General features: G+C 42.6%; 110 protein-coding genes, 2 tRNA genes, 3 rRNA genes and 2 pseudogenes (1 of these 117 only partly in view). 75 read left to right on the plus strand and 42 right to left on the minus strand.

Annotated features, from left to right (window positions below):
* The first annotated feature begins 77 nt into the window (after positions 1-77).
* From CKV74_RS03520 to fdhF, 13 genes are all read left to right on the plus strand, one after another.
* Positions 78-677, plus strand: a complete 600-nt coding sequence (locus CKV74_RS03520; RefSeq protein WP_007242385.1) for a 4Fe-4S dicluster domain-containing protein — start codon at positions 78-80, stop codon at positions 675-677.
* A gap of 26 nt (positions 678-703) precedes the next feature.
* Complete coding sequence (gene hyfB, locus CKV74_RS03525) at positions 704-2,722, plus strand: hydrogenase 4 subunit B (protein WP_408607451.1); 2,019 nt, start codon at positions 704-706, stop codon at positions 2,720-2,722.
* Positions 2,723-2,732: 10 nt separating this feature from the next.
* On the plus strand, positions 2,733-3,695 hold the full coding sequence (locus CKV74_RS03530; RefSeq protein WP_039847812.1) for a respiratory chain complex I subunit 1 family protein: 963 nt from the start codon (positions 2,733-2,735) through the stop codon (positions 3,693-3,695).
* Between the two features lie 12 nt (positions 3,696-3,707).
* Positions 3,708-5,144 carry a hydrogenase 4 subunit D gene (locus CKV74_RS03535; RefSeq protein WP_007242465.1) on the plus strand — a complete coding sequence of 479 codons (1,437 nt, stop codon included), beginning with the start codon at positions 3,708-3,710 and terminating at the stop codon, positions 5,142-5,144.
* Between the two features lie 10 nt (positions 5,145-5,154).
* Positions 5,155-5,793, plus strand: a complete 639-nt coding sequence (gene hyfE / locus CKV74_RS03540) for a hydrogenase 4 membrane subunit (RefSeq protein ID WP_007242369.1) — start codon at positions 5,155-5,157, stop codon at positions 5,791-5,793.
* A gap of 4 nt (positions 5,794-5,797) precedes the next feature.
* A complete protein-coding gene (locus CKV74_RS03545) occupies positions 5,798-7,336 on the plus strand; it encodes a hydrogenase 4 subunit F (protein ID WP_007242488.1) in 1,539 nt (512 codons plus the stop codon).
* Positions 7,337-7,358: 22 nt separating this feature from the next.
* Positions 7,359-9,089, plus strand: a complete 1,731-nt coding sequence (locus CKV74_RS03550) for a hydrogenase large subunit (protein ID WP_007242420.1) — start codon at positions 7,359-7,361, stop codon at positions 9,087-9,089.
* A 10-nt stretch (positions 9,090-9,099) separates the two neighbouring features.
* A complete protein-coding gene (locus CKV74_RS03555; protein WP_007242277.1) occupies positions 9,100-9,756 on the plus strand; it encodes a formate hydrogenlyase complex iron-sulfur subunit in 657 nt (218 codons plus the stop codon).
* Positions 9,756-10,532 carry an NADH-quinone oxidoreductase subunit B family protein gene (locus tag CKV74_RS03560; protein WP_007242434.1) on the plus strand — a complete coding sequence of 259 codons (777 nt, stop codon included), beginning with the start codon at positions 9,756-9,758 and terminating at the stop codon, positions 10,530-10,532. The genes CKV74_RS03555 and CKV74_RS03560 overlap by 1 nt, the downstream gene beginning before the upstream one ends.
* Before the next feature lie 8 nt (positions 10,533-10,540).
* Entirely contained in the window at positions 10,541-10,945 is a 405-nt protein-coding gene (locus tag CKV74_RS03565; protein WP_007242306.1) for a formate hydrogenlyase maturation HycH family protein, read from the plus strand.
* Positions 10,935-11,396, plus strand: a complete 462-nt coding sequence (hycI, locus tag CKV74_RS03570) for a hydrogenase maturation peptidase HycI (RefSeq protein WP_007242484.1) — start codon at positions 10,935-10,937, stop codon at positions 11,394-11,396. Before CKV74_RS03565 ends, hycI begins: the two co-directional genes overlap by 11 nt.
* A 204-nt stretch (positions 11,397-11,600) precedes the next feature.
* Positions 11,601-12,518, plus strand: coding sequence for a mechanosensitive ion channel family protein (locus CKV74_RS03575; protein WP_007242381.1), 918 nt, complete (start codon positions 11,601-11,603; stop codon positions 12,516-12,518).
* Positions 12,519-12,706: 188 nt separating this feature from the next.
* Complete coding sequence (gene fdhF, locus CKV74_RS03580) at positions 12,707-14,860, plus strand: formate dehydrogenase subunit alpha (RefSeq protein WP_094188644.1); 2,154 nt, start codon at positions 12,707-12,709, stop codon at positions 14,858-14,860.
* A 40-nt stretch (positions 14,861-14,900) separates the two neighbouring features.
* On the opposite strand, the gene CKV74_RS03585 is transcribed toward fdhF, so the two are convergent.
* A complete protein-coding gene (locus tag CKV74_RS03585; RefSeq protein ID WP_095176751.1) occupies positions 14,901-15,773 on the minus strand; it encodes a VirK/YbjX family protein in 873 nt (290 codons plus the stop codon).
* 92 nt (positions 15,774-15,865) lie between these two features.
* Between CKV74_RS03585 and yihA the strand changes: the two genes are divergently transcribed.
* Together yihA and CKV74_RS03595 are read left to right on the plus strand one after the other, a co-directional pair.
* The gene (gene yihA, locus CKV74_RS03590) at positions 15,866-16,483 is read left to right on the plus strand and encodes a ribosome biogenesis GTP-binding protein YihA/YsxC (protein ID WP_007242456.1); all 618 of its coding nucleotides are present in this window, start codon (positions 15,866-15,868) and stop codon (positions 16,481-16,483) included.
* A gap of 213 nt (positions 16,484-16,696) precedes the next feature.
* Positions 16,697-18,223: a YifB family Mg chelatase-like AAA ATPase gene (locus CKV74_RS03595; protein ID WP_007242362.1), complete on the plus strand. Its 1,527-nt coding sequence runs from the start codon at positions 16,697-16,699 to the stop codon at positions 18,221-18,223.
* 119 nt (positions 18,224-18,342) lie between these two features.
* Here the strand turns inward: CKV74_RS03595 and carB are convergent, their stop codons facing one another.
* From carB to carA, 3 genes are all read right to left on the minus strand, one after another.
* Positions 18,343-21,546 (minus strand): carbamoyl-phosphate synthase large subunit, encoded by a 3,204-nt coding sequence (gene carB / locus CKV74_RS03600; protein WP_095176752.1) that lies wholly within the window; start codon positions 21,544-21,546, stop codon positions 18,343-18,345.
* A 42-nt stretch (positions 21,547-21,588) separates the two neighbouring features.
* Positions 21,589-22,044 (minus strand): hypothetical protein, encoded by a 456-nt coding sequence (locus tag CKV74_RS03605; protein ID WP_007242476.1) that lies wholly within the window; start codon positions 22,042-22,044, stop codon positions 21,589-21,591.
* 89 nt (positions 22,045-22,133) lie between these two features.
* On the minus strand, positions 22,134-23,261 hold the full coding sequence (gene carA / locus CKV74_RS03610) for a glutamine-hydrolyzing carbamoyl-phosphate synthase small subunit (RefSeq protein WP_095176753.1): 1,128 nt from the start codon (positions 23,259-23,261) through the stop codon (positions 22,134-22,136).
* Between the two features lie 326 nt (positions 23,262-23,587).
* On the opposite strand from carA, the gene CKV74_RS03615 reads away from it, so the two are divergent.
* The 26 genes from CKV74_RS03615 to rplQ all read left to right on the plus strand — a co-directional run bounded on the left by CKV74_RS03615 (position 23,588) and on the right by rplQ (position 46,531).
* On the plus strand, positions 23,588-24,334 hold the full coding sequence (locus CKV74_RS03615; RefSeq protein WP_007242297.1) for an MlaA family lipoprotein: 747 nt from the start codon (positions 23,588-23,590) through the stop codon (positions 24,332-24,334).
* A gap of 55 nt (positions 24,335-24,389) precedes the next feature.
* The gene (locus CKV74_RS03620; protein WP_007242470.1) at positions 24,390-24,779 is read left to right on the plus strand and encodes a RidA family protein; all 390 of its coding nucleotides are present in this window, start codon (positions 24,390-24,392) and stop codon (positions 24,777-24,779) included.
* A 389-nt stretch (positions 24,780-25,168) separates the two neighbouring features.
* Positions 25,169-25,660, plus strand: coding sequence for a 50S ribosomal protein L10 (rplJ, locus tag CKV74_RS03625; RefSeq protein ID WP_007242295.1), 492 nt, complete (start codon positions 25,169-25,171; stop codon positions 25,658-25,660).
* A 54-nt stretch (positions 25,661-25,714) separates the two neighbouring features.
* Positions 25,715-26,086, plus strand: a complete 372-nt coding sequence (gene rplL / locus CKV74_RS03630; protein ID WP_007242467.1) for a 50S ribosomal protein L7/L12 — start codon at positions 25,715-25,717, stop codon at positions 26,084-26,086.
* 282 nt (positions 26,087-26,368) lie between these two features.
* A complete protein-coding gene (rpoB, locus tag CKV74_RS03635; RefSeq protein ID WP_007242344.1) occupies positions 26,369-30,397 on the plus strand; it encodes a DNA-directed RNA polymerase subunit beta in 4,029 nt (1,342 codons plus the stop codon).
* A gap of 123 nt (positions 30,398-30,520) precedes the next feature.
* Positions 30,521-34,771, plus strand: coding sequence for a DNA-directed RNA polymerase subunit beta' (rpoC, locus tag CKV74_RS03640; RefSeq protein WP_095176754.1), 4,251 nt, complete (start codon positions 30,521-30,523; stop codon positions 34,769-34,771).
* A 255-nt stretch (positions 34,772-35,026) separates the two neighbouring features.
* On the plus strand, positions 35,027-35,980 hold the full coding sequence (gene tal / locus CKV74_RS03645) for a transaldolase (RefSeq protein ID WP_007242430.1): 954 nt from the start codon (positions 35,027-35,029) through the stop codon (positions 35,978-35,980).
* Between the two features lie 191 nt (positions 35,981-36,171).
* Complete coding sequence (locus CKV74_RS03650; RefSeq protein ID WP_007242314.1) at positions 36,172-36,795, plus strand: YagU family protein; 624 nt, start codon at positions 36,172-36,174, stop codon at positions 36,793-36,795.
* A 248-nt stretch (positions 36,796-37,043) separates the two neighbouring features.
* Positions 37,044-37,787: a carbonic anhydrase gene (locus tag CKV74_RS03655; protein ID WP_007242320.1), complete on the plus strand. Its 744-nt coding sequence runs from the start codon at positions 37,044-37,046 to the stop codon at positions 37,785-37,787.
* 211 nt (positions 37,788-37,998) lie between these two features.
* Positions 37,999-38,370, plus strand: a complete 372-nt coding sequence (gene rplN, locus CKV74_RS03660) for a 50S ribosomal protein L14 (RefSeq protein ID WP_005619403.1) — start codon at positions 37,999-38,001, stop codon at positions 38,368-38,370.
* A 13-nt stretch (positions 38,371-38,383) separates the two neighbouring features.
* On the plus strand, positions 38,384-38,695 hold the full coding sequence (gene rplX / locus CKV74_RS03665) for a 50S ribosomal protein L24 (RefSeq protein ID WP_095176755.1): 312 nt from the start codon (positions 38,384-38,386) through the stop codon (positions 38,693-38,695).
* A 17-nt stretch (positions 38,696-38,712) separates the two neighbouring features.
* Positions 38,713-39,252, plus strand: coding sequence for a 50S ribosomal protein L5 (rplE, locus tag CKV74_RS03670; RefSeq protein ID WP_005625881.1), 540 nt, complete (start codon positions 38,713-38,715; stop codon positions 39,250-39,252).
* 11 nt (positions 39,253-39,263) lie between these two features.
* Entirely contained in the window at positions 39,264-39,569 is a 306-nt protein-coding gene (gene rpsN, locus CKV74_RS03675; RefSeq protein ID WP_007242504.1) for a 30S ribosomal protein S14, read from the plus strand.
* 36 nt (positions 39,570-39,605) lie between these two features.
* Entirely contained in the window at positions 39,606-39,998 is a 393-nt protein-coding gene (gene rpsH / locus CKV74_RS03680) for a 30S ribosomal protein S8 (protein ID WP_005625877.1), read from the plus strand.
* A gap of 15 nt (positions 39,999-40,013) precedes the next feature.
* The gene (gene rplF / locus CKV74_RS03685) at positions 40,014-40,547 is read left to right on the plus strand and encodes a 50S ribosomal protein L6 (protein ID WP_007242418.1); all 534 of its coding nucleotides are present in this window, start codon (positions 40,014-40,016) and stop codon (positions 40,545-40,547) included.
* A gap of 13 nt (positions 40,548-40,560) precedes the next feature.
* On the plus strand, positions 40,561-40,914 hold the full coding sequence (gene rplR / locus CKV74_RS03690; protein ID WP_007242363.1) for a 50S ribosomal protein L18: 354 nt from the start codon (positions 40,561-40,563) through the stop codon (positions 40,912-40,914).
* 19 nt (positions 40,915-40,933) lie between these two features.
* Positions 40,934-41,434, plus strand: a complete 501-nt coding sequence (gene rpsE / locus CKV74_RS03695; RefSeq protein WP_007242403.1) for a 30S ribosomal protein S5 — start codon at positions 40,934-40,936, stop codon at positions 41,432-41,434.
* A gap of 6 nt (positions 41,435-41,440) precedes the next feature.
* Entirely contained in the window at positions 41,441-41,620 is a 180-nt protein-coding gene (gene rpmD / locus CKV74_RS03700; protein WP_005543631.1) for a 50S ribosomal protein L30, read from the plus strand.
* 4 nt (positions 41,621-41,624) lie between these two features.
* Positions 41,625-42,059, plus strand: a complete 435-nt coding sequence (rplO, locus tag CKV74_RS03705; protein WP_007242399.1) for a 50S ribosomal protein L15 — start codon at positions 41,625-41,627, stop codon at positions 42,057-42,059.
* 7 nt (positions 42,060-42,066) lie between these two features.
* Positions 42,067-43,392 (plus strand): preprotein translocase subunit SecY, encoded by a 1,326-nt coding sequence (gene secY / locus CKV74_RS03710; protein WP_095176756.1) that lies wholly within the window; start codon positions 42,067-42,069, stop codon positions 43,390-43,392.
* A gap of 29 nt (positions 43,393-43,421) precedes the next feature.
* Positions 43,422-43,535, plus strand: coding sequence for a 50S ribosomal protein L36 (gene rpmJ, locus CKV74_RS03715; RefSeq protein ID WP_005625868.1), 114 nt, complete (start codon positions 43,422-43,424; stop codon positions 43,533-43,535).
* A 140-nt stretch (positions 43,536-43,675) separates the two neighbouring features.
* Positions 43,676-44,032, plus strand: coding sequence for a 30S ribosomal protein S13 (rpsM, locus tag CKV74_RS03720; protein ID WP_007242368.1), 357 nt, complete (start codon positions 43,676-43,678; stop codon positions 44,030-44,032).
* A gap of 16 nt (positions 44,033-44,048) precedes the next feature.
* Positions 44,049-44,438 carry a 30S ribosomal protein S11 gene (gene rpsK / locus CKV74_RS03725; protein ID WP_005543603.1) on the plus strand — a complete coding sequence of 130 codons (390 nt, stop codon included), beginning with the start codon at positions 44,049-44,051 and terminating at the stop codon, positions 44,436-44,438.
* 29 nt (positions 44,439-44,467) lie between these two features.
* Positions 44,468-45,088, plus strand: coding sequence for a 30S ribosomal protein S4 (gene rpsD / locus CKV74_RS03730; RefSeq protein ID WP_005625866.1), 621 nt, complete (start codon positions 44,468-44,470; stop codon positions 45,086-45,088).
* Positions 45,089-45,119: 31 nt separating this feature from the next.
* Complete coding sequence (locus tag CKV74_RS03735) at positions 45,120-46,109, plus strand: DNA-directed RNA polymerase subunit alpha (RefSeq protein WP_007242427.1); 990 nt, start codon at positions 45,120-45,122, stop codon at positions 46,107-46,109.
* A gap of 38 nt (positions 46,110-46,147) precedes the next feature.
* On the plus strand, positions 46,148-46,531 hold the full coding sequence (gene rplQ / locus CKV74_RS03740) for a 50S ribosomal protein L17 (RefSeq protein ID WP_005695104.1): 384 nt from the start codon (positions 46,148-46,150) through the stop codon (positions 46,529-46,531).
* Positions 46,532-46,632: 101 nt separating this feature from the next.
* Here the strand turns inward: rplQ and CKV74_RS03745 are convergent, their stop codons facing one another.
* From CKV74_RS03745 to CKV74_RS03755, 3 genes are all read right to left on the minus strand, one after another.
* Positions 46,633-47,307, minus strand: coding sequence for a phosphoglycolate phosphatase (locus CKV74_RS03745; protein WP_095176757.1), 675 nt, complete (start codon positions 47,305-47,307; stop codon positions 46,633-46,635).
* A 9-nt stretch (positions 47,308-47,316) separates the two neighbouring features.
* A complete protein-coding gene (gene rpe / locus CKV74_RS03750) occupies positions 47,317-47,988 on the minus strand; it encodes a ribulose-phosphate 3-epimerase (RefSeq protein WP_007242342.1) in 672 nt (223 codons plus the stop codon).
* A gap of 131 nt (positions 47,989-48,119) precedes the next feature.
* Positions 48,120-48,323: a YMGG-like glycine zipper-containing protein gene (locus CKV74_RS03755; protein ID WP_007242436.1), complete on the minus strand. Its 204-nt coding sequence runs from the start codon at positions 48,321-48,323 to the stop codon at positions 48,120-48,122.
* A gap of 158 nt (positions 48,324-48,481) precedes the next feature.
* Here CKV74_RS03755 and aphA point away from each other — a divergent pair, with 158 nt between their 5' ends.
* Positions 48,482-49,189: an acid phosphatase AphA gene (gene aphA, locus CKV74_RS03760; protein WP_095176758.1), complete on the plus strand. Its 708-nt coding sequence runs from the start codon at positions 48,482-48,484 to the stop codon at positions 49,187-49,189.
* A gap of 62 nt (positions 49,190-49,251) precedes the next feature.
* Here aphA and CKV74_RS03765 read toward each other — a convergent pair whose 3' ends face one another.
* From CKV74_RS03765 to nudE, 16 genes and pseudogenes are all read right to left on the minus strand, one after another.
* Positions 49,252-51,588, minus strand: a complete 2,337-nt coding sequence (locus CKV74_RS03765) for a TonB-dependent hemoglobin/transferrin/lactoferrin family receptor (protein ID WP_095176759.1) — start codon at positions 51,586-51,588, stop codon at positions 49,252-49,254.
* A gap of 338 nt (positions 51,589-51,926) precedes the next feature.
* A complete protein-coding gene (locus CKV74_RS03770; protein WP_007242270.1) occupies positions 51,927-52,241 on the minus strand; it encodes a DUF4298 domain-containing protein in 315 nt (104 codons plus the stop codon).
* Positions 52,242-52,505: 264 nt separating this feature from the next.
* Positions 52,506-53,960: a decarboxylating NADP(+)-dependent phosphogluconate dehydrogenase gene (gene gnd, locus CKV74_RS03775; protein WP_007242419.1), complete on the minus strand. Its 1,455-nt coding sequence runs from the start codon at positions 53,958-53,960 to the stop codon at positions 52,506-52,508.
* 126 nt (positions 53,961-54,086) lie between these two features.
* Complete coding sequence (locus tag CKV74_RS03780; protein ID WP_039847814.1) at positions 54,087-54,620, minus strand: hypothetical protein; 534 nt, start codon at positions 54,618-54,620, stop codon at positions 54,087-54,089.
* A 209-nt stretch (positions 54,621-54,829) separates the two neighbouring features.
* Positions 54,830-54,988, minus strand: a pseudogene (locus CKV74_RS03785) (GNAT family N-acetyltransferase); the annotation flags it as partial.
* A gap of 16 nt (positions 54,989-55,004) precedes the next feature.
* Positions 55,005-55,337 (minus strand): avidin-fold protein, encoded by a 333-nt coding sequence (locus CKV74_RS03790; protein WP_007242312.1) that lies wholly within the window; start codon positions 55,335-55,337, stop codon positions 55,005-55,007.
* A 32-nt stretch (positions 55,338-55,369) separates the two neighbouring features.
* A complete protein-coding gene (locus CKV74_RS03795; protein ID WP_007242395.1) occupies positions 55,370-55,786 on the minus strand; it encodes a hypothetical protein in 417 nt (138 codons plus the stop codon).
* 26 nt (positions 55,787-55,812) lie between these two features.
* The gene (locus CKV74_RS03800; protein ID WP_039847815.1) at positions 55,813-56,205 is read right to left on the minus strand and encodes a GNAT family N-acetyltransferase; all 393 of its coding nucleotides are present in this window, start codon (positions 56,203-56,205) and stop codon (positions 55,813-55,815) included.
* Between the two features lie 39 nt (positions 56,206-56,244).
* Positions 56,245-57,303 (minus strand): DUF1176 domain-containing protein, encoded by a 1,059-nt coding sequence (locus CKV74_RS03805; protein ID WP_095176760.1) that lies wholly within the window; start codon positions 57,301-57,303, stop codon positions 56,245-56,247.
* Positions 57,304-57,396: 93 nt separating this feature from the next.
* Entirely contained in the window at positions 57,397-58,461 is a 1,065-nt protein-coding gene (locus CKV74_RS03810) for a DUF1176 domain-containing protein (RefSeq protein WP_007242276.1), read from the minus strand.
* A gap of 21 nt (positions 58,462-58,482) precedes the next feature.
* Positions 58,483-59,790: an MFS transporter gene (locus CKV74_RS03815; RefSeq protein ID WP_095176761.1), complete on the minus strand. Its 1,308-nt coding sequence runs from the start codon at positions 59,788-59,790 to the stop codon at positions 58,483-58,485.
* Between the two features lie 14 nt (positions 59,791-59,804).
* Positions 59,805-60,503, minus strand: coding sequence for a 6-phosphogluconolactonase (pgl, locus tag CKV74_RS03820; RefSeq protein ID WP_007242330.1), 699 nt, complete (start codon positions 60,501-60,503; stop codon positions 59,805-59,807).
* 93 nt (positions 60,504-60,596) lie between these two features.
* Positions 60,597-62,081 carry a glucose-6-phosphate dehydrogenase gene (gene zwf / locus CKV74_RS03825; protein ID WP_007242410.1) on the minus strand — a complete coding sequence of 495 codons (1,485 nt, stop codon included), beginning with the start codon at positions 62,079-62,081 and terminating at the stop codon, positions 60,597-60,599.
* A 73-nt stretch (positions 62,082-62,154) separates the two neighbouring features.
* Complete coding sequence (cysQ, locus tag CKV74_RS03830; RefSeq protein WP_007242302.1) at positions 62,155-62,964, minus strand: 3'(2'),5'-bisphosphate nucleotidase CysQ; 810 nt, start codon at positions 62,962-62,964, stop codon at positions 62,155-62,157.
* A 50-nt stretch (positions 62,965-63,014) separates the two neighbouring features.
* Positions 63,015-65,015, minus strand: a complete 2,001-nt coding sequence (locus tag CKV74_RS03835) for an OPT family oligopeptide transporter (protein WP_007242353.1) — start codon at positions 65,013-65,015, stop codon at positions 63,015-63,017.
* Between the two features lie 118 nt (positions 65,016-65,133).
* On the minus strand, positions 65,134-65,685 hold the full coding sequence (gene nudE, locus CKV74_RS03840; RefSeq protein WP_007242281.1) for an ADP compounds hydrolase NudE: 552 nt from the start codon (positions 65,683-65,685) through the stop codon (positions 65,134-65,136).
* 68 nt (positions 65,686-65,753) lie between these two features.
* Here nudE and hslR point away from each other — a divergent pair, with 68 nt between their 5' ends.
* Positions 65,754-66,155: a ribosome-associated heat shock protein Hsp15 gene (gene hslR / locus CKV74_RS03845; RefSeq protein ID WP_095176762.1), complete on the plus strand. Its 402-nt coding sequence runs from the start codon at positions 65,754-65,756 to the stop codon at positions 66,153-66,155.
* Between the two features lie 150 nt (positions 66,156-66,305).
* On the opposite strand, the pseudogene CKV74_RS03850 reads toward hslR, so the two are convergent.
* Both CKV74_RS03850 and rmuC read right to left on the minus strand, forming a co-directional pair.
* A pseudogene (locus CKV74_RS03850) lies at positions 66,306-66,860 on the minus strand (TIGR00645 family protein).
* Between the two features lie 68 nt (positions 66,861-66,928).
* Positions 66,929-68,518: a DNA recombination protein RmuC gene (gene rmuC / locus CKV74_RS03855; protein ID WP_095177133.1), complete on the minus strand. Its 1,590-nt coding sequence runs from the start codon at positions 68,516-68,518 to the stop codon at positions 66,929-66,931.
* A 131-nt stretch (positions 68,519-68,649) separates the two neighbouring features.
* Here rmuC and CKV74_RS03860 point away from each other — a divergent pair, with 131 nt between their 5' ends.
* The 4 genes from CKV74_RS03860 (at position 68,650) to hslU (ending at position 71,371) form a co-directional block, all read left to right on the plus strand.
* Complete coding sequence (locus tag CKV74_RS03860) at positions 68,650-69,024, plus strand: hypothetical protein (protein ID WP_007242407.1); 375 nt, start codon at positions 68,650-68,652, stop codon at positions 69,022-69,024.
* 155 nt (positions 69,025-69,179) lie between these two features.
* Positions 69,180-69,704 carry an ATP-dependent protease subunit HslV gene (gene hslV, locus CKV74_RS03865; RefSeq protein ID WP_007242477.1) on the plus strand — a complete coding sequence of 175 codons (525 nt, stop codon included), beginning with the start codon at positions 69,180-69,182 and terminating at the stop codon, positions 69,702-69,704.
* Positions 69,704-70,021 (plus strand): DMT family transporter, encoded by a 318-nt coding sequence (locus CKV74_RS03870; RefSeq protein WP_007242293.1) that lies wholly within the window; start codon positions 69,704-69,706, stop codon positions 70,019-70,021. Before hslV ends, CKV74_RS03870 begins: the two co-directional genes overlap by 1 nt.
* Before the next feature lie 18 nt (positions 70,022-70,039).
* On the plus strand, positions 70,040-71,371 hold the full coding sequence (gene hslU, locus CKV74_RS03875) for an ATP-dependent protease ATPase subunit HslU (RefSeq protein ID WP_095176763.1): 1,332 nt from the start codon (positions 70,040-70,042) through the stop codon (positions 71,369-71,371).
* A 156-nt stretch (positions 71,372-71,527) separates the two neighbouring features.
* Here the strand turns inward: hslU and CKV74_RS03880 are convergent, their stop codons facing one another.
* Positions 71,528-72,148 (minus strand): thiamine diphosphokinase, encoded by a 621-nt coding sequence (locus tag CKV74_RS03880; protein ID WP_039847816.1) that lies wholly within the window; start codon positions 72,146-72,148, stop codon positions 71,528-71,530.
* Between the two features lie 110 nt (positions 72,149-72,258).
* Between CKV74_RS03880 and hemC the strand changes: the two genes are divergently transcribed.
* The 8 genes from hemC to CKV74_RS03920 all read left to right on the plus strand — a co-directional run bounded on the left by hemC (position 72,259) and on the right by CKV74_RS03920 (position 81,270).
* Positions 72,259-73,188 (plus strand): hydroxymethylbilane synthase, encoded by a 930-nt coding sequence (hemC, locus tag CKV74_RS03885; protein WP_007242309.1) that lies wholly within the window; start codon positions 72,259-72,261, stop codon positions 73,186-73,188.
* Between the two features lie 8 nt (positions 73,189-73,196).
* Positions 73,197-73,952 (plus strand): uroporphyrinogen-III synthase, encoded by a 756-nt coding sequence (locus tag CKV74_RS03890; RefSeq protein ID WP_007242386.1) that lies wholly within the window; start codon positions 73,197-73,199, stop codon positions 73,950-73,952.
* A 15-nt stretch (positions 73,953-73,967) separates the two neighbouring features.
* Positions 73,968-75,191 (plus strand): uroporphyrinogen-III C-methyltransferase, encoded by a 1,224-nt coding sequence (locus CKV74_RS03895; protein WP_007242503.1) that lies wholly within the window; start codon positions 73,968-73,970, stop codon positions 75,189-75,191.
* A 3-nt stretch (positions 75,192-75,194) separates the two neighbouring features.
* Positions 75,195-76,439, plus strand: coding sequence for a heme biosynthesis protein HemY (locus CKV74_RS03900; protein ID WP_007242343.1), 1,245 nt, complete (start codon positions 75,195-75,197; stop codon positions 76,437-76,439).
* A 139-nt stretch (positions 76,440-76,578) separates the two neighbouring features.
* The gene (gene hypB, locus CKV74_RS03905) at positions 76,579-77,373 is read left to right on the plus strand and encodes a hydrogenase nickel incorporation protein HypB (protein WP_007242492.1); all 795 of its coding nucleotides are present in this window, start codon (positions 76,579-76,581) and stop codon (positions 77,371-77,373) included.
* A gap of 6 nt (positions 77,374-77,379) precedes the next feature.
* Positions 77,380-78,492 carry a hydrogenase formation protein HypD gene (hypD, locus tag CKV74_RS03910; protein WP_007242394.1) on the plus strand — a complete coding sequence of 371 codons (1,113 nt, stop codon included), beginning with the start codon at positions 77,380-77,382 and terminating at the stop codon, positions 78,490-78,492.
* Positions 78,492-79,505, plus strand: coding sequence for a hydrogenase expression/formation protein HypE (gene hypE, locus CKV74_RS03915; protein ID WP_007242304.1), 1,014 nt, complete (start codon positions 78,492-78,494; stop codon positions 79,503-79,505). Before hypD ends, hypE begins: the two co-directional genes overlap by 1 nt.
* Positions 79,506-79,761: 256 nt before the next feature.
* A complete protein-coding gene (locus CKV74_RS03920; protein WP_007242374.1) occupies positions 79,762-81,270 on the plus strand; it encodes a DKNYY domain-containing protein in 1,509 nt (502 codons plus the stop codon).
* Between the two features lie 173 nt (positions 81,271-81,443).
* On the opposite strand, the gene hcr is transcribed toward CKV74_RS03920, so the two are convergent.
* A complete protein-coding gene (hcr, locus tag CKV74_RS03925) occupies positions 81,444-82,463 on the minus strand; it encodes an NADH oxidoreductase (protein WP_095176764.1) in 1,020 nt (339 codons plus the stop codon).
* A 45-nt stretch (positions 82,464-82,508) separates the two neighbouring features.
* Positions 82,509-84,170 carry a hydroxylamine reductase gene (gene hcp, locus CKV74_RS03930; protein WP_007242496.1) on the minus strand — a complete coding sequence of 554 codons (1,662 nt, stop codon included), beginning with the start codon at positions 84,168-84,170 and terminating at the stop codon, positions 82,509-82,511.
* Positions 84,171-84,623: 453 nt separating this feature from the next.
* On the opposite strand from hcp, the gene CKV74_RS03935 reads away from it, so the two are divergent.
* The 4 genes from CKV74_RS03935 to CKV74_RS03950 all read left to right on the plus strand — a co-directional run bounded on the left by CKV74_RS03935 (position 84,624) and on the right by CKV74_RS03950 (position 88,755).
* A complete protein-coding gene (locus CKV74_RS03935; protein ID WP_007242398.1) occupies positions 84,624-85,628 on the plus strand; it encodes an ornithine carbamoyltransferase in 1,005 nt (334 codons plus the stop codon).
* A 10-nt stretch (positions 85,629-85,638) separates the two neighbouring features.
* Complete coding sequence (arcC, locus tag CKV74_RS03940) at positions 85,639-86,571, plus strand: carbamate kinase (protein WP_095176765.1); 933 nt, start codon at positions 85,639-85,641, stop codon at positions 86,569-86,571.
* A 113-nt stretch (positions 86,572-86,684) separates the two neighbouring features.
* The gene (locus CKV74_RS03945) at positions 86,685-88,211 is read left to right on the plus strand and encodes a YfcC family protein (RefSeq protein WP_095176766.1); all 1,527 of its coding nucleotides are present in this window, start codon (positions 86,685-86,687) and stop codon (positions 88,209-88,211) included.
* Between the two features lie 73 nt (positions 88,212-88,284).
* Positions 88,285-88,755: an Lrp/AsnC family transcriptional regulator gene (locus tag CKV74_RS03950; protein ID WP_007242448.1), complete on the plus strand. Its 471-nt coding sequence runs from the start codon at positions 88,285-88,287 to the stop codon at positions 88,753-88,755.
* Between the two features lie 209 nt (positions 88,756-88,964).
* Here CKV74_RS03950 and dusA read toward each other — a convergent pair whose 3' ends face one another.
* From dusA to CKV74_RS03980, 6 genes are all read right to left on the minus strand, one after another.
* Entirely contained in the window at positions 88,965-89,951 is a 987-nt protein-coding gene (gene dusA, locus CKV74_RS03955) for a tRNA dihydrouridine(20/20a) synthase DusA (RefSeq protein WP_007242296.1), read from the minus strand.
* A 14-nt stretch (positions 89,952-89,965) separates the two neighbouring features.
* The gene (locus tag CKV74_RS03960; protein WP_039847818.1) at positions 89,966-91,306 is read right to left on the minus strand and encodes a chloride channel protein; all 1,341 of its coding nucleotides are present in this window, start codon (positions 91,304-91,306) and stop codon (positions 89,966-89,968) included.
* 133 nt (positions 91,307-91,439) lie between these two features.
* A complete protein-coding gene (locus tag CKV74_RS03965) occupies positions 91,440-92,291 on the minus strand; it encodes a cysteine ABC transporter substrate-binding protein (protein WP_007242292.1) in 852 nt (283 codons plus the stop codon).
* Positions 92,275-93,039, minus strand: a complete 765-nt coding sequence (locus tag CKV74_RS03970) for an amino acid ABC transporter ATP-binding protein (protein WP_007242422.1) — start codon at positions 93,037-93,039, stop codon at positions 92,275-92,277. Before CKV74_RS03970 ends, CKV74_RS03965 begins: the two co-directional genes overlap by 17 nt.
* Before the next feature lies 1 nt (position 93,040).
* Positions 93,041-93,709 carry an amino acid ABC transporter permease gene (locus tag CKV74_RS03975; protein ID WP_007242271.1) on the minus strand — a complete coding sequence of 223 codons (669 nt, stop codon included), beginning with the start codon at positions 93,707-93,709 and terminating at the stop codon, positions 93,041-93,043.
* A complete protein-coding gene (locus CKV74_RS03980; protein ID WP_095176767.1) occupies positions 93,699-94,358 on the minus strand; it encodes an amino acid ABC transporter permease in 660 nt (219 codons plus the stop codon). Before CKV74_RS03980 ends, CKV74_RS03975 begins: the two co-directional genes overlap by 11 nt.
* Positions 94,359-94,509: 151 nt before the next feature.
* On the opposite strand from CKV74_RS03980, the gene CKV74_RS03985 reads away from it, so the two are divergent.
* On the plus strand, positions 94,510-94,920 hold the full coding sequence (locus CKV74_RS03985) for a MerR family transcriptional regulator (protein WP_007242371.1): 411 nt from the start codon (positions 94,510-94,512) through the stop codon (positions 94,918-94,920).
* 106 nt (positions 94,921-95,026) lie between these two features.
* Here the strand turns inward: CKV74_RS03985 and trmL are convergent, their stop codons facing one another.
* Together trmL and rsmD are read right to left on the minus strand one after the other, a co-directional pair.
* A complete protein-coding gene (gene trmL, locus CKV74_RS03990) occupies positions 95,027-95,509 on the minus strand; it encodes a tRNA (uridine(34)/cytosine(34)/5-carboxymethylaminomethyluridine(34)-2'-O)-methyltransferase TrmL (RefSeq protein WP_007242479.1) in 483 nt (160 codons plus the stop codon).
* 9 nt (positions 95,510-95,518) lie between these two features.
* Positions 95,519-96,103: a 16S rRNA (guanine(966)-N(2))-methyltransferase RsmD gene (rsmD, locus tag CKV74_RS03995; protein ID WP_095176768.1), complete on the minus strand. Its 585-nt coding sequence runs from the start codon at positions 96,101-96,103 to the stop codon at positions 95,519-95,521.
* 97 nt (positions 96,104-96,200) lie between these two features.
* On the opposite strand from rsmD, the gene ftsY reads away from it, so the two are divergent.
* Genes ftsY through ftsX form a run of 3 tightly spaced genes read left to right on the plus strand, consistent with a single transcriptional unit; the run spans position 96,201 to position 99,298 of the window.
* The gene (gene ftsY, locus CKV74_RS04000) at positions 96,201-97,688 is read left to right on the plus strand and encodes a signal recognition particle-docking protein FtsY (protein WP_095176769.1); all 1,488 of its coding nucleotides are present in this window, start codon (positions 96,201-96,203) and stop codon (positions 97,686-97,688) included.
* A gap of 11 nt (positions 97,689-97,699) precedes the next feature.
* On the plus strand, positions 97,700-98,356 hold the full coding sequence (ftsE, locus tag CKV74_RS04005; RefSeq protein WP_095176770.1) for a cell division ATP-binding protein FtsE: 657 nt from the start codon (positions 97,700-97,702) through the stop codon (positions 98,354-98,356).
* A gap of 9 nt (positions 98,357-98,365) precedes the next feature.
* Entirely contained in the window at positions 98,366-99,298 is a 933-nt protein-coding gene (gene ftsX, locus CKV74_RS04010; protein ID WP_007242406.1) for a permease-like cell division protein FtsX, read from the plus strand.
* 127 nt (positions 99,299-99,425) lie between these two features.
* On the opposite strand, the gene CKV74_RS04015 is transcribed toward ftsX, so the two are convergent.
* From CKV74_RS04015 to metN, 3 genes are read right to left on the minus strand one after another with little or no spacing between them, the layout of a single operon-like run.
* A complete protein-coding gene (locus tag CKV74_RS04015) occupies positions 99,426-100,250 on the minus strand; it encodes a MetQ/NlpA family lipoprotein (protein WP_007242291.1) in 825 nt (274 codons plus the stop codon).
* A gap of 23 nt (positions 100,251-100,273) precedes the next feature.
* On the minus strand, positions 100,274-100,963 hold the full coding sequence (locus tag CKV74_RS04020; RefSeq protein WP_007242334.1) for a methionine ABC transporter permease: 690 nt from the start codon (positions 100,961-100,963) through the stop codon (positions 100,274-100,276).
* Positions 100,953-101,990, minus strand: coding sequence for a methionine ABC transporter ATP-binding protein MetN (metN, locus tag CKV74_RS04025; RefSeq protein ID WP_007242460.1), 1,038 nt, complete (start codon positions 101,988-101,990; stop codon positions 100,953-100,955). Before metN ends, CKV74_RS04020 begins: the two co-directional genes overlap by 11 nt.
* Positions 101,991-102,161: 171 nt before the next feature.
* Here metN and gmhB point away from each other — a divergent pair, with 171 nt between their 5' ends.
* From gmhB to mscL, 11 genes are all read left to right on the plus strand, one after another.
* Complete coding sequence (gmhB, locus tag CKV74_RS04030) at positions 102,162-102,716, plus strand: D-glycero-beta-D-manno-heptose 1,7-bisphosphate 7-phosphatase (RefSeq protein WP_007242383.1); 555 nt, start codon at positions 102,162-102,164, stop codon at positions 102,714-102,716.
* 321 nt (positions 102,717-103,037) lie between these two features.
* Positions 103,038-104,579 (plus strand): 16S ribosomal RNA (locus CKV74_RS04035).
* 82 nt (positions 104,580-104,661) lie between these two features.
* Positions 104,662-104,738, plus strand: a tRNA-Ile gene (locus CKV74_RS04040).
* A gap of 38 nt (positions 104,739-104,776) precedes the next feature.
* A tRNA-Ala gene (locus CKV74_RS04045) sits at positions 104,777-104,852 on the plus strand.
* 225 nt (positions 104,853-105,077) lie between these two features.
* Positions 105,078-107,975 (plus strand): 23S ribosomal RNA (locus CKV74_RS04050).
* A 118-nt stretch (positions 107,976-108,093) separates the two neighbouring features.
* Positions 108,094-108,209: ribosomal RNA gene (rrf, locus tag CKV74_RS04055) — 5S ribosomal RNA — on the plus strand.
* Together the 16S, 23S and 5S rRNA genes with 2 tRNA genes alongside form the textbook arrangement of a ribosomal RNA operon.
* Positions 108,210-108,504: 295 nt before the next feature.
* A complete protein-coding gene (gene def, locus CKV74_RS04060) occupies positions 108,505-109,014 on the plus strand; it encodes a peptide deformylase (protein ID WP_095176771.1) in 510 nt (169 codons plus the stop codon).
* 64 nt (positions 109,015-109,078) lie between these two features.
* Positions 109,079-110,035 carry a methionyl-tRNA formyltransferase gene (fmt, locus tag CKV74_RS04065; RefSeq protein ID WP_007242215.1) on the plus strand — a complete coding sequence of 319 codons (957 nt, stop codon included), beginning with the start codon at positions 109,079-109,081 and terminating at the stop codon, positions 110,033-110,035.
* The gene (gene rsmB / locus CKV74_RS04070) at positions 110,035-111,372 is read left to right on the plus strand and encodes a 16S rRNA (cytosine(967)-C(5))-methyltransferase RsmB (RefSeq protein WP_007242217.1); all 1,338 of its coding nucleotides are present in this window, start codon (positions 110,035-110,037) and stop codon (positions 111,370-111,372) included. The genes fmt and rsmB overlap by 1 nt, the downstream gene beginning before the upstream one ends.
* A 54-nt stretch (positions 111,373-111,426) precedes the next feature.
* Positions 111,427-112,803, plus strand: a complete 1,377-nt coding sequence (gene trkA, locus CKV74_RS04075) for a Trk system potassium transporter TrkA (protein ID WP_007242200.1) — start codon at positions 111,427-111,429, stop codon at positions 112,801-112,803.
* A 67-nt stretch (positions 112,804-112,870) separates the two neighbouring features.
* On the plus strand, positions 112,871-113,257 hold the full coding sequence (gene mscL / locus CKV74_RS04080; RefSeq protein ID WP_007242209.1) for a large-conductance mechanosensitive channel protein MscL: 387 nt from the start codon (positions 112,871-112,873) through the stop codon (positions 113,255-113,257).
* Positions 113,258-113,315: 58 nt separating this feature from the next.
* Here the strand turns inward: mscL and ispF are convergent, their stop codons facing one another.
* Genes ispF through ftsB form a run of 3 tightly spaced genes read right to left on the minus strand, consistent with a single transcriptional unit; the run spans position 113,316 to position 114,747 of the window.
* The gene (gene ispF / locus CKV74_RS04085; protein WP_007242257.1) at positions 113,316-113,792 is read right to left on the minus strand and encodes a 2-C-methyl-D-erythritol 2,4-cyclodiphosphate synthase; all 477 of its coding nucleotides are present in this window, start codon (positions 113,790-113,792) and stop codon (positions 113,316-113,318) included.
* Positions 113,789-114,469 carry a 2-C-methyl-D-erythritol 4-phosphate cytidylyltransferase gene (ispD, locus tag CKV74_RS04090; protein ID WP_007242242.1) on the minus strand — a complete coding sequence of 227 codons (681 nt, stop codon included), beginning with the start codon at positions 114,467-114,469 and terminating at the stop codon, positions 113,789-113,791. The genes ispF and ispD overlap by 4 nt, the downstream gene beginning before the upstream one ends.
* The gene (gene ftsB, locus CKV74_RS04095; RefSeq protein ID WP_007242214.1) at positions 114,469-114,747 is read right to left on the minus strand and encodes a cell division protein FtsB; all 279 of its coding nucleotides are present in this window, start codon (positions 114,745-114,747) and stop codon (positions 114,469-114,471) included. Before ftsB ends, ispD begins: the two co-directional genes overlap by 1 nt.
* 278 nt (positions 114,748-115,025) lie before the next feature.
* Here ftsB and CKV74_RS04100 point away from each other — a divergent pair, with 278 nt between their 5' ends.
* Positions 115,026-115,343 carry the beginning of a M16 family metallopeptidase gene (locus CKV74_RS04100; RefSeq protein WP_095176772.1) on the plus strand. It continues 2,433 nt past the right edge of the window, so only the first 318 of its 2,751 coding nucleotides appear in the window; the start codon lies at positions 115,026-115,028; its stop codon lies beyond the right edge, outside the window.

The following is a 115,343-nucleotide window of genomic DNA, read 5'->3' on the forward strand; positions in this document are numbered from 1 at the left end:
TGGTTATTTGGGAGCCTGTACTTAGGTGAAGTCGCCCCCAAAACTATATTTAAACGTTTACTATCTAGGGAGAGATTATGAACCGTTTTGTTATTGGCGATCCCAAAGATTGCATCGGTTGCAATACTTGTATGGCAGCTTGCAGTGAAACCCACAAGGCTTTCGGATTGCAGTCATTTCCACGTCTACAAGTGATGCGTAACGATGACATCACTGTACCGATTCTCTGTCGTCATTGTGACGATTCTCCATGCGCCACCGTTTGCCCGGTGCACGCGATCACCCATGAAAATAATACGATTCAGCTCAACGAAGGAACCTGCATTGGCTGTAAATTGTGTGCCATTGCTTGTCCATTCGGTGCGATTACGCCTTATGGCAGTAGCCCGATTGATGCGCCGACGTATTATGAACATTTCACTTTTGCGGATGCCGTTACTCGAGATATTCGTACAGCACCAAACAACACCGATGTATCAAGTATGTTGGCTTGGCAGCCGGGAGTGAAAGCCATCGCCGTCAAATGCGATTTGTGTTACTTCCGCAAGGAGGGGCCGGCTTGTGTGCAAACTTGCCCGACCAAAACATTGTTTTTAATCAGTGATGAAAGCATTGAAAAAGCAAATCGTGAAAAACGTGAACATTCGATGACAAATATTCCACTTATTCCGCATTAAGTGATGTTTAATCAATGGAGTGAATTATGAGTTCGATAACCTTGTTATTCGCTGCTTTGTTGATTTATGTCGTGGCTGCATTTGCTTCATTATGCGTAAGACGCAATGAGCAACTGTCAATTAATTTGGCAGGTGTCGGCGGCATTTTAGGCGGTGTGCTGGGCATTTTAGCCTGTATTCCCGCACTCATTGGCAGTGAACCTATCTTGGCAACCTTTACCACACCTTTTGATTTTGCCCAATTCTCAGTTCGTATGGATGGATTGGCTGCATTTATGGTGTTGGTAATTTCCCTATTGACGATCATTACATCGTTGTATTCCTTTGCTTATGTTGCCGAATATAAAGGCAAAGGAGCGGGAACGATGGGATTTTTCATGAATATTTTTATCGCATCAATGGTCGCTTTAGTGACTTGCGATAATGCTTTTTACTTTTTAGTTTTTTTTGAAATGATGTCGTTGGCATCTTATTTCTTAGTTCTTACGGAACAAGATGATAATGCCGTTAATGCGGGGCTTTTGTATTTCTTTATTGCCCATGCTGGTTCGGTGTTAATTATGATCGCCTTTTTCATTTTCTATTGCTATGCAGGTAGCTTTGAGTTTGCCGCATTCCGTCAGACCACACTTTCCCAACCGTTGGCATTTACAGTATTTATCTTGGCATTCTTAGGATTTGGAGCTAAGGCGGGGATGATACCGCTTCATGGTTGGTTACCAAAAGCTCACCCAGCTGCACCTTCTCATGCATCAGCGATGATGTCGGGGGTCATGGTTAAAATTGGGATCTTTGGGATTATTAAAGTCGGTATTGATCTCTTAAATGCTGAGAACCTCTGGTTTGGTGTAATTGTGCTGGGCTTTGGCGCGGTATCTTCAGTTTTGGGGGTGTTATATGCCCTTGCTGAACACGATATTAAAAAATTATTAGCTTATCACACCGTTGAAAATGTCGGCATTATCATGATGGGGGTTGGCGTTGGAATGATTGGTATTGCAACTAATCATCCAATTTTGGCTACGGTTGGTTTATTGGGGGGACTATATCACCTATTAAACCACGCTATCTTTAAAGGGTTACTTTTCTTAGGTGCCGGTTCTATTATGTACCGTTTACATACCAAAGATATGGATCTAATGGGCGGATTGGGCAAACTAATGCCTTATACAGCGTTAACCTTTTTAATTGGTACGATGGCTATTTCCGCATTACCACCATTTAATGGTTTTGTGAGTGAGTGGTTTACCTATCAATCACTTTTCACTTTAAGCCAAAGTTCTGATCCGATACTTAAATTCGTAGGCCCAATAGCGATAATTATGTTGGCATTAACAGGGGCATTGGCAGCACTTTGTTTTGTCAAAGTGTATGGTATTAGCTTTGGTGGTGCACCACGTAGTGCTAAGGCTGCTGCAGCAAGAGAAGTGCCAAAGGTTATGGTTTGGGCTATGGCTTTGTTAGCTTTAAGCTGTATTGTGCTAGGTGTAGGCGCATCGTGGATTACTCCGGTGATCAGCCAGATTGCTGCAAATCTTTCTCATAGTGAAACATTAGTGTTAGCTGAAAATGGGGTAGTGGTTGCTCAAACTCCGGCTCAAACTATGCTGTCCACCCCTATGGTTACTATTATGCTAGTCGCTTTCTTCTTAGTTCCTTTCGCAATTTATGCTATTACGGGTAAAAATCGTTTGGCCGATCGGAGTAAAGGAAACCCTTGGGCGTGTGGCTATGCGTTTGAGGGAGATATGGCGGCTTCTGCCGGTAGCTTTACTAAACCATTGCGGATTATTTTTAGACCGTTGTATCGTATTCGCCAAGTTCTTGATCCTGCACCTTTGAGTCATAAAGGTATTGAAGGATTAATTAATGGCGCAACAAAAGCCGAGCCATTCTGGGAAGAACGAGTCACGATGCCAATTGCTCGCTTTATCCCTTGGTTGGGTACGAAAATTCAATGGTTGCAACAAGGGGATTTCCGTGTGTATTGCGGATATTTTGTAATCGCTTTGTTTGCTTTATTGCTCGCAATTGCATGGATGTAGGGGGCTTGAAATGATTACATTACCTTCAGAAGTTGCCACCTCCAGTTCAATGTGGCTGCTTGGTTTGCTACAAGCGGTACTCTTGCTGTTGTTGGCTCCATTATTTTCTGGAATATCCCGGATGATTCGAGCTCGAATTCAATCTAGACGGGGCCCAGGGGTGTTACAAGATTATCGTGATATCAGCAAATTGTTGAAACGGCAAAATGTGTTACCGGAGAATGCAAGTTGGGTATCTAGAGTTATGCCTTTTGTGCTAATCAGTAGTGTAATGGTGGTAGCAATGAGTTTGCCACTGTTTACTCGTATAGCACCTTTAGGTGCCGCAAGCGATTTGATTACAGTCGTATATTTATTGGCGCTTTATCGCTTTTTCTTCTCTATTGCTGGTTTGGACTCAAACAGTACATTCTCTGGTTTAGGCGCTAGCCGTGAAGTGACTTTAGGTGTCTTGGTTGAACCTATTTTAATGTTGGCATTTTTGGTTATTGCTTTAATTGCGGGTTCAACAAATTTTGCTGTTATGGGAAGTCGATTGTCTGAAATGTATGAGCTATATCCAATAGCAACAATTGTTGCCGTTGTAGCTGCTGGTTTTGCTGTCTTTATTGAAATGGGGAAAATTCCGTTTGATTTAGCCGAAGCAGAGCAAGAATTACAAGAAGGTCCGTTGACTGAGTATTCTGGACCGGCATTAGCTCTATTAAAAATGGGGCTCAGTTTGAAATCAATAGTAGTGGCTGCAATTTTTGTTAGCGTGTTAATTCCGTTTGGCGCTGCAGACTCATTATCCACAACTACTGTTTTGGCCGGTTTAGCAATCTTCTTTGTTAAGTTAGTAATTGCTTTTGTATTAGCTTGTATATTTGAGAATACTCTCGCAAGAACCCGTTTCATGCTGACTGGTAAATTAACTGTGGTTGGCTTCGGGATTTCTGTACTGGCTTTCGTATTTTATATTGCAGGATTGTAAGGAGTTGAAATTATGGACAATTTAGCACTAATTACAATCATACTCCCTTTTGTTGGGGCTTTTGTTACAGGATTGAGTAAACGCCATTTCGCACCAATTGCAGTCCTCTTTGCTGCTCTTGCTATGCTTGGAACTATTGCAGTTGGTTGGTCTTGGCATGTAAGTGGAAATTCGGTAATCAGTTATGACTTAGTTCAAGTGGGAAATACGGCAATCTTTGGAATTACATTGGATGCAGTGAGTACGTTGATTGCCTTTGCGGTGGTTGCACTTGGTTTTCTCATTTGTCTCTATTCGTGTGGGTATTTAACGGATAAAAACCGTGAGCATCCGCATAATGGTAAGCCTCGTTTTTATGCCTTTTTACTGATTTTTATCGGTGCGATGGCGGGATTAGTCTATTCCTCTACATTGGCTGGACAATTACTTTTCTTCGAAATTACTGGTGCTTGTTCTTGGGCATTGATTAGTTATTACCAAACCCCTAAAGCACAAGCTGCAGCAATGAAGGCCCTGCTTATTACTCATGTTGGTTCTATTGGTTTGTACTTTGCTGCGGCTTATTTATTTAGCCAATCCGGTACTTTCTCTGTGACAGCATTAGAAACATTACCAGCAGATGCTAAAGTATTAGTTCTATTTGGTGTGATGTTTGCTGCATGGGGCAAATCTGCTCAGTTACCGATGCAAATTTGGCTACCAAATGCAATGGAAGCGCCTACACCGGTGAGTGCCTATTTGCATGCGGCTTCAATGGTTAAGGTTGGGGTGTACATCTTTGCCCGTGCAGTTATGTCAGCTGGTGATATTCCGCACATTGTTGGTGAGGTTGGCATTATTATGGCAATGATTACCTTAATTTATGGTTTTTTGATGTACTTGCCACAAACCGATTTAAAACGGTTATTAGCTTATTCGACCATCACCCAGCTTTCCTATATCTTTATTGGTATTTCGTTAGCTGCACTAGGTTCCAAATTAGCATTGATTGCCGCAATTGCGTATATCTTTAACCATGCTTTTGCAAAAAGTCTCTTCTTCTTAATCGCTGGTGCATTAAGTTATGCAACTGGAACCCGTTCTATGCCACGCTTGCAGGGTATTATGAAAACTATGCCGTTAATCGGAACAGGATTTGGTATTGCCGCGCTTGCGATTGCTGGGGTTCCACCATTTAATGGTTTCTTTAGTAAGTTCCCATTGTTTGCCGCGGGATTTGAGTTGGCAAATACCTATCCTTGGATTACTTGGTTGATGATATTGGCATTGGTCGAATCTGTAGCAACTTTTGTGTGGCTTTTATACAAATTTGGCCAATGCGTTATCGGACAACCTTCTGACGATGTGTTAAATGCTCAACCAATCACTTTCTCAATGAAATTAGTGTTGATTATTTTGATGATCATGTCTGTGGTGTCGGCCTTTATTGCCTCATGGTGGTTAGGTTAAGGAGAAAAAAATGTTATTCATAAATGGACTTGCCTGCTTACTCCTAATTACATCCTTGTGCGTGATTATGGTTGGTACGGCGAAAAAAGCAGCATCATTTTATGCGCTGCAATCTCTTGTGCTGGTTGGACTTTTTGTTGCCCTTGCCTATGAGATGGATGCTCATGAGCTTTATATGTGGTCAGTCGGAGCTTTTATTACCAAAGTTATTTTGGTACCGGCAATCTTAATTTATAGCTTGCGTTATATCGATGAATCGAAAGTGGCAAAAGGCATTAATAATGCTTGGTTAATCCCGATTACGGCAATTATTGTTTGTCTCTGCTACTTTGTTGTGCAACCGGTGAATCTACCATTAGTAGAGCATTTGAAACCAGCATTATCAGTTTCTCTTAGCCACTTCTTATTAGGGGTGCTATGCATTGTGAGTCAGCGTAATATCATTAAACAGATTTTTGGTTATTGTCTAATGGAAAATGGTTCGCACTTAACTTTAGCTTTATTGGCTAATAATGCTCCTGAGTTGGTGGAGATCGGTATCGCAACGGATGCGGTGTTTGCTGTTATCATTATGGTTGTGTTGGTGAATAAAATTTACCGGACATTCCAAAGTGTTGATGCTAAAGAATTAATGAGTTTGAAGGGGTAACGCTATGTATGAACAATGGATTATTGCGTTATTAATCGCACCTTTAGCTGTCGCATTAATTAATTTTGCGGTTAGCGGATCAAAAAATCGGAATTTGATTACCGCATTGCATGTGACAGGTCTGGTTTTAATGGTGATTTTTGCTCTACAAGTTATTCGTGGTGTACTGGCTCAGAATACCATAGAGGCTCTAAATCACTGGTTTTATGTGGATAGTTTGTCAGCCATCTTCCTTGGCTTAATTGCTATTGTGGGGACTTTGGCTGGAGTGTATTCAATAGGCTACATGAATACAGAACTAAAAGAAGGACATATTGATTTTAAAACTTTTGGTCGATACCACGGTTTTTTACATTTGTTCTTTTTTACCATGTTGTTATCGGTGATGACCAATAACATTATTTTGATGTGGGCTGCCATTGAAGCAACAACGTTGAGTTCTGCGTTTTTAGTTGGCACTTATAAACAAAAAACTGCTTTGGAGGCTGCCTGGAAGTATATTGTTATTTGTTCGGTCGGTGTTGCTTTTGGTTTGTACGGTACGATATTGACATTTTCTGGTGGCGCAAATTTGTTAGCTGATGCGGGTGATGCCATTTTCTGGTCATTCCTTAATAGTCAGGCAGCGGGTTTGAATCCGATGTTAATGTATATCGCATTTGCTTTTATCTTGGTTGGTTTTGGTACTAAATGTGGTTTGTTCCCAATGCATACTTGGCTACCGGATGCTCATAGTGAGGCTCCAAGTCCAGTGAGTGCAATACTTTCAGCAGTATTGTTAAATTGCGCGATGTTAATTGTACTACGTTATTACATTTTGGTATCAAAAGCCGTTGGTAGTGATTATCCACAAACTTTGTTACTTACCTTTGGTTTACTTTCAACGGGTATTGCTTCCTTCTTTATCATTATGCAGCATGATATTAAACGCAAATTAGCCTATCACAGTATTGAAAATATGGGGTTAATTAGCTTTGCATTCGGTCTCGGCGGTCCAATTGGTGCATTTGCAGGGCTATTGCACACTATTACGCATAGTTTGGCTAAAGCTTTATTATTCTGTGCATCAGGAAATATCTTACTGAAATATCGTAGTCGTGATATCACTCAAGTTAGTGGACTTTGGGTTTCGATGCCGATAACTGCAGTTTTATTTGCTGGAGGTGCTTTAGCTCTTGGTGGGATGCCTCCATTTGGTATGTTTACCAGTGAGTTTGCGATAGCAGTCGCAGGTATTTATGCAGGTAAGACTTGGTTGATTATCCTATGTTTAATTTTCTTAACCATAGCTTTGGCAGGATTAACAACGATGTTGTTGAAAACCGTATTAGGTAAACCTAAAGAAAATATTGAATTAGGCGAAATAAATAAATCATCTGTAACCGTATTGGCTATCTATTTGTTATTACTCTTCATGATGGGTGTTTATATTGCTGATCCGATCTTAGAATTATTGAAAAATGGGGTCGGGATTGTATTGGGCGTGGAACAAGCATCCTTTGGCGATATGCTGGTTTTACCTTGGCAAAGTATAGCGAATTGATCGACTTTTAGGAGAATCAAAAATGGAATTAACAAAAAACACGTCAGTCGATCCTGCCAAAAGGGTAGGTACGAATTATATTGATGCAGTAAATATAAAATTTCCGAACACAATTCTGGATGAAGAATGGTCAACAACTAATCAGGTTACATTGACCATTAAAACTAATATGTTACCGGATGTGGTGTCTTATCTTTATTATGAGCACGAAGGTTGGTTGCCATTAGTATTTGGTAATGATGAGCGCTCTATTAATGGACATTATGCAGTTTATTATGTCCTCTCCATGGAAGGTGAGGTTAAATCCTTTGTGACTATCAAAGCATTAGTGGATCCGGTTAGTCTGGAATTCCCATCGGTAACTCCGAAAGTGAAAGCTGCTGTATGGGGGGAACGTGAGCTCTTTGATATGTATGGATTGAAAGCCGTCGGTTTGCCGGATCAGCGCCGTTTAGTATTACCGGATGACTGGCCTGATGATCTTTATCCATTACGAAAAGATTCAATGGACTACCGACTTCGCCCAGATCCGACAACCGCCACTGAAACCTATCAGTTTGTGAATGATAAAGGTGACGCACGGGTTGTACCAATTGGGCCATTACACATTACTTCAGATGAACCAGGGCATTTCCGTTTATTTGTTGATGGTGAAGATATTATCGATGCGGATTACCGTCTATTTTATGTTCATCGTGGTATGGAAAAATTAGCGGAAGTTCGTATGGACTATGATCAGGTCACTTTCTTAGCTGACCGGGTTTGTGGTATTTGTGGTTTTACGCATAGCGTGGCGTATGCCAATTCGGTAGAGAATGCTTTAGGAATTGAAGTTCCTATCCGAGCACAATGGATTCGAGCAATTTTACTGGAAGTAGAACGCCTACACAGTCATTTGTTAAATCTTGGATTATCTAGTCACTTTACTGGTTTTGATACGGGCTTTATGCAATTTTTCCGTGTGCGGGAAAAATCCATGACTCTTGCCGAAGTACTCACTGGTGCTCGAAAAACCTATGGGATTAATCTGATTGGAGGAGTTCGCCGCGATATGTTGAAATATCAGCGGGAACAATGTCGTAAACTTATCAGTGAAATGCGAACTGAAGTGACCAATTTAGTAGAAATTTTGCTTTCTACACCAAATATGGAGCAGCGGACCGTTGGGGTTGGGATTTTAGACCGCCAGGTCGCTCGTGATTTTAGTCCGGTAGGACCGATGGTTCGTGGTTCTGGTTTTGCCCGGGATGTTCGCAAGGTTCATCCGTTCTCAGGTTATGGTGATGTTCCTTTTAATCTATTTACTGAGCAAGGTTGTGATGTTATTTCACGGGTTAAAGTGCGCATCAATGAAATCTTTGAAGCAATGAATATCATTGACTATATGGTGGATAACTTACCAAGTGGTGAATTGCTTAAAGAAGGTCATCATTTTACACCGGGGCGTTTTGCTTTAGGGATTACCGAAGCTCCACGTGGTGAAGATATTCACTGGTCAATGTTGGGGGATAATCAAAAACTATTCCGCTGGCGTTGTCGTGCGGCAACCTATGCAAATTGGCCGGCTTTACGTTATATGTTACGTGGCAATACAGTATCCGATGCACCGTTGATTATTGGTAGTTTAGACCCATGCTACTCCTGTACCGACCGGGTGACAGTGGTGGATGTGCGTAAACGTAAAGCACAAACCGTAGCTTATAAGGATATTGAACGCTACGGAATTGAACGTAAAAATTCACCACTAAAATAAGGAGGGGGTTATGTTTAAGTTATTGAAAACCGTTTTTAAAGCGGGTGATGTGACCACTAAATATCCTTTTAAACCTTATGAAGTGGAACCGGATTTTCGTGGTAGACCTGAGTTAAATTCTGACCAATGTATTGTTTGTGGCGCTTGTACCATTGCCTGCCCGGCAAATGCATTAACAATGCGCACTAATGTTGAAACAGAGGAGCGGACTTGGTCTTTATTCTTGGGGCGCTGTATTTTTTGCGGTCGCTGCGAAGAGGTTTGTCCGACTAAGGCGATTCGTCTAACCGAAGATTTTGAGTTATCGGTGAAGAATAAAGCGGATCTCTACCAAGAAACAACCTTTGCAACAGTGAGTTGCCAACAATGTGGCAAACCGTTTACTTCTTATAAAGAACTTAATTACGCGATAGAGGTAATTCAGCAGCAAAGTGACAACCCGCAGGCAGTTCAGCAAAAACTTCAGGTATTACATACCTGCCCTGAATGTAAACGACAAAATAGTTTAGATAAAACAGCTGATATGGAAGCCCATATGCGGGTGAAATTATTGGCGTTTAAAGAACCAAAAAACCTGAACTTTGAGCGACTTACCGAACAACGTGAAACGCAATTTATGGAGCAAAATGCGTCGCAAAATTCGCAGTTTTTGGCAGGAGGCAAATAATGAATACGCAAATTCCAATGCCGGTAAATGGCATTTCTACGCCCTTCAGTATTGACGAAAATATCGCCAAAATGAAACAGACCCTGTTGAAGGATATTCAGCGTTCAGCTTATGTTTATCGGGTTGACTGTGGCGGTTGCAACGGCTGTGAAATTGAAATATTTAGTACCATAACGCCAACTTTTGATGCAGAGCGTTTTGGTATCAAAGTAGTGGCCTCTCCCCGTCATGCGGATATATTATTATTCACCGGTGCTGTTACACGGGCGATGCGAACACCGGCAATGCGAGCGTACCAAGCTGCGCCGGATCCTAAAATTTGCATTTCCTATGGTGCTTGTGGTTGTGGTGGAGGTATTTTCCATGACCTTTATTGCGTTTGGGGCGGGAGTGATCAAATCGTACCTATTGATGTTTATATCCCTGGATGCCCGCCAACGCCTGCTGCGACAATTTACGGTTTTGCCATGGCGTTAGGCCTTCTAGATCAAAAACTAAAAGGTAAACAGGAAACTGCAGATCCTGATGCGACAGCGAAAGTCCGTTTTCCAACGATTCCGCATGATTTACGGGTTTGTTTGGAACGAGAAGCTCGTCGCATGGCCGGTTATCGGCAAGGTGGTGATATTGCTAATAAATTTATGAGTATGATGAGTGAAACCGATCGTATTCCTTTTGGTGTACGGTTAGGTGAAATGTTGGAACGTGAGGCAGATCCTCGCTTGGCGGAAATTATGAATCGCCTGCATGCGATTAGCCAACCGTTTTCAGGTTAGGAGAAACCATGGCTAAAGTGTGTTTTTATTTGTTAAATCAACGTTTCGTTGAAAACGATAGCCAGGTTCCCGAAGCGGCCAAGGAAGTGATGTATTATTCCTTGGCCATCGGCCATCATGTGGGGGTGATTGACTGTTTTAAGAAATTGCTGATCTGTGATTATGCCGATTACCAATCTTTTGTGGATGAGTTTCCCGAGGGGGAGGCAAAGCGCAAATTTGCGGGATTAATTAAGTTTGGGGAAATTGTGATTGATTCTAGCCATGTAAACTTATTAGCTCGGGCGTTGGAACAAAATCATGATGCATTTTCCGAAACACATAAAGAATGGGCTGCTATTTTGATGGATACTTTGGCCTCCATTCAACGGGAGCCCGTGATGTATATCATGGTGAAGCGCCGTGACGACTGAGAATTTAATTTTAACCGTAGGCAATTCCATGATGGGAGATGATGGAGCCGGTCCTTATTTGTATCAGTTGCTTACGGAGAACCCATTGTCGGATTGGGAAGTGATTGATGGTGGTTCTGCTCCAGAAAATGTGGCGCATCAAATTCGTCAATTAAGGCCTAAGCGATTATTGATTGTGGATGCAGCGGACATGGAATTGCCTCCAGGAAAAATTCGGATCATTGATAAAGATGCTATTGCCGAGTTATTTTTTGTCAGTACTCACAATATGCCATTAAATTTTTTGATTGAGCAATTAGAAGAAGATATTGCGGAGATTGTGTTTGTTGGTATCCAGCCGGATTTAGTTTCTTTTGGCTTTCCTATGACAGAAACTGTTCGTGACTCGGTGCAGTTTCTGTATGATTTTTTACGTGAAGGTCGAACATTAGATGAAATTCCGCCGCTATAAACGCCCCCTTAGAGAAAAAAGTTTTTGCTAAAACAAGGTGTAAGTCATTGATTTTATTGGTATTGATTTAAAAATCGAAATTCCAAATAGGATTCTGCAACCAATAGCAAATTCATTTGTCAAAAGGCCGCTTACTCGCAAGGTAGGCGGCCTTTTTGATGGCGGTAGCAGACCGCAGGTTTATGATTTTATAGAGGAAAGACAATGTCGGCAGAAAATACCTCAGCTACCGCTGAGCAAATTGATGTGCAAGCCAGTGCGGCAAAAGTAATGGATACCGTGAGCAATATGACCTTTGATTCAATGCTTCACGATTGGTTGATTCCTTATGGTTCCAAAGTGTTATTAGCAATAGTGATTTTTGTGGTCGGTAAAGCTTTAGCACGAGTAATTAGTAAATTATTGGGTAAGGCAGCGTTAGCTTCGACCAAAGACGAAATGTTGCAAAGTTTCGTAAAATCCATCAGCTATTTTTTATTATTATTAATTGTAGTGATTGCGGCATTATCGCAATTAGGCATTAATACGAGCTCTTTGGTGGCATTGATTGGTGCAGCGGGATTGGCTATTGGTTTATCTTTACAAAACTCTTTGCAAAACTTTGCTGCCGGAGTCATGTTGTTGATTTTCAAACCCTTCCGCAAGGGGGACTTAATTGAAACCGGTGGACAAACCGGCACAGTAGAGGAAATGGGACTCTTGGTATTGGAATTACGTACTGGTGATAACAAAACGGTATTAATTCCTAATGGCAAGGTATTCTCTGACAGTATTGTGAATTATTCTGCCAATGAATTACGTCGTATTGATTTCACCTTTGATGTTTCTTATGAATCCAACTTGAAAGAAGCGAAGGACATTATCACGCGTATTTTGGCTGAAAATAGTTTGGTTTTAAAAGAGCCTCAAGCGGTAGTTGCCGTGGGCGCATTGGCGGCCAGTAGCGTGCAATTAATAGTACGCCCTTGGGTGAAAACCGGCGACTACTGGGCCGCTTATTGGGGGATCACCGAAAGTGTGAAAACTGAGTTTGATAAGGCCGGAATCGAGATTCCATATAATCAAATGAGCTTACATATTGCAGAAAATCAGGCAGAAAAATTAACACATAAAGCCTCTTAACCGAGCACTTTATTGATAAGCGGCCACATTTTAGGATGTGGCCGTTTTTTATCTGGTTAAAACCTGTCCTATATCAATAAATCCTTATATTTTGTACGTTCTTCTACCTCAAAGAGAGTATCATTAAACGCGGAATAGATAGGTTATCTTTCTGCTATTTCTAAAAAATAAGGATATTCGTTATGGCAATTAAGAAAGTGATTACTGTATGTCCGTATTGTGCCTCCGGTTGTAAAATCAACCTTTTGGTTGAAAACAACAAGATAGTGGGAGCGGAAGGTGCACACGGCAAAACCAATGAAGGCGAGCTTTGCCTGAAAGGGTACTATGGTTGGGACTTCGTCCACGATACTAAAATTCTAACCCCGCGTTTAACGCAACCGATGATTCGTTATGAACGTGGTGGTCCATTCACTCCGGTAAGTTGGGATGAAGCGATTTCTTACTCAGCTCGCCGTCTCCAAGAAATTCGCGAAAAATACGGCAATGAATCCATTATGGTAACGGGTTCTTCCCGTGGGCCGGGCAATGAAGTGAATTTCGTGATGCAAAAATTTGCCCGTGCGGTGTTAGGTAACAACAATATTGACTGTTGTGCTCGTGTGTGACATGGCCCATCTGTAGCAGGTCTGCTCAAATCAGTGGGTAATGGCGCAATGTCAAACTCCATCGTGGAGATTGAAGATACTAAATGCGTATTTATTTTTGGCTATAACGCATCAACTTCGCACCCAATAGTGGCGCGTCGGATTAACCATGCGAAGGCCAAAGGGGCTAAAATTATTGTTTGTGATCCACGTAAAATCGAAACTGCCCGCATTGCGGACATTTATGCGCCGTTGGCTAACGGCTCTAACGTAGCATTTTTGAATGCTATGATGAATGTGATTTTGGAAGAAGGTTTACAGGATCAAAAATTTATTGATGAACACACCGAAAACTTTGATGCGTTCTATGAAACCGTGAAGGCTTATACTCCGGAATCTACCCAACATATCACCGGTATCGAGCCGGAGATGTTGCGTGAAATTGCCCGGGCATATGCTAAAGCGGAAACAGCAACAATTCTTTGGGGGATGGGCGTATGTCAATTCCGCCAAGGGGTGGAAACCGTTCGTGCATTAGCCAGTTTAGCAATGTTGACAGGCAACTTAGGTAAACCGAATGTTGGTGTAAATCCAGTACGTGGTCAAAACAACGTACAGGGTGCTTGCGATATGGGGGCATTATTTAACACCTTACCGGGCTACCAAAGTTTTGCAGATCCGGAAATTAATGCAAAATTTGCTAAAGCTTGGGGGGTTCCGTCAATCCCAACCAAACCGGGTGTTCCGTTAAGTGAGGTACCGCATGCGGTGGCAGAAGGTAAACTAAAAGCCTTCTACATCATGGGTGAGGATACCTTGCAAACTGAACCGGATTTGAACGCGATGAAACAAACTTTCAAGGATTTGGAATTTATCATTGTTCAAGATATTTTTATGACGCAAACCGCTGCAGAAGCAGATGTGATTTTGCCGGCCACCTCCTGTGCTGAACATGAAGGGGTGTACAGTGCGGCCGACCGTGGTTTCCAACGTTTCTATAAAGCCGTTGAACCTACGGGCGATGTCAAGGATGACTGGGAAATTATTAGCCTGATGGCGCAAGCCTTGGGTTATCCAATGCATTACAACAATACCAAAGAAATTTGGGATGAACTTCGTGAGTTATGTCCGATTTATAAAGGGGCAACTTATGAAAAAATGGAAGGGCTTGGATATATTCAATGGCCTTGTACCGATGAAGGTCCGGAAGATCAAGGCACCCAATATCTTTATAAGGGACAAGTGTTTGACCGACCAAATGGTAAAGCGGAATTTTTCGCTTGCGATTGGGAACCACCGATGGAAGAAGTTTCCGAAGAATTCCCATTGGTTCTTTCTACCGTTCGTGAAGTGGGACATTATTCCTGCCGTTCAATGACTGGTAACTGCCGAGCTCTGGCAGCCCTTGCAGATGAGCCTGGATTCGTCCAAATGAACGATGAAGACGCCAAAGCATTGGGCATTAAAAACAATGAGTTGGTGTGGATTGCGTCCTCACGTGGTAAAGTCATTTCCCGCGCTGATGTAAGTCCGCGCACTAACAAAGGGGCTTGTTATATGACCTACCAATGGTGGATCGGTAAATGTAATGAACTTACCGCTGAGCATTTGAATCCGGGATCGAGAACACCAGAATACAAATATAGTGCGGTTCGCATTGAAAAAATCGACGACCAACGTTGGGCAGAAAATTATGTTGTTACTGAGTATGCTAAACTCAAGTCCCGCCTCAAAAACACGGCTCTTGCCGCGTAATACATCAATAAAAGAAAATGACCGCAGATGCGGTCATTTTTTATGTATCTTGTTGAGCCAGTATTTGTGCCATTCGTTCGGCAAACTCATCTAACATGGCATAACGTTTACGGTACATTGAACGTTTCTTACTTGGAATATCGTCCAAATTGCGTGAGCTTTGTAACGGTAGTTGCCAATAATCGGCAAGTTGGCCACCGGATTCAGCAAAAATAGCATCGTAGTCCACCACATAACGTTTACTTTGTACCAAACGGGATTTATTTTGGTATTTTTGTGGAATACCAAATAACCGTTGATAGCCCAGAATTCCGGTAAGCATTTTCATCACTTCTACCATCAAATATGCCGGGCGTAGCCCATGGCAGGATTTGGTTAGCTGCTTAACTAATTCCTTCGAACCATCAAAATTCGGCCCTTGCACCACGGCAATTAATAAGGCATCTGCTAATTTTCCAAAGGTTAATAAATAGATCAATTGGTTATCGGGTTTATAGCGCAACTCCAATGCCCAATAACCTTCCATAGGTTGATATTCATTAATATTTAGCAAAATCTCAAAATCTTCGATTATTTCACCGAAATTTAATGGCTGTTGCCATAGAGGAGGATTTAAATGCGCTAATTTTTGAGGCAAAAAAAGTAAATTATCACAGATAGCCTCAAAACGTTGGCGGGTATTAAAACGTTTATCTAAGAAACGATGCACCAACGGATAACCGTAATTCACCCGTCGATTTAGCAAGGCGGCAAGAAAGTCATATTGATTGATAAATTGTTCGAATTTTTTAATCGTGCCGAGATGCAAGCATGAGCGTAATTGATAACGCAGACGTTTTAAAGCATAGGATTTTTTCCCTTGGTCGGGATAAATTTGCTGCGCATCAATCCAGTGGTACTGTTGTTTATTCATGGTTATTCCTTCAAAAAGCGCGGCATTTTCGCATAATTTCGGCAAATTTGCTATTTGTGGTATGCTAGTCGCCCACTTGCAAGGAAATTCTTATGTCCGAGAAAAAACTCAATTACCATAAAACCCATTTTTTAACTAGCGCTCCTAATATTCGTGCGATTCCTGCCGATGAAGGTATCGAAATTGCCTTTGCCGGACGTTCTAATGCTGGAAAATCTACCGCATTGAATGCCTTAACTAATCAAAAAAACCTCGCCCGTACATCAAAAACACCGGGACGTACCCAGTTAATTAATTTATTTGAAGTGGAAAACGGCTGCAAATTGGTGGATTTACCGGGGTACGGTTATGCGGCCGTGCCGGAGCAAATGAAAATTCAATGGCAGAAATCCTTGGGTGAATATTTACAACATCGTCAATGTTTGGCCGGATTGGTCGTATTGATGGATATCCGCCACCCATTAAAGGATCTTGATCAACAAATGATTGATTGGGCAGTTTCTGCTGAATTGCCGGTGTTATTGTTGTTGACCAAGGCCGACAAATTGAGCCAAAGCGCACGTTCTAAACAGGTCAAAATGGTACGGGAAGCGATTTTACCGTTTCAAGGTGATATTCAGGTCGAAGCCTTTTCTGCTCAAAGTAAACTAGGCATCGATAAATTGGCCGGCAAATTGGATGGCTGGTTCGCACCACTTATTCCTGATTAATGCCTTCACCACTGACGAAATTTGCGTTAAAGATCGCAAAAATACCGCGTAATCCCAACGGATTGCGCGGTTTTTTTTATATTGCCGTTAATTTATCGATTTTTATACCACCTCTAATAAAATCAATGACTTAGCCTCTATTTTGGAGAAAACGTTGGAAAACGATAGTGCGTTTGGGCGGGTGATTGAATTCACGGAAAATAAGGATGTTTCATGTCATTAGCAATTGTGTATAGTCGCGCGTCGATGGGAGTACAGGCTCCTTTAGTTACTATTGAAGTACATTTAAGTAACGGCAAGCCTTGCTTTACTTTGGTCGGTTTGCCGGAGAAAACCGTGAAAGAGGCGCAGGATCGGGTGCGTAGTGCTTTGTTGAATGCCCAGTTTAAATATCCCGCCAAGCGCATTACGGTGAATCTTGCGCCGGCGGATTTACCAAAGGAAGGCGGGCGTTTTGATTTGCCCTTAGCGATAGGGATGTTGGTGGCAATGGAACATATTCCTGCGCAGCGCCTGCAAGCCTTTGAGTTATTGGGTGAGTTGGCGTTAACCGGTGAATTGCGAGGAGTACATGGGGTGATTCCGGCAATTTTGGCCGCGCAAAAGGCTCGTCGAATTGCCATTGTAGCGGCACAGAATGCTAATGAGGCAGCTTTGGTAGCGAATGCCAATTGTGTGATTGCTCGTAATTTGCTGGAGGTCGTGCAGTTTCTCAATCAGCAAATTGAGTTGCCAAATGCAGCGGATTTTCAACAGCAGAGCACTCAGACATTGCCATCCTATAGTTTGGATTTGACGGATATTATCGGTCAACAACACGCCAAACGAGCACTTACGATTGCCGCTGCAGGGCAACACAATTTGCTCTTTTTAGGACCTCCCGGCACCGGAAAAACCATGTTGGCTAGCCGTCTTACCACAATATTACCGGAAATGAGTGATCAAGAAGCCATTGAAACGGCCTCTGTAACCAGTTTGGTGCAAAACGAACTGAATCTACATAATTGGAAACAACGCCCATTTCGAGCCCCCCATCATAGCGCGTCAATACCGGCCTTAGTGGGAGGAGGCTCTATTCCCAAGCCGGGAGAAATTTCCTTGGCGCATAACGGCGTGTTGTTTTTGGATGAGTTGCCGGAGTTTGAGCGCAAGGTGTTAGACGCGTTACGTCAGCCGTTGGAAAGCGGTGAAATTGTGATTTCCCGTGCCAATGCGAAGATTTGTTTCCCCGCCCGTTTTCAGTTGATTGCAGCGATGAACCCTAGCCCAACCGGTCATTATAGCGGAGTACACAATCGTACTTCACCACAGCAAATGATGCGTTATTTAAATCGTTTATCGGGGCCATTTTTGGATCGCTTTGATTTGTCTATCGAAGTACCTTTGTTACCGCAGGGCAGTTTGCAACAAAATGTCGATCGCGGCGCTGATAGCGCAACGGTACGTCGGCAGATTCTACAGGTACGGGAAATGCAATTGGCTCGGGCCGGAAAAATTAACGCTTACTTGAGCGGTAAGGAAATTGAACGGGACTGCAAGCTCACGCTGGAAGATGCCTTGTTCTTGGAAAAAGCCCTGAATAAATTAGGTTTGTCGGTGCGTGCCTACCATCGTATTCTCAAGGTCGCGCGCACTATTGCCGATTTGCAGCAGGAGGCGCAAATTAATCGCACTCACTTAGCCGAAGCCCTTGGTTATCGCGCAATGGATCGCTTATTGCAAAAATTATCCGCGCTTTAAACGCCCCTTACAAAATCAGAGTTTTGCTATAAATAACGCATAAGTCATTGATTTTATTGATATTGAAATTAAAACGCCGTCAAGGGTTATTGACGGCGTTAATTTTTTAAACGATGGAATTAGTGTTCCTGATGTAATTCCTGTAAGGCATATACATCACAATGGTCTAAGCTTTTCACCCCTTCAACCAAGGCTTCAGCACCGGCTAAGGTTGTTTGGAAAAACACCTTTTGCGCTAAGGCACTCGAGCGGATGGAGTGGCTGTCGGCAACGGTTTCTGGCTGGTTGCCGACGGTGTTAATCACCATGGCGATTTCCCCATTTTTGATGGCATCAACGATATGCGGACGACCCTCCCGCACCTTATTCACAATTTGGGTTGCCACACCGTTTTCCCGTAGGAATTTGGCTGTGCCAATAGTCGCGCATAGGCCATAGCCCTGTTCCTGTAAATGGCGGGCAACCGGTAATAGGCGCGGTTTATCGGCATTATCCACGGATAGGAACACTTTGCCGGTTTTTGGAATGCGTTCGCCGACGCCCTGTTGCGCTTTTAAGAAGGCTTCCGAGAAAGTTTTACCCACTCCCATAACTTCACCGGTAGAACGCATTTCAGGACCTAAAATGACATCCACGCCCGGGAATTTGATGAACGGGAATACCGCTTCTTTTACCGCATAATATGGCGGAATGATTTCACCCTCAATGCCTTGCTCCTGCAGACTGATACCCGCCATTGCGCGAGCGGCAATTTTGGCTAATGGCCGGCCGCTGGCTTTGCTAACGAACGGTACGGTACGGCTAGCGCGCGGGTTGACCTCCAGCACATATACAACGTTGTTTTGTACGGCAAATTGCACATTCATTAAACCAACGACATGGAGCGCTTTCGCCATGGCGATGGTTTGACGGCGGATTTCATCTTGAATTTCCGCGGTGAGGGAATATGGCGGTAATGAACAGGCGGAGTCGCCGGAGTGAATACCGGCCTGTTCGATATGTTGCATAATTCCACCAATAATTACTTGTTTACCGTCTGCGATACAGTCAACATCCACTTCAATGGCGTTATTCAGGAAGTGATCGAGCAGAATCGGGCTATCGTTGGACACGGAAACTGCTTCACGCATATAGCGATTAAGCTCTTCATCGTTATACACGATTTGCATAGCGCGTCCGCCTAACACATAGGATGGGCGAACCACCAATGGATAACCCACTTCATTCGCTAATGCTAGCGCTTCTTGGGCATTGCGTGCGGTACGGTTTTCCGGCTGTTTAAGATTGAGTTCGCGTAGAATTTGTTGGAAACGTTCGCGATCTTCCGCCGCATCAATACTGTCGGCGGAGGTGCCGATAATATTAACACCATTGGCATGTAATGCATTGGCCAGTTTGAGCGGGGTTTGCCCTCCGTAATGTACGATAACGCCCCAAGGCTGTTCCACATGAATAATTTCCAACACATCCTCTAAGGTGAGTGGTTCGAAGTAGAGACGATCGGAGGTATCGAAGTCGGTAGATACGGTTTCCGGGTTACAGTTCACCATAATGGTTTCAAACCCGCTTTCACGTAATGCTAAAGCCGCATGTACGCAACAGTAGTCGAATTCGATACCTTGTCCGATACGGTTCGGGCCGCCACCTAAAATCATGACTTTTTTACGTTTGCTTGGTTTTGCCTCACACTCTTCTTCGTAGCAGGAATAGAGGTAAGCAGTATCGGAATTAAATTCACCGGCACAGGTATCAACCCGTTTATATACCGGATGCAAATCATATTGATGGCGTAATTGACGAATCGCGGTTTCCTCGGCATTGACCAGTTGGGCGATACGTTTATCGGAAAAACCTTTACGTTTTAGGTAGCGTAGGAAAGAGCGATCCAAATCGGCAATAGTTTTTTTCTCCAAGGCCAATTCTTCTTGCACCAAATCTTCAATTTGACGGAGAAACCAAGGATCGATTTTGCTGTAATGATGTACTTCCTCCAAACTAAATCCGGCACCAAAGGCATCGGCAACATACAGAATTCTGTTTGGTCCCGGATTGCCGAGTTCCTGACGAATTTTTTCCGGTTGTTCGGATAGTAAGTTGAATCCACAAATGCCGGTTTCCAAACCGCGTAGCGCTTTTTGCAGACTTTCTTGGAACGTGCGCCCCATAGCCATCACTTCGCCAACGGATTTCATTTGGGTTGTTAAACGGTCATCGGCTTTCGGAAACTTTTCAAAGGCGAAACGTGGTACTTTGGTTACCACATAGTCGATGGATGGTTCAAAGGAGGCCGGAATTAGGCCACCGGTAATATCATTGCGTAATTCGTTTAAGGTATAGCCGACGGCTAATTTTGCTGCCACTTTGGCAATTGGAAAACCGGTCGCTTTGGAGGCAAGCGCAGAAGAGCGGCTGACCCGTGGATTCATTTCAATCACAATCATTTCGCCATTAGCCGGATTGATCGCAAATTGCACATTGGAACCCCCGGTATCTACACCAATTTCCCGTAACACGGCAAGGGAGGCGTTACGCATGATTTGATATTCTTTATCCGTTAGGGTTTGTGCCGGTGCAACAGTAATGGAGTCACCGGTATGCACCCCCATAGGATCAAAGTTTTCAATGGAACAGACAATGATGCAGTTATCCGCTTTATCGCGCACCACTTCCATTTCATATTCTTTCCAACCTAATACGGATTGTTCAATTAATAATTCATGGGTTGGTGATGCATCAAATCCACGTTCGCAAATGGCTTGGAATTCATCGCGGTTATAGGCAATACCACCACCCGATCCCCCCATGGTGAAGGATGGTCGAATTAATGTCGGGAAGCCCACTTCCTCTTGTGCTTTCCAGGCCTCATCAAAACTGTGACAGACAAAGGATTTGGGTGTGTTTAAACCAATTTTGGCCATAGCTTCTTTGAATCGTCCACGGTCTTCCGCTTTATCGATAGCATCTTCGGTAGCGCCGATCAGTTCTACGCCATATTTTTTCAGTACGCCATTTTTGGATAAATCCAAGGCACAGTTCAATGCGGTTTGTCCGCCCATGGTAGGTAAAATGGCATCCGGGCGTTCTTTGGCAATAATTTTTTCCACGGTTTGCCATTGAATTGGCTCGATATAGGTCACATCAGCCATATTGGGGTCGGTCATAATGGTGGCCGGATTTGAATTAACCAATACGACTTTATAGCCTTCTTCCCGTAACGCCTTACAGGCTTGCGCCCCGGAATAGTCAAACTCGCAGGCTTGTCCGATGACAATTGGCCCTGCACCGATAATTAATATTGTGTTTATGTCTGTACGTTTTGGCATTTTTGTTTTTCTCTTAATTATATTCAATTTTGATGTGTTCGTTTAAGGGTAGAACTTATCCAGTTCTTGCACTAACCGGTGTTCATCATTTTCTGCTATTTTTTGTGCGCTCATGTACACCTTGGCAAAGCCCTGATCTTCTTTTGTCGTTAGAACATAAATCACATGTTTAATGCCGCTATTAAAGTCACAGGTTGCGTATTTGATATTTTGATAGGTCTTAAATTGTAGCTGACAGTCATTTTTGCGGAATCCCTGCTCTTTTTTGTACCAATCTTCGGCATATAGACCAATCTGACTGGCCGGCAGTTTTTGGCGCTCAACAAATAGATTATGCGGAACACCGCTGCGGTCATAAGGCAGATAGGTATATAAAGCGTGGCCAAGACTTAATTCCGCAGAATTGAGTTCGTAGCTTTTACCTTGAAATGTTCGGTCATTGCTGTTTACACAAGCCATTAAAGAGAGAGTAATTAATCCTAACAATAATTTTTTCATGATCTTTTTCCTGTTACGAGTGTCCATTATTGAAAATGGTTAAAAAATACAGAGTTCATCCACAGAACTATTGGGATGTACATTTACTCTTAGTTTTTTGCTGCTTTCATCTGCTCGATAAATTTATCAAATAAATACGCTACATCGTTTGGCCCTGGGCTGGCTTCGGGATGTCCTTGGAAAGAAAATGCGGCTTGTTCGGTGAGTTCGATACCCTGCACAGAATTATCAAATAAGGAACGATGGGTCACGCGTACGTTTGCCGGTAAGCTGGCTTCATCTACTTCAAATCCATGGTTTTGGCTAGTGATAAGGACTTTTTGTGAATCGAGATCCTGTACCGGATGGTTGGCGCCATGGTGACCAAAGGACATTTTTTTAGTTTTTCCACCAACGGCTAAGCCTAATAATTGATGGCCCAAACAAATTCCGAAGAGCGGTTTTTTACTGGCTAATAGGGTTTTAATGGCTTGGATGGCGTAATCGCAAGGTTCTGGATCGCCGGGGCCATTGGAAAGGAAGATGCCGTCTGGATTTAATGCCAACACCTCTTCGGCAGCGGTTTTAGCCGGTACGACAGTAAGATTGCAACCGCGTTCGGCCAACATTCTCAAAATATTGTATTTGACGCCAAAATCGTAGGCGACCACATTGAACTGGCCATTTTTCTTTTCGCCATAGCCTTGGCCGAGATGCCATTCGCCTTGCTGCCATGGATAGGCTTGCGCAGTCGTTACCTCTTGGGCTAAATCTTTACCGGCCATAGAACCAAAACTTTTAGCTAGGGCAAGGGCTTTAGCTTCATCGATTTCACCGGACATAATGCAGCCGGCTTGTGCGCCCTTATCACGTAATAAACGGGTTAGACGGCGGGTGTCGATGTCTGCGATGGCAACGATATTATTGGCTTTGAGATAATCGGCGAGGGAGCTTTCAGCACGGAAATTGCTGTGTAATAAGGGGAGATCGCGAATAATTAAACCGGCGGCGTAAACTTTGGCTGATTCGATATCTTCGAGGTTAGTACCGGTATTGCCAATATGGGGATAGGTGAGGGTAACGATTTGTTTGCAATAGGATGGGTCGGTCAAAATTTCTTGATAGCCGGTCATTGCGGTGTTAAAGACGACTTCCCCAATAGTGTGTCCCGTGGCACCTAAAGCCGTGCCATGAAATACGCTGCCATCGGCGAGCACGAGAATTGCCTGATTAGACATAAGAACTCCTGATTGTAATTGGTCGAACACTTACGAATGTTCATTAACCGAATAAAAAGCAGAATCGAACTTCTTTACTTTTTACTCCTTACGGCGCACGCCGTCAGGTCGGCTATTCTAATGAAGGTATGCCCATAATGCAAGGCTCACGCAAGTGTAATTGAATAATTATGCTGAAATATTGCATATAAAGTCATTTTAATCAAGCGGGATTTTTATCTTAAATGCATTTTTTTATTATTCTCTATCCCAGCCTTGGGCGGAAAAAGCTTGAGTTCCCGCTATTCTTGATTAGAATGGACGAAATTTTTGGATTAGGAAAATACATGAAAAAAATCAATCTTATCGTCACATTATGTGCGGCTCTGCTATTAGTCGGCTGTTCGGCCACTAAGCCCGATGGTAGCCGCAATGATCCGATGGAAGGATTTAACCGCAAAATGTGGAATTTCAACTATAAAGTTGTCGATCCTTATGTATTGCAGCCGGTGGCTAAAGGCTGGAACAAAATGCCGAAACCGATTACCGGTGGTTTAAGCAATATGGCGAATAACCTTGATGAACCGGTCAGTTTTGTGAACCGTTTATTGGAAGGTGAGCCGCGTAAGGCATTTGTGCACTTTAACCGCTTTTGGATCAATAGCGTCTTTGGTTTAGCTGGCTTCATTGATTTTGCGAGTGCCAGCGAGGAATTGCGCATTGACGGAGAACGTGGCTTTGGTGAAACCTTGGGAGCCTACGGTGTTGATCCTGGCGCATATATTGTATTGCCGATTTATAATGCGACTACGCCGCGTCAATTAACCGGTGCTGTGGTGGATAGTGCTTATATGTATCCATTCTGGCATTGGGTTGGTAGCCCATGGTCATTGGTGAAAAACGGTGTGCAAGTGGTGGATAAACGGGCGAAAAGTTTAGACCAAACAGAATTACTGAACCAAGCCCAGGATCCATATGTAACATTCCGCGAAGCTTATTATCAAAACCTGCAATTTAAGGTGAGCGATGGAAAAGAAAGTGCACCGCAAAAACAGGAACAGCTATCCAACGATGTGTTAAACGAAATCGATTAAGCCAAATGCGGTGCCCTACCGCATTTTTTATTTTTGATGAAAACAGGAGTTAACGATGACTAAAGTCATTCATACTGAGCATGCCCCAGCCGCGATCGGTCCTTATGTACAGGCTGTGGATTTAGGTAATTTGGTATTGACCTCCGGACAAATTCCGGTCAATCCGGCGACCGGCGAAGTGCCGGTAGATATTGTGGCGCAGGCTCGCCAATCCTTGGAAAATATTAAAGCGCTTATTAATCAAGCCGGGCTCAGCGTGGCAGATATTGTTAAAACCACAGTCTTTGTTAAAGACTTAAATGATTTTGCTGCGGTGAATGCTGAGTATGAACGTTTCTTCAAAGAAAACCAACATCCAAATTTCCCGGCACGTTCTTGTGTTGAAGTGGCACGTTTGCCGAAAGATGTGGGATTAGAAATCGAGGCGATAGCAGTACGGAAATAGAAAACGCCCCTGCGAATTTCAGAGCTTTGCTTAAAATACATGCTAAGTTATTGATTTTATTAGGGTTGATTTTAGAATTCATTTTTTGGCAAATTTTGCGCTTTTTTTCGCCATTGGCATTTACAAGTGCAAAAAAGCTCTTTATAATTCCGCGTCTCAATTATGGTTCATCATAATTTGTTTTCTGGTTGGTGCTTGACCTATTCAAGCCCCGTCCAAGACCGTAGGGAACCTTGGCCTTGGCCTCGGTCTTAATCATCCTACGTAGATGGTGTACAGAATAAGAATTTTTCTTGCTTCTGGGCACCGAAGTCGTCCCCGTTTGAAAGTCCACTTTCTCGGGGTAAATGATTCCGACTATTCGGAATAAATTCAGGAGCTAACAGCCAATGGCATTAAATCTTCAAGACAAACAAGCAATTGTTGCCGAAGTAAATGAAGCAGCCAAAGGTGCACTTTCAGCAGTAATCGCGGATTCCCGTGGTGTAACTGTTGATAAAATGACTGAATTACGTAAAGCAGCTCGTGAAGCTGGTGTGACAATGCGCGTTGTTCGTAATACTTTATTACGTCGTGCGGTTGAAGGCACAGATTACGAATGCTTAAAAGATACGTTTGTAGGTCCAACACTTATCGCATTCTCTAATGAACATCCAGGTGCAGCAGCACGTTTGTTCAAAGATTTTGCTAAAGCAAACGATAAGTTTGAAATTAAAGGTGCAGCCTTTGAAGGTAAGATCCAAGATGTTGAATTCTTAGCAACATTACCAACTTACGAAGAAGCAATTGCACGTTTAATGGGCACAATGAAAGAAGCAGCAGCAGGCAAACTTGTGCGCACTTTTGCGGCATTACGCGACAAATTACAAGAAGCAGCTTAATCATTAAGCGTTTCTTACTTCATTTAACTTTACTAATTTTAGGAATTGATTGTTATGTCATTAACTAACGAACAAATCATTGAAGCGATCGCTTCTAAATCTGTAACTGAAATCGTTGAATTAATCACAGCGATGGAAGAAAAATTCGGTGTATCTGCAGCAGTAGCAGCAGCAGCTCCAGCAGCGGGCGGCGCAGCAGCAGCGGCTGAAGAAAAAACTGAATTCGACGTAGTTCTTGCTGAAGCTGGTGCTAACAAAGTAGCAGTAATCAAAGCAGTACGTGGTGCAACCGGTTTAGGCTTAAAAGAAGCTAAAGACTTAGTTGAATCTGCACCTGCAGCGTTGAAAGAAGGCATCTCTAAAGAAGAAGCAGAAGCCCTTAAGAAAGAATTAGAAGAAGCTGGTGCGAAAGTAGAAATCAAATAATTTTGATTTTTCGCCCTGTTTTTTCAGGTCAAATGGCTGGTGGAATTCCATCAGCCATTTTGTGCTATCAAAAACAGCACAAAACAAATCTGCATTTTCCGTTTAATGGGATTTGTTCCACTTGGTCTAGACAGACGGTTTAAACTAAGTAACCCACTACAGAAGTAAGGTTCAGAGTGCGGTATCCGAAACGGCGTCAATCTCCGATATAACTAAAATCGTTCAGTTCAAGTATTTTATTTATATCAACTCGCTCTCACTAAAATTTATAGAGGAAAACCAATGGGTTACTCCTACACTGAGAAAAAACGAATTCGTAAAGACTTCGGCAAACGTCCGCAAGTTTTAAATGTCCCTTATTTATTAACCATTCAATTAGACTCATTCGATAAATTTATTCAAAAAGATCCTGATGGTCAGCAAGGTTTAGAAGCTGCATTCCGTTCAGTATTCCCAATCGTGAGCAACAATGGTTATACCGAACTTCAATATGTTGATTATCGCTTGGAAGAGCCGGAATTTGATGTGCGTGAATGCCAAATCCGTGGTTCTACTTATGCGGCAGGTTTACGCGTAAAACTTCGTTTAGTGAGCTACGATAAAGAATCTTCTTCCCGTGCCATTAAAGACATTAAAGAAAACGAAGTTTACATGGGTGAAATCCCATTGATGACCGATAACGGTACCTTTGTAATTAACGGTACTGAGCGTGTTATTGTTTCACAATTACACCGTAGTCCAGGCGTATTTTTCGATTCTGACAAAGGTAAAACCCATTCTTCCGGTAAGGTGTTATTTAATGCACGTATTATTCCTTACCGTGGTTCTTGGTTGGATTTCGAATTTGATCCAAAAGATAATTTATATGCACGTATTGACCGTCGCCGTAAATTACCGGCAACTATTATTTTGCGCGCTTTAGGCTATACCACCGAAGAAATTTTAGATTTGTTCTTCGATAAAGTGATCTATGAAATTGCCGATAATAAATTGTTAATGACGTTGGTTCCAGAACGTTTGCGTGGTGAAACCGCTAGCTTCGATATCGTTGCTGATGGTAAAACCTATGTAGAGCGTGGTCGTCGCATTACTGCTCGTCATATTAAAGCTCTTGAGAAAGATAAAGTGACTCAAGTGGAAGTACCAACGGAGTATATTGTTGGTAAAGTGGCGGCAAAAGATTATGTAGATTTAGAGTCTGGTGAAATTGTTTGTCCGGCGAACGGTGAAATTTCCTTAGAAGTATTGGCTAAATTAGCTCAGGCTGGTTATAAAACAATCGAGACCTTATTCACTAACGATTTAGATTACGGCCCTTACATTTCTGAAACCTTACGTGTGGATCCTACCTACGATCGTATCAGTGCGTTATACGAAATTTATCGTATGATGCGTCCGGGTGAACCACCAACACCAGAATCTTCCGAGGCCTTATTTAATAATTTATTCTTCTCTGCAGAACGTTACGATTTATCTGCAGTTGGCCGTATGAAGTTTAATCGTTCTTTAAGTATTCCTGAAGGTGTTGGTACAGGTACTTTAAGTAATGACGATATTATTCGAGTGATGAAAAAACTCATCGACATCCGTAATGGTCGTGGTGAAGTAGATGATATCGACCACTTGGGTAACCGTCGCATTCGTTCAGTGGGTGAAATGGCTGAAAACCAATTCCGCATTGGTTTGGTACGTGTCGAACGCGCGGTGAAAGAGCGTTTATCTTTAGGTGATTTAGATGCTATCACTCCACAAGATCTTATTAACCCTAAACCGATTTCTGCGGCAGTGAAAGAATTCTTTGGTTCTTCACAACTTTCGCAATTCATGGATCAAAATAACCCATTATCAGAAGTGACGCACAAACGTCGTATTTCAGCATTAGGTCCAGGCGGTTTAACTCGTGAACGTGCCGGCTTTGAAGTGCGTGACGTACATAACACCCACTATGGTCGTTTATGTCCAATCGAAACACCTGAAGGTCCAAACATCGGTTTGATCAACTCACTTTCTGCATTTGCTCGTACGAACGATTACGGTTTCTTAGAAACCCCATATCGCAAAGTGATTGATGGTCAAGTTACTGAAGAAATCGAATATCTATCTGCGATTGATGAAGCGAACTACATCATTGCACAGGCAAACTCAAACCTTGATGAGAACAACCGCTTTACCGATGCGTTTGTAACTGCTCGTGGTGAGCGCGGTGAATCTGGTCTTTATAAACCGGAAGACATCCATTATATGGACGTTTCAACTCAACAAGTGGTATCCGTTGCAGCGGCATTAATTCCATTCTTAGAGCATGATGATGCGAACCGTGCCTTAATGGGTGCGAACATGCAACGTCAAGCGGTTCCAACTTTACGTGCTGATAAGCCGTTAGTGGGTACAGGTATGGAAAAACCAATCGCACTTGACTCAGGTGTGGCGGTTGTAGCGAAACGTGGTGGTACTGTTCAATACGTTGATGCTTCTCGTATCGTCATCAAAGTAAATGAAGACGAAACCGTAGCAGGTGAAGCGGGTATCGATATTTATAACTTAATTAAATACACCCGTTCTAACCAAAACACTTGTATCAACCAAATTCCTTGTGTGAATTTAGGCGATCCAATTAATCGTGGTGAGGTTTTGGCAGATGGTCCGTCAACTGACTTAGGTGAATTAGCATTAGGTCAAAATATCCGTGTGGCATTCATGCCTTGGAACGGTTATAACTTCGAAGACTCAATGTTAGTTTCTGAGCGTGTAGTACAACAAGACCGCTTCACGACAATCCACATTCAAGAATTATCTTGTGTGGCACGTGATACTAAATTAGGTTCTGAAGAAATCACTGCGGATATTCCAAACGTAGGTGAATCTGCATTAAGCAAATTGGATGAATCCGGTATCGTGTATGTGGGTGCTGAAGTAAAAGGTGGCGACATCTTAGTTGGTAAAGTAACCCCTAAAGGCGAAACGCAATTAACACCAGAAGAAAAATTGTTACGTGCAATCTTCGGTGAAAAAGCATCTGATGTGAAAGACTCTTCATTACGCGTACCAAACAGCGTAAGCGGTACTGTAATTGACGTTCAAGTCTTCACCCGTGATGGCGTAGAAAAAGACAAACGTGCATTAGAAATTGAAGAAATGCAGTTAAAACAAGCTAAGAAAGACCTTTCTGATGAATTAGAAATCTTAGAAGCTGGCTTGTTTGCTCGTGTGCGTAATGTACTTATCGCTGGCGGTATTGATGCGGCTCAATTAGATAAAATGGATCGCACAAAATGGTTAGAACAAACCATTTCAGATGAAGAAAAACAAAATCAATTAGAACAGCTTGCTGAACAATATGAAGAGTTACGTAAAGAGTTTGAACACAAACTTGAAGTAAAACGTAAGAAAATCATTAAAGGCGATGACCTCGCTCCAGGCGTGTTGAAAGTGGTTAAAGTTTACCTAGCGGTGAAACGTCAAATCCAACCGGGTGATAAAATGGCGGGTCGTCACGGTAACAAAGGTGTTATCTCAAAAATCAACCCTGTGGAAGATATGCCATACGACGAAAACGGTCAACCGGTTGAAATCGTATTGAACCCATTGGGCGTACCATCTCGTATGAACATCGGTCAGATCTTAGAAACCCACTTAGGCTTAGCAGCGAAAGGTATCGGTGATCAAATCAATGCGATGATCAAACAAAAACAAGATGTTGAGAAACTTCGTGGCTATATGCAAAAAGCATATGACTTAGGTCATGGTGCTCAAAAAGTAGATTTAAGCACCTTTAGCGATGATGAAATCATGCGTTTAGCGGAAAACCTACGCAAAGGTTTACCGGTAGCAACACCAGTGTTTGATGGTGCTGATGAGCAAGAAATCAAAGAAATGTTGAAACTAGGTGGCTTACCAACTTCAGGTCAGATCACCTTATATGATGGTCGTACAGGTGAGAAATTTGAGCGTCCAGTAACCGTAGGTTATATGTATATGCTCAAATTGAACCACTTAGTTGATGACAAAATGCATGCTCGTTCAACCGGTTCTTATAGTCTTGTTACTCAGCAACCACTTGGTGGTAAAGCTCAATTCGGTGGTCAACGTTTCGGTGAGATGGAGGTATGGGCACTTGAAGCATATGGTGCAGCTTACACCTTACAAGAAATGCTAACCGTGAAATCCGATGATGTGAACGGCCGTACGAAGATGTATAAAAACATCGTCGGCGGTAACCAACAAATGGATCCGGGTACACCGGAATCTTTCAATGTAATCATGAAAGAAATCCGTTCACTTGGTTTGAATATCGAGTTAGACGAAGAGTAATCGACAAACCTGTCTTCCCCTGTGCGCAGGGGAAGCAGAAGGAAGAAATCGCCGAAGTGCGGTTAAAAAAACAGAATATTTTGACTGCACTTTGAAACCCTTAACTCCGACAGGAGACTATTTGTGAAAGACTTAGTTAAGTTTTTAAAAGCACAATCAAAAACCAGTGAAGATTTTGATGTGATTAAAATTGGGTTAGCTTCTCCAGACATGATCCGTTCTTGGTCATTTGGTGAAGTTAAAAAACCTGAAACAATCAACTATCGTACGTTCAAACCTGAGCGTGACGGTCTTTTCTGTGCACGTATTTTCGGGCCTGTAAAAGATTACGAATGTTTATGCGGTAAATATAAACGCTTAAAACATCGTGGTGTGATTTGTGAAAAATGTGGCGTTGAAGTAACACAAACTAAAGTGCGTCGTGAGCGTATGGGCCACATTGAATTAGCCTGTCCGGTTGCTCATATTTGGTTCTTAAAATCTCTTCCATCCCGTATCGGTTTACTATTGGATATGCCGTTGCGTGATATTGAACGTGTTCTTTATTTTGAAATGTACATTGTGACTGAACCGGGTATGACCGATTTGGAACGTGGACAATTATTAACCGAAGAACAATTCCTTGATGCCGAAGATCGTTGGCAAGATGAATTCGAAGCGAAGATGGGTGCTGAAGCGATTCAAGATTTGCTTAAAGGCATTGATCTTGAAGTGGAATGCGAAAAATTACGTGAAGAGTTACAAGAAACCAACTCTGAAACCAAACGTAAGAAAATCACTAAACGCCTAAAATTATTGGAAGCTTTCTTACAGTCAGGCAACAAACCGGAATGGATGGTGATGACTGTATTACCGGTACTTCCACCGGATTTACGTCCATTAGTACCATTAGATGGTGGCCGTTTTGCAACTTCAGACTTGAACGATTTATATCGTCGCGTAATTAACCGTAACAACCGTTTAAAACGTTTATTAGATTTAATCGCACCAGATATTATCGTACGTAACGAAAAACGTATGTTACAAGAATCTGTTGATGCGTTATTAGATAATGGTCGTCGCGGTCGTGCGATTACGGGTTCTAACCGTCGTCCATTAAAATCGCTTGCGGATATGATCAAAGGTAAACAAGGTCGTTTCCGTCAAAACTTATTAGGTAAACGTGTTGACTATTCAGGCCGTTCCGTAATCACTGTAGGTCCATACTTGCACTTACACCAATGTGGTTTACCGAAGAAAATGGCATTGGAATTATTCCGTCCGTTTATCTACGCAAAATTAGAAAGCCGTGGTTATGCAACAACCATCAAAGCGGCTAAGAAAATGGTTGAGCGTGAAGACGCGATCGTTTGGGATATCTTGGCAGAAGTTATTCGTGAGCACCCAATTCTATTGAACCGTGCACCAACACTTCACCGTTTGGGTATTCAAGCATTTGAACCTCTTTTAATCGAAGGTAAAGCAATCCAATTACACCCACTCGTTTGTGCGGCGTTCAATGCGGACTTCGATGGTGACCAAATGGCGGTTCACGTACCATTAACCCTTGAAGCTCAGTTAGAAGCTCGTGCGTTAATGATGTCAACCAATAACGTACTTTCACCAGCAAACGGTGATCCTATTATCGTTCCATCACAAGACGTGGTGTTGGGTCTTTACTATATGACCCGCGAAAAAGTAAACGGTAAAGGCGAAGGCATGTTATTGCAAGATCCTCGCGAAGCTGAAAAAGCATATCGCACAGGTGAAGCAGAATTGCATTCTCGCGTTAAAGTACGTATTACCGAATATGTGAAAAATGAAGCTGGCGGATTCGAAGAGAAAACCACATTAACTGATACCACTATCGGTCGTGCTATTCTTTGGATGATCGCACCAAAAGGTATGCCTTATTCATTGTTCAACCAAACATTAGGTAAAAAAGCGATTTCTAAACTCATCAACGAAGCATACCGTCGTTTAGGTTTGAAAGAAGCGGTAATGTTTGCTGACCATATTATGTATACCGGTTTTGCTTATGCGGCTCGTTCAGGTTCTTCTGTAGGTATCGACGATATGGTTATTCCAGAGAAGAAATACGAAATTATTTCTGCTGCGGAAGCCGAAGTTGCCGAAATTCAAGAACAATTCCAATCCGGTCTTGTGACTGCAGGCGAACGCTATAACAAAGTGATCGATATTTGGGCTGCAGCAAATGAACGTGTAGCAAAAGCGATGATGGAAAACTTGTCTCAAGAAGAAGTCATCAATCGTGAAGGTAACTCGGAAAAACAAGCGTCTTTCAACAGTATCTTTATGATGGCGGATTCTGGTGCGCGGGGTTCTGCAGCACAGATTCGTCAGTTAGCGGGTATGCGTGGCTTGATGGCTCGTCCGGATGGTTCGATCATCGAAACTCCAATTACTGCAAACTTCCGTGAAGGTTTGAACGTACTTCAGTACTTTATTTCAACCCACGGTGCGCGTAAAGGTTTAGCGGATACTGCATTAAAAACAGCGAACTCCGGTTACTTAACCCGTCGTTTAGTGGATGTTGCCCAAGACTTGGTGATTGTTGAAGACGACTGTGGTACACACGAAGGCTTAGTGGTGACCCCATTAATTGAAGGTGGCGATGAGAAAGTGCCATTGCGCGAATTAGTGTTAGGTCGTGTCGCTGCAGAAGACATCTATAAACCAGGTACGGAAGAAGTATTAATCGCCCGTAACACTTTACTAGATGAAAAACTTTGTGATGTGTTAGATGCTAACTCCGTAGACAGCGTGAAAGTCCGTTCTGTTGTAACCTGTGATACCGACTTTGGTGTGTGTGCGAAATGTTATGGTCGTGACTTGGCGCGCGGTCACCTGATTAACCAAGGTGAAGCTGTAGGGGTTATCGCTGCGCAATCTATCGGTGAGCCAGGTACACAGTTAACCATGCGTACGTTCCATATCGGTGGTGCGGCTTCCGCAGCAGCGAAAGAATCTAGCGTACAAATTAAAAACAACGGTACTTTACACCTCGTTAATGCGAAATTCGTGACTAACGATGAAGGTAAATTAGTGTTAACTTCCCGTAATACTGAATTAACCGTTACTGATGCGTTTGGTCGTACGAAAGAACACTATAAAGTGCCTTATGGTACGGTGTTAAATAAAGCTGACGGTCAAGAAGTGGCAGCAGGTGAAACTGTTGCAAACTGGGATCCACATACCATGCCGGTAGTCTCTGAAGTTTCCGGTTTTGTGAAATTTGTAGATATCGTGGATGGTTTAACCGTAACTCGTCAAACTGATGAATTAACCGGTCTTTCTTCTATTGTGGTACAAGATGTGGGTGAACGTGCAACCGCAGGTAAAGATTTACGTCCAACCATCAAACTAGTAGATGCCAAAGGTAACGATATTTTCTTACCTGAAACCGATGTTATCGCACAATACTTCTTACCGGGTAAAGCAATCGTAAGCTTAGATGATGGTGCAGAAGTAAAAGTGGGTGAACCGCTTGCTCGTATTCCACAAGAATCTGTGGGTACTAAAGATATTACCGGTGGTCTTCCGCGCGTTGCTGATTTATTCGAAGCTCGTAAGCCGAAAGAACCTGCAATCTTGGCAGAAATTTCCGGTATCGTATCCTTCGGTAAAGAGACCAAAGGTAAACGCCGTTTATTAATCACTCCAACTGAGGGTGAAACCTACGAAGAAATGATTCCAAAATGGCGTCAGCTCAACGTATTTGAAGGCGAGATGGTACAACGTGGTGATGTGATTTCTGATGGTGCTGAGACACCACATGATATCTTACGCTTACGTGGTGTACGCGCGGTAACTGAATATATCGTGAACGAAGTGCAAGAAGTTTACCGCTTACAAGGGGTAAAAATTAACGATAAGCACATTGAAGTGATTGTTCGTCAAATGTTACGGAAAGCGGTGATCACCAAAGCTTATGACAGCGAATTCCTCGAAGGGGAACAAGTTGAAGTGGCTCGCGTGAAAATTGTTAACCGTAAACGTGAAGCGGAAGGTAAACCACCAGTTGAGTTCGAACGTGAATTACTTGGTATTACCAAAGCGTCCTTGGCAACAGAATCCTTCATTTCTGCGGCATCGTTCCAAGAAACCACTCGCGTGCTTACTGAAGCCGCTGTGGCAGGTAAACGCGATGAATTGCGTGGTTTGAAAGAGAACGTTATCGTTGGTCGTTTAATTCCAGCCGGTACCGGTTTTGCGTATCACCAAAATCGTCACAAAAACCGTTTGGTTGACGATGTTGTCGTGAAATTATCGGAAGATGATGAACAGGCAATTGCCGATGAGTTCGTGATGAGTGCCGATGATGCCACCAGCAATTTGGCAGAAATGCTGAATATGGCGGATGATGCGGAATAATCGCAATCCTAATCAACAAACCCCGGGCAAGTGCTCGGGTTTTGTTTTTTTACGCCCCTATGAAAATCGAAGTTTTTACTAAAACAGAGTGTAAGTTATTGATTTTATTATGGTTGGTTTAAAGATGTAGTTGTATTGGTTAATGCTATGAGCCCAGTCGATTAGAACATTTTCTATGGTTTTTATCCTAAATTGGTAGAACTGTGCTATTGTTAGCGGAATTCCATAATGAATATCAACATACAAGGAGCAAAAATGACTACTCAATTGGATGCATTGCGCAGTATGACCGTCGTGGTAGCCGATACCGGCGATATTGATGCTATCAAAAAATATCAACCGCAAGATGCCACAACCAATCCATCGTTAATTTTAAGTGCGTCGGCATTACCACAATACGCACCATTGATTGATGAAGCAGTGGCTTACGCGAAAGCTCAAAGTGCCGACAAAGCTCAACAGCTTATTGATGCAGAAGATAAATTGGCCGTGAATATCGGTTTAGAAATTTTGAAAATCGTACCGGGACGTATTTCTACCGAAGTGGATGCCCGTCTTTCCTATAACACACAAGCCACAGTAGAGAAAGCGCGTAAATTAATCGCACTCTATAATGCTGCAGGTATCGCCAATGATCGTATTTTGATTAAAATCGCTTCAACTTGGCAAGGTATTCGTGCGGCGGAAATCTTAGAGAAAGAAGGTATCAACTGTAACCTGACCTTATTGTTCTCTGAAGCGCAGGCACGTGCTTGTGCTGAAGCCGGTGTTTATTTGATCTCACCATTTGTTGGCCGTATTTTAGACTGGTATAAAGCGAATACCGATAAAAAAGACTATGCACCAGCGGAAGATCCGGGTGTGATTTCAGTAAGTAAAATCTACAATTACTATAAACAATATGGTTATAAAACAGTGGTGATGGGGGCTAGCTTCCGTAATGTTGGTGAAATTACCGAGTTGGCTGGTTGTGATCGTTTGACTATTGCTCCTGCATTATTGAAAGAATTGCAAGATAATAGCGGTGCCTTAGTTCGCAAATTAGATTTCCAAGGTACAGTTCAAGCGAAACCGCAACCATTAACCGAAGCAGAGTTCTATTGGGAACACAACAGTGACCCAATGGCGGTGGAAAAATTAGCGGAAGGGATTCGCAAGTTTGCCATTGACCAAGAGAAATTGGAAACCATGCTTTCGGCTAAACTTTAATTGCTGTGAGATAAACAAAATGCGGTTAGTAATAACCGCATTTTTTTATGTCTTTTTGGTGGGGACAAGTATAAATACTTGACGAATGTGCTGAATTACTTAACAATTTGAATGTGTTTTGCATAAGGCAAAACGGGAACCGCAGCAGGGCAGTTGCTGCGGTTAATATTTTGATATTTCGGAGCAAATATATGTCAGGTATTTTTCAACAAACTCCTGCGAATCGTCGTCGTTATGGTGTAGCGATTCTTGTAGGTATCATCGCAGGGCTTATCTCTGCTTTTGTTAAATGGGGTGCTGAGCATCCATTTCCACCACGTAGTCCAATCGACTTTTTTGCTGCAGCCTGTAAAGTGGATGTCAGCGGTTTAACCCAAGATCAGATTTTAGCGGTTTGTTCTCGTGCCTTCTTGAATCCACCACATGTTTTCTTACGTGACTATTTGGGTATCGATCCGACCCAAGCAGCATTCACCTTTGCTGATCACGGATTTGACTGGATTGGAGTGACACATATTACTTTCTCTTTAGTGTTTGCTATCGGTTATTGCTTGGTGGCTGAGCGTTTTCCAAAAATTAAATTCTGGCAAGGTATTGGTGCCGGTTTGTTGGCAGACATTGCGGTGCACTACATCACGTTCCCTCTATTGGGTTTAACTCCACCGGTTGCAGACTGGCCATTATATGAACATATTTCCGAATTAGTCGGTCATATTTTCTGGTTCTGGACCATTGAGCTTATCCGCCGTGATTTACGTAATCGTATTACTGGTCAGCCGGATCCGGAAGTTCCACTGGACCAACCATTCCGTTAAACAAGAAATGCCGCAATCGCGGCATTTTTTATATCTATAAATTACTTTTTAAATCAATTCTAATAAAATCAATAACTTACAATGTGTTTTCGTGAAAAGTTTTATTTTTAAGGGGCGTTTTAACGCGCAAGAAAATAGCCTTCCAAGTAACTCTTTGAGACAACGCGACAAATATTGACCAAGATCAGCATTCTTTTAGACGGGTACAGTAAGATGGCGACTCCATTCACAACAAATGAGGACGCAACATGAAATTACGGTTACTTGTTTCTGCCACTGTATTGGCGCTTAGCTCGCAGGTTCAAGCGGAAGGACAAGCACATTGGTCTTATGCTGGAAACGAAAGTCCTGAGCATTGGGGAGATTTACAGGCTGAATATCAAACCTGTAAGTTGGGACAGAACCAATCACCGGTAAATATCGAACCGAGTGATTCGAAAGCGCTGACCGAGCCGTTAAAAATGGAGTATTTTGCAACAACGTTTACGTTGGAAAATAATGGCCATACATTGCAGGCGAATGTCACCGGTAAAGCGCCCACTATTAGTTTGAACGACAAGGTTTATGTATTGAAACAATTCCATTTCCATACACCGAGCGAGCATACTGTTAAAGGGCAACACTACCCATTAGAAATCCATTTCGTGCATCAGGCAGAGGATAAATCTTTGGCAGTCTTAGCCGTTATGGTGGAAGAAGGTGAAGCCAATCCATTATTGGCTCAGCTCGTAGCAAAACCATTGGCAAAAGGTGAGAAAGAGGCGCTAGCGCAACCATTTGAAGTTGGCAACTTATTCCCTAAAGATATGACCCGTTTCCGTTTAACTGGTTCATTGACGACCCCTCCTTGTAGCGAAAATGTGGCATGGCGGATTTTCCAACAACCTATTCAGGCGGATAAAGCACAAATTAGTGCTTTCAATAAAATTTTTGGACAAAATAACCGTCCGTTACAACCATTAAATAAACGACATATTGAAGTGGATAAATAGATTTTCCTTTTCAATGAAGGCGGCTGCGATGTATTGAAGAAATTCGGCGACATTGCAGCCGCTTTTTTATGCCTTTAAAAGATGGGTGTAAAAACTTTTTGCTTTTAGGGTTTAATTTTGGTAGACTCCGCCACCTATCCGCCATCCACTCGGGTGGTAAGGGTAGGTTCGTCCCGCAAGGGTGTATTATTAACTTAACGGAGCATAAAATATGATCCAAGAACAGACTATGCTGGATGTTGCCGATAACTCTGGTGCTCGCAGCGTAATGTGTATCAAGGTTCTAGGTGGATCGCACCGTCGTTATGCTGCTATTGGTGATATCATCAAAGTTACTGTGAAAGAAGCAATTCCTCGCGGTAAAGTTAAAAAAGGTGATGTGTTAAAAGCAGTTGTTGTGCGCACCAAGAAGGGTGTACGTCGCCCAGACGGATCAGTCATTCGCTTCGATGGTAACGCTTGTGTAATTTTAAACAATAACACAGAGCAACCAATCGGTACTCGTATTTTTGGACCGGTGACTCGTGAACTTCGTTCTGAGAAATTCATGAAGATCATTTCTTTGGCACCAGAAGTACTGTAAGGAGAAGTGAGAAATGGCTGCAAAAATTCGTCAAAACGATGAAGTAATCGTACTTGCCGGTAAAGATAAAGGCAAGCGTGGCAAGGTAACTAAAGTGTTACCAAACGGTAAAGTGTTTGTTGAAGGTGTCAACATTATTACTAAACATGAGAAACCGGTTCCTGCTTTAGGCAAAGCTGGTGGTTTAGTGAAAAAAGAAGCTGCTATTGATGCTTCTAATATTGCGATTTTCAATCCAAAAACAAACAAAGCTGACCGTGTAGGTTTTAGATTCGAAGACGGTAAAAAAGTACGTTTCTTCAAATCTAACAATGAAATTATCTAACAAACTGGAGTAATGCGATGGCGAAACTGCATGATTACTACAGAGATCAAGTAGTAAGCGAATTAAAAAATAAATTCGGCTACAAATCTGTCATGCAAGTCCCACGAATCGAAAAGATTACCCTGAACATGGGTGTGGGTGAAGCATTGACCGATAAAAAATTGCTAGACAACGCAGTAGCGGATTTAGCAGCAATTAGCGGTCAAAAACCTTTAGTAACTAAAGCTCGTAAATCTGTTGCTGGCTTTAAAATCCGTCAGGGATATCCAATCGGTTGTAAAGTAACACTACGCGGTGAGCGTATGTGGGAGTTCTTTGAACGTTTAATTACAATTGCTGTTCCACGTATTCGTGACTTCCGCGGTTTAAGTGCGAAATCATTTGATGGTCGTGGTAACTACAGCATGGGTGTGCGTGAACAAATCATCTTCCCTGAAATCGATTACGATAAAGTAGATCGTGTACGTGGTTTAGATATCACTATCACAACTACTGCTAAGAATGATGAAGAAGGTCAAGCACTACTTGCTGCCTTTAATTTCCCATTCCGTAAATAAGGCAGGTTATAATGGCAAAACAATCAATGAAAGCACGCGATGTAAAACGCGTTAAATTGGCTGAAAAATTCTTCGCTAAACGCGCAGAATTAAAGAAAATCATTTCTGATGTCAATGCCTCTGACGAAGACCGTTGGAATGCTGTGTTAAAGTTACAAACTTTACCACGTGATTCTAGCCCAAGTCGTCAACGTAACCGTTGCCGCCAAACTGGACGTCCTCACGGCGTTTTACGTAAGTTTGGTCTAAGCCGTATTAAGGTTCGTGAAGCTGCTATGCGCGGTGAAATCCCGGGTCTTAAGAAAGCAAGTTGGTAATATACCGCTTTATTTTGGAATCGGAGAAAAAGTACAATGAGTATGCAAGATCCAATCGCAGATATGTTGACCCGTATTCGTAACGGTCAAGCTGCGAACAAAGTTGCAATCAATATGCCTTCTTCCAAGCTAAAAGTGGCAATTGCCAACGTATTAGCTGCTGAAGGTTATATCGAAAGCGTTAAAGTTTTAGAAGGTGCAAAACCTGAATTGGAAATTACTTTAAAATATTTCCAAGGCAAACCGGTTGTAGAAAGCATTCAACGTGTAAGCCGTCCTGGTCTTCGTATTTACAAACGTAAAGATGAATTACCAAAAGTTATGGGTGGTTTAGGTGTTGCTGTAATTTCTACATCTAAAGGTGTTATGACTGACCGTGCAGCTCGTCAAGCGGGCTTAGGCGGTGAGATCATCTGTTATGTAGCTTAATAGAGGGGTAGGAAAATGTCTCGTGTTGCAAAGGCACCTGTTAGTATTCCTGCCGGCGTTGAAGTTAAACTCGACGGTCAGCTATTAACAGTAAAAGGTAAAAATGGCGAGTTATCTCGCACAATTCATAACTCAGTTGAAGTTAAACAAGATAATGGTCAATTTACTTTCACTCCACGTGAAGGTTTTGTTGAAGCGAATGCGCAATCGGGTACAGCTCGTGCATTAGTTAATGCAATGGTCATCGGTGTTACTGAAGGCTTCACTAAGAAGTTACAACTAGTGGGTGTTGGTTACAGAGCTCAAGTTAAAGGCAATGTAGTTGCATTAAGCTTAGGCTATTCTCACCCTGTGGAGCACACTTTACCAGCAGGTATTACTGCTGAATGCCCTTCACAAACAGAAATTGTTTTAAAAGGTGCAGACAAGCAGTTAATTGGTCAAGTTGCAGCAGATATTCGTGCTTATCGCCGTCCTGAACCTTATAAAGGTAAAGGGGTACGTTACTCTGATGAAGTGGTACGTATCAAAGAGGCTAAGAAGAAATAATTAAGGTAACACTATGGATAAGAAATCAGCTCGTATCCGTCGTGCAGCTCGTGCACGTCATATGATGAGAGAGCAGGGAGTAACGCGTTTAGTTATTCACCGTACTCCGCGTCATATTTACGCACAAGTTATTGCACCAAACGGTTCAGAAGTGCTTGCCGCTGCTTCAACTGTTGAAAAAGCAATTCGTGAGCAAGTTAAATATACCGGTAATAAAGATGCTGCCGCTGCAGTTGGTAAAGCTGTTGCTGAGCGTGCATTAGAGAAAGGCATCAAAGATGTTGCCTTCGACCGTTCCGGTTTTAAATATCATGGTCGTGTCCAAGTTTTAGCGGACGCTGCACGTGAAGCTGGTCTACAGTTCTAATCTAATGAGGTAAATTGAGATGTCAAACATCGAAAAACAAGTTGGTGAACTGCAAGAGAAGCTAATCGCAGTAAACCGTGTATCAAAAACCGTAAAAGGTGGTCGTATTATGAGCTTTACTGCGTTAACCGTAGTAGGTGATGGTAACGGTCGTGTAGGTTTTGGTTATGGTAAAGCGCGTGAGGTTCCAGCAGCGATCCAAAAAGCAATGGAAAAAGCACGTCGTAATATGATTAATGTCGCTTTAAATGAGGGTACTTTACAGCATCCTGTGAAAGGCGTTCACACAGGTTCTCGTGTATTCATGCAGCCAGCTAGTGAAGGTACAGGTATCATCGCTGGTGGTGCAATGCGTGCTGTTTTAGAGGTCGCAGGTGTGCGTAACGTTCTTTCTAAAGCGTATGGTTCAACCAACCCAATTAACGTTGTTCGTGCAACTATTGATGCATTAGCAAAAATGAAATCACCTGAAATGGTTGCTGCTAAACGTGGTAAAACCGTTGATGAAATTTTGGGGTAATTGATAATGGCTAAAACTATTAAAGTAACTCAAGTTCGTAGCTCAATTGCTCGTTTACCAAAGCATAAAGCTACCTTGCGTGGTCTTGGTCTTCGCCATATGCACCATACTGTTGAGTTAATCGATACTCCAGCAGTACGTGGTATGATTAACCAAGTTTCATACATGGTTAAAGTGGAGGAGTAAGAGAATGCGTTTAAATACTCTATCTCCGGCTGAAGGTGCTAAGCACAATGCAAAACGCCTTGGTCGTGGTATTGGTTCAGGTTTAGGAAAAACTGGTGGTCGTGGTCACAAAGGCCAAAAATCTCGTACTGGCGGCGGTGTTCGTCGTGGTTTCGAGGGTGGTCAAATGCCATTGTATCGTCGTTTACCAAAATTTGGTTTCACTTCAATGAAATCTGCAGTTACAGCAGAAGTTCGTTTAAACGAATTAACAAAAGTTGAAGGAAATGTTGTCACTTTGGATACATTAAAAGCTGCAAATATCTTAACTAAGGATATTCAATTCGCTAAAGTTATTTTAGCTGGCGAAGTGAAGTCTGCAGTTACTGTACGTGGTTTGCGTGTAACTAAAGGTGCCAAAGCAGCAATCGAAGCTGCTGGTGGTTCAGTTGAGGAATAATTAGCAAATGGCTAAACAACCAGGTTATCAAAGCAGAAGTACTAATAGTGGTACGAGTGAGCTAAGAAATAGATTGCTCTTTGTCTTAGGTGCACTAATTGTTTATCGTATTGGTTCTTTCATCCCGCTTCCTGGTATTGATGCGGCCGTGCTAGCTCAATTAGTTGAACAACAAAAAGGCACCATCATTGACATGCTAAATATGTTCTCTGGTGGTGCATTGAGCCGTGCATCCATTTTGGCACTAGGTATTATGCCTTATATTTCGGCATCTATCGTGATCCAATTGCTTGCTACGGTCTCACCTGCTTTAGCAGAATTGAAAAAGGAAGGAGCAGCGGGGCAGCGTAAAATTACTAAGTATACTCGTTATGCAACGGTAGTATTTGCGACTATTCAGGCTATTGCTATTTCCACTGGTTTGCCAAATATGTTGCCACAGTTGGTTCCAAATATTGGCTTTACTTTTTACTTCACTGCAGTAGTGAGCCTTGTTACTGGGACTATGTTCCTAATGTGGCTTGGTGAGCAAATAACTGAAAGAGGTATTGGTAACGGTATTTCAATTCTTGTTTTTGGTGGTATTGTTGCAGGATTGCCACACGCAATTATTGAAACAATTGAGCAAGCTCGTCAAGGGCAAATGCATCCTTTAGTTCTTCTACTCATCGCAGCTATTGTTTTTGCAGTAACTTACTTTGTTGTCTTCGTTGAACGTGGGCAACGTAGAATTCGTGTAGAATATGCTAAGCGTCAACAAGGACGTCAGATTCTAGGTGGTCATTCGACTCATTTACCATTAAAGGTCAATATGGCGAACGTAATGCCGGCAATTTTTGCTTCAAGCATTATTTTATTTCCAGCAACATTAACACAATGGTTTGGGCAGAATGATAAGTTTGAATGGTTAAACAGCTTATCCATGTTGTTGAATCCAGGACAACCTTTATATCTTCTTGTTTATGCGATTGCGATTATTTTCTTTAGCTTTTTCTACACTGCAATGCAGTATAATCCGCGTGATACAGCAGATAATCTAAAAAAATCTGGTGCATTTATCCCTGGAATTAGACCAGGTGAACAAACATCTCGTTATATTGACAAGGTAATGACTCGCTTAACTTTAATTGGCGGTCTTTACGTAACGTTTGTATGTTTAGTTCCTTATATTATGACTTCAGCATGGGACGTTAAGTTCTACTTTGGTGGGACATCGTTACTGATTGTTGTTGTTGTAATTATGGATTTTATCGTGCAGGTACAGAGTCACTTGATGTCGTCTCAATATGAATCTGCGTTAAAAAAAGCAAACCTTAAAGGTTTTGGACAGTAATTGTTCATTTTAGTAAAAAAGGATAAGCAATGAAAGTTCGTGCTTCCGTTAAGAAGATGTGTCGTAACTGTAAAATTGTGAAACGTGAAGGTGTTGTTCGCGTATTGTGTAGCGACCCTAAGCATAAACAACGTCAAGGTTAATTAACATTTCTTCTTGCAAAGAACCGGTTGAGCAGTTATACTGCTCGACTCATTTATGTCCTTGATATTCTGTTTGAGTATCCTGAAAACGGGCTTTTCAAGATCAGAATATCAATAAGTTAAATTAATAGGAGTGCATAGTGGCCCGTATTGCAGGCATTAACATTCCTGATCACAAACACGCTGTAATCGCTTTAACTGCAATTTACGGTATCGGTAAGACTCGTTCTAAAAGCATTTGTGCTGCTGCGGGGATTGCTGAAGATGTTAAGATCAGCGAATTGTCTGAAGAGCAGATTGACAAACTGCGTGACGAAGTTGGTAAATTTACCGTTGAGGGTGATTTACGTCGTGAAGTAACACTAAACATCAAACGTCTTTTAGACTTAGGTTGTTATCGTGGTTTACGTCATCGTCGTAGTTTACCGGTACGTGGTCAACGTACTAAAACTAATGCGCGTACCCGTAAGGGTCCACGTAAGCCGATCAGAAAATAGTCGGGGTAAATAAAGAATGGCTAAAACACCAGTTCGTGCACGTAAACGTGTAAAAAAACAAGTTGTAGATGGCGTAGCACATATTCACGCATCTTTCAATAATACAATCGTTACCATTACTGATCGCCAAGGTAATGCTTTAGCTTGGGCTACAGCAGGTGGTTCAGGTTTCCGTGGTTCTCGTAAATCAACTCCATTTGCAGCTCAAGTTGCTGCAGAACGTTGTGCTGAAATCGTTAAAGAATTTGGCTTAAAGAACTTGGAAGTTATGGTTAAAGGTCCGGGTCCAGGTCGTGAATCGACAATTCGTGCATTAAATGCGGCGGGTTTCCGTATCACGAACATCACTGATGTGACTCCGATTCCTCATAACGGTTGTCGTCCACCGAAAAAACGTCGTGTTTAATGGCGTAATAGGATAGTTGGAGAAAGAAAATGGCAAGATATTTGGGCCCTAAACTCAAGCTCAGCCGTCGTGAAGGCACTGATTTATTCCTTAAATCAGGTGTGCGTGCGATTGATTCAAAATGTAAAATTGATACAGCACCAGGTCAACACGGTGCTCGTAAACCGCGTTTGTCTGATTATGGTAGTCAATTACGTGAAAAACAAAAAGTTCGTCGTATCTATGGTATCTTAGAGCGTCAATTCCGTAACTATTATAAAGAGGCAAACCGTTTAAAAGGTAATACTGGTGAGAATTTATTAGTATTATTAGAAGGTAGATTGGATAACGTTGTTTATCGCATGGGATTTGCTGCAACTCGCGCAGAGGCTCGTCAGTTAGTGAGCCATAAAGCTATTGTTGTAAATGGCCGTGTTGTAAACATTCCATCTTTCCAAGTTTCTGTAAATGATGTAGTTGCTGTTCGTGAGAAATCTAAAAAGCAAGCACGTATTAAGGCATCGTTAGAATTGGCAGAGCAAAGAGAAAAACCAACTTGGTTAGAAGTTGATTCTGCAAAAATGGAAGGTGTGTTCAAACGTGTTCCTGAACGTTCTGATTTATCAGCAGACATTAACGAACATCTGATCGTTGAGCTTTACTCTAAATAATAGTTAAGCTTAAAAGTAAAGAGAGGATAAAATGCAGGGTTCTGTTACAGAATTTTTAAAACCACGCTTAGTAGATATTGAGCAAATTAGCTCGACTCATGCTAAGGTGATCTTAGAACCGTTAGAGCGTGGTTTTGGCCATACTCTAGGTAATGCATTACGTCGTATCCTTCTATCTTCAATGCCAGGTTGTGCTGTGACTGAAGTAGAAATTGATGGCGTATTACACGAATATAGTAGTAAGGAAGGCGTTCAAGAGGATATTCTTGAAGTTCTTTTAAACCTTAAAGGTCTAGCGGTTAAAGTACAGAATAAAGATGATGTTATTCTTACTCTAAATAAATCTGGAATTGGCCCTGTTGTTGCAGCGGACATTACCCATGATGGTGATGTTGAAATTGTTAATCCTTCCCATGTGATTTGCCACTTAACAGATGAAAACGCATCTATTAGTATGCGTATTCGTGTTCAACGTGGCAGAGGGTATGTGCCGGCATCTTCACGCTCACAATTGCAGAGCGAAGATCGTCCAATTGGTCGTTTATTGGTTGATGCATGTTATAGTCCCGTAGACCGTATTGCCTATAATGTTGAGGCTGCACGTGTTGAACAGCGTACTGACTTAGATAAGTTGGTAATTGAGTTAGAGACTAACGGTACATTAGAGCCGGAAGAGGCAATTCGTCGCGCAGCAACAATTTTAGCTGAACAACTCGATGCATTCGTTGATTTACGTGATGTTCGTCAGCCGGAAGTTAAAGAAGAAAAACCGGAATTTGATCCAATTCTTCTTCGCCCTGTTGATGATTTAGAGTTGACAGTTCGTTCTGCTAACTGCTTGAAAGCAGAAACAATTCACTATATCGGTGATTTAGTACAACGTACGGAAGTTGAGCTATTAAAAACACCTAATCTTGGTAAGAAATCACTTACAGAGATTAAGGATGTGCTCGCATCTCGTGGTTTATCACTTGGTATGCGCCTCGAAAATTGGCCTCCAGCAAGTATTGCTGAAGACTAATTTGGCATAGGTTAAGATTTTCTGAAAAGGATAGGATCATGCGTCATCGTAAGAGTGGTCGTCAATTAAACCGTAATAGCAGTCATCGCCAAGCGATGTTTCGTAATTTAGCTAGCGCGTTAGTTAGTCATGAAATCATCAAGACTACTTTGCCTAAGGCTAAAGAATTACGTCGTGTAGTTGAACCGTTGATTACATTAGCAAAAGAAGATAGCGTAGCTAACCGTCGTTTAGCATTCGCTCGTACTCGTAACATTGAAACTGTTGCGAAATTATTCAATGAATTAGGTCCACGTTTTGCTCAGCGTGCTGGTGGTTACACCCGTATTCTTAAATGTGGTTTCCGTGCTGGTGATAACGCACCAATGGCTTACATTGAGTTAGTTGATCGCCCAGAAGTAGCTGAAGCTGCAGCTGAATAATTTAGTACTATAAATATTTAACCCGCTTTTATAGCGGGTTTTTTATTATTTCAAATAAAAAGCCTATCTAGTGAGGATAGGCTTTTAGTATTCAAGTGTAGCTATAAAATATTTTTTAGTTGGGCAAAATCTTCAAAAACCCAGTCTGGATTCGATTCTGCTATCGGAATATTGTAGTTGTAACCATAAGTTAGACCAACGACAGCGCATCCCGCAGAATGGGCTGCTAGGATATCGTTTTTCGAATCACCAACAAATAGAATTTGACGAGGTTCTAGTCCGAATTTTCCACATAGATAGTAGAGCGGGCCAGGGTGTGGCTTAATAGCAGGTAGAGATTGCCCCCCTAGCATTTCACTAAAAAATGATTCGATTCCGAATGCTTCTAATACCGGTAAAACATGTCGGGTTGGTTTGTTTGTTACAACAGCCAATAAGTAACCTTGTTCTTTTAAATATTGGAGTGTTTCTTTTACATTTGGATATAGTCGACTGATATTGCAAAGATTTTCGGCATAGTGGAAATGGAAACGTTCTTTAACTTGCTCAATTTTAGCTTCACTGAGTTCTCTACCGGTTTGAACTTTTGCCCAATCTAATGCGCGGGCAATTAACACTGGGGCGCCATTGCCAATCCAAGTCAGCACCAACTCCTCAGATGCTTGAGGTAATCCAAGATCAGCTAATGCTGAATTTACAGATAGTGCTAAATCTGGAAGACTGTTTACTAGTGTGCCGTCCAGATCGAATCCAATTAATTTAAATTGAGTTTTCATTATACAACCTTATTTTATAGATGAGAGTTCAGAACGCATTTTATCAATAATTTGTTTATAGTCTGTTTTGCCAAAAATAGCAGAGCCAGCAACAAACATGTCCGCACCGGCTGCAGCAATTTCAGCAATATTGTCTACTTTTACGCCGCCATCAATTTCTAAACGTATATCTAAACCGCTTTCATCAATTAAGCGACGCGCTTGACGTAATTTATTTAATGTAGATGGAATAAATGATTGTCCACCAAATCCAGGGTTCACCGACATGAGTAAAATGACATCCACTTTATCTAAGACATAATCTAAATAACTAAGAGGAGTGGCTGGATTAAACACTAATCCGGCTTTACAGCCATGATCGCGAATAAGCTGTAATGAACGATCAATATGTTCAGAAGCTTCAGGATGAAATGTGATGTAATTAGCTCCGGCTTTAGCAAAATCGGGAATAATGCGATCAACGGGTTTTACCATCAAGTGCACATCAATAGGCGCTTGGATCCCATAATCACGTAATGCCTGACAAACTGCAGGACCAAATGTTAAGTTTGGAACATAGTGGTTATCCATGACATCAAAGTGAATCACATCAGCACCAGCATTAAGCACATTTTTCACATCGTCGCCTAAGCAGGCTAAATTCGCAGAAAGTATTGAGGGGGCTATAAGATAGGGTTTCATGGGATTCTCCTTAAAGTAAACTTTACTTAGTTTACTACGTTAAGGTGAAATTTTCTTGGTTAATTAATTCTGCTTCGAGAATTACCCAAAAATAAACCGCATTATAATAAATGCGGTTTATTGAAAAGAAATTATCTATGAACCTGGCTACCGATAACACCTCCAAGCGCAGCTCCGCCAAGAGTTGTTGCAGCATTACCGCCGAGCATATAACCGGCAGTACCACCGATAGCAGCACCAACCGCGGTATTTTTCTGGCTGCGACTCATGTTTTCACAGCCGGCAACAGCAACGATTGTCATTAAAATAGCGAGTGTTTTTGTCATAAATTTCATAGGATCTCTCCGTGTAAAATAGAAGGCCATCAATCGTGATGGCCGCTATTAAGACAGAGGTTGGTTAAGAAAAGTTCACTTATGAAATTTGAATGTTGATTTTTATGATAAGCAGAATTAAGATTTTGCGCGATTTATTAACCCGTTAAGGACATAACATGAAAAAACTAACTCAACTTTCCCTTTCATTAATCTTAGGCTTTTCACTTTCTACCGCCTTTGCTGCAAAAACTGAGCCTTATACACAACCAGGTACGAATGCTCGTGAAATGTTGGTGGAGCAACCAATTCATTGGATTTCTGTTGCTCAATTGAAGCAGGAATTAGAAGGTAAAGCTCCAATTAACGTGAGCTTTGATATCGATGATACCGTTATGTTTACTAGTGCTTGTTTCTTCCATGGACAACAAAAGTATTCACCAGGAAAACAGGATTACTTAAAAAATCAAGACTTCTGGAATGAAGTAAATGCCGGTTGTGATGAATATTCTATTCCAAAACAAATTGCTGTGGACTTAATTAATATGCACCAAGAACGTGGCGACCAAATTTACTTTATTACTGGCCGTACTGCGGGTAATAAAGATGGTGTGACACCAGTTTTACAAAAAAACTTTAATATCAAAGATATTCATCCAGTTGAATTTATGGGCGGACGTGATCGCACAACGAAATACAATAAAACACCGGCAATTATTGAACACAAAGTGACCATTCACTACGGAGATAGTGATGATGATATCTTAGCGGCTAAAGAAGCAGGAATTCGTGGCATTCGTTTAATGCGCGCAGCTAATTCGACTTATCAGCCAATGCCAACTCTAGGTGGTTACGGTGAAGAAGTTTTGATTAACTCAAGCTACTAGTCTTAAAGATAAAAAGTAGACCGCCATTTTAAGGCGGTCTACTTTTTTATTAAGGTTATGGATTAGAAACGGATTTCAATTGATGCGGAATAATTACGTCCTGGCGCGTAGTAGCGTTCAAGACCCAATCCTTTTTCATCAATATTATTTGTGGTGCTATGTGCATTGATGCCACGTAATGCGTCCCAAGTATGATATTTTTCATTAAATAGGTTATACACACCTGCTCTTAATGTAATATCTTTTGTGACTTTATAAAAACCGAATAAATCGAATACGTAGGCAGATTTATTAAGGTATTTATAGTTATCTACAGATTGATATAACTCTTCTTTTGAACAAATGTCTCTACCGAACCAAGGGTCATAAGTCCATACTAGACAACGCTTGTTAATTTCAAGGGTTTTGGCATCTTTTGCTTTTTTACCGCCTAAGTAGGTTAGTCTGCTAAAGATTCCCCATTTACCATCCGGATCTTCATAATCAAGCCCTAAAACCGCTTTTAGTGGTTGAATTGAAAGCAGGTTGGTTGAATTTGATAATTTGCCTTTGCTATAACCCAATGCACCATATAGTTTTAAACCTTTAGGTGCTGGAAGAACCGTATCCAAATTGAGGTTTCCTTTTACCTCAATACCGGTTACTCGAGCATTATCAACATTGACCATCTGCTGCATTGGTGTTTGGTAAGTCCGTCCATACTGAGTTTGTTCAATAATACTTTCTTGTTCAAATAAGAAATTCCGATAACGGGTCTGATATAGATTAATATCAAGCATACCTTTTTCATTTTGTGCTTTAGCAAAAAGAGTATGATTGACACTACGCTCTGACTTCAATCCAGGATTAGATTTCCATGTGCCATATGCATTGGTAAAGCTGAAATACAACTCTGTGGCAGTAGGAATTCGATAGCCTGTACTGAGTTGATAACCAAATTTCCAAGTATCTGTTGTTTGGATATCTAGACCAAGAAAACCACTCCAATTTGAGAAACTACTTTGTGCAGGTTCACCTTCAGCTAAACAAGCTTTGCTACAAGGTGCATTTAAACCTTTTGGCGAAAGTTTGGCGTAATCGTAACGAGTGCCAATATTGGCAGAAAATATTGGTTTCCAACCGCTTTCGAAATGAGGACGCCATGTGATTTGATCTTTTAATGACGCTCCGTACATTTTGGTTTTTACAGGTCGTTGAATGGTATACCATTCGTCCAATCCATATTCATTGGTGTCATGGTTAATATTTCTAAATACCCGTTCACTAGCATATGTTTTAAAAGATAAAACATGTTCGCCTCCCCAATTAAACGGCATACTTTCTAACTCAGCAGAGGCACGTTTAAATTCAGTTTTCATTCGACGATCGAAAACTTCACCCAATTGTTTCTCATTTGTTCGCCAGTGCCGTAGGCCTTTATAGTTAACAGCGGCTAAATCTGTTTTTTGGTAATCAACATCGAATTTACTAAATGCTAAGTATTTAGAGTCCGGTGTATAGAGATAATAGGCGTTGACATTGATACGTTTACTCTGGTCGTCAGCTTCGCGCCAAGCACTTCCAAAAGAGGTATAGCTACGTTCATCCACATATCGGCTACCTTGCTGTCCGTTAATACCAATACCGATCTTATGATGGGGAGTAAGCTGATAACCAAGCTTCGCTAAATAGCTATGGAAGCGAGAGGTAACCGGATCTGGATGTTGGCTTTTGGTGGTATTGAAGTAAGGACCATCTCCTCTACTTTTCAGTTCATGGCCTGTACGTTGTGAATACATTAAAATAGCATCTACTTTATCGCCGACATATCCAACGCCGATAGTTCTAACCCATTCACTATTTTTGCTGGCATATCCACCGCGTAATAAAGCGCCAAATTTATTATTAGGTTTAACAATGTCCTGAGCTTCTGCAGTCCGGTAATTAACGCTACCACCTAAAGCACCACTACCGGAATTAAGTGCATCTGAACCACGAATGATGTCAATATCTCTGACTAACTCTGAATCAATACTCAAACGTGAGGAGTTAAAGTTTCCATAACGTGAATAAAGTGAATTCTCTTCGCTATCCGGTAAATTCACACCATCGACACTAATCCCAACTCGGTTTCCTTCAACTCCACGGATGGAAAAACCTTTTAGGAACCGTCCATTGTCACTAATCCCAACATCGGTGGTATAGCGCACTAAATCACGAGTATCTCTGATGAGCTCTTTTTGAATGGTCTCTGCGTTTTTATGAATAACGGCCGTTTGTGTTTGACGGGTTGTATCAACCTCTCCCTGCACTTGGATTTCATCTAATTTTTCTTCAGCTAATGCCATATTGGCGCTTGATAAGCAAATAGTTATCGGTAATAGCTTATAAACCGTTAGCAGGATTTTATTGTTTTTCATGTTTAGCATCCTTTAATAATCAAAAAATGGTGTTGGGATTGTAAAAAAGAAATGAATAGAAAGGTAGATAAAAATAAGAATGATTCTTATTTCTGTGATCTGGAGCAAATTACCAGCTAGGCTTCATTTGGAGGGGCTATATAAAATGGATAATTAATGAACAGAAATACTGTACCATAAGGCAACAATACAACTTTGCCGGAAGAAACGGTTTAAGCGAATGATAGGGGGCAAGGGGCAGGCTAGTGGTGCAAGCCGAGGCAATGCACCACCTCACCCAACAAAAAGGAGAATTTGAGATAACTGAGTAATCATCTGAGATTACATAGCATGGCAAGCTATTTGTTATCTAAAATTCTGGCAACCAACTTGAGGTATTCTACGGCCAGACCACGTTGGGTTACGCTGGCATTAAATACGGGATCTTCACCCAACACGCCACAAGGAAAATCGGATGGGATCTCACCTTGTTCATAGGCATCAAAATCTTCTCGCCAATTCCCGTCAAAATAGTAGGCCTCTAAAGCTTCTATTTTGGGTAAGAAATCTAGCCATTTTTGTAAGAATTGTTCGGCTTCGGCTAAAAAGGTTTCCGACTGATTCAAAATCTCTTCCATTTCCGCGATATGCTGTAAACGTGCTTTCGATAACATTGGGACTCCAAAATGCTAAAAATAAATCATGCTGCATCAGTTTACGTATTATAGGCCTTTTACAAGGCTCTTGTGCCGCCGAATTTTTGCAATTAACTGCTTTTATCCCCATTTTTAAATCAACTCTAATAAAATCAATGGGTTACGTGTTGTTTTTAGAAAGACTCTATAAATCGAGGGGGCGTTTGTGGAGGCGTGTCGGGCAAAAGAAAACCGCATTTCCTGAACGCCAAGAAATGCGGTTTGGTTTATACGATGACTTTGTTACACATCATAGGTAGTGGATGCAGTATTACCGCCACGACCTGTCCAGTTAGTGTGGAAGAATTCACCGCGTGGTTTGTCGGTACGTTCGTAAGTATGTGCGCCGAAGTAGTCACGTTGTGCTTGCAATAAGTTTGCCGGTAAACGTGCTGAGGTATAACCATCTAAGAAGGTAATAGCTGATGCCATGCAAGGCATTGGAATACCAACTTCGATAGATTTTGCTACGACTTTACGCCATTCACTTAATGCATTTTCTAAAATGCCCTTGAAGTAACTGTCGGAACCTAAGAAGATTAAATCCGGATTTGCTTCATATGCATCACGAATATTGCCTAAGAAACGGCTGCGGATAATACAGCCTTCACGCCATAATAGAGCGGTGTTGCCGTAATTGATGTTCCAGTTGAAGTTTTCAGATGCTTCACGAATCAACATAAAGCCTTGTGCATAAGAGATAATTTTGGATGCTAATAAGGCCTTGCGTACAGCTTCGATCCATACTGCTTTATCACCTTCCACTTTGCCCACAGTTTTAGCGAATAATTGGCTTGCGGCAACACGTTGCTCTTTAAATGCGGATACGCAACGGGCAAATACGGACTCGGTGATTAAGGTCAACGGAATACCGAAATCAAGGGCATTGATACCGGTCCATTTACCGGTACCTTTTTGTCCGGCTGTATCTAAGATTTTATCCACCAGGCGGTTGCCGTCTTCATCTTTGTAACCAAGAATGTCCGCAGTGATATCGATCAAGTAACTATCTAACTCGGTATTACGCCATGCTTTAAAGGTGGCTTCGAGTTCATCATCGGATAATCCTACACCCTCTTTTAAGAATTGGTAGGCTTCGCAAATTAATTGCATGTCTCCATATTCGATACCGTTATGTACCATTTTCACGAAATGGCCAGCACCGTCTTGGCCGACCCAATCACAGCACGCTTCGCCTTTGTCGGTTTTAGCTGAAATTGCCTGTAGAATTGGTTTCACGAATGGCCATGCTTCATGGTTACCACCTGGCATAATAGATGGTCCGTGACGCGCACCTTCTTCACCGCCCGAAACCCCTGAACCGATAAATCGAATGCCTTTTTCAGCCAATGCTTTTACACGACGGTTGGTATCTGGATAGTTTGAGTTACCGCCATCAATAATGATGTCGCCTTCTTCTAAGTGCGGTAATAATGCCTCAATGAATTGATCCACCACATCACCCGCGCGCACCATTAACATCACTTTACGTGGTTTTTCTAATTTAGAAGCTAAATCTTCTAACGAGTATGCACCGATAATGTTGGTGCCTTTTGCCGCACCTTGTAAAAATTCATCCACTTTAGATGTGGTACGGTTATATGCCACAACTTTAAAGCCATGATCATTCATATTTAAAATGAGGTTTTGCCCCATTACGGCTAAGCCGATAACACCGATGTCGCCTTTTACTGACATTGTTTTCTCCTGTTGTAGGGTACAAGTTGTTGTACCGATTTGAATATATCGGTGCAATAAGTTGCACATAGATGACTACACGCAAAAAGTGCGGTCGTTTTTTCAATTGTTTTTTATTGATGCTAGCTAGTTAAGATTTTCTGGATCCTTAAGATTTATTTTTATCAAATCTAAATCTTTTAGATTGTTATCATTGTGTCCAAGATCTTTCCTTATAGCCCTATATAATTTATCAATTTTTCGTAATGCCAAATAAGGATCGTCAGAACTAGACTCAATATTTTTGAAATCACGCCATGCTATGATTACTTCCTCTGAAGCCCAAAGCATCATATTTTCTGTGAGCTCTTGTATATTTTTTTGGAATTCTTCATCGTCTAAATCTATGCTTATATTTTTTCTGGCATTATTTTGAAATAGGTTTACCAAGTCAAAAAACATTCTATATGTTTCAATCTTGCTGGCTCGGTGGCTTTCTCTTATATCTCTGGATTTAGATTGATATTGGCTATAAATAATACCGATAAAACCTAAAGTTGCTGTGAATAATGGGATGCCAATAGTATTATTCTCAGATATCCAACGAATAATATAGTAGATAGTTATTAAAGATAAGATAATTATAACTAATCCAATAATAAAATTGATATTTTTCTTCATACACTTAAATCTAAGATAATAAATTCTCACTAAGGTAGCATCTCTATAACTATTTAATTAGCTATAATACTAACTCAAATACTAATAACCCCACGATAGCGCACGTTTCCCAACGTGTGCCTTTATCTACAAGCACACGCAATGAAGCGTGCGCTATCAGTAATCCATTTTCGTGCTACGCAAAAGTGCGGTCACTTTTCCAAACGTTTTTAACTCTTCGTCCACGCACTCATGTGCTGTGTAAATCCAATATGCGGATAGTAATCCACCGCTTGCGGGGCGGATAACAGCACAATTTTGGCTTGTGGATGTACGGCTTGTTTAGTGTGTTTAATCGACTGCAAGATGATACCTTGTTTCTGATATTCTACAGCAAAACTTCTTTTAAATTTCTCTAATTAAAGAGTTGCCTTGCTCTAACGTGTCTAGCCACTGCCATTGTTCATGACCGATGAGTTTACTTTCCTCTAAAGAAAATGTGGTACAACAACGCCCCAAACGATTTTCTAGAGATTGATTTAAATGTTGATACGTAAATTCAATTTGAGTATCGTCAATCCATTTCCCAATTAAAAAGCCTTTTAAAATTTCACCGCCACTATATTCGGCCCAAATCATTTTACCTTGTTGATGGTAATGAAATTCGGTTTGGCTACTCACCTCACCATTTGAGGTGTTTTCAACCGCAACAAATTTCTTATTATCTAAATTCAACATTAAAGTCACTCCGCATCTAATGTATCTATATCTTATTTTTGCATAATGTAATGCATTTCTACATTTTTCACTTTTGCTGCTTTTTCTAGATCTGCTTTATCACTTTCACTATCTCCAACAAGGTATAAAGATACATCCTTGCCGACCTTTTCTGCATTATTTAGTCCATACATAGCAACTGCTTTATTCACAGATTGACTGTTCCCTGCAATTCCGATGTGTAAATTATCTGTAGCTAAAAGAGATACGAGTCGTTTTCCTGAAGTACCACCTGCAGTTCTAATCGTTGCCACAAGCATTCCATTTGAAACTGGGTTTCCTGCTTCTGGAACTTGAAGCATTACTGAGCGATTATCTTTTGGCATTTGTGCTGCTAATTGATCTAAAGATGGACCAGATGAACAAGCAAATAACAAAGTTGAAGTAAGTAGTACAAACAGTTTTTTCATTTTTGTCTCCATATCATTCTAATAAATTAACTCTTCGTCCATGCACTCATATGCTGCGTAAATCCAATATGCGGATAATAATCCACCGCTTGCGGAGCGGATAACAGCACAATTTTGGCTTGTGGATGTAAGGCTTGTTTAGTGTGTTCAATCAATTGCAAGCCGATACCTTGTTTTTGATATTGTTCATCAACCGCTAAATCAGATAAATAACAGCAATAGGCAAAATCCGTCACGGAACGTGCTACACCCACTAATCGTTCACCATCCCAAGCGGAGACTAATAAATCAGCATGGTGCAACATTGCCGCGACACGTTTTTCATCCTCTAACGGACGGCGTGCACCTAGGGTTGTTTTATTGAGCAATTCTGTAAATTGTTTGACAGAAATCGGTTCATTAATTTTATAGTTGATCATTGTCACACCTACGCTCCATGATGTTAAAGATAAAATAAATTATTTTACTTTGATATTACTCACGAAAATCGGCAACTGCCACGCCCCCCCGGCAAATCCTTTACAGGAACCAGTGGTATATTCTTTTGTGCGGATGAAGCGTTCGCCATTCCATACTGCTTCTTGACCTGCCCAGCAATCCCCGATACCACGAGCCTTAAAGGTTCCGGTCAGCATTAAAGCATGGGTTTTCTTATCATAACCGGCATAGTTATATTCGCTATCCCAGACCTGTTCTACTTTGTTTAGCTTATTGTTCATGACGGCATAATAAACAGTGCCTTGATAAGCGCCGAGTACACAAATCGTTCCTGCCAAGACTTTACCGTTAGTTAATGGATAAAGGATAATTTGTCCATCGAGCTCTGTATCGCTATGTAGGTCACTGCAGAGGCTATTTGGATCGTCGCTTTCACGTAATAATGCCAATACTTCAGCAAATTTTTTTTCACCTTGCTTTAATTCAATTGTTTTGCGGTGATTGATCCGAACAGCCTTAACTTGCGGTATTGCTTGAGGCGCTAATACGGCGTGTTTTTCTTGACCTTGGCGAATGAGTGCAGAGGGCGTATTTAAGCGTTGTTGGAATTCATCCATCTTGAGCATTGCTGCAGTAGCTCCTTTATCGGATAGCTTGCCTTTAAACTCACCGGAGACTACCTGAATATCCGCATGAGTTTTTAATGCCGTTAATAATGCCGTGGTTTGTTTGTTATTTAATTCCGCCGTAGTATAGTCCGACAAATTTTGTACAGTTCCTAAGGATTGCCCATTTAAGATAATTTCCGATGTTTCTTCGAATTTGAGCTGTTTATCACTTTCATTATTGTAAGGCCACAAAGCAAATTGCGCACGGATAGGCGTGTTTTCGCCAGCTGTTCGGGTAAATAAAAGAGAGATTATATGATCGGGAGCGTTCTCGGCTTGATATCCCGCCATACGGCAAGTCCCGGTATTATCACAGACTAAATCCCAGTCTTGGTAAGTCTTTTCAAACCCATCAAGCGGTGTAGCGAAAGCAACTACAGGTAGCTGGGCTAACCAGAATAAGCGTTTCATTAGAGATTCTCCTAAGGTAAAGGAAATTTATTTTATAGTGAGTTATTTGTCATACATGAATAGTTGTATGGTCTTGAATCCGAGATTAACCGATTATTTCACTTTAATATTGCTTTCAAAGATCGGCAGTTGCCATGCTCCGCCGGTAAACCCTTTGCAGGAACCGGTAGTCCATTCCTTGGTTCGGATGAAGATTTTGCCATTCCATATTGCTTCTTGTCCGCCCCAACAATCACCAATGCCACGGCCTTTAAATGAGCCGGATACGAGAAAACTATGTGTCTTTTCATCATAATCTGCATATTCATACTGGTTGGCTAATACCTGTTCTACCTTACTCAGTTTTTCATCCATGACTGCATAATAATTACCGCTTTGATAAGCGCCTAACCAGCAAAGAGTTTCAGCTAAGACTTTACCTTGGGTTAACGGATAAAGAGTGATTTGCAGGTTCTCTCTTTCTTTATCATGAAGAACATAGCAATAATCTTCCGCGTTTTCATTGATTCCATTGCTTTGACGTAAAAGAGCTAAAATAGCATTAAACTGCTTATTACCAGGCTCTAATGTGGTGGTTTTTTGCGGGTTTACTCGAATAGCATTAATTTGTGGCACGGCTTGAGGAGCTAATACAGCGTGCTTTTCCTGACCTTGGCGAATAAGCGCAGAGGGGGTATTTAAGCGTTGTTGGAATTCATCCATCTTGAGCATTGCCGCCGCTGCTCCTTTATCGGATAGCTTGCCCTTGAATTCGCCGGAGACTATTTGAATATCTGCATGACTTTTTAATGCTGCTAATAATGCTGCAGTCTGTTGAACATCTAAATTCGCAGCATCAGCCATATTTTTTACAGTTCCTAATGATTGCCCGTTTAAGATAATTTCTGATGTATCACTGAGTTGGAGCTCTTTATCATTTTCATTATTGTAAGGCCATAAAGCTAATTTCGCACGGATAGGCGTGTTTTCTCCAGCTGCTCGGGTAAATAAAAGCGAAACTGCACGATCAAAATCTTCATCGGCTTGATATCCCGCCATATGACAAGTCCCGGTATTATCACAGATGAGATCCCAATCTTGGTAGGTTTTATTAAAGCCTTTAATCGGAGCTGTAAGAGCTGTTGCAGGGAGTAGGATCAACCAAAGTAAGTGCTTCATTAGCTTTCTTATCCATAATAGTTAAAGGGATTTTAGTTCAACGTGCGATTTTTTGAAGGCTAAAGCTATTGTGGCGATTAGCATTACGCCAGCAACCGCAACATATAGCGTTTGCTTTTCCCAGCCTGCATCCAACAGGATACCTGCTACAGTCGGCGCTAATACTGAACCTGCACGACCGGCACCAATTGCCCAACCTACACCGGTATTACGGATCTCCGCATCATAGGTTGCTGGATTAATGGTATATAAACCACTGATACAGCCATTAATTAAGGCTCCGACCAGTACGCCACATGCCATAGCTAAGGAGAGATTGGATGAAGCAGAGATAAAGATCAAAATAGCAATAGCAGATGCAATGGTAAATAAGATTAATACATTCCGGGCAGACCAGCGGCTTGCTATTAGACCATATAATACTGAGCCCGCGGCGCCCCCTAAGGAAATCATCATACCGACGTTAATACTTTCCTCTACAGTCATTCCGGCTTCTTTCAACAAGGCAGGTGTCCATGAGCTAATAAAGTAAAAACAGAACATAATGGCAAAAAACGATAACCAAAGTAATAGGGTTGGTCGTAAGTATTTTTTTCCAAATAATTGGGAAATGGGTAGATTGGTTTGCACAGTATGATTTCTTTCGGTTAACTCCCATTCTCCGCTAAAACCTAATCGATGGGCAATTCGATTGAGCCGGATCTTGGCATTTTTGGGTTGTTTGGAGTTGAGGTAATCGATAGATTCGGGCAACCAGATAAGCAAAACAATAAAGACTAAAAATGTCATGGCTGCACCGGCAAAATAAACGGCATGCCAAGAATAAGTCGCCTGCAGTGATTTGGCCATAATGCCACCAATCATTGCGCCTATACCAAAACCCGCCGCATAAATACTAATTGCAAAGCTACGCCACTTTTTAGAGGAGTATTCGCTGGTAATCACATTTGTACCAACTAAGATTCCACCGACACCTAATCCGGTCAGTATGCGAGAAGCGCCTAAAATTTCCGGATTGCCGGAAAAACCTGAAAGACATAAGCCAATCGCCGAAAAAGCGACAGATAGTAACAGAATCGGCCGACGTCCGAATTTATCCGCTAGCGGTGCTAAGGCCATCGAGCCAACAACCATGCCGACTAATCCGGCACTAATTAGCACCCCAAATTCCGTTTTACTTAATGCAAAATCTTTTGAAATATTAGTCGCTGTAAAAGCAATGGCTAATACATCAAAGCCGTCCAAGAAGTTCATTATGGCGGCCATAGCAACGATAGCCCATTGGTATATGCTCATTGGGCTTTGATCGATTTTTTCTCTTAAATTCATATTAATTATCTTAGTTATAACAATTGGGCGGCGGCTTTATCTAAATACCATTCGGTGATGCCATTTTGAGCTTTGATTTTGGCTGCAGGATACGCTAGCTGTTCTGCATTTTGAGTTTGGATTTCTTTCAAAATTGCGGCTTTACTTTCACCGGTGACCAAATAAGTAATGCGTTTGGCTTGGGCAATTAATTTCGCACTTTTGGATATGCGAATCTGTCCGCTTTCAGGATGTTTGGCGATCAAGGCAAGGCAATCATCGTCGAAGTTGGTTTGATGTGGGAAAAGAGAGGCTGTATGGCCATCAGTACCCATCCCCAAAATGATCCAATCAAAAATGCCATTTGGCAGCATGTTGTGGAGTTCTTCAGTAAAGCGTTTTAATTCTATTTGTGGCTCATTTTCACCGCGAATGCGATGAATGTTTTCACTCGGAATATTGATATGATCGAATAATAGCTTTTGTACTTCGCCATAATTACTTTCAGGATCGCTCGGCATCACTATGCGCTCATCTCCCCACCAAAAATGTAGATTTTTCCAGTTGATTTGCTCAGCATAGGGAGTTTGGGCAAGGGTTTTAAAAAGTAGTTTTGGCGTTGAACCGCCGGAGAGAGAGATGTGCACCGGGTGGTTAAGTTGGCTATAAATTACAAATTCTTGCGCTATTTTTTCAACGGCATTTTGCGCGCTAGGAAAGCTAATGTAGTTCATGGTGTGTTCCGCAAGACGAAATATGATTCGTCAGTTTTTATTTATTATTAAGGCGGACAGCGTCCGCCCTGTTCATTCATGACACCTATTCGGTTAAATTTTCTTTTTCATTTTTCCGCTTGGACGGCGCCATACTCGCCCGCTTTTGGCGATCAGCTTATCGGCTGCTGTTGGTCCCCAAGTGCCGGCTTCATATTCATAGATTCGACCGCCTTGGGCTTTGTAGTCCAAAATTGGTTGAACAAAACGCCATGCTGCATGCACAGCATCAGTTCGGGCAAATAGGGTCGCATCACCTTTGATGGCATCCAATAATAGACGCTCATAGGCAGTTAATACGGTAGCCCCTGCAAGGTCAGCGTAGCGGAAGTCCATGGAGACTTCTTTCGCTTCAAAACCGGCACCCGGTTTTTTCAAACCAAAACGCATAGAAATACCTTCATCGGGTTGAATACGGATAATCAATTTGTTTTCCGGTGCATTTTGGCTAAATACCGGATGTGGAGTGGTTTTAAAGTGAATAACAATTTCTGTGACACGAGCGGGTAAACGTTTGCCTGTGCGCACATAAAAAGGAACCCCTGCCCAACGCCAGTTTTCAATCTCACAACGGAGTGCCATAAAGGTTTCAGTGTTGGAGTCAGCAGGTACGCCTTTTTCCTGCAAATAACCTTTGACTTGTTTACCATCAATCTCCGACGCTGTGTATTGACCGAGAACCAAATTATGTTCGAGATCTTCATTAGTTAACGGACGTAAACAGTGCATTACTTTGGCAACTTCATCACGCATCGAGGTAGCATTGATAATTGCTGGGGGTTCCATGGCAACCATGGATAACACTTGCAATAGGTGGTTTTGGAACATATCACGCATTGCACCAGAGCCATCATAATAGCCACCGCGATCCTCTACACCAATAGATTCGGCTCCGGTAATTTCAACATAATCAATAAAATTACGGTTCCACAGAGGTTCAAACCACCCATTAGAAAAACGTAATACGAGTAGATTTTGAACAGTTTCTTTACCTAAGTAGTGATCGATACGGTAAATTTGATGTTCTTCAAAGAAACGGTGGATTTGTACATCCAAGTTACGGGCAGTTTTTTCATCATAGCCAAAGGGTTTTTCTACGATGATACGTTTCCAACCATATTCTTCGGTGTTTAAACCATGAGCTGCCAGACATTCAGGGATAACACCATAGAGGCTTGGTGGAGTGGAAAGGTAATACAGGGTATTACCACCGCTTTGGTATGTGTCATGTAATTCATCTAAACGTGGTACTAACTTCCCATAGTCCGCTGCATCTGCGGTGTTTATCGCTTGGTAGTAGAGACGGGAACAGAACTCATCTAAGCTTTCGGGAGTGATTTCTTCGCTACCTAATAGGGCTTCCCGCATTTTGTTACGAAAAGACTCATCGTCAAGGGCTGTACGAGCTACGCCTAATACAGAAACATGGGGGCCAAGACGGCCAATTTTGAAAAGATTATAGAGTGCAGGAATGAGTTTGCGGTGGGTAAGATCACCCGATGCACCAAAGATGACAATACAGGTATTATCGGTTTGCATAATGTTCCTTAATGTTAATTCCGAGTAAAATACAGAGGTTTCGGATTCTACCGCAAATCACTAATCGAACCAATCAATTAAATTGAAAGACAGATGCCCAATTTAAGGATTTATCGCCTACCATAACAAAGTGCGGATTAATAAGTGTTTCCCTCTGGTTATAACTTAATGGTAGGAAATTAGGCGCCAAAATAGCACCGTTAGTTTCTGCTAACAGCACTTCAGCCACAGCGGTATCCCATTCACCGGTGTTTCCTAAGCGAATATAACAATCAGCAGCCCCTTCTGCGACTAAACCACTTTTTAATGAGCTAGATCCCATAATGATAAATTCACAGGGTTGATGATTAATTAAGGTTGCACGAGTTTGGCTTTGTGAAGCTGAAGCACTGATTGCAATTTTCAATGGGCGGTTGGCAGAAATATGATTGGCAGTAAGGCGGATGGTTTCATTGGCGGTTTGTTTAAACGCACCAAAACCACGCATTGCATAATAAGTTAGTTGTAATATTGGGGCATGAATCACGGAGAGAACAGGTTGGTGTTGGCTAACAAGAGTAATGAGTACAGAAAATTGATCGGTACGGTCAATAAATTGTTGTGTTCCATCAAGGGGATCTATCAACCAATATTCTTCCCAGGTTTGGCGTTGTGCAAAGGGAATATCGCAGTTTTCCTCTGAAAGCACCGGAATTTCAGGGAAAAGTGCAGTCAGTTTTTCCGTTAGAAATTGACTGACGAATAAATCAGCTTCAGTAACGGGCGTATTATCCGCTTTAGTTTGTATGGCAACATCTTGTTGGTAAAAACGGGCTAAATGAGTTCCAGCTTCTTCAGCCAGTGTGCGGATTTGGGTAAGAAGGGGTTCAGATAATTGTTGCATATATTTCCCTATAAAAAATAGGCTATCCTCGGATAGCCTATTTTAATCAACTATTTTGATTTCTTCGCACGTAATACACGAGAGGCGAAAATAAAGATACCGAAGATAAACACGGTAAGGCCGAGTAACTCGCCCATATTATCCCAGTTTTCCAGTGCTAAGGCTAATGGCGCTTCAGAACCACCTGAGGTTACTGAGGCAGCAATAATAAAGGCTAAGATCACCCCCATTAAGCTTTCACCGACAATTAAACCTGCAGCGAAAAGAGTTCCGAAACGTTCAGCTTTTTTCTCCACATCGGGATTATTGGTACGTTTGGCGTAGCCTTTAATATGACGAGCAATCAACCATGCCATTACGGCACCGACGACAACCGGCATATTGATTGATGGTGGCAAGTAAATACCAATCCCGACCGCTAACACCGGTAAGGCAAAACGACTGTTGCTGGCTTTACGCATAACGGCATCTACGATAATTAACACAACACCTAAGCCGACACCACTTAAAATGTAAGTCCATTCAAGGTGATTAGTAAAAATACCTTGTGAGATGGTTGTCATAATGGTGGCCTGTGGTGCAGAAAGTGCTTGTGCTGGATCCATATCCGGACGCGGTAGGGCACCTGTGAAACCATAAGCGTGGTATAAAATTTCTAATACCGGGGCAATCACTAATGCACCAACGAAACAACCAATAATTAACGCAACCTGTTGTCTCCAAGGAGTAGCTTCAACTAAAAGACCGGTTTTTAAGTCTTGTAAGTTATCGTTTGAAATAGTCGCCGTAGTTAATACGATTGAGGCTGTGAAAAGGGTCAACGCTGTTAGGAATTTTTGACCGTCTGCGGTTTCAAATAAGCCTCTGCTTTTACCAATAGTGACTAACACAAGCGAAATCACGATCACGGAAAGGATTCCGATACCCGAAATCGGGCTGGAAGAAGAACCCACAAGCCCCGCCATATAACCGGATGCCGCCGCAACGAAGAAGCCTATTAACACTGCAAGCAGAGTACAAACCACGACTAATAACACGGCAAGCTCAGCAGAAATTGGAGCGGCTGCAACGAAGTGATATAAGGAAATCACAATTAACACAACCGTCGCCAATAAAATATAAATAATAGTTTTTGGTGATAAGTCGATATCAATGCGATGTTCTGATTCTGCTTGTGAGCCTTTTAACATACGGAAAGAATGAACCATCCCTTCAATCATTGGCTTAAGAAGGATTAATAAGGTCCAAATTGCTGCAATCCCGATGGTACCTACACCAATAAAGCGGACTTTAGTTTTCCATTCAGCCATGGCATAACTAACAATAGAAGCATCAGTTGGCATATCACCGGTTGCAGTAAAATAAGGTACTGCCACACCCCAAGCGAGGAATGTCCCGAATAACATTGCAAGACCGCCTACGATACCAATTAAGTAACCCGCACCCACTAATGCAAGAGAGAACCCCATAGGTAATTGGGAAACGGCTTTGCCATTAGAGAACCATGCGCTTGCACTATCAGACATAACACGTAACGCATTAGTTAAGAACGCAACCGTTCCCGCAAAAATACCGCCGTAAGCAATATCTTTTACGCCGCTGTCACTTTCGTTATTGTTACCTGCTTTTAAGATTTCAGCTGCAGCCACACCTTCAGGGTAAGGTAGGTCACTATTTACCACCATCGCACGACGCAATGGAATGGTAAACAATACGCCCAAAGTACCACCGGAGGCACAAATAAGCACGGTTTGCCAGAATGGAAACTCCTGCCAATAGCCCATCATTAACAGGCCCGGCAATACGAAAATAACGGAAGATAATGTCCCGGCCGATGAGGCTTGGGTTTGTACCATGTTATTTTCTAAGATGCTGGAGTCTTTGAAGAATTTTAAAATTGCCATGGAAATCACGGCAGCTGGAATGGAAGACGCAAAGGTCATTCCTACCTTAAGGCCTAAATAGACGTTAGAGGCGGTAAAAATTACCGTAATTAACGCCCCGAGAAACATTCCGCGAAATGTCAGTTCCTTTAAATTATTATGCGGCATAAATTTTCCTAGTGAGGGTTGAAAAAAGGTCTGCACATTGACAAAAAAAGCATAATAATTCAAGTTTTAAACGATAAATAAATGAATAAAATTAAAATTTATTTAAATTTTTATTCATTTATTGATGTTTTTTTAAAAAATCGCGTAGGGTATAAAGAGCTGCTAAATTTCGAGCCTCATTAAATGTACCGTCAAGTAATAATTCTTCAAGGTGCACTAATGGATAACGTACGATATCCAAAGGTTCCGGTTCATCCCCCTCAAGTTGATTGGAATATAAATCTTCCCCTAATAACACGTGCATGTTGTGTCCCATGATTTGCGGGTTAATTTTCAGGGTGCGTAGATGAGTCCATTTGTGCGCCCCTACACCGATTTCTTCCTGCAATTCACGATTGGCACTTTGTGCCGGCGTTTCCCCCACATCCATCGCGCCTTTAACAAAACCCAATTCGTATTGTTCAGTGCCCATTGCGTATTCGCGTACCAACAGCAAGTCAGCACCATCAATGGCGATTGCCATGACCGAATCGCGGTTGAACGGACGAAAGCGCTCATAGGTGCGTTCAATGCCATTGTTGAAGCGTAAATCTACTGCCTGAATCTCAAATAAATGGGATTTTGCCACCGTACGAATGGCTAAAATGCTCGGTGGGGTCGATTTCTTCATGATTTTTTTCCTATAATGAAGCCAAATTGGCATCGTTATAACACCAAATCGGCAAGATAGGAAAGCGCATGAATCAAAATTCCAGCAATGAGAAAGAAGTCCGCCTCGATAAGTGGTTGTGGGCGGCTCGTTTTTATAAAACCCGCAGTATCGCCAAGGCCATGATTGAGGGGGGAAAGGTACACTATAACGGTCAGCGTGCTAAGGTGAGTAAAATTGTGGAGATTGGGGCAAGTATTAAATTACGCCAAGGCAATGATGAAAAAGAAGTAGAAGTCATCGCCTTAAGCGATCAGCGCCGTGGAGCACCGGAAGCGCAGTTGCTTTATCGGGAAACTACACAAAGCGTGAAAAAACGTGAAGAATTGGCTTGGGCGCGTAAAAATAATGCGTTATCAATGCCACATCCCGATCGCCGGCCAAATAAGAAAGAACGCCGTGATCTACTAAAATTTAAACATCAAGAATAACGGCAAATGTGACATTAAAACGCCCCTCTGTTTTTAAAGGTTTTAGCTGAAATGTTGCGTAAGCCATTGATTTTATTATGAGTGTTTGAAAATCCTGAATTGAATGTGACATTTTTAGACCAAGGCCGGCGGCCTTGGTCTTTTTTATACTTAATGACTTTTATGGCTTGTGCTGTAGAGGATTTTGTCGGTGTAGGCCATCGCAATGGCAGAAATCAGAAAAGCAAAGTGAATAATCACTTCCCACATGATGGTTTTTTCTGAAACTTTCGCAGCATTCACAAAGGTTTGCAGCAAGTGAATCGATTAAATACTGATGATCGACATAGAGAGTTTGACCTTCAATACGGTGGCATTGACATGGCTCATCCATTCAGGCTGATCCGGATGATTGCGGGTACGCAGTTTAGACACAAAAATCTCATAGCCGCCTAAGGTGACCATGACCAACAGGTTGGCAATCATCACCACGTCAATCAGATTGAGCACGGTGAGCATAATCGTATCGGCATCCATTTCATTTACGTTGGTCAGCAAGTACCACAAGCTTTTCATGAACTTATAGGCATATACCCCTTGTACCACAATCAGCCCCAAATAAATGGGTACCTGCAACCAGCGGCTGGCAAAAATGATCTTACTTAAAACATTAGATTGTTGGTTATATTTTTCCATCGGATCGATGGTTTTCACTTCTTGTGACATTGCGCCCCCACAGCGTAGAAAATAAAAAAGGGGCGGAAAAATATCAGTTTTTCACTAAATAGCAATAATCAAGAGGCGTTATTCGTATCCAATGTGGATAGGCGGGCTAAGTCCACTTCGTTACTTAATGGTTCTAAGGCCGGCATATTTTTGTTGGCTTTGGCAGAAAGCTCCTTAAAGCGCTCCGCTTTGCCTGCTAAGCCCTGTTGCCCGGCCAGTGCGGTGACCGCTCCGTTATATTGGTTGGTGGCGGTCACTAACGTATTACCCAGTTTACTTAAACGTTCAGCAACCAAGCAAATTTGGTTATAGATTTCACCGGCTCGATCGGCAATTTCTTTAGCTTCTTCGTTGCCCCGTTCAATTCGCCACAAATTGGCGACGGTACGTAAAATTGGCATTAAGGTGGTATGTGAGACCATTACCACATTGCGTTCATAACCATAGGCGAATAGGCTCGGGTCAGCCTTGAGTGCTTCTATATAGGCCGGCTCAACGGCGATAAACATCAATACAAAATTCGGGCTTTTGATGCCAATGAGGTTGCTATAATCCTTGCGTGACAAATCCTCGATATGGGCCTTTAAGGCTTTGATGTGCTCACGTAGATATTGTTGCGCCGTTTGTTCATCGTTGGCACTGACTGCATTTTCATAGGCGACCAAGGACATTTTGCTATCGATAATTAATTGTTTATCATCGGGTAAATGCACCACAAAATCCGGATAATTACGCCCTCCGGCTTGATCCTTAAAATGAGCTTGTGCACTGTAATGCACATCTTCCATCAAGCCGGCTAATTGTAGCGTTCGTTCCAATTGTACTTCCCCCCAATTACCCAACGTTTTCTTTTCTCCTTTTAGGGCTGATGTGAGGTTATTTGCCTCTTGCGACATGCTTATGCCAATTTCCAATACTTTTTTAATTTCCGCTTCTAAGCCGGCATTGCCTTTGAGGGATTCCGAATGAATTTCGTTTACCCGCTTTTGAAAACCGTCAATTTGTTCCCGAAACGGCTTCAGAAGCGTTTCCAAGGCATTTTGATTGGTTTGATTAAAACTGCGGCTTTTTTCTTCCAATATACGATTGGCCAGATTTTGAAACTCTGTGGTGAGTTGTTGTTTGGATTCGCTAAAGGCTTGTTGCTGTTCAGCAAAGTGCAGTTCTTTTTCCGTCAAACGGGTTTTCAGCTCGGTTAATTGCTGTTCCAATGAGATGGCCTGTTGCAGCGTTTGTTGATGTGCGGTTTCTTTGCGTTCCAGCTGTAGCTGGCTTTGTTGCAATTGGTTTTGCAAATTCTCCGCTTGGGTTGTAGCGATACCGATGCGTTCCTTTAGTTGGTTTAGTTGACCAACCGCTACATCATGGCGACGTTGTTCCTCATCCAATTCCTGTTGTAGATAGGTGATTTTTTCATCACGCTCATTAAGACGAATTTGTAAACCTTCAGTTTGGGTTTCGGCTTTAATTTTTTGTTGTTCCAAGCTGTTTTTTTCAGCTCCTAAAAGATCAAAACGTTCGACCAACAGATTGTAATCTTTGATTTGGTTTTGCAGCTGCTCTTGCCAGAGCGCGGCTTCTCGGCCACGACGCGAGAGAAAAAACAGGAGTAACAAACAAATAACGCCCAATGCGCCGATAAACACATAAAGAGTCATGGGAGGAAGTGCTAACATAGATTATTCCGGATAAAAATTTTGCGCGATTTTAGCATAGCCTTGAACTTTTTGGCGTGTTCATCCTCAAAAGGGCGCATTCAATATGAATGTGTTTTTATAAGGTCATTAGTATGAAATTAAATGCAAAATTAGCTTTAACCGCCTTGGCATTTGCCGCTTTTTCTGCAAACTCATTTGCCGCACCAATCCCGCATGATATTTATTATCCGCATGCCGCCAAAGTGGTGAAAGCAGAGCGTAAAGGTGGCGGTGAATTTGAAGCAGAATTCCGCTTGCATGACAGAGATATCAGTGTTCCTGCATTAGCTAAAAAAGTAATCAGCCATGCCAAACGCCAAGGTTTTCGCGTGGAAGAATCCAAAATTAAGCATGATGATGCTGATTTAAAATTTGAACGTGGCGATCAGGAGTTGGATGTCTCTATAGAATTAAAAGATAAGGGTAAAATTGAATATAAAGCGGATCTTGATCTAGATAAAAACTAATGTTGATTCAGCAAGCGCTCCTTGAGGACGGCGTTTTTTGTTGATGAGAAAGGCAAAAAAGTGCGACTAAAATCGCACTTTTTTATTTTTTTGCATTGAAGATATTTTTTTTAGCCCAATATAAGAAACAAATTTTTTTCAAAAAGGATAGCAAGATGACAACAATCGTCAGTGTGCGTCGTAACGGCCAAGTTGTGGTCGGCGGCGATGGTCAGGTTTCATTAGGTAATACGGTAATGAAGGGCAACGCTCGTAAAGTGCGTCGCCTGTACAATGGCAAAGTATTGGCCGGATTTGCCGGTGGTACCGCCGATGCGTTTACGTTGTTTGAATTGTTTGAACGCAAATTGGAATTACACCAAGGACACTTGCTTAAAGCCGCGGTGGAATTGGCTAAAGATTGGCGTACTGACCGTGCGTTACGTAAATTAGAAGCGATGCTGATTGTCGCCGATGAAAAAGAAAGTTTAATTATTACCGGTATCGGAGATGTGGTACAGCCGGAAGAAGATCAAATCTTAGCCATTGGTTCCGGGGGCAATTATGCGCTGGCTGCAGCCCGTGCGTTGGTGCAAAATACCGATTTATCGGCCCGTGAGATTGTCGAGAAATCCCTGCAAATTGCCGGTGATATTTGCGTGTTTACCAATACTAATTTCACCATTGAGGAATTGCCTTAATGGCTTGGCTTTGCTTAATTCTTGCAGGTTTGCTGGAAATTGGTTGGCCGATTGGATTAAAAATGGCAGATAATCCAGATACTCGGATTTCCGGTATTGTGATTGCCATAATATTTATGTTGGGTAGCGGTGTATTATTGTGGTTGGCACAACGTACTATCCCGATGGGGACCGCTTATGGTGTATGGACAGGCATTGGTGCAGCGGGAGCCTTTATTGTCGGTGTACTGTTCTATCAAGATCCGCTCACCTTTTGGCGGGTTATTGGTGCATTATTAATTGTTAGTGGTGTTGTCGTCTTAAAAATGGCGGCCTAGTTATAATAAGGAAAAATTATGTCTGAAATGACCCCAAGAGAAATTGTATCGGAATTGGATAAACATATTATTGGCCAAAAAGAAGCAAAACGAGCGGTCGCGATTGCCTTGCGTAATCGGTGGCGACGTATGCAGTTGCAAGAACCGCTGCGCCACGAAGTGACACCAAAGAATATTTTAATGATCGGCCCAACCGGTGTAGGTAAAACCGAAATTGCCCGCCGTTTAGCTAAATTGGCGAATGCGCCTTTTATTAAAGTGGAAGCGACCAAATTCACTGAAGTAGGTTATGTTGGTAAAGAAGTGGATTCAATTATTCGCGATTTAACCGATAGTGCCATGAAATTTGTGCGTCAGCAGGAAATTGCCAAAAATCGAGTGATGGCGGAGGATTTAGCTGAAGATCGTATTTTGGATGCGTTATTACCACCACCGAAGGATCAATGGGGAAATGCTGAAACCTTTGAAAGTAACACGCCGACCCGCCAGGCATTCCGCAAAAAACTTCGTGAAGGCCAGTTGGATGATAAGGAAATTGAAATTGATGTCAGCGTGTTGCCAATGGGCATTGAAATTATGGCTCCTCCAGGAATGGATGATATGGTCGGTCAATTGCAGTCCGTGTTCCAAAACATGAATTCGGATAAAACCCAAAAACGCCGAATGAAAATCAAAGATGCGTTGAAGGTATTGATTGATGAAGAGGCTGCCAAATTTATCAATCCGGAAGAACTGAAACAAAAAACCATCGATGCGGTAGAGCAAAATGGTATCGTGTTCATTGATGAGATCGATAAAATCTGTAAAAAAGGCGAGTATGGCGGTGCCGATGTGTCGCGCGAAGGGGTACAACGTGACTTGCTTCCGTTGATTGAAGGCTCCACGGTAACGACCCGCCATGGCATGGTTAAAACCGACCATATTTTATTTATTGCATCAGGGGCATTCCAAGTGGCTCGTCCATCGGATTTGATTCCGGAATTACAGGGGCGTTTGCCGATTCGCGTGGAGCTTGCAGCGTTAACCGCAGCGGATTTTGAACGGATTCTGACCGAACCAAATGCATCCCTCACTGAGCAATACAAAGCACTAATGGGAACCGAAGGGGTGAATATTGAATTCTCCGCTGATGCCGTGAAGAAAATTGCTGAAGCGGCATTCCGTGTGAATGAAAAAACCGAAAATATCGGTGCTCGTCGTTTACATACGGTGATGGAGCGGTTAATGGATAAAATTTCCTTTGATGCCAGCGAAATGGATGGTCAAACCGTGATGATTGATGCAGCTTATGTTACCGAAGCCTTGGGCGATGTGGTGGAAAATGAAGATTTAAGCCGTTTTATTCTCTAATCCTTCGATACTAAAGGGCGTGCTAAGGTACGCCTTTTTTATTGCATCAAATGTGACATCCAAACGCCTCCGTAAAAATAAAAGTTTTACTTAAAATCGAATGTAAGTCATTGATTTTATTATTGTTGCTTTAAAAATGGTTAAAAATGTGACATTTTAGTCCTGTGATTGGATAACAACGGCATAACCGCTATTCACTTCAAGTCGAATCGGTTTATCGAGAAATTCATTACTGCCATAGATTTTGCGCGGAAAGTAATTGGCCGGCGTAAGTTCATATTTAGCCTGGGTAATTGCCAAGCGCCCGCCTTCGGCCAAAAAGGCGATATAGTGCATTGTCGGATCTTGCTCGATCCAATGCTCGCCTGCGGGATAAAAACACACCATATTTTGTTCATCGTGTAACGTAATTTGTCGCATAAATGCTGCTAAATCGGGATTAGAAGGCAGAAATAGATTGACTAGGCTGTGATCTAAGCGACCGCCTAAGGCGCCAAATAATGTCACTTCCGCAAGTGGATAACGGGCAAATACAGCTTTCAGCGCCAATTCGCTATCGCTATCGTCTTTTTCGCTTGGCGCCAGTATGAGGGTTTGTGCGGCTTGTTTGATTTGTTGTAACTGTGCAGACGTTACCGAATCAAAATCTCCTACGGCAAGGTGCAACGGATGTTGGGCCGCAAGGACAGCCAAACAGCCACGATCGACACCAACATAGTAATCAAAGTGCATGTTAGTGAGCTGAATTTCACCACCACAATAAATCGCAATTTTCATTTTTTCCACCTTGCTAAAAATTTGGCGTAATGCCTGAATTTGCTTAATATACCTGACTTTTCCTGCGCAAAATGATAGCATAGCGACACTTGTATTTATTGAACTTATTTATGTTACAAAATAACCTTTTAAAAATTGCTACCCGACAAAGTCCATTGGCCCTATGGCAGGCTAATTTCGTAAAACATCAGTTGGAAACCCTGCATCCAGGACTACGCGTAGAGCTAGTGCCGATGGTGACGAAAGGCGATGTAATTTTAGATTCGCCACTCGCCAAAATCGGTGGCAAAGGATTATTTGTGAAAGAATTGGAAGCTGCGTTACTTGATGGTCGTGCGGATATTGCGGTGCATTCGATGAAAGATGTGCCGATGGAGTTTCCACAGGGACTTGGGCTGAGCGTGATTTGTCGACGCGAAGATCCGCGAGATGCTTTTGTTTCTAATAAATATGCCGCATTAGCCGATTTACCGGCCGGTGCGGTGGTTGGCACTTCGAGCTTGCGTCGTCAATGCCAGTTAAAACAATTGCGTCCAGATCTGCAGGTGCATTCATTGCGTGGTAATGTGGGCACCCGTTTAAGCAAATTGGATCAAGGCGAATATGATGCGATTATTTTGGCTTCGGCCGGCCTAATTCGCTTAGGTTTGGCGGAGCGGATTCGTTCCTTTATTGAAGTGGAGCAATCCTTACCTGCTGTCGGCCAGGGCGCGGTTGGTATTGAATGCCGTATCGATGATTTAGTAGTACAACAATTATTAGCGCCGTTGGCGGATCAACAAACGACACTTTGCGTGTTAGCCGAACGGGCAATGAATCGTCGTTTGCAAGGCGGTTGCCAAGTACCAATTGGCGGCTATGCCATTATTGAAAATGAACAGCTTTGGTTGCGGGCATTAGTCGGCGAATTAGATGGTTCGCAAATTATCCGCGCTGAGGGACGAGGTGACCTAACGACAGCCGAGCAATTAGGTGTTCAAATTGCCGAGTCATTATTGGCACAAGGTGCTGGTCAGATTTTGGCGAAGGTCTACGGCTAGGAGCCAAAATGACGGTATTAGTTACCCGACCCGATGAACGCGGCCAGCAACTGGCTGATGAACTTAACCGTGTCGGTATTGTTGCCTTGCATTCACCGTTATTAACGATTAGCCCAGGCAGCCAGTTGGCTCAATTACCAAGCCAACTAAGCCAATTAAAACCAGGTGATATGGTATTTGCTGTATCTAAAAATGCAGTAGACTTTGCGGCGCAAACATTACGCGATATTGGTTTTGCTTGGCGCAATGATTTACTTTATTTGGCGGTTGGTCATCGTACTGCCTTGCATTTTACCGAGCAAACGCAACAGCCGGTGCGTTATCCATTAGTCACCGAGAATAGCGAAGGTCTATTGGCCTTGAGCGAAATGACGGATTTAACCGATAAGAACATTTTGGTATTACGAGGCAACGGTGGGCGGGAATATTTTAGCGAAGTTGCCAGACAGCGTGGTGCAACGGTTGAACTATTGGAATGCTATCAACGACAAAATACAGAGCTGGATCCAGTGGAAACTGCCCGTTTGTGGCAACGTTGCGGCGTGAATATTTTGCTGGTGACCAGCATGCAAAGCTTGCAGGCCTTGCTGGAATTGATTCCACGGGAAGAGCAGCAATGGCTATTGGACTGTTGCTTAGTCACGGTCAGTGAGCGTATTGCGGCGCTGGCTCGTAGCTACGGATTTCAACAGGTTGAAGTGGCACAAGGTGCCGATAATGCCAATTTATTTACCAAATTAACCGAATTAACTTCACTCCCTTAAAGATAAGGAATTGATATGGCGAAAGAAAATCAAACGCAAAACGCTTCAGAAGAAACAGTTTCAGTTGCTCCTGAAGCCGTTGCTCCAGCTCAAGGTACAACGACAATCGTAAAAAAAAGCGGTACAGCACTCAGTCTCCTTGCTTTATTAGTTGCATTGGGTGTTGGGGGGGCCGGCTTTTATTTGGGACAACAACAGCTTGAAGGCATTCAGCAACAATTAAGTAGCCTGTCGGTTACCACTCCACAAACGAGTACACCGGCTTTCGATGCAAAAGTTTTAGTGCCATTAGAAGAAGCCAATAAAGCTATGCAACAGCAATTGAGTAGGGTGGAAAGCCAAATTCAAAGCAAAACTCAGGAACTGGCTGCATTACAGACTCAGATCAATCAATTAGCAGCGAAGAACCAAACACAGCAACCTACGGATTGGTTGTTCTCTGAGGCAGACTTTCTACTCAATAATGCACTACGCAAGTTAATGCTCGATAATGATGTAGAGACCGCGGTATCCTTGCTAAAATTGGCGGATGAAACCTTGCTTAAGGTGAGTAATAGTCAGGCTCAGGAAGTGCGTGGGGCGATTGGACAGGATTTAAAAATCTTGTTGTCGATGGATAGTGTTGACCAAAATGCAGTGATGCAAAAATTATCACAACTGGCTAATAGCGTAGATGAACTCCCGTTACTTAATGTTAATTTCGATACAGAGAAGAGCGATAAACCGTCCGATTCACTTGATGATTGGCAGGAAAATGTGGAAAAAACCGCAAATTCGTTCTTAAATCACTTTATCCGTATTTCACCAAAACATGGTTCTGATCGTAAAGAATTGCTGGCTCCAAATCAGGATATTTATTTGCGTGAGAATATTCGTTTGCGTTTACAATTGGCCATCATGGCGGTACCGCGTCAGCAAAACGAACTCTATAAACAATCTCTTGATGCTGTCGCCTCTTGGATAAGAAGTTATTTTGATACCAATGATGAAGCGACTAAAAGCTTCTTAAAATCCGTTGACGAGTTAGCCGAACAATCGATTTATGTGGATGTACCGGATCACTTGCAAAGTTTGACTTTATTAGACAAATACCTTAATCGTGCGCCATTGACCGTACAAAAGGTCGCGATTGAAGCCGATAAAGATGCAGCCGTAACCACAGCACCGAGTGCTACCGCGACGGAAGTTACGCCAGAAGCTGCACCGGCTAAAGAGCCTGCAGCTGAAGCGAAGGAGTAAGCCATGTTTAGAATTCTTTTATTGATGGTAGCACTCCTTGCAGGCCTTATTGCCGGTCCTTATTTGTCGGGTAATCAGGGATATGTGCAGATTGAGACGACAAACCATATCATTGAAATGTCATTGACGACATTAGTGATTTTATTTGTCGCGATATTAGCGATTATTTATGCGCTGGAATGGATGGTTAGTCGTTTTTTGCGTTTGAGTGGTAATACCTATAGCTGGTTTTCCCGCCGCAAACGGGTAAAAGCGCAACGTCAAACCCTGGAAGGGTTGATGCGAATGAATGAAGGGGATTATGCCAAAGCAGAAAAACTGATTGGTAAAAATGCCAAACATTCCGATGAGCCCGTGTTGAATCTAATTAAAGCAGCTGAAGCAGCTCAACAAAAAGGTGATGAATTTACTGCTAACCGTTATTTAATTGAAGCAACGGAATTAGCCGGTTCGGATAATCTATTGGTTGAGTTGGCGCGTACTCGTATTTTGTTACAACAAAATAAATTACCGGCAGCTCGTAGTTCCGTAGATAGCCTATTAGAGATGGCCGGCCGCAATAAGGAAGTCTTAAAATTAGCGGTAGAAATCTATAGTCGTTCAAAAGCTTATCAAGCATTAGATCAGCTATTAGATGCGGTAAGAGATGCTGGTTTGTACAGCAATGAAGAATTTGCACGCTTAAAAGTGAGCACAGAAGCTGGCTTGCTAGATGAAAAGATGAATGAAGAAGGCGTCGATGGTCTATTGAGTTGGTGGGATGGTTTACCACGTCGCCGCCATAATGACATTGAATTGAAAACCGCTTTAATTAGCCGTTTGATCGATTGTAATGATCAGGAATCCGCTTATGAATTCACTTTGGATATTGTGAAAAAATCCGGTGATAACACGCCATTGAGCCATGAGTTGTGCCAACAGATCACCCGTTTACAACCTGTAGATAATGCTAAATTAATCAAGTTATTGGAAAAACGTTGTAAGCATAGCGCCCCGACACACAGTTGCTGTTTGCATCGGGCTTTGGGGTATTTATATGTGCGTAACAATGAATTTGCCTCTGCGGCAGACGCTTTTAAACAGGTAATTGAAAGCCCCGATAAGCTCACCGCCACCGATCTTACTATGGCGACTTATGTGTTTGAAAAAGCTGGAGAAACTGCGTTAGCTGAACAGGTAAAACAGCAAAGCTTGCAAAGTGCGATGTCAATTAATCCGGAAAGTACGGCTTTAACCGAGAGTAAATAGCGACCTACTCTGCAATAATCGATAAAACGGGGTAATATCAATTATCCCGTTTTTGCCTTTTTGGCGCTCTTGATCTCTATCAAAACAAACATTTACTATTATGGTATCCTCATCCGACTCTAACAACTAAGGAGAATTTATGTGTACCACTTGTGGTTGCGGACATCCTGAACAAGTCCGCATCGGCGAACTACCTCACAGCCATGACGGCGATAATGAGACTAAAAGCTCGAAAACTCCTCCGCATTTCTCTACTGCGACTTTCCAGGCTCAAACAACGTCTGACGATACTCAAAAACGCCTACTTAAATTAGAAATTGATGTATTAAGTAAAAATAATCGCTTGGCTGATCAAAACCGTCGTTTTTTTGCTAACCAACAAATGCGGGTGTTTAACCTGGTTTCTAGCCCCGGTTCGGGTAAAACTACTTTGCTTACCACTACGCTTAATGCGTTAAAAGATAAGCAAGATTGCTATGTTATTGAAGGGGATCAACAAACCGAAAATGATGCGGACAGAATCCGTGCTACCGGTGTCCCTGCCATTCAAGTAAATACCGGTAAGGGTTGTCATTTGGATGCGCAAATGGTGGCGGAGGCGATTGTAAAACTACAACCAGGTGCCGAGAGCCTTCTATTTATCGAAAACGTTGGTAATTTGGTTTGTCCATCGGAATTTGATTTGGGTGAACAAGCTAAAGTCGTGATTTTGTCAGTTACTGAAGGTGAAGATAAGCCGTTGAAATACCCGCATATGTTTGCGGCTTCTAAATTAATGATTTTAAATAAAGTGGACTTATTGCCTTACCTTAAGTTCGATGTTGAAAAATGCATTGGTTATGCCAAACAGGTCAATCCGGCGATTGAAGTCATTGCTCTTTCCGCGACCACCGGCGAAGGCTTGGATGATTGGTTAGCCTATTTAGCGCGGTAAACAACGATGCAATTTATTGATGAATTTCGTGATCCTAAACTGGCTAAATATTTGGTGGCCCGTTTAAATGAATTGATGGATCAATTACCGCAATATACCGCGGAAAACCCACTTTACTTAATGGAAGTTTGTGGTGGACATACCCATACTATTTTTAAATTTGGACTTGATCGTTTACTTCCGCCTTCTATTGAATTTATTCATGGGCCGGGATGTCCGGTATGCGTACTGCCAATGGGGCGGATTGATGTGTGTATTGAAATCGCACAAAAGCCGGATGTGATTTTTTGTACTTTTGGTGATGCAATGCGGGTCAAAGGTCGTCGAGGTTCTTTGCTTGAGGCAAAGGCTCAAGGGGCTGATGTACGGATCGTGTATTCACCGTTAGATGCGCTGAATATTGCGCGTAGCAATCCAGATAAAAAAGTGGTGTTCTTCTCGCTTGGCTTTGAAACCACGATGCCAAGTTCGGCGGTGACTTTGCAGCAAGCCAAGCTGCAGAATATTTCGAATTTCTGGATTGTTTGTCAAAACATTACCATTATTCCAACACTGCATAGTTTGTTGGCGCAAGATAGTGTAAAGATCGATGGCTTTATTGCTCCGGGTCATGTGAGCATGGTGATCGGTTCCGAACCCTATCAATCATTGGTAGATAGTTACCATAAACCTTTTGTTATCACCGGTTTTGAACCCTTAGATATTTTGCAGGCCATCGTAATGTTGGTACAACAGTTCGTCGATGGTCGTTGTGAAATTGAAAACCAATATAAGCGCATCGTCCACTCTTCCGGTAATCAACTTGCCCAACAGGCAATGCGTGAAGTTTTTCAATTGAAAAAATCCAGTGAATGGCGTGGTTTGGGTGAAATTGCCGAGTCGGGGGTTGAATTGACTCCGGCCTATCAGCAATTTGATGCGGAAACCTATTTCCACAGTCAGCCACAACAAGTGGCCGATGACCCTAATTCGCGTTGTGGTGATGTGTTGACCGGGAAATGTAAACCATCCGATTGCAAACTATTTGCCACCCAATGTAATCCAGACAATGCTTATGGAGCCTTGATGGTTTCTTCGGAAGGCGCATGTGCGGCTTATTATCAATATCGGAGAGAATAATGAGCGATTTTATTACGATGGCGCACGGCAATGGCGGCGGTGCGATGCAAAAATTAATTAATGAATTGTTTGTTGAAGCCTTTGCTAATCCACTTTTGGCACAAGGGGAAGATCAGGCGCGTTTGCCATTGGCACCGCTAGTGGCATCTGGTGACCAACTAGCTTTTAGTACCGACAGCTTTGTGATTGATCCGATTTTCTTTCCGGGCGGTAATATTGGCAAATTGGCAGTATGTGGCACATTAAATGATGTTGCGGTATGTGGCGCCTATCCGCGTTATTTATCCTGTGGTTTTATTTTGGAAGAAGGATTACCGTTTAGCGAACTGCAAGCAGTAGTTGAGGCTATGGCGAAAACTGCTCGTGATGCGGGAGTTCAAATCGTCACTGGTGATACCAAAGTCGTACAAAAAGGTGCTGTGGATAAGATTTTTATCAATACCGCCGGTATTGGTGTGATCCCTCAAGGTTTGGATTGGGGAATGCACCGAATTGAAGCGGGCGATCAGATTATCGTCAGCGGTACCTTAGGCGAGCATGGTGCAACTATTCTCAATTTACGCGAAAACCTCGGTATTCAAACCGATTTACATAGCGATTGCGCCGTATTGGCTCCATTAATCGATCTTTTACGTCCGTTTGACGGTGTAAAAGCATTGCGTGATGCGACTCGTGGTGGTGTGAATGCGGTGTTGCACGAATTTGCCCAGGCCCAAGGCTTAGGGATGCAAATTTATGAAGATGAACTGCCGATTTTGCCGGCAGTACGCGGTATTTGTGAAATTTTAGGATTAGATGCACTTAATTTTGCAAATGAAGGTAAATTGGTGATAGTTGCGGCTAAGGCACAGGCTGAGGCAATTATTGAAGCATTGCGCAGTCACCCGCTAGGCACACGGGCAACGATTATTGGTGAAGTGACTGAAGATAAAAAAGTGCGTTTGATCGGCGGTTTTGGCCAGTCCCGGTTATTGGATTTACCAACTAACGAGCCCTTGCCACGGATCTGCTAACTTCAATAAGATCAAAGACTTAAGGTTTTTTGCATGAACCCCTAATAAAATCAATGAGTTAGGTGCATTTTTTTGCAAAAACTTTTTTTTCGTAGGGGCGTTTATGCTATTTAGAAAAGCATAGCGCAGGTGAGGGGAATCACCGAATGCCAACGTTAGGGAAGAGGTCGTAAGGCCTCAATTTATATTTAATAATTCGTTGTAATCAACATGCCGATTGCTCAATGCTGTGAGCTGTTGAGACGTTGGAGTGGACATGAAATATCCCAAATTGACCTTAGCTCTTTTTCTGATTTTAATTTTTCTCTGTTTGTACGCTTTTCTTATGGGACTCGTGACTTTTATCAGCGAGGAGCCGGACAAGTTTAAAGAGCTCAAAGGTAGTGAATTTTACATCACGGATGATGATAAGGTTTATGCTCAAGTACCAAGTGGCGGTAAATTTGAGTTGATTGGGGCAAAAGCGAGTACATTTAAATATCTCAATACCGGTAAATACGACAATCGCAATGTTGGTATGAGTGAAGATGCGGTGTATTGCGGTAACCTAGTGATGCGTGGTTTATCTCCGCAAAATGTAAGAGCACTCGGAAATGGTTACTTTAGTGACGGCAAGATGACTTATTTTTGCGACAGCGTAAGCGAGCCAAATCTTGATATAAAAGGCGTAATTGAGGTGTGGCAAATTTTCTCTCACGCCCTTTTTAATACTCCAAAAGCGCAAACCCACATCTATAAGTTTAGACCGGTTGATAATTTAAATTTATCGCCAATTCTAGGTTTTGGTTACGCACAAGATGGCGAGAAGGCCTATTATGATGGCCGATTGTTGGTGGATGCGAAGGCTAGCCAACTCAGATATATCGATGAAATCTCTGGTCGAAAAAGCATTTATTTCACCACTGATGGCGAAAATGTCTATTATAAAAGCGCAAAACTCGCACTTAAATTCACGCCAGAGATGCGTCAGATCGCCAGTATGTGGAATTTGTACTATCTCTATGAGCCAAACAGCGGCATGGTCTATGTCAATGATCATGAATTTACCTCCGAATTTGCTCCCTATACACCACTTTTTAGTCTGAGCGATAAGCATTCTTATCATGTGCTATTTCGTGGCCGGGATGGGATTTATTATTGGGAACGAAAATGGCAATGGTATAACGATGAGAGCGAAGGTGAATTTGTTAGAGCAGGAGACGATCCATTTAAGGGGGAGATAACCCCGCTCTTTGGTGATGTGATCGTCAGTGGTGGTGAGACGTTTTTTTTAAGAACCTATGAAGTTTGGCGCAATAATCGAAGCGGTCGTAGTCTTAGTAGTCGTAATACCGGTATTTTTAAGCTCCCTACGCAGGGAGAATGGCGTAGAATTGGGACTTCTAGAAATGGCGTTTATGGCGCAGTTTATACAAATGGCGAGAAGTTTTACTACTTTGATGAAATAGGACATAACTGGCATCTCACCAGCAGTATCTATGAGATAAAAGAACCTGACATAGTCGAAATTCTTACACGCCCTTACCGCTCTAGTGGCAATTTAGGTGTCGAAGATATTTTTAATATGATAAAAAGTGGAGCTATGGTACCGGCAAAGGGGGAATTTGTTGTTGAAGCGATTAGTGACTTTAACGATGACGATGAGAATTTTTGGTTTGGGATATTCTTGCTAAGTATAGCGATTGGTTCTTATATTTGGGCATATTACAGAAAACGTCTCCCCCAAGCGAGTAAAAAGAAATATAAGGGACTCATTGTTAAGTAGAAGAGAATAACGACCAGGATAATTGTGTTGTTTTTTGAGACAAGCTATTGCATGGATAGATTATTTCTCAATGGATGGTCAATCGGGTTGGTCGCTACCAATAGAAGTCAGTTTACCGGTGAAATAAGTATAAAAATGCGGTCATGATGACCGCATTTTTTATGGCAAAGAGCTTATAGCGCAACGCTAACGTCTGATTTCAGACGGCAGCTACAGGCTAATACATAACCTTCGGCAATTTCTTCGGCAGTGAGATCGCCTGTACGTACGGTTTCTACTTCGCCACCCAATACTTTGGTTTTGCACAGGCCACACAAACCAGTGCGACAGCCACTAACCACCGGTTGCTCGTGTTCTTCCAAGGCTGCTAGTAAAGTCATGCCAACCGGTACATTGAATTGTTGGTTACTCATGCCTTTGATAGTTAATGTAGTTTGTTTGTCATAATCAATACCACTTTGAATATTGTTATCAAAGAAAGCCTCGGTAAAGAAACGTTGTTCGCTGCCCCCCAGAGCCAATACGATCTCCCGGAGATGATCCATATAGCTTTGTGGACCACAGGTCATTACGGTGTAATCTTGGATATTCGGGACGATTTCGGCAATCATTTGTTGCGTAATACGACCAGATTTCATTGGTGCAACGGCATTTTCAGTTGCATTGATTACGAAGTTGAATTTCGGGTATTTAGCCTGTAATTCAGCCCATTCTTGTTTGAAGATGACATCCTCTGGAGAATGAACACTGTGCAATACGGTGAGATTAACTTCTGGACGATTTTTTAATAACCAGCGTGCCATTGACATTACCGGGGTAATACCACTACCGGCTCCAGCCAATAAATAATTATCGGCAACGACTTTTTCACAACTAAAATCACCCATCGGATCAGAGAACCATACCTGATCACCGACTTTCACTTCGTGGCTCAACCATGGTGAACCTTTCCCCCCTTCAATTTCTCGTACAGTGATGCTAACGAAGCGGCTTTCTCCGGGAGTAGAGGAAAGTGAGTAAGCACGGGCAATATGTGGCGTATTACGGATGCTAACCATGGCATATTGGCCCGGTTGATATGGATAGAAATCTTGCGCGATAAGGTTGATAGTAGTGATATCGGCTGTTTCTTTGACGATTGAATAAACCTGTAATTCATTAATACATAATGGGTTTTTATTGGTGTTAGCCATTTTTCTATTCCTTATAGAGAGGCCCGAATTGAACGGGCCGAAGTTTTAAGCCTGTTTGTTGATGATGTGACCAAAATCCTGTTCCGGCGTGGTTAAACCGTTTAAGCCGAAGGTTTGGTTGAGTAACGCCATCACATTGTCGTTTAAGAAAGCCGGTTTGCTTGGGCCGGTATAGACGTTTTTCACGCCTAGTGCCAATAAGGTAAGCAATACGATAATGGCTTTCTGTTCGAACCAGGAAAGGACGATAGATAATGGTAATTCATTTAAGCCAATGCCCAGTTTTTGCGATAAGGTTACCGCGAGCATAATAGCCGAGTAGGTATCATTACATTGACCTGCATCCAATAAACGAGGAATACCGCCGTCGATAGTACCGAAGTCTAATTTGTTGAAACGGTATTTACCGCAACCTAAGGTTAATACTGCAGTATCTTTTGGTAATGCATAAGCTAAATCAGTGTAGTAGTGACGCTCTTCTTTGTCGCCATCACAACCACCGATGACGAAAACATGACTGAGTTTCCCCGCTTTGACTAAATCGATAACTGCATCGGAGGCATCAATTAGGGTTTTACGGCCAAAACCAACGGTGATGTGGTGTTCCAATTCGGTGTATGGGAAACCTTTGCATGCAAGAGCTTTTTCGATGACAGGGGTGAAATCATGATCATCCAAGTGGGTAACACCCGGCCAGCCAACGATATTGCGGGTAAAGATACGATCCGCGTAGTCGCCTACGTTTGGGTCGATCAAACAGTTAGATGTCATGATGATAGCGCCCGGGAAGCGAGCAAATTCTTTTTGTTGATTTTGCCAGCCACTGCCGTAGTTACCAACTAAATGTTTGTATTTTTTGAGTTCCGGATAGCCATGTGCCGGTAGCATCTCACCGTGAGTATACACATTGATGCCTTTACCTTCGGTTTGTTCTAATAATTCTTTTAAGTCTTTTAAATCATGGCCGGAAATTAAGATACATTTTCCTGCAACCGGACGGACGTTTACTGTGGCCGGAACCGGGTTACCGAAATGCTCTGTTTCACCGGCATCCAACATAGCCATCACTTTGAAGTTCATTGAACCGATAGCTAAGGCTTTTTCCACCAACTCATTTAAGTTGCTTGGTTGGGTACCTAGCCAAGACATGAATTGATGGTATTCGGTATAGATATCATTATCGAATTTATCTAATACGTAAGCGTGCTCTAAATAAGCTGCTGCACCTTTTAAGCCATATAAACAAAGCAGGCGGACGCCATGGGCTTCTTCACCGATTGCCGCACGATCGATATCCAAGGCGAATTCTTTAGCTTGTTTGGCTAATTCTTCGATAGTTGAACCTTTTAATTCAATATGGGCTAATGGATGGTTAAGAGTTGGATTGGCTTCTACTTTGCTGATTTCACGAATCAGGTCATTACGATAGATTAGTGCCTGTTGGGCATAACCTACGATGCGGGCAGAGTCAAAGTTTACGTTAGTGAGGGTGGAGAAGAATGCGCGTGGCGCAAAAGAATCTGCTTGATGATTAATAATGCCTAATTCACGCGCTTTTAACGCCCAAGCAGATAAGCTGTGTAAACAAGCGATCAATAAGTCTTGTAGATCGGAGGTTTCGGCAGTTTTGCCGCACATTCCTTGGCTATAACTACAGCCGTTACCTTTATCGGTAACCATAGTTTGTTCACATTGTACGCAGTACATAATTGCAGTCCTTTTTTGTAGAGTAAAAGTAAATTTAAATCCGACCAATTTGGTCGGGTTCGCGGTGCGAAATGCTAAGCACTTTCCCCAATAAGAGCAAGCGCAATTACAATTTTCTTGATCTAGATTAAGTGAAATACCCGTAACGGGGTAGGCTTGTGTAGGTTGTTGATAATCTTTATCAAATCCAATCGTTGATATGCAGTGTTTCAGCGTAGAAATGATAGAAGGACAGCATAAGTATTTTTCTCTTTGTGTTACTTGTTGAATAAAATTTTAGGATTCTCATTTCTATCCGAATTTTATGCGAAATATTTTTTTTTAAGCCCTAAACTAAAAATTATATTTCAATCAGCTTTTTTTATAATTTTGCCATCCGCAATTAGATGCTGTATGTGTGATAAGTCAGAATTATTATTAATAAATAAATCCCAGAAAAATAAGGAGATTATTATGGCTTTTAACCTTAAAAATAGACATTTACTTAGCTTGGTAAACCACAGCGAACGTGAAATTAAATATCTATTAGACTTAGCTCGAGATTTAAAACGGGCAAAATATGCAGGAACCGAACAGCAAAAATTAAAAGGAAAAAACATCGCATTAATCTTTGAAAAAACCTCCACTCGAACCCGCTGCGCCTTTGAAGTTGCCGCTTATGACCAAGGTGCTCAAGTTACCTATATCGATCCAAACTCTTCTCAAATCGGCCATAAAGAAAGTATGAAAGATACCGCCCGAGTATTAGGCCGTATGTATGATGCAATTGAATATCGTGGTTTTAAACAAGAAATAGTACAGGAACTTGCAGATTATGCTGGAGTTCCTGTTTTTAATGGTTTAACCGATGAATTTCACCCAACTCAAATGTTAGCCGATGTACTAACCATGATCGAAAATTGCGATAAACCATTAAGTGAAATTAAATATGTTTATATTGGTGATGCTCGTAATAATATGGGGAACTCATTGTTACTAATCGGTGCAAAATTAGGTATGGATGTGCGGATCTGCGGGCCAAAAGCGCTATTGCCGGATGCTGAGCTAGTTGAACTATGTGAAGGTTTTGCGAAACAAAGCGGTGCACGTATTACAGTTACAGACGACATCGATAAAGCGGTGAAAGATGTAGACTTTGTACATACGGATGTGTGGGTCTCCATGGGTGAACCGTTAGAAACCTGGGGCGAACGGATCAAACTATTGCTTCCTTATCAAGTCACGCCGGAATTAATGAAACGTACCGGTAACAGCAAAGTTAAATTTATGCACTGTCTACCGGCATTCCATAACAGTGAAACCAAGGTTGGTCGTCAAATTGCAGAAAAATATCCTGAATTGGCCAATGGTATTGAAGTGACTGAAGATGTTTTCGAATCACCACAAAATATCGCCTTTGAACAGGCTGAAAACCGTATGCATACGATTAAAGCCGTACTTTATGCCAGCTTAATTTAAGGAGCTAACAATGAGAATTGTAATTGCACTTGGTGGTAATGCGCTACTGCGTCGTGGTGAGCCATTAACCGCAGATAATCAACGACAGAATGTTCGAATTGCCTGTGAACAAATTGCCAAAATCTATCCGAATAATGAATTGGTGATAGCTCACGGGAATGGTCCTCAAGTTGGTTTATTAGCCTTACAGGGCGCAGCGTATAAGGATGTACCAACTTATCCATTGGATGTGTTGGGAGCTGAGTCGGTTGGTATGATCGGCTACATGATTCAACAAGAATTAGGTAATTTAGTTCCTTTTGAGGTGCCATTCGCCACATTATTATCACAAGTCGAAGTGGATATTAATGATCCCGCCTTCAAGAATCCAACTAAACCGATTGGTCCGGTTTATTCTAAGGAAGAGGCCGAGCGTTTAGCTAAGGAAAAAAACTGGTCGATTGCCCAGGATGGCGACAAATACCGTCGGGTTGTGCCAAGTCCATTACCAAAACGTATCTTTGAAATTCGTCCAGTGAAATGGTTATTGGAAAAAGGCAGTATTGTGATTTGCGCCGGTGGTGGTGGCATACCAACCTACTATGACGAGCAACATAATTTGCAAGGTGTTGAAGCGGTGATTGATAAGGATCTTTGTTCTGCATTGTTAGCGGAAAACTTAGAAGCCGATTTATTCATTATCGCGACAGATGTTTCAGCTGCTTTTGTGGATTGGGGAACTCCAAATCAAAAAGCGATTGCTGCAGCTTCGCCGGATGCAATTGAGAAATTAGGTTTTGCTGCCGGTTCCATGGGGCCAAAAGTACAGGCCGCAGCAAACTTTGCCCGTCATACAGGAAAAGATGCTGTAATTGGTTCCCTATCCGATATCGTCGATATTGTGAAAGGCAAAGCCGGTACCCGTGTAACCACTAAAGTGGATGAAATTTCTTATTATGCTTAATGATTATTAAAGACGCTTTGAATGTTGTTCTGTTTAAAGCTGTGCGACAATCGGCATGGCCTTTGTTGCGATGCCGATTTTAAATAATCGCTTGTCTTGCTCAGGAGGTTGCTATGGAAGCAACTAAAAAAAAGACGTTTAACTTTCCGTCTGCATTTACTATCTTATTTGTCATTTTAATCATCGCCGTTGGATTAACTTGGGTTATCCCATCCGGCTCCTATTCCAAACTGACCTACAATTCAACAGATCATGCGTTTGTTGTTAAATCCTATGGTCAAGAGGATAAAACCTACCCAGCCACCGAAGCTACACTTAACGATCTGAATATTAAAATTAAATTATCTAATTTTACTGAAGGCGTTATCAAAAAACCTATTGCAATCCCAGGAACTTACCAACGTATTGAGCAACACTATAAAGGAATTATGGATATTCCAAAAAGTATGGTGGAAGGAACCATTGAAGCCGTGGATGTGATGGTGTTCATTTTTGTATTAGGGGGAATGATTGGGGTTATTAACCGAACCGGAGCATTTAACTCGGGGTTAATGTCGCTAGCCAATCGAACTAAAGGTAATGAGTTCTTGATTGTCTTCAGTGTCTCGGTATTAATGGTATTAGGTGGTACAACCTGCGGTATTGAGGAAGAAGCGGTGGCCTTCTACCCGATTTTAGTGCCGATTTTCTTAGCATTAGGGTATGATGCTATTGTTTGTGTCGGTGCTATTTTCTTAGCCTCCTCAATGGGGACAGCATTCTCTACCATCAATCCATTTTCGGTTGTAATTGCCTCTAATGCGGCCGGTATTCCGTTTACCGAAGGCATTGGCTTCCGAGCAATCGGTTTGGTATTGGGTGCAACCTGCGTAATTGCATACCTTTACTGGTATTGTAAGAAAGTTAAAGCGGATCCGAGTTTTTCCTATACCTATGAGGATCGGGAAGAGTTTCGTCAACGTTATATGAAAAATTTTGATCCAAATATCGTGCCTGAATTTACTGTCCGCAGAAAATTAGTATTATTACTATTCTGCATCGCTTTCCCAATTATGATTTGGGGGGTAATGGCCGGTGGTTGGTGGTTCCCGCAAATGGCGGCATCCTTCCTAACCATTACGATTATCATCATGTTTATCAGCGGATTATCCGAAAAAGCGATTGTTGAATCCTTTACCGAAGGTGCCTCCGAATTGGTCGGCGTGTCATTGATTATCGGCTTGGCACGTGGGGTAAACCTTGTTCTGGAACAAGGTATGATTTCCGATACAATATTAGACTATATGTCAAATTTGGTAAGCGGCATGCCGGGTAGTGTATTTATTCTCGGTCAGCTTGTGGTGTTTATCTTCTTGGGACTCATTGTGCCATCTTCTTCTGGTTTGGCTGTGCTTTCTATGCCGATTATGGCACCATTGGCCGATGCGGTGGGCATTCCAAGAGATATCGTGGTTTCCGCTTACAACTGGGGTCAATATGCAATGCTCTTCCTTGCTCCAACAGGATTAGTATTAGTAACCCTACAAATGTTGCATATTCCTTTCAATAAATGGGTGAAATTTGTTATGCCGATGATTGGTTGCTTGTTACTGATAGGCTCCATTCTATTGGTCATTCAAGTCTCGATGTATAGTGTTTAAATGATAGGTTTAGCCGCTCCAATGTTGTAAAGAGCGGCTAAATCTTTGTTAGATTAGAGAAAAAGGATTTCTTATGTATCAAAAGAAGCTTTTTGATAATATTGATACCCGTATTCTAAAGGCTTTGCAGAGAAATGGCCGATTACAAAATAATGAACTGGCTAATGAAATAGGACTTTCTAATTCCGCTTGTTTAAGACGGGTAAATTTACTGGAAGAAAGCGGCGTGATTGATGGTTATGTCGCCCTATTAAATCCTAAGAAAGTCAATTGTAATATCATTGTTTATGCGTTAGGCACATTTGCGGAAGAAAGTCCGGAATTAAAAGAAAAATTTATTTTTGAAATTAAGCTCATTCCACAAATCCTCGAGTGCCATTTCATGTCCGGAACCTATGATTTTTTACTGAAATGTTGTGTTGCCGACCTTGAGGAATTTAATCATTTAAAAGCAGTTTATCTCAACAGCCATATCGGAATAAAAAACCTAAAATCAGAAATTACTTTAAAAACCGTTAAATCCACCACTGAATTGCCACTGTAGCGATAGCAACGGTTGGCAATTCCAGCCTTGAATACTTCGCTTAATGCCCCTTCGTTTCTTTTGTTTTTCCCATAAAAATACGCCCGCGAAGGGCGGGCACTGGAAACGCTATGACGATTTTGAGAGTTTTTGCCAAAATTGGATGTAACCCATTGATTTTATTAGGGTTGCTTTAAAAATCTATAAATCGTTGATTTTATTGTAATAAATCAGGCAGCTTCAACAAAGCTTAAGGCCGTTTCCACTACTTCAACGCCTGCGCCTGCTTTGTGCGCATTTTCACTTAAATAGCGGCGCCATTGGCGGGCTCCTTTAACCTGTTGAAAAGCGCCGAGCATTGGCCGAATCAAATGATTTAAGTACACACCTTGGCTGAGTTGCGCTTCTAAATAAGGGAACATTGCCGTTACTGCTTGGCGTGCGCTAATAAGCGGTGCATTCGGATCAAACAGCGCACGATCCACGCCACCCAGCAGGGATGGATTTTGATAGGCCTCGCGTCCCACCATAACCCCATCGACAAATTGCAAATGGGTTTGCATTTCCTCAAGGGTTTTAATGCCGCCATTAATGGCTATTTTAAGTTCAGGAAAATCGGCTTTGAGACGATACACTCGAGCATAATCAAGCGGTGGAATTTCACGGTTTTCCTTTGGGCTTAACCCTGACAGCCAAGCTTTACGGGCATGTACAATAAATTCCCGACAGCCAGCCTGTTGTATCCGGGCAATGAAATCCGTTAAGAATTCATAGCTATCCAGCTCATCAATACCGATACGGGTTTTCACCGTCACGGGAATATCGACTTCCGCCTGCATGGCTTGCACGCATGCGCCGACTAAGTCGGCTTTTGCCATTAAACATGCACCGAACATTCCATTCTGCACTCGATCCGATGGGCATCCCACGTTTAAGTTGATTTCTTGATAACCACGCGTTGCCGCTAATTTTGCGCAATGGGCGAGTTGTTGTGGATCGCTGCCGCCCAGTTGCAATGCTACCGGATTTTCCGCGCAATCAAAGGCGAGATGATCGTAGGTGGCATGAATAATCGCCGGAGCTGTTACCATTTCTGTGTACAACAAGGCATGGCGGGTAAATTGGCGATGGAAATAACGGCAGTGACGGGTCGTCCAATCAAGCATTGGTGCGACTGAAAAGCGCCCGCGGTAATAGTGATTAATTTGCTCGGTCATTGGGTTACAGAGGATTATTGCAGCTGTTGGCGAAAACGCCCCGCTGCGAAATGATAAAACGGTTTTGGATTAAATTGGCGGGAGATTATGGCGGCAATAATGCCTGAAATCAATAACCAAATCAGTACCGGTTGGGCGCCGGTCATCTCCATTACTACCACGCCGGAAGTCACCGGAGATTGTGTCGCGCCAGCCAAGAATGCAGCCATGCAAAGCAATACTAAAAAGCGTTGATCGATAACGCCACCGCTGATATCCCATAGCATGACACCGATACCTGCGCCGGTGGTGAGGGAGGGCGTGAAAATACCGCCGGCGACACCATTCCAATAGGTAAAGACGGTTGCCGCTAATTTTAATACGCCCACCGAAGGATCGGACAATTGCCCTTCTAACGCATTGGCCACCACTTGATAACCGGTACCATAGGTTTGCCCTTGACTATAACTACCGAGGGCAGCCAGACATAAACCAAGAATGAGTGCCACAATAACCGGATGACGGCGAATAAAAGGACGGCAAAATAATGGCGCGGTACCAGCCACGCCCTTGGCCAATAACCGGGCAAACAGCCCGCCGAGCACGCCACATAGTACACCACAGACCAATAGCCATAAACATATATTAGGAATATCGGTAATACCTTGGTATTTTGGGAAATAAGGGCTATTGCCTTGAATGGCGACTAAAATGAAACCGGCGGCCAGTACTCCGATTAATACTCTACGTTCCCAGCGTAGTAGGGTACCTCGACCTAATTCTTCAATCGCAAAAATCACTCCGGCCAACGGTGCATTAAATGCGGCAGCTAGGCCACCGGCAGCACCGGTAGCGATTAATTCATTGGTGGTGAGGGCGCGGAAGGCCCATTGATAGCGCCGACATAATTCACTCCAAGCCAGCATGACTGCAGCCCCGACTTGTACGGAAGGACCTTCACGGCCAACCGATGCGCCAATGACCATGGCTAAAAAGGTAAGCGGAATTTTCCAGAGGGTTTGCCCTAAGCGGAGCAATTTGCTTTTGTTGGCGCCATGGGCAACTTCAATAGAGGCAATGACTTGTGGAATACCACTACCGCCTACAAAGGGCGTATATTTGGCAGTAAACCAAGTGAGCAAGGCTAATCCGCAAGGCAATACAAACCAAACGGCGAGTGGATAGCGTTGACTCCAGTAATGATTGAATTCTAGGCCGAGATCCGCCAATTTGGCAAATCCGAAGGATACTAAGGCCACTAATGCGCTGCCGATCATTAAACAGCCGAACTCTATAGATTTATGGGATAACCGCCCAGTTTGCCGTATTTTTCGACGGAAAAAATGACGTAGACGGAGGTAACAATAACGAAACATGAGGAAAATATGAAAACAGGAATTTGTGGCAAATTATAAGATGCGATAGTCACTTGGGCAATTGACATAAAACAAAACGCGATGACTAACATCGCTGTTAATCATCGCGTTTAAGAAGAAGCTGATAGACCGGTTATTTATATTCAACCAAAATATCGCTTTCGGAAACGGAGTCACCATAAACCGGTGCTAAGGTTTTTTGGTAAGCCTGTTTGAGGAAACCGTCCTTAGAGAGTTTAACGATTTCTTCGTTTAACCAGTTTAATAATTCGCTATCACCTTTTTTCACTGCCGGCGCGATTACATCTTGATCACCGAAGTTTTTTACCCCAACGGTGTATCCCGGATTTTGTTTAGCCCAAGCAAACAGGAACGTATTGTCATTGGAAAGTGCATCACCACGGCCGTCACGCAAAGCTTCAAAGGTTTCGGTGTTTTGTTCAAATTTTAATAACTTCACGTCAGGATATTTTTTACTGAAATAAATATCGGCAGTAGTACCTTTATCAACGATGAGGGTTTTATCTTTTAATTGGGCTAAATCGGTAATTACGCTGCCATCTTTGGATACCACACCTAAAGCTACTTTCATATACGGATTGGCGAAATCAACGACTTCCTGACGGGCTGGTGTAACGGTGAAGTTGGCTAGAATAATATCGACTTTGTTTGAAACCAAATATTCTGCACGATTCGCTGCATCTACTAAAATAAATTCGGCTTTGCTTTCATCCCCCAATAGGTCTTTGGCAATGGCTTTACCAATTTCCACATCAAAGCCTTGGCTTTTTCCTTGGGCATCCACGAAACCAAATGGTGGTTTATCGCTGAATACACCAATACGTACTTTATCGGCTTGTTTTAATTGCGCGATAGTAGAGGTTTGATTGTCCTTGGCGGTTTCTTTGTCATTGCAGGCGGTGAGTCCCAGCGTCAATGTCAAAGTGGCCAATAAGGCGGCAAATTTCTTAAATGTTTTGTGCATAGTTTGTTCCTCGCGGTTCATAGTTGAGAATGTTTAGGAAGGTTTTTGCCCGATCCGTTGTTGGATTGGTGAAGAAATCCTCCGGTTTGGATTGTTCGATAATTTGCCCTTTGTCCATAAAAACGATGCGATTAGCCACTTGCCGGGCGAACCCCATTTCATGGGTGACTATCAGCATGGTCATGCCATCACGGGCTAAGCCTAAAATCACATCCAGCACTTCTCGAACCATTTCTGGATCTAGGGCGGCAGTGACTTCATCAAATAAAATAATTTCCGGATTCATACACAATGAACGAACAATAGCGATGCGTTGCTTTTGGCCACCGGAAAGTTCTCGTGGATAGGCGTTTTTGCGGTCAAATAGGCCAACCCGTTTGAGTAATTCATCGGCCTGTTGTTCCGCTTCGGCACGTTGTCGTTTTTGAACTTTTAACGGTCCTAATAAAATATTGTCAATGACCGAGAGGTGGGCGAATAATTCATAGCTCTGGAATACCATCCCGATCCGTTGACGGGCTTTTACCCAAGAAATGTCCTTACCTAATTCACCGACACCTTGTAGCTGCAATTGGCCGCTTTTAATGTTTTCAAGGCCGTTAAGACAACGTAAAAAGGTACTTTTACCACAGCCGGAAGGTCCTAAAATCACAACGACTTCACCTTTTTCTACCTTTAAATTAATGCCCTTTAAGGCTTCTACGTCGCCGTAGTTTTTGACTAAATTTTTAACTTCTAACAATGCCATATTAATTTTCCCAACGATTTTCCAGATATTTGGAAAACAGCGATAACGGATAACAAATCATAAAATACAAACAGAAAATGACACCATAAATCCACAGTGCTGCCGATTGGTTACTAAACAGCGAATGTTCAATGATTTGTTGCCCAACCTTAATCACTTCTACCACCCCGATAAGCATTGCTAATGAACTGGTTTTCACCATGCGGGTAAACAGATTGATTGCGCTTGGTGTTACCCGTTTCAGGCTTTGTGGCAACAAAATGTAAATGAAGGTTTGTAATGGTGTTAAGCCGAGAGCATAAGCAGATTCCACTTGATGTTTCTCAATTGAAGTCAGCGCGCCACGCACTAAATCTCCCATTTCGGCGGTGCCCCAAAAAATAAACACAACGATACAAACGGTCACTCCGTCTAAATGGATGCCAAACCATTTAGCCAAACCGAAATAGGCAATAAACAATAACGCCAAGAGCGGAATGATGCGGACGCATTCCAAATAAAACCGACAAAGGGCTCGTAATAATGGATTTTGGGCGGTCATAATGACGCCTAAAATCACCCCAAAAATACAGGCAAAGAATACTGACACAAAAGCAATCTGTGCGGTTACCCCAAGGCCGCCCAACAGACGTTCCAAGTTGCTGCCCTGCAACAGTAAATCAAGCCCCATATTTTGCTCTCCGAGTACGGCGTTCCACATAGCTGATGCCAATGGAAACCGGTAATAAAATAATTAAATAAAACACCACTAACAGAAATAAGGCTTCGTTGGTTTTGTAATCCAAGCCAATTACTTCCTTGGCGATAAACATTAATTCAGCCACGGCTACGGCGCTGATCACAGAAGTTTCTTTCATTAAAAACAAACAGTTGGCCCCGATTGCCGGTGTGGCAATGGCAAAGGCTTGTGGGAAAATCACATAACGAAAGGCCTGCCATGGCGTTAGACCAATGCTTAAGGCTGATTCCACTTGGCCTCGTGAGACAGCCTCTAAGCCACCACGTATCGCTTCTGCCATATAGCTACCACCCAAAAAGGCAAGCCCGATCACACCACAGGTAAAACCATCCATTTTGATGCCGATTTTCGAGAGCCCAAAATAGAGAAAAAATACTTGAATCAATAATGGCGTATTGCGCGATAGTTCAATATATCCCTGTACGAATACCTTCAGATATTTGACCTTATAGGTTGTAACCAAAGCACATAGCACGCCGATAATTAATGACAGTAGAATGCCCCAAAAGGCTAAGTGCAGAGTCATCAGCGTGGCATAGCCAAATTTTGGCAGCACGGTTAAAATATAGTCCCAATTCATTTCGCGCTCTTTTTCGGTTAATTCGTTTACGGAATTATCTTATGGAAGATTTTTTATGACGGGAAAGAATTTAAAAACATTATTTATAATATTAAGAAATAAGAATGCGGCTTTGCTTAGCGGGCTATTCTGATAAAAATGGAAGAAAACGATGAAAATAGGTGAACTGGCAAAGGCGGTTGGTTGTTCTGTGCCAACGATCAGATTTTACGAACAACAGGGATTGTTGCCTAAGGCGGCCCGTTCGACGGGAAATTTTAGACTCTATACCGATGAACATTTACAACGCTTGGCGTTTATTTGCAGTTGTCGCAGCCTAGATATTTCCCTTGATGAAATCAAAGTGTTAATCAATTTGGAAAGTGCATCGGTAGCGCAGAAAGCGGAAATTGACCGTTTGTTAGCCAGCCACATCAAGGATATTGCCAAGCGGATCCACGAACTGGATCATTTACGAATGAGATTGCTTCGATTGAAACAGCAATCTTTACAAAATGAGGGACAGGATTTGTTGCAGGCTCTGTTGCAACACAGTGGCGTACGCTTTATGCCGGTAAAATAAGAAAATCGGGCGGAAAACCGTCCGATTTTTCATTTTTAAATCAACTCCAATAAAATCAATGGGTTAGCATTTGTTTTTTAGAAAACTCTGTGCAATGAAGGGGCGTTTAACAGTCAGAAGCAAGATTGACGGCACCTTCATAGCCCAATTGACGCCAGGCTTCATAGACGGCTACTGCAACGGAATTGGATAAATTCATGCTACGGCTGTTGGCGGTCATTGGAATGCGGATTTTTTGTGCGGCAGGCAAGGTATCCAAAATAGCTTTGGGAATGCCACGGGTTTCCGGTCCGAACATCAAATAATCGCCAAGGGCAAAGGATACCTGACTGTGTGCCGGTGTGCCTTTAGTCGTGAGGGCAAACAGGCGTTTCGGTTGTTCAGAGGCTAAAAAGGCCTCAAAGGTTTTGTGTTTTTTAATCTCCGCAAATTCGTGATAATCCAATCCCGAGCGGCGTAATTTTTTATCATCCCAAGTGAAGCCCAAGGGTTCGATTAAATGGAGTCGAAAACCGGTATTGGCGCACAGACGAATGATATTTCCGGTATTTTGGGGAATTTCAGGTTCATATAAAACGATATCTAACATAATAATTTCCTAAGCTTTTTGATATAACCGGCAACACACTTGACCGGTCGTTTTTTCTTTTAATAATTGCCAATCGGCGGGCACACTAAGCGCTTTGCCCTTTTCTGTTTCTACATAAATCAACGCTTCAGGCACCAACCAGCGATGTTCATCGAGCAGCGCAATGGCTTGTTCAGCCAGACCAAAGTGAAATGGCGGATCCAAAAATACGAGATCAAAGGTCGGTTCATTCGGGGCTTGGCGCAGAAAGTCCAGACTGTTTTGATTAATCACTTCCGCCTGTTGCCCCTCAAGTGGCAGCGTTTGTAGATTTTTCTTTAATTGATTAGCGACCGTTTTATCTAATTCTAAAAAGGTAACTTGGCGGGCTTGTCGGGAAAGGGCTTCAAAGCCTAAGGAGCCGCTCCCGGCGAAACAATCCAAACAGCGACTGTCTAGAATATGGGGCATCAGCCAGTTAAACAGGGTTTCTTTCATGCGATCGCCGGTTGGGCGCAGCCCGTTGGCATTGAGCACCGGCAATTTCCGGCCACGCCAACGCCCTGCAATGATGCGGACTTCGCCTTTGGCATTTTGAACTTGTGCTTTTTTCATAAAGAATCGGGTTTTTAGTGAAAAACCTGCTTAGTTTAGTCGATTTTTTGCTAGAATAGACAGTATTTTTCACAAGTTTATGTTTCAGAGACCATTTATGACACAAGAAAAGAAAAAAGGCGGATTTTGGGCCTCTTTATTTGGCCGAAATAAAAAGCAGGAAGAGCAGACAACATCTCCAGAACAGGATACTCCGGCCGCATCGGAGCATGAGTCCAATGCGCCTGTCGCAGAAATTATCAATGAAACCGCACAAACAGAAACCTCGCCTGAACCGCAGCCGTTGGAAACCTCCGCATCGCAAATTGAACAACAGGAATTAGCCGAACTTGCCTCTGAAATTGCTGCGGATAAAAATGATGAAATCACCGCGGCACCGCTGGCAACCCCTGTTGAGGAAGTAATTGCGCCAGAAAATGTCACGGCATTTATTCCATCGGATGATGTGGCCGTGATTGAGCCGGTTAATGAAGAGTCGCTTTTCTCCGCTGAATCTGAGTTTGAAACCCGCGAGGCGGTTGCTCCCGCAGAGGTGATTGACGCGACAAATGTAATCGATAGCGAACCCTTAGAGACAGAGATTCCAGCTGATATTGTTTCTGATGTCAAAGATGAATTGCGAGCCGATATTGATACCAAAACCCAAGAAAAACCAAGTGAAGGCGGTTTCTTTAGCCGCTTGGTTAAGGGCCTGTTAAAAACCAAACAAAATATTGGTGCCGGTTTTCGGGCATTCTTTCTTGGGAAAAAAATTGATGATGAATTATTTGAGGAATTGGAAGAGCAATTATTAATTGCCGATATCGGTGTACCAACGACTAATAAAATCATCAAAAATTTAACCGAACACGCCAGCCGCAAGCAGTTACAGGATGCGGAATTGCTTTATCAGCGCTTGAAAGTGGAGATGGCAGAGATCCTTAAACCAGTGGCGAAACCATTAGTTATTGATGATAGTAAAAAACCTTATGTGATTTTGATGGTTGGCGTCAATGGTGTGGGTAAAACGACGACCATCGGTAAATTGGCACGTAAATTCCAAAATGAAGGCAAATCCGTCATGTTAGCAGCGGGAGATACGTTCCGCGCGGCAGCGGTGGAACAATTGCAGGTCTGGGGGGAGCGTAATCATATTCCGGTGGTGGCACAAAGCACCGGTTCCGACTCCGCTTCAGTGATTTTTGATGCCATGCAATCGGCGGCTGCACGTAATGTCGATATTTTGATTGCCGATACTGCAGGCCGTTTACAAAATAAAAATAATCTCATGGATGAATTAAAAAAAATCGTTCGTGTGATGAAAAAATATGATGAAAGCGCACCGCATGAAATCATGCTGACCTTAGATGCTGGCACCGGACAAAATGCCATCAGCCAAGCCAAATTATTTGATGAGGCGGTCGGCCTCACCGGTATTTCTCTCACTAAATTAGACGGTACGGCTAAGGGCGGAGTTATTTTTGCTATTGCTGATCAATTCAAGCTGCCTATTCGTTATATCGGTGTTGGTGAGAAAATTGAGGATTTACGTGAATTTAATGCCGAGGAATTTATTGAGGCATTGTTTGTGCACGAAGAAGAATAAGGAATAACACAGTGATTCGATTTTCAAATGTATCTAAAGCCTATCATGGCGCCACTCAACCGGCGTTGCAGGGCTTAAATTTTCATTTGCCGCAGGGCAGTATGACCTATTTAGTTGGTCATTCCGGGGCGGGTAAAAGTACCTTATTAAAACTCATCATGGGCATGGAAAATGCTAATGCGGGCAATATCTGGTTTAACGGTCATGATATTACCCGTTTATCCAAATATGAAATTCCTTTCCTACGTCGCCAGATCGGTATGGTGCACCAGGATTATCGTTTGTTGACCGATCGTACGGCGGTGGAAAATGTGGCATTACCACTAATTATTGCCGGTATGCATCCGAAGGAAGCGCATACTCGAGCTTTAGTTGCGTTGGATCGGGTCGGTTTACGTAATAAAGCCGATTATTTGCCTCCGCAAATTTCCGGTGGTGAACAGCAACGGGTGGATATCGCGCGGGCGATTGTGCATAAACCGCAATTACTGTTGGCCGATGAACCTACAGGTAATCTTGACGATGAACTGTCTCTTGGTATTTTTAATTTATTTGAAGAGTTTAATCGCTTGGGAATGACCGTGTTAATTGCTACTCACGATATTAATTTGATTCAACAAAAACCAAAACCTTGCTTGGTGTTGGAGCAAGGTTATTTGCGCGTCTAAGGAGAAATGATGAGTCGAAAAATGAATGCTTCAATGGGCGTGCAAACCATGTATGTATTACGTTCAGTGTTGGCTGATTTGCTAAAACGCAAATTCGGAACGCTATTAACTATTATTGTGATTGCGGTATCACTGACGATCCCAACGGTGAGTTATTTGCTGTGGAAAAACCTCCATTTGGCGACGACTCAGTTTTATCCGGAAAGCGAATTAACCATTTATTTGCATAAGAATTTGAGTGAGGATGATGCAAATTTAGTGGTGGAAAAAATTCGTCAACAGGAAGGTGTGGAATCGCTAAATTATGTCTCCCGCCAAGAAAGTTTGAATGAATTCAAAAGTTGGTCAGGTTTTGGCGAACAATTGGAGGTGTTGGATGATAATCCATTGCCTGCGGTGGTGATGGTCAAACCGACCAAGGCTTATAACGAATCGGAAAAACGCGCGGAATTACGTACAGCCTTGAATAAAATTAAAGGTGTGCAGGAAGTGCGTTTGGATAACGATTGGCAGGAAAAATTAACAGCACTTTCTTGGTTATTTGCTCATGTGGCTATTTTCTGTACAGTGTTGATGGCCATCGGCGTGTTCCTGGTGATTGGTAATAGCATTCGCTCCGATGTGTATGGTGCGCGGGCAAGTATTAATGTGATGAAGTTATTAGGCGCAACGGATCAATTTATTTTGCGACCATTTCTTTATACCGGCATGATTTACGCACTGTTGGGCGGTGTATTAGCGGTTATTCTGAGCAGTTTTATCGTGGGATATTTCACCTCGGCGGTAAAATATGTGACGGATATTTTTGCCGTGAGTTTTAATCTAAATGGCTTAGCTGTTGGCGAGTTGATTTTCCTATTGGCGGCTTGTTTGCTGATGGGCTATGTGGGTGCTTGGATTGCGGCTACGCGACATATTGCGATGCTTGATCATCGCGCTTAAAACAAACGCCCCTTCGAAAATCAGAGTTTTTTCTAAAACAAGAGCTAACCCATTGATTTTATTAGAGTTGATTGCAAAATAGAAAAAAGCCACCTTGAGGTGGCTTTTTTTTGTTGCAGGGAGAATCTTACCAACCTTTTACAACACCGTCTTTAAAGTGTTTTTTGGCTTCTTGGTACACTTCTTCAGTTTGATAGGATTTCACGAAATCCTGTACTGCTTTGCTGTCTTTGTTATCTTCGCGGGCAACGATAATGTTCACATATGGAGAGTCTTTATCTTCTACGAAAACACCGTTATCTTGCGTGTTTAGACCCACTTGACCAGCATAAGTATTGGTCACTACGGCTAAATCTACATCGTCTAACGCACGTGCCGCAACGGAAGTATCCACTTCTTTTACATCTAGGTTTTTCGGATTCTCAACAATATCCAATACGCTGGAGAAGAGGTTTTGTGGATCTTTCAATTTGATTAAGCCTTGTTTATCCAACAAAATCAATGCGCGACCGCGGTTAGATGGATCGTTTGGCACGGCAATTTTGGCTCCGTCTTTTAACTCGCTGATATTTTTGATGGTTTTGGAGTAACCGGCCATTGGATAAACGAAGGTATTGCCAACAATCACTAAGTTAGTGAGTTTTTTCGCTTTAGCATCTTCATCAAGATAAGGTTTGTGCTCCATTGCGTTAGCATCTAAGTCACCTTTAGAAACGGCTTCATTTGGCAATGCGTAGTCGTTGAATTCAACAAATTGTACGTTTAGACCGTATTTTTCTTTGGCCACTTTAGCTGCCGCTTCGGCAACTTCATGTTCCGGACCTGACATTACACCAACTTTAATCGTGTTTGCAGCTGCTGTCGTATCGGCTTTTTTCTCATCATTGCAGGCGGTGCTAAGAAGCACAGCGGAAGCGATAGCGGTAACGGTAAATAAATTTTTAAGTTTCATTAGTATTTCCTTTTAGAGTGAAATTAACGGTGATCGACATATTCAGCCAGCATATCGCCGAGTTTTTGGCTAAGCATGACGAATAACACGATGATAATAGTGGCAACCCAGGTAATGTAAGGCATGTTGCGATAAACACCATAATTGATGGCAAGGCTTCCTAAACCACCACCTCCTTGGGTTCCCGCCATAGCGGAATAGCCAACCAAGGTTACTAACGTCAGGGTGATGCCATTAATTAGGGTTGGCAATGCTTCTGGTAAATAGAATTTGCGGACAATTTGCCAGTTGGTTGCCCCCATTGATTGCGCAGCTTCGGTTAAGCCTTGTGGGATTTCCATTAGCGCATTAGAGGTGAGGCGGGCAACAAACGGCATTGCACAAATTGCCAGAGGAATGATTGCCGCCGTAGTGCCCAATACCGTGCCAACAATAAAACGGGTTACCGGTAATAGGATCAATAATAGAATAATGAACGGAATTGAACGACCAATGTTGATAATGGTATTCAAGATAAAATTGCAACGACGGTTTTCTAGGATTTCTCCTTTTCCGGTTAAAAAGGTGATGACACCGAGCGGGATTCCGACAACCATTGCTAAAAAGGTTGAAACGAAACTGATATATACGGTTTCGTAGGTTGATATCGCCACGACTCCCCACACTTGCGGAGTAAGCTGTTGGTTAAATGCAGTTAAAAACTCATTGAACATAACCGAGCACCTCCACGCGCACATTATTTTCCATTAAATAGATTTTGGTTTGAGTGATAGCATCTTCCGAACCTTCCACTTCGGCAATGGTATAGCCGAATTTGACGCCGCCGGCATAGTCGATTTGCGAGTTCAGAATACTGAGCTCCACACCGAATTTTTTAGAGGCTTGGGAAAGCAACGGCGCATCAACCGAACGGCCGGTAAATTCAAATTTAATAATTGGGTAGGCTTTATCATGTTTAGGTGTATCGGTGAGACCTTCCAAATATTCTTCCGGCAAACTGATATGGAATGTTGAACGAATAAAATCCTGTGCCAATTCGGTTTTCGGATTGGAGAAAATTTCGCTGACTGAGCCCTGTTCGATTAGTTTACCTTTATCAATCACCGCCACCCGATCGCAGATTCGTTTGACGACTTCCATTTCATGGGTGATTAGAAGAATCGTGATACCAAGTGTACGATTAATTTCTTTTAAGAGTTTTAAGATAGCTTGAGTGGTAGCTGGATCTAAAGCACTGGTGGCTTCATCACATAATAGTACTTTAGGATCTGAAGCTAATGCACGGGCAATGGCAACACGTTGTTTTTGTCCACCGGAAAGATTTGCCGGATATACGTTATGCTTATCTGCCAATCCAACTAACGCTAAGAGTTCGGTAGTTTTTTCGATGATTTTATTCTTTGGTGTGCCAATAAGTTCTAACGGCAGTGCGATATTATCGAATACGGTACGTGAACTAAGAAGATTAAAATGCTGGAAGATCATGGCAATTTCACGACGTTTGCGCACGAGTTCTCGTTCACTGAGTTGGGTAAGATCTACACCGTCAACTTCGATAGTTCCTGATGTTGGTTTTTCCAATAAATTAACGCAACGGATCAGGGTGCTCTTACCGGCTCCCGAGGCGCCGATTACGCCACAAATCTGCCCTTGTGGGACATGTAATGTAACATCATCTAAAGCAGTTAGCTTTCTATCGGTAAGCGTAAAGACTTTAGTGACATTGTTTAGCTTAATCATATAAGCCCTTGTTCTATGGTAGTGAAATGGATAGGGTCGTTGTATTCTAGATGTCTAGAATGCCGTGTCAATACGCAGGCAGGAACTTTTTAGTATCTTCGGAGGTGTCTTATTATTGCGAATAGGGCTGTGAAAGATGATAATGAGGCGCTAAAAAACAGAGGTAGATAAATGAATAAAGCGATCTTTCTAGACCGGGATGGAACCCTTAATATTGATCATGGCTATGTACACGAAATAGATCAATTTCAGTTTATTGATGGAAGTATAGATACTTTGAAGAAACTGAAAGAAATGGGGTACTTATTGGTTCTTGTCACGAATCAGTCAGGGATTGCGCGTGGCTATTTCACAGAACAGCAATTCTTGCAATTGACGGAGTGGATGGATTGGTCGCTTGCCGATCGCGGAGTTGATCTTGATGGTATCTACTATTGCCCACACCATCCGGAAGGGATTGGTGAGTTTAAAGAGAATTGTGATTGTCGTAAGCCTAAACCGGGAATGCTATTACAGGCGATAAAAGAACTGAATATCGATCCTACATATTCAGTTATGGTTGGTGATAAAGTCGATGATATTAAAGCTGGTATATCCGCTGGAGTTAAAATTAATGTTTTAGTCAAAACCGGTAAAGCGATCACCGATGAAGGAGAATCCCTTGCGAGTTATGTGCTAGATTCAATTGCTGGGCTTCCTGCGTTATTGCGCAAGATTAAAGCATAAGACGTTTTATTTTTAACCGATTCGGTGAAAAGATCATCATTTAATAAAAAAGATCGATTTTTTTGTAAAAAAAGGTTGCAAAGGATTCTGAAATCCCTATAATGCGCCCCACACAACGACGCACTGTTGTGAAACATCAAGAAGTGCGTCGTTATTTTTTGCTCTTTAACAATGTATCAGACAATCTGTGTGGGCACTTGTTGATTGACTTGATTTAAAAATATTTTTTAATTTTGAAGTCTTAATAGGTGCTTAAACTAGAAATTCATTTACTTAATGTAAAGTGACTTTAGCTAAGCAGTTTATTGAGCGATTGAACTTGAATTGAAGAGTTTGATCATGGCTCAGATTGAACGCTGGCGGCAGGCTTAACACATGCAAGTCGAACGGTAACAGGAAGAAAGCTTGCTTTCTTTGCTGACGAGTGGCGGACGGGTGAGTAATGCTTGGGTATCTGGCTTATGGAGGGGGATAACTACGGGAAACTGTAGCTAATACCGCGTAGTATCGGAAGATGAAAGTGTGGGACCGCAAGGCCACATGCCATAGGATGAGCCCAAGTGGGATTAGGTAGTTGGTGAGGTAATGGCTCACCAAGCCGACGATCTCTAGCTGGTCTGAGAGGATGACCAGCCACACCGGGACTGAGACACGGCCCGGACTCCTACGGGAGGCAGCAGTGGGGAATATTGCGCAATGGGGGCAACCCTGACGCAGCCATGCCGCGTGAATGAAGAAGGCCTTCGGGTTGTAAAGTTCTTTCGGTAGCGAGGAAGGCATTTAGTTTAATAGACTAGATGATTGACGTTAACTACAGAAGAAGCACCGGCTAACTCCGTGCCAGCAGCCGCGGTAATACGGAGGGTGCGAGCGTTAATCGGAATAACTGGGCGTAAAGGGCACGCAGGCGGACTTTTAAGTGAGGTGTGAAAGCCCCGGGCTTAACCTGGGAATTGCATTTCAGACTGGGAGTCTAGAGTACTTTAGGGAGGGGTAGAATTCCACGTGTAGCGGTGAAATGCGTAGAGATGTGGAGGAATACCGAAGGCGAAGGCAGCCCCTTGGGAATGTACTGACGCTCATGTGCGAAAGCGTGGGGAGCAAACAGGATTAGATACCCTGGTAGTCCACGCTGTAAACGCTGTCGATTTGGGGATTGGGCTTAATGCTTGGTGCCCGTAGCTAACGTGATAAATCGACCGCCTGGGGAGTACGGCCGCAAGGTTAAAACTCAAATGAATTGACGGGGGCCCGCACAAGCGGTGGAGCATGTGGTTTAATTCGATGCAACGCGAAGAACCTTACCTACTCTTGACATCCAGAGAACTTTTCAGAGATGAATTGGTGCCTTCGGGAGCTCTGAGACAGGTGCTGCATGGCTGTCGTCAGCTCGTGTTGTGAAATGTTGGGTTAAGTCCCGCAACGAGCGCAACCCTTATCCTTTGTTGCCAGCGATTTGGTCGGGAACTCAAAGGAGACTGCCGGTGATAAACCGGAGGAAGGTGGGGATGACGTCAAGTCATCATGGCCCTTACGAGTAGGGCTACACACGTGCTACAATGGCGTATACAGAGGGAGGCGAAGCAGCGATGTGGAGCGAATCCCAGAAAGTGCGTCTAAGTCCGGATTGGAGTCTGCAACTCGACTCCATGAAGTCGGAATCGCTAGTAATCGCGAATCAGAATGTCGCGGTGAATACGTTCCCGGGCCTTGTACACACCGCCCGTCACACCATGGGAGTGGGTTGTACCAGAAGTAGATAGCTTAACCTTCGGGGGGGCGTTTACCACGGTATGATTCATGACTGGGGTGAAGTCGTAACAAGGTAACCGTAGGGGAACCTGCGGTTGGATCACCTCCTTACCTAAAATTGAGCGGCGATAAGTGTCCACACAGATTGGCTGATGTATTGTAGACAAAAAAAGCAAATAACGACTTTATCACCGGGTCTGTAGCTCAGGTGGTTAGAGCGCACCCCTGATAAGGGTGAGGTCGGTGGTTCAAGTCCACTCAGACCCACCACTCAACTTGAGTGAGTGAGCCGTGATAAAGTGACGAATGGGGATATAGCTCAGCTGGGAGAGCGCCTGCCTTGCACGCAGGAGGTCAGCGGTTCGATCCCGCTTATCTCCACCACGAATCATCGTTAAGTGAATTACCGAAAAGGGAATAAAGTTCATTTAACGATGATAACGTAATGTTATTTGATTGTTCTTTAAAAATTAGGAAACAAGCTGAAAACGAAGAGACTTTCAAGTCCTGAAAGGGATAGAAAAAGTCTGAGTAGAAAAAATCTTGATTGAGCAAAAGCAATCAAGTGATTAGTTGATAACACAGTCTCAAGAATTTTTGAGGTTGTATAGTTAAGTGACTAAGCGTACAAGGTGGATGCCTTGGCAATCAGAGGCGATGAAGGACGTGCTAATCTGCGAAAAGCTTGGATGAGTCGATAAGAGGCGTTTAATCCAAGATGTCCGAATGGGGAAACCCAGTAGATGAAGAATCTACTATCAACAAGTGAATACATAGCTTGTTGAGGCAAACCGGGAGAACTGAAACATCTAAGTACCCCGAGGAAAAGAAATCAACCGAGATTTCGTTAGTAGCGGCGAGCGAACGCGAAGGAGCCTGTTAGTGATAGCGACAGAGACAGAGGAACAAGCTGGGAAGCTTGGCGATACCGGGTGATAGCCCCGTACTCGAAGTCCAGGTCGTGGTACTAAGCTAACGATAAGTAGGGCGGGACACGTGATATCCTGTTTGAAGATGGGGGGACCATCCTCCAAGGCTAAATACTCCTGATTGACCGATAGTGAACCAGTACTGTGAAGGAAAGGCGAAAAGAACCCCGGTGAGGGGAGTGAAATAGAACCTGAAACCTTGTACGTACAAGCAGTGGGAGCCCTTTAAGGGTGACTGCGTACCTTTTGTATAATGGGTCAGCGACTTATATTTTGTAGCGAGGTTAACCGAATAGGGGAGCCGAAGGGAAACCGAGTCTTAACTGGGCGAATAGTTGCAAGGTATAGACCCGAAACCCGGTGATCTAGCCATGGGCAGGTTGAAGGTTGGGTAACACTAACTGGAGGACCGAACCGACTAATGTTGAAAAATTAGCGGATGACTTGTGGCTGGGGGTGAAAGGCCAATCAAACCGGGAGATAGCTGGTTCTCCCCGAAATCTATTTAGGTAGAGCCTTGAGCGGACACCTTCGGGGGTAGAGCACTGTTTCGGCTAGGGGTCCATCCCGGATTACCAACCCGATGCAAACTACGAATACCGAAGAGTGATACTCAGGAGACACACGGCGGGTGCTAACGTCCGTCGTGGAGAGGGAAACAACCCAGACCGCCAGCTAAGGTCCCAAAGTCTATATTAAGTGGGAAACGAAGTGGGAAGGCTTAGACAGCTAGGATGTTGGCTTAGAAGCAGCCATCATTTAAAGAAAGCGTAATAGCTCACTAGTCGAGTCGGCCTGCGCGGAAGATGTAACGGGGCTCAAATATAGCACCGAAGCTGCGGCATCAGTGGCAACACTGTTGGGTAGGGGAGCGTTCTGTAAGCGGATGAAGGTAGCTCGAGAGGGCTGCTGGACGTATCAGAAGTGCGAATGCTGACATAAGTAACGATAAAACGGGTGAAAAACCCGTTCGCCGGAAGACCAAGGGTTCCTGTCCAACGTTAATCGGGGCAGGGTGAGTCGGCCCCTAAGGCGAGGCTGAAAAGCGTAGTCGATGGGAAACGGGTTAATATTCCCGTACTTGGATAAACTGCGATGTGGGGACGGAGCAGGTTAGGTTAGCGCACTGTTGGATATGTGCGTTTAAGTTGGTAGGTGAGAAGTTTAGGCAAATCCGGACTTCTTTAACACTGAGAGATGATGACGAGGCTCTACGGAGCTGAAGTAACCGATACCACACTTCCAGGAAAAGCCACTAAGCTTCAGGTTTATCTAAACCGTACTGAAAACCGACACAGGTGGTCAGGTAGAGAATACTCAGGCGCTTGAGAGAACTCGGGTGAAGGAACTAGGCAAAATAGCACCGTAACTTCGGGAGAAGGTGCGCCGGCGTAGATTGTAGTCCCTAGCGGGCGAAGGTTGAACCGGTCGAAGATACCAGCTGGCTGCAACTGTTTATTAAAAACACAGCACTCTGCAAACACGAAAGTGGACGTATAGGGTGTGATGCCTGCCCGGTGCTGGAAGGTTAATTGATGGTGTAATCGAAAGAGAAGCTCCTGATCGAAGCCCCAGTAAACGGCGGCCGTAACTATAACGGTCCTAAGGTAGCGAAATTCCTTGTCGGGTAAGTTCCGACCTGCACGAATGGCATAATGATGGCCAGGCTGTCTCCACCCGAGACTCAGTGAAATTGAAATCGCCGTGAAGATGCGGTGTACCCGCGGCTAGACGGAAAGACCCCGTGAACCTTTACTATAGCTTGACACTGAACATTGAATTTTGATGTGTAGGATAGGTGGGAGACTATGAAGCAGTCACGCCAGTGATTGTGGAGTCATCCTTGAAATACCACCCTTTAACGTTTGATGTTCTAACGAAGATTACGAAACGTGGTCTCGGACAGTGTCTGGTGGGTAGTTTGACTGGGGCGGTCTCCTCCCAAAGAGTAACGGAGGAGCACGAAGGTTTGCTAATGACGGTCGGACATCGTCAGGTTAGTGCAATGGTATAAGCAAGCTTAACTGCGAGACAGACAAGTCGAGCAGGTACGAAAGTAGGTCATAGTGATCCGGTGGTTCTGCATGGAAGGGCCATCGCTCAACGGATAAAAGGTACTCCGGGGATAACAGGCTGATACCGCCCAAGAGTTCATATCGACGGCGGTGTTTGGCACCTCGATGTCGGCTCATCACATCCTGGGGCTGAAGTAGGTCCCAAGGGTATGGCTGTTCGCCATTTAAAGTGGTACGCGAGCTGGGTTTAGAACGTCGTGAGACAGTTCGGTCCCTATCTGCCGTGGGCGTTGGAGAATTGAAAGGGGCTGCTCCTAGTACGAGAGGACCGGAGTGGACGCACCACTGGTGTTCCGGTTGTGTCGCCAGACGCATTGCCGGGTAGCTAAGTGCGGAAGAGATAAGTGCTGAAAGCATCTAAGCACGAAACTTGCCTTGAGATGAGTTCTCCCAGATTTAAAATCTGTAAGGGTTGTTTAAGACTAAGACGTAGATAGGTCTGATGTGTAAGCGGTGCGAGCCGTTGAGCTAACAGATACTAATTGCCCGAGAGGCTTAACTATACAACGCTCAAGAGTTTTTGAGTGATAGACGAAACGAAGACGAGAGAAAGTTGAGAGTTTTTAGCTTGTGACTAATTTTGAAGAATGAATAGATGATAGAAAGTTATCAACGGAATATTCCGGCGGCCATAATGTGATGGACCCACCTGATCCCATCCCGAACTCAGAAGTGAAACGTCATCATGCCGATGGTAGTGTTGGGCTTCCCAATGTGAGAGTAGGTCACCGCCGGTTCTACTACTAACCCCGAGCTGAATAGCTTGGGGTTTTTGCTTTTGGGGGAAGTGATGCGGTGGAACAGCCGAATAGCTGAAGAACAGAGCAAAACCTAAATATCCCAACGCCCCTTTGGAAATCTGAGTTTTGTCTAAAATGGCATGTAACTCATTGATTTTATTAGGGTTGAATTAAAAAGCTTTTTTGCCTTGCATTTTACTGTAATAGCTGAAATCTTCCGGCGTTTTCTACAATTCCCTATTGAGCTGTGCTACAATCCCGCCAAATTTTTATCTTGTAACTTAGAGAAATTATGACCTCATTAAACGTATTAATTTATCCGGATGAACATCTTAAGGTTGTTTGTGAACCGGTGAGTGAAGTAAATGACGAAATCCGTAAAATTGTGGATGATATGTTTGATACCATGTATCAGGAAGAAGGTATCGGCCTAGCTGCGCCACAAGTGGATATTTTACAACGTATTATCACGATTGATGTGGAAGGTGATAAACAAAATCAATTAGTGTTGATCAACCCGGAAATTCTAGCTTCTGAAGGGGAGACAGGTATTGAAGAAGGTTGTTTGTCGATTCCTGGATTTCGGGCTTTAGTACCACGTAAAGAAAAAGTGACTGTTAAAGCACTTGATCGTAATGGTCAGGAATTCACATTGAATGCCGATGGTTTATTGGCAATTTGTATTCAGCATGAAATCGATCATTTAAACGGTATTTTGTTTGTAGATTACCTTTCGCCATTGAAACGTCAGCGCATCAAAGAAAAATTAGTGAAATACAAAAAACAAATTGCAAAACAATAATTTAAAAGTGCGGTATAGAATGACCGCACTTTTCCTATTTATTTACAACATAACGTAGAACATTATGAAACCATTGAATATCATCTTTGCCGGCACGCCGGACTTCGCAGCACAGCATCTTGCTGCACTCTTAAACTCTCATCACAATATTATTGCTGTTTATACACAGCCTGATAAACCGGCTGGACGCGGTAAAAAATTGCAAGCCAGTCCCGTAAAACAGTTGGCTGAGCAGCATCAAATTCCAGTCTATCAACCCAAATCCTTACGCAAAGAAGAAGCACAAGCCGAGATTAAGGCATTAAATGCCGATGTGATGGTTGTCGTTGCCTATGGGCTGATTTTACCTCAGGTAGTGTTAGATACGCCCCGTTTAGGTTGTTTAAATGTGCATGGTTCTCTGTTGCCACGTTGGCGTGGCGCTGCGCCTATTCAGCGGTCTATTTGGGCAGGGGATCAACAAACTGGTGTGACAATTATGCAAATGGATGCGGGTTTGGATACTGGTGATATGTTACATAAAGTGTATTGCGATATTGATGCACAAGAAACCTCCGCCTCGCTTTACCATAAATTAGCCGAAATTGCGCCGTCTGCATTGATTGATGTTTTGGATCATTTGGAAGAACGGAAGTTCATCGCAGAAAAACAAGATGATAACCAAAGTAACTACGCAGAAAAACTTTCCAAGGAAGAGGCTAAATTAGATTGGTCGTTATCGGCAGCCCAGCTTGAACGTAACATTCGCGCGTTTAATCCTTGGCCGATTAGTTTCCTACAATTAACCGATGAACAAGGTAATGAACAAACCCTAAAAGTGTATGCTGCTGGAGTATTGCCACATGTAGATAAGCCCGCTGGGACGATTTTAAGTGTCGATAAAAAAGGTATCCAAATTGCCACCGCAGAAGGTGTTTTGAATTTACTGCAATTGCAGCCAGCTGGTAAGAAACCAATGTCGGTGCAGGATTTTCTGAATGGTAGGGCTGATTGGTTTAAAGTGGGCAAGGTACTCGGTTAATGAAATATCAACATAAAAAAACAGAAAAAGCGACCTTACTTTCGGTTCGAGCTATTGCTGCTCGACTGATTTTACAGGTTTTAGATCAAGGTAAGTCCTTATCAACCTTACTTCCAGAAGTGCAATCGCAGGTAAAGCCACAGGATTTGCCTTTATTACAGGAAATCACCTTTGGTATTTGTCGCGTATTGCCTCGTTTAGAAAATATTATTAAGAAACTATTAGATAAGCCATTGAAGGGTAAAACCCGCATCGTGCACTGTTTGCTATTGGTGGGATTGTACCAGTTACTTTATATGCGCGTGCCCGCTCATGCTGCGGTAGATGAAGTAGTTAATGCCACAAAATCATTAAAATCGGACAGTTTTCGCGGTTTGGTAAACGGTGTATTGCGCCGTTTCTTGCGGGAACAGGAAGATATTCTTGCTATAGTGGATAAACATTGGCAAACGCTTCATCCTGAATGGTTTGTGAATAAACTCAAAAAGGCCTATCCGAATTGGCGTGAAATTATTGAGGCGAATAACCAGAAGCCACCGATGTGGTTACGGGTCAATCAACAACAAAATAATACGGAAACCTACCGAGCATTATTGGAAGAGCTGGAAATCAGCGCATTTGAATGTGATAACCCGCATGCTTTGCGTCTAGCGCAACCGCTTTCCGTCACAAAGTTACCAAATTTTGAACAAGGCGCAGTAACAGTTCAGGATCTCAATGCACAATGGTCGGCCTTATTGCTTGAGCCACAAAATGATGAATTAATTTTAGATGCTTGTGCGGCTCCAGGTGGGAAGACAACACATATTTTAGAAATGGCGCCACAAGCGAAAGTGATTGCGCTTGATGTTGAGGCGCATCGCTTAAAACGTGTCGAAGAAAATCTTGCCCGTTTGCACCAGCAGGCTACAGTGGTTTATGGGGATGCGACAACCCCTGAAAAATGGCTTGCAGAAATAGGATTAAGCGGCCAATTATTTGATCGTATTTTATTAGATGCACCTTGCTCAGCAACGGGCGTGATTCGTCGTCATCCAGATATTAAATGGTTACGTCAAGAAACGGATATTGCTCAATTGGTTGCCTTGCAAGGACAAATTCTAAAAGCGCTTTGGGCAAAATTAAAACCTAATGGTATTTTGCTTTACGCGACTTGCTCGGTGCTTCCTGATGAGAACAGTCAGCAAATACAGCATTTTTTAACTGAAACACCCGATGCAGAATTAATGCCATTGCCGTTTGAGCGAACAGAAAGTGCGGTTGGAGTCCAATTCCTACCACAAGAGCATGGTGGGGATGGTTTCTATTATGCAAAATTGCGTAAATGCTCAGCTTAATTTAAGGTTATTCTCAGAGTAGGCCAACAGCGGATTATTAGCGGAGAAAATGGAATGAAAATTATCATCTTAGGTGCCGGTCAGGTGGGAACCACGTTAGCTGAGAATTTGGTCAGTGAAGATAATGATATTACTTTGGTTGATAACGATTCCCAGCATCTACAAAACCTGCAAGATAAACACGATTTACGGGTAGTGCACGGTTCACCTTCATCACCTAAGGTGCTGCGTGATGCGGGGGCGGCTGATGCCGATTTAATGGTTGCAGTAACGCAGTCCGATGAGATAAATATGGTTGCTTGTCAGATGGGCTATACCCTGTTTAATACGCCGACCCGGATTGCTCGTATTCGCAATGCAGAGTTTTTACGCGAGAAAGATAAATTATTTAACGACCAAAATGTTCCTATTGATCATTTGATTTCGCCGGAAAACTTAGTGACTGACGAAATTACCCGCCTGATTGCTTATCCGGGAGCGTTACAGGTGGCTCATTTTGCCAATAATCACATCAGTATTGTGATTGTTAAAGCCTATTATGGTGGACCATTAGTTGGTTACGCTATCTCGGCCTTTAAGGAACACTTGCCGCATGTTGATTGCCGAATTATTGCTATCGTACGTAATGATAAAGCGATTCGTCCACAAGGTTCCACGATTGTTGAAGCGGGGGATGAAATCACCTTTATTTGTGCTACTGAACATATTAAGGCTGTCATGAGCGAATTGCAGCGTTTAGAAAAACCTTATAAACGCATTATGGTCGTTGGTGGTGGTAATATTGCCTCTGGGGTCGCTAAACAACTGGAAGCGCATTGCCAAGTTAAGTTAATTGAGCGTGATGCCGAACGGGCCAAAGCATTGGCTGAAAAACTTTCTAAAACCCTGGTTTTCCAAGGCGATGCCTCAGATCAAAACTTACTTTTTGAAGAGCATATCGAAAACGTAGATGTGTTTTTATCCTTAAGTGCCGATGATGAAGCAAATATTATGTCAGCCTTATTGGCTAAGCGTTTAGGCGCTAAAAAAGCTATGGTGCTAATTCAGCGTATGGCCTACATTAATTTAATTCAAGGAGGGACCATTGATATTGCCGTTTCTCCGCAACAGGCTACGATTTCTGCGTTATTAGGTTATGTGCGTAAGGGCGATATTAAAAATGTCGCCTCATTGCGTCACGGTATGGCTGAAGCGATTGAATTAGTGGTACATGGTGATGCAACGAGTTCGAATGTCGTGGGGCATACTATTGGTGATCTTAAGTTGCCGTTGGGAAGCATGATTGGTGCGATTTTACGACGCAATGAGGTAATTATGTCGCGCCGTCAAGTCGTGATTGAAGAAAATGACCGCGTAGTGGTTTATATCAGTGATAAAAAACATGTACCGGAAATAGAGAAATTGTTCCAGCCTAGTGCATTTTTCATCTAAATCTGTTTACTTTTTGATCTTAGTCAATATAATACGCACTCTTTTTAACCATTTACAGGAAATATTTATGAGCTTTATAAAGGAATTTCGCGAATTTGCAATGCGCGGTAATGTTGTTGATATGGCAGTCGGTGTGATCATCGGTGGCGCATTCGGAAAAATCGTTAGTTCTTTAGTTGGTGATGTTGTGATGCCAGTATTAGGTATCTTAACCGGCGGTGTTGATTTTAAAGATTTAAAAATCACCTTGGCAGAAGCTGTGGGCGAAACTCCGGCAGTTACTTTAAACTACGGTGTGTTTATCCAAAACGTGTTTGATTTCATCATTATCGCATTCGCAATTTTCATGATGATCAAAGGTCTTAACAAATTGAAGAAACCGGCGGAAGAAGCGCCAAAAGGCCCAACTCAAGAAGAGTTATTGGCTGAAATTCGCGATTTATTGAAAAAATAATTATCGCACCAGACATTAAAAAAGCGGGTATGAAACCCGCTTTTTTTATTTCTTGTCATTAACCGATGAGCAATGCTACCGCTTCACAGGCAATACCCTCACCACGTCCGGTAAAGCCTAATTTTTCGGTGGTAGTGGCTTTCACATTAACCTGCTCAATGGCGCATTGTAAATCTGCGGCAATGTTGGCCCGCATAGCATCGATATGAGGACGCATTTTGGGTGCTTGGGCAATCAGAGTAACATCCACGTTAGCAACCCGAAATCCTTTTTCCATGATTTGACGAAATGCTTCCCGTAGCAAGATTCGGCTGTCAACATTTTTATATTGCATATCGGTATCGGGAAAAAGTTTGCCGATATCACCTAATGCGGCCGCACCTAATAGAGCATCAGTTAATGCATGCAATGCCACATCCCCATCGGAATGGGCGATGAAACCGGTATGGTAAGGCACTTCCACGCCGCCGATAATCAGCGGGCGTAATTCGCCAAAGGCGTGCACGTCAAAACCGTGGCCGATTCGTAAATTCATAATGTTTCTCCCGTTAAATAAAATGCGGCTAAGGCTAAATCTTCCGGGCGGGTTATTTTGATATTATCACTACGACTGGCAATTAATAGGGGATGTTGGCCGGCGAATTCCATCGCCGAAGCCTCGTCAGTAATATTTAGCCCCAGATGCAGAGCATGGCTCAGTGCCCGTTGTAAATCTTGCAGAGGAAAAAATTGCGGAGTTTGCGCCTGCCATAAATAACGCCGGTCTTCTGTCTTAGCGATACGCCCTTGCTCATCCGCCCGTTTAATTGTATCGACCACTGGAATAGCCAAAATTGCGCCCTGTGGATCTTTCACTTCGAGTAACAAATCAATTTCAGTTGTGCGTAGACAGGGGCGCGCAGCGTCATGGACTAATACCCATGCGGATTTATCAGCGATTGCTTCTAGTCCGTTTAGGACTGATTCAGCGCGCGTTGCTCCACCATGAACCAAGCGAATTTTCGGCTCAGATAAATTCAAGGTATTAATATAGGGATCGGTAGGACTTACTGCAACGATGATTTGACTGATCGCCGGGTGTTTTGCGAGCACAGCCAGACTATGTTCTAAAATGGTGCGGCCGGCAATCGATAAATATTGTTTAGGTCTATCGGCGCCCATGCGGGCTCCTACACCGGCAGCCGGTACTACGGCAATAATGTTACGTGCCATTATTTATGCTCTTTCACTAAGTGATAAAAAATTTCGTTCGGCTTCACCATGTCATGTTGCATGCGCGCCCGTTCCTCAATCGAATCGAAGCCTTTGGTCAGCCCCTGAATTTCTGCTGAAATCATTTGGTTGCGTTGGCTGAGTTTTTCATTTTCAGCTTTGTTTTCAATGATTTGTTGGGTGATTTCTTTATTGTCGAAATAGCCGTTTTTGCCAAACCAAAAATCATATTGAAATAATAACAGCACGCCCACCAAAATGGCCGTTAACAGTCGCATATCGCCTCCCTTTACAAAATGGCGTTTAGTTTACCCAAAATTGCCCGTGCGGGCGAGCCGTCAGGCGGAATTTTTGGCATTTTTTACCGCCACTTAGCATGCCTCCATTGTAAATGCACTATCGAAAATTAGAGTTTTCTCTAAAATAACACGTAATCTATTGATTTTATTATGATTGGTGTAAAAATTCATTTGCCCAGACTTAATTAAGTAAAAATGCAAATTATTTTCAGCTTTCGGTATAATGCGCGGGTTTTGTCATAACAATCGGAGAGATAATGAAACCGACCGTAATCATTTTAGGCTTGGTCACTTTTTTTAGCTTGGCTGTACAAGCCAAGGAAGAACCTCAAATTGTGCAGGGAAAATTAGACAATGGCCTGCAATATACAATTTTACCCTTACATGAGCAGAGTAATCGGGTGGATATTCGGATGCGTGTGAAAGCTGGCTCAGTGGATGAAAATGAACGCCAAATTGGTGGGGCACATATGCTGGAACACATGGTATTCCGCGGTTCACAGGAATATCCCCAAGGTGTGATGAAAATGCTGTTAGATAAGGGATGGAAACGCGCACAGAGCTATAACGCAGTC

It is taken from the genome of Haemophilus pittmaniae, from assembly GCF_900186995.1.
Taxonomy (GTDB): Bacteria; Pseudomonadota; Gammaproteobacteria; order Enterobacterales; family Pasteurellaceae; genus Haemophilus_D; species Haemophilus_D pittmaniae.

Bases quoted from the DNA above. Each gene is read 5' to 3' on its own strand.
- CKV74_RS03800 (WP_039847815.1), bottom strand. From the start codon at position 56,205: ATGATCAACTATAAAATTAATGAACCGATTTCTGTCAAACAATTTACA.
- rpsN (WP_007242504.1), top strand. From the start codon at position 39,264: ATGGCAAAACAATCAATGAAAGCACGCGATGTAAAACGCGTTAAATTG.
- CKV74_RS04020 (WP_007242334.1), bottom strand. From the start codon at position 100,963: ATGTTCAATGAGTTTTTAACTGCATTTAACCAACAGCTTACTCCGCAA.
- CKV74_RS03975 (WP_007242271.1), bottom strand. From the start codon at position 93,709: ATGGGGCTTGATTTACTGTTGCAGGGCAGCAACTTGGAACGTCTGTTG.
- CKV74_RS03535 (WP_007242465.1), top strand. From the start codon at position 3,708: ATGGACAATTTAGCACTAATTACAATCATACTCCCTTTTGTTGGGGCT.
- rpe (WP_007242342.1), bottom strand. From the start codon at position 47,988: ATGAAACCCTATCTTATAGCCCCCTCAATACTTTCTGCGAATTTAGCC.
- rplE (WP_005625881.1), top strand. From the start codon at position 38,713: ATGGCGAAACTGCATGATTACTACAGAGATCAAGTAGTAAGCGAATTA.
- rsmB (WP_007242217.1), top strand. From the start codon at position 110,035: ATGAAATATCAACATAAAAAAACAGAAAAAGCGACCTTACTTTCGGTT.
- CKV74_RS03880 (WP_039847816.1), bottom strand. From the start codon at position 72,148: ATGAAAATTGCGATTTATTGTGGTGGTGAAATTCAGCTCACTAACATG.
- CKV74_RS03770 (WP_007242270.1), bottom strand. From the start codon at position 52,241: ATGTTATCGAAAGCACGTTTACAGCATATCGCGGAAATGGAAGAGATT.
- CKV74_RS03945 (WP_095176766.1), top strand. From the start codon at position 86,685: ATGGAAGCAACTAAAAAAAAGACGTTTAACTTTCCGTCTGCATTTACT.
- metN (WP_007242460.1), bottom strand. From the start codon at position 101,990: ATGATTAAGCTAAACAATGTCACTAAAGTCTTTACGCTTACCGATAGA.
- rplR (WP_007242363.1), top strand. From the start codon at position 40,561: ATGGATAAGAAATCAGCTCGTATCCGTCGTGCAGCTCGTGCACGTCAT.
- hemC (WP_007242309.1), top strand. From the start codon at position 72,259: ATGTTACAAAATAACCTTTTAAAAATTGCTACCCGACAAAGTCCATTG.
- rpsD (WP_005625866.1), top strand. From the start codon at position 44,468: ATGGCAAGATATTTGGGCCCTAAACTCAAGCTCAGCCGTCGTGAAGGC.
- CKV74_RS03620 (WP_007242470.1), top strand. From the start codon at position 24,390: ATGACTAAAGTCATTCATACTGAGCATGCCCCAGCCGCGATCGGTCCT.
- rplX (WP_095176755.1), top strand. From the start codon at position 38,384: ATGGCTGCAAAAATTCGTCAAAACGATGAAGTAATCGTACTTGCCGGT.
- CKV74_RS03985 (WP_007242371.1), top strand. From the start codon at position 94,510: ATGAAAATAGGTGAACTGGCAAAGGCGGTTGGTTGTTCTGTGCCAACG.
- CKV74_RS03870 (WP_007242293.1), top strand. From the start codon at position 69,704: ATGGCTTGGCTTTGCTTAATTCTTGCAGGTTTGCTGGAAATTGGTTGG.
- hypD (WP_007242394.1), top strand. From the start codon at position 77,380: ATGCAATTTATTGATGAATTTCGTGATCCTAAACTGGCTAAATATTTG.
- CKV74_RS03890 (WP_007242386.1), top strand. From the start codon at position 73,197: ATGACGGTATTAGTTACCCGACCCGATGAACGCGGCCAGCAACTGGCT.
- CKV74_RS03920 (WP_007242374.1), top strand. From the start codon at position 79,762: ATGAAATATCCCAAATTGACCTTAGCTCTTTTTCTGATTTTAATTTTT.
- CKV74_RS03735 (WP_007242427.1), top strand. From the start codon at position 45,120: ATGCAGGGTTCTGTTACAGAATTTTTAAAACCACGCTTAGTAGATATT.
- secY (WP_095176756.1), top strand. From the start codon at position 42,067: ATGGCTAAACAACCAGGTTATCAAAGCAGAAGTACTAATAGTGGTACG.
- CKV74_RS03545 (WP_007242488.1), top strand. From the start codon at position 5,798: ATGTATGAACAATGGATTATTGCGTTATTAATCGCACCTTTAGCTGTC.
- CKV74_RS03980 (WP_095176767.1), bottom strand. From the start codon at position 94,358: ATGAATTGGGACTATATTTTAACCGTGCTGCCAAAATTTGGCTATGCC.
- carA (WP_095176753.1), bottom strand. From the start codon at position 23,261: ATGTCTAATCAGGCAATTCTCGTGCTCGCCGATGGCAGCGTATTTCAT.
- CKV74_RS03585 (WP_095176751.1), bottom strand. From the start codon at position 15,773: ATGAATAAACAACAGTACCACTGGATTGATGCGCAGCAAATTTATCCC.
- rpoB (WP_007242344.1), top strand. From the start codon at position 26,369: ATGGGTTACTCCTACACTGAGAAAAAACGAATTCGTAAAGACTTCGGC.
- CKV74_RS03615 (WP_007242297.1), top strand. From the start codon at position 23,588: ATGAAAAAAATCAATCTTATCGTCACATTATGTGCGGCTCTGCTATTA.
- ispD (WP_007242242.1), bottom strand. From the start codon at position 114,469: ATGGCACGTAACATTATTGCCGTAGTACCGGCTGCCGGTGTAGGAGCC.
- hyfB (WP_408607451.1), top strand. From the start codon at position 704: ATGAGTTCGATAACCTTGTTATTCGCTGCTTTGTTGATTTATGTCGTG.
- rplN (WP_005619403.1), top strand. From the start codon at position 37,999: ATGATCCAAGAACAGACTATGCTGGATGTTGCCGATAACTCTGGTGCT.
- ispF (WP_007242257.1), bottom strand. From the start codon at position 113,792: ATGAATTTACGAATCGGCCACGGTTTTGACGTGCACGCCTTTGGCGAA.
- CKV74_RS03835 (WP_007242353.1), bottom strand. From the start codon at position 65,015: ATGCCGCATAATAATTTAAAGGAACTGACATTTCGCGGAATGTTTCTC.
- arcC (WP_095176765.1), top strand. From the start codon at position 85,639: ATGAGAATTGTAATTGCACTTGGTGGTAATGCGCTACTGCGTCGTGGT.
- zwf (WP_007242410.1), bottom strand. From the start codon at position 62,081: ATGCAAACCGATAATACCTGTATTGTCATCTTTGGTGCATCGGGTGAT.
- CKV74_RS03765 (WP_095176759.1), bottom strand. From the start codon at position 51,588: ATGAAAAACAATAAAATCCTGCTAACGGTTTATAAGCTATTACCGATA.
- hcr (WP_095176764.1), bottom strand. From the start codon at position 82,463: ATGGCTAACACCAATAAAAACCCATTATGTATTAATGAATTACAGGTT.
- CKV74_RS03790 (WP_007242312.1), bottom strand. From the start codon at position 55,337: ATGTTGAATTTAGATAATAAGAAATTTGTTGCGGTTGAAAACACCTCA.
- hslU (WP_095176763.1), top strand. From the start codon at position 70,040: ATGTCTGAAATGACCCCAAGAGAAATTGTATCGGAATTGGATAAACAT.
- carB (WP_095176752.1), bottom strand. From the start codon at position 21,546: ATGCCAAAACGTACAGACATAAACACAATATTAATTATCGGTGCAGGG.
- CKV74_RS03970 (WP_007242422.1), bottom strand. From the start codon at position 93,039: ATGGCATTGTTAGAAGTTAAAAATTTAGTCAAAAACTACGGCGACGTA.
- CKV74_RS03555 (WP_007242277.1), top strand. From the start codon at position 9,100: ATGTTTAAGTTATTGAAAACCGTTTTTAAAGCGGGTGATGTGACCACT.
- CKV74_RS03810 (WP_007242276.1), bottom strand. From the start codon at position 58,461: ATGAAGCACTTACTTTGGTTGATCCTACTCCCTGCAACAGCTCTTACA.
- trmL (WP_007242479.1), bottom strand. From the start codon at position 95,509: ATGTTAGATATCGTTTTATATGAACCTGAAATTCCCCAAAATACCGGA.
- rmuC (WP_095177133.1), bottom strand. From the start codon at position 68,518: ATGACTCTTTATGTGTTTATCGGCGCATTGGGCGTTATTTGTTTGTTA.
- cysQ (WP_007242302.1), bottom strand. From the start codon at position 62,964: ATGCAACAATTATCTGAACCCCTTCTTACCCAAATCCGCACACTGGCT.
- CKV74_RS03745 (WP_095176757.1), bottom strand. From the start codon at position 47,307: ATGAAAACTCAATTTAAATTAATTGGATTCGATCTGGACGGCACACTA.
- mscL (WP_007242209.1), top strand. From the start codon at position 112,871: ATGAGCTTTATAAAGGAATTTCGCGAATTTGCAATGCGCGGTAATGTT.
- rplO (WP_007242399.1), top strand. From the start codon at position 41,625: ATGCGTTTAAATACTCTATCTCCGGCTGAAGGTGCTAAGCACAATGCA.
- dusA (WP_007242296.1), bottom strand. From the start codon at position 89,951: ATGACCGAGCAAATTAATCACTATTACCGCGGGCGCTTTTCAGTCGCA.
- CKV74_RS03565 (WP_007242306.1), top strand. From the start codon at position 10,541: ATGGCTAAAGTGTGTTTTTATTTGTTAAATCAACGTTTCGTTGAAAAC.
- CKV74_RS03935 (WP_007242398.1), top strand. From the start codon at position 84,624: ATGGCTTTTAACCTTAAAAATAGACATTTACTTAGCTTGGTAAACCAC.
- hslV (WP_007242477.1), top strand. From the start codon at position 69,180: ATGACAACAATCGTCAGTGTGCGTCGTAACGGCCAAGTTGTGGTCGGC.
- hypB (WP_007242492.1), top strand. From the start codon at position 76,579: ATGTGTACCACTTGTGGTTGCGGACATCCTGAACAAGTCCGCATCGGC.
- CKV74_RS03795 (WP_007242395.1), bottom strand. From the start codon at position 55,786: ATGAAAAAACTGTTTGTACTACTTACTTCAACTTTGTTATTTGCTTGT.
- ftsX (WP_007242406.1), top strand. From the start codon at position 98,366: ATGAGTCGAAAAATGAATGCTTCAATGGGCGTGCAAACCATGTATGTA.
- hypE (WP_007242304.1), top strand. From the start codon at position 78,492: ATGAGCGATTTTATTACGATGGCGCACGGCAATGGCGGCGGTGCGATG.
- rpmJ (WP_005625868.1), top strand. From the start codon at position 43,422: ATGAAAGTTCGTGCTTCCGTTAAGAAGATGTGTCGTAACTGTAAAATT.
- rpsK (WP_005543603.1), top strand. From the start codon at position 44,049: ATGGCTAAAACACCAGTTCGTGCACGTAAACGTGTAAAAAAACAAGTT.
- def (WP_095176771.1), top strand. From the start codon at position 108,505: ATGACCTCATTAAACGTATTAATTTATCCGGATGAACATCTTAAGGTT.
- CKV74_RS03805 (WP_095176760.1), bottom strand. From the start codon at position 57,303: ATGAAACGCTTATTCTGGTTAGCCCAGCTACCTGTAGTTGCTTTCGCT.
- hyfE (WP_007242369.1), top strand. From the start codon at position 5,155: ATGTTATTCATAAATGGACTTGCCTGCTTACTCCTAATTACATCCTTG.
- fmt (WP_007242215.1), top strand. From the start codon at position 109,079: ATGAAACCATTGAATATCATCTTTGCCGGCACGCCGGACTTCGCAGCA.
- CKV74_RS03575 (WP_007242381.1), top strand. From the start codon at position 11,601: ATGTCGGCAGAAAATACCTCAGCTACCGCTGAGCAAATTGATGTGCAA.
- trkA (WP_007242200.1), top strand. From the start codon at position 111,427: ATGAAAATTATCATCTTAGGTGCCGGTCAGGTGGGAACCACGTTAGCT.
- hslR (WP_095176762.1), top strand. From the start codon at position 65,754: ATGAATCAAAATTCCAGCAATGAGAAAGAAGTCCGCCTCGATAAGTGG.
- CKV74_RS03650 (WP_007242314.1), top strand. From the start codon at position 36,172: ATGTCAGGTATTTTTCAACAAACTCCTGCGAATCGTCGTCGTTATGGT.
- ftsB (WP_007242214.1), bottom strand. From the start codon at position 114,747: ATGCGACTGTTAACGGCCATTTTGGTGGGCGTGCTGTTATTATTTCAA.
- CKV74_RS03605 (WP_007242476.1), bottom strand. From the start codon at position 22,044: ATGAAAAAATTATTGTTAGGATTAATTACTCTCTCTTTAATGGCTTGT.
- rpsE (WP_007242403.1), top strand. From the start codon at position 40,934: ATGTCAAACATCGAAAAACAAGTTGGTGAACTGCAAGAGAAGCTAATC.
- CKV74_RS03530 (WP_039847812.1), top strand. From the start codon at position 2,733: ATGATTACATTACCTTCAGAAGTTGCCACCTCCAGTTCAATGTGGCTG.
- nudE (WP_007242281.1), bottom strand. From the start codon at position 65,685: ATGAAGAAATCGACCCCACCGAGCATTTTAGCCATTCGTACGGTGGCA.
- CKV74_RS03815 (WP_095176761.1), bottom strand. From the start codon at position 59,790: ATGAATTTAAGAGAAAAAATCGATCAAAGCCCAATGAGCATATACCAA.
- CKV74_RS03965 (WP_007242292.1), bottom strand. From the start codon at position 92,291: ATGCACAAAACATTTAAGAAATTTGCCGCCTTATTGGCCACTTTGACA.
- CKV74_RS03860 (WP_007242407.1), top strand. From the start codon at position 68,650: ATGAAATTAAATGCAAAATTAGCTTTAACCGCCTTGGCATTTGCCGCT.
- tal (WP_007242430.1), top strand. From the start codon at position 35,027: ATGACTACTCAATTGGATGCATTGCGCAGTATGACCGTCGTGGTAGCC.
- aphA (WP_095176758.1), top strand. From the start codon at position 48,482: ATGAAAAAACTAACTCAACTTTCCCTTTCATTAATCTTAGGCTTTTCA.
- gnd (WP_007242419.1), bottom strand. From the start codon at position 53,960: ATGTCAGTAAAAGGCGACATCGGTGTTATCGGCTTAGCCGTAATGGGG.
- ftsY (WP_095176769.1), top strand. From the start codon at position 96,201: ATGACACAAGAAAAGAAAAAAGGCGGATTTTGGGCCTCTTTATTTGGC.
- CKV74_RS03950 (WP_007242448.1), top strand. From the start codon at position 88,285: ATGTATCAAAAGAAGCTTTTTGATAATATTGATACCCGTATTCTAAAG.
- CKV74_RS03960 (WP_039847818.1), bottom strand. From the start codon at position 91,306: ATGTTTCGTTATTGTTACCTCCGTCTACGTCATTTTTTCCGTCGAAAA.
- hcp (WP_007242496.1), bottom strand. From the start codon at position 84,170: ATGTACTGCGTACAATGTGAACAAACTATGGTTACCGATAAAGGTAAC.
- gmhB (WP_007242383.1), top strand. From the start codon at position 102,162: ATGAATAAAGCGATCTTTCTAGACCGGGATGGAACCCTTAATATTGAT.
- CKV74_RS03895 (WP_007242503.1), top strand. From the start codon at position 73,968: ATGGCGAAAGAAAATCAAACGCAAAACGCTTCAGAAGAAACAGTTTCA.
- rplL (WP_007242467.1), top strand. From the start codon at position 25,715: ATGTCATTAACTAACGAACAAATCATTGAAGCGATCGCTTCTAAATCT.
- CKV74_RS03560 (WP_007242434.1), top strand. From the start codon at position 9,756: ATGAATACGCAAATTCCAATGCCGGTAAATGGCATTTCTACGCCCTTC.
- rplJ (WP_007242295.1), top strand. From the start codon at position 25,169: ATGGCATTAAATCTTCAAGACAAACAAGCAATTGTTGCCGAAGTAAAT.
- rpmD (WP_005543631.1), top strand. From the start codon at position 41,441: ATGGCTAAAACTATTAAAGTAACTCAAGTTCGTAGCTCAATTGCTCGT.
- CKV74_RS04015 (WP_007242291.1), bottom strand. From the start codon at position 100,250: ATGAAACTTAAAAATTTATTTACCGTTACCGCTATCGCTTCCGCTGTG.
- CKV74_RS03655 (WP_007242320.1), top strand. From the start codon at position 37,044: ATGAAATTACGGTTACTTGTTTCTGCCACTGTATTGGCGCTTAGCTCG.
- rsmD (WP_095176768.1), bottom strand. From the start codon at position 96,103: ATGAAAAAAGCACAAGTTCAAAATGCCAAAGGCGAAGTCCGCATCATT.
- CKV74_RS03520 (WP_007242385.1), top strand. From the start codon at position 78: ATGAACCGTTTTGTTATTGGCGATCCCAAAGATTGCATCGGTTGCAAT.
- CKV74_RS03550 (WP_007242420.1), top strand. From the start codon at position 7,359: ATGGAATTAACAAAAAACACGTCAGTCGATCCTGCCAAAAGGGTAGGT.
- CKV74_RS03755 (WP_007242436.1), bottom strand. From the start codon at position 48,323: ATGAAATTTATGACAAAAACACTCGCTATTTTAATGACAATCGTTGCT.
- pgl (WP_007242330.1), bottom strand. From the start codon at position 60,503: ATGAACTACATTAGCTTTCCTAGCGCGCAAAATGCCGTTGAAAAAATA.
- yihA (WP_007242456.1), top strand. From the start codon at position 15,866: ATGTCCGAGAAAAAACTCAATTACCATAAAACCCATTTTTTAACTAGC.
- CKV74_RS03780 (WP_039847814.1), bottom strand. From the start codon at position 54,620: ATGAAGAAAAATATCAATTTTATTATTGGATTAGTTATAATTATCTTA.
- CKV74_RS03595 (WP_007242362.1), top strand. From the start codon at position 16,697: ATGTCATTAGCAATTGTGTATAGTCGCGCGTCGATGGGAGTACAGGCT.
- rplQ (WP_005695104.1), top strand. From the start codon at position 46,148: ATGCGTCATCGTAAGAGTGGTCGTCAATTAAACCGTAATAGCAGTCAT.
- CKV74_RS03900 (WP_007242343.1), top strand. From the start codon at position 75,195: ATGTTTAGAATTCTTTTATTGATGGTAGCACTCCTTGCAGGCCTTATT.
- rpsH (WP_005625877.1), top strand. From the start codon at position 39,606: ATGAGTATGCAAGATCCAATCGCAGATATGTTGACCCGTATTCGTAAC.
- rplF (WP_007242418.1), top strand. From the start codon at position 40,014: ATGTCTCGTGTTGCAAAGGCACCTGTTAGTATTCCTGCCGGCGTTGAA.